At 65.6% G+C, this 111,513-nt stretch carries 112 protein-coding genes, 3 tRNA genes, 2 pseudogenes and 1 riboswitch (2 of these 118 only partly in view); of the genes and pseudogenes, 60 read left to right on the forward strand and 57 right to left on the reverse strand.

All coding sequences use genetic code 11. From position 1 onward, the window contains the following. Positions 1-626, forward strand: partial view of a phytanoyl-CoA dioxygenase family protein gene (locus tag ACFOWB_RS07700; protein ID WP_378146592.1) — the 3' portion only. 415 nt of this gene lie to the left of the window's left edge; only the last 626 of its 1,041 coding nucleotides appear in the window; the start codon falls outside the window, past its left edge; the stop codon is at positions 624-626. A gap of 71 nt (positions 627-697) precedes the next feature. Here ACFOWB_RS07700 and ACFOWB_RS07705 read toward each other — a convergent pair whose 3' ends face one another. Next, positions 698-1,288, reverse strand: a complete 591-nt coding sequence (locus tag ACFOWB_RS07705) for a TetR/AcrR family transcriptional regulator (protein ID WP_261403883.1) — start codon at positions 1,286-1,288, stop codon at positions 698-700. A gap of 122 nt (positions 1,289-1,410) precedes the next feature. Between ACFOWB_RS07705 and ACFOWB_RS07710 the strand changes: the two genes are divergently transcribed. Continuing rightward, the gene (locus tag ACFOWB_RS07710) at positions 1,411-2,628 is read left to right on the forward strand and encodes an MFS transporter (RefSeq protein ID WP_261403882.1); all 1,218 of its coding nucleotides are present in this window, start codon (positions 1,411-1,413) and stop codon (positions 2,626-2,628) included. A gap of 25 nt (positions 2,629-2,653) precedes the next feature. On the opposite strand, the gene ACFOWB_RS07715 is transcribed toward ACFOWB_RS07710, so the two are convergent. After that, positions 2,654-3,073, reverse strand: a complete 420-nt coding sequence (locus ACFOWB_RS07715; RefSeq protein ID WP_261403881.1) for a VOC family protein — start codon at positions 3,071-3,073, stop codon at positions 2,654-2,656. A 38-nt stretch (positions 3,074-3,111) separates the two neighbouring features. Between ACFOWB_RS07715 and ACFOWB_RS07720 the strand changes: the two genes are divergently transcribed. From ACFOWB_RS07720 to ACFOWB_RS07735, 4 genes are all read left to right on the forward strand, one after another. Further along, positions 3,112-3,888, forward strand: coding sequence for an SIR2 family NAD-dependent protein deacylase (locus ACFOWB_RS07720; RefSeq protein ID WP_378146595.1), 777 nt, complete (start codon positions 3,112-3,114; stop codon positions 3,886-3,888). A gap of 144 nt (positions 3,889-4,032) precedes the next feature. Then, complete coding sequence (locus tag ACFOWB_RS07725) at positions 4,033-4,626, forward strand: cold-shock protein (protein ID WP_378146597.1); 594 nt, start codon at positions 4,033-4,035, stop codon at positions 4,624-4,626. Positions 4,627-4,637: 11 nt separating this feature from the next. Further along, positions 4,638-5,114, forward strand: a complete 477-nt coding sequence (locus tag ACFOWB_RS07730) for a DUF192 domain-containing protein (protein ID WP_261403879.1) — start codon at positions 4,638-4,640, stop codon at positions 5,112-5,114. Positions 5,115-5,121: 7 nt separating this feature from the next. Then, positions 5,122-5,523: a DUF2177 family protein gene (locus ACFOWB_RS07735; RefSeq protein WP_261403878.1), complete on the forward strand. Its 402-nt coding sequence runs from the start codon at positions 5,122-5,124 to the stop codon at positions 5,521-5,523. A 188-nt stretch (positions 5,524-5,711) separates the two neighbouring features. Here ACFOWB_RS07735 and ACFOWB_RS07740 read toward each other — a convergent pair whose 3' ends face one another. Further along, positions 5,712-5,870 carry a hypothetical protein gene (locus ACFOWB_RS07740; RefSeq protein ID WP_378146600.1) on the reverse strand — a complete coding sequence of 53 codons (159 nt, stop codon included), beginning with the start codon at positions 5,868-5,870 and terminating at the stop codon, positions 5,712-5,714. Positions 5,871-6,271: 401 nt separating this feature from the next. Here ACFOWB_RS07740 and ACFOWB_RS07745 point away from each other — a divergent pair, with 401 nt between their 5' ends. After that, positions 6,272-6,700 (forward strand): GlcG/HbpS family heme-binding protein, encoded by a 429-nt coding sequence (locus ACFOWB_RS07745; RefSeq protein ID WP_261403877.1) that lies wholly within the window; start codon positions 6,272-6,274, stop codon positions 6,698-6,700. Positions 6,701-6,754: 54 nt separating this feature from the next. Here ACFOWB_RS07745 and ACFOWB_RS07750 read toward each other — a convergent pair. From ACFOWB_RS07750 to ACFOWB_RS07780, 7 genes are all read right to left on the reverse strand, one after another. Next, positions 6,755-6,831 (reverse strand) — tRNA-Arg (locus ACFOWB_RS07750). Then, positions 6,809-7,828, reverse strand: a complete 1,020-nt coding sequence (locus tag ACFOWB_RS07755; protein WP_378146603.1) for a tyrosine-type recombinase/integrase — start codon at positions 7,826-7,828, stop codon at positions 6,809-6,811. The genes ACFOWB_RS07750 and ACFOWB_RS07755 overlap by 23 nt, the downstream gene beginning before the upstream one ends. An 875-nt stretch (positions 7,829-8,703) precedes the next feature. Then, positions 8,704-9,168, reverse strand: a complete 465-nt coding sequence (locus ACFOWB_RS07760; protein ID WP_261403875.1) for a hypothetical protein — start codon at positions 9,166-9,168, stop codon at positions 8,704-8,706. A gap of 107 nt (positions 9,169-9,275) precedes the next feature. Further along, entirely contained in the window at positions 9,276-9,515 is a 240-nt protein-coding gene (locus ACFOWB_RS07765; protein ID WP_261403874.1) for a hypothetical protein, read from the reverse strand. A gap of 32 nt (positions 9,516-9,547) precedes the next feature. Beyond that, on the reverse strand, positions 9,548-10,396 hold the full coding sequence (locus ACFOWB_RS07770) for a hypothetical protein (RefSeq protein WP_261403873.1): 849 nt from the start codon (positions 10,394-10,396) through the stop codon (positions 9,548-9,550). A 590-nt stretch (positions 10,397-10,986) separates the two neighbouring features. Further along, positions 10,987-11,223: a hypothetical protein gene (locus ACFOWB_RS07775; RefSeq protein ID WP_261403872.1), complete on the reverse strand. Its 237-nt coding sequence runs from the start codon at positions 11,221-11,223 to the stop codon at positions 10,987-10,989. Between the two features lie 217 nt (positions 11,224-11,440). Then, complete coding sequence (locus tag ACFOWB_RS07780; RefSeq protein ID WP_378146606.1) at positions 11,441-12,274, reverse strand: hypothetical protein; 834 nt, start codon at positions 12,272-12,274, stop codon at positions 11,441-11,443. Between the two features lie 566 nt (positions 12,275-12,840). On the opposite strand from ACFOWB_RS07780, the gene ACFOWB_RS07785 reads away from it, so the two are divergent. Next, complete coding sequence (locus ACFOWB_RS07785; RefSeq protein WP_261403870.1) at positions 12,841-13,263, forward strand: hypothetical protein; 423 nt, start codon at positions 12,841-12,843, stop codon at positions 13,261-13,263. 23 nt (positions 13,264-13,286) lie between these two features. On the opposite strand, the gene ACFOWB_RS07790 is transcribed toward ACFOWB_RS07785, so the two are convergent. Next, a complete protein-coding gene (locus tag ACFOWB_RS07790) occupies positions 13,287-13,646 on the reverse strand; it encodes a hypothetical protein (protein WP_378146608.1) in 360 nt (119 codons plus the stop codon). Between ACFOWB_RS07790 and ACFOWB_RS07795 the strand changes: the two are divergent. Then, positions 13,579-13,740 (forward strand): annotated as a pseudogene (locus ACFOWB_RS07795) (ATP-binding protein); the annotation flags it as partial. The gene ACFOWB_RS07790 and the pseudogene ACFOWB_RS07795 overlap by 68 nt on opposite strands. Before the next feature lie 144 nt (positions 13,741-13,884). After that, positions 13,885-14,319: a DUF1612 and helix-turn-helix domain-containing protein gene (locus ACFOWB_RS07800; protein WP_261403869.1), complete on the forward strand. Its 435-nt coding sequence runs from the start codon at positions 13,885-13,887 to the stop codon at positions 14,317-14,319. An 8-nt stretch (positions 14,320-14,327) separates the two neighbouring features. Here ACFOWB_RS07800 and ACFOWB_RS07805 read toward each other — a convergent pair whose 3' ends face one another. Genes ACFOWB_RS07805 through ACFOWB_RS07820 form a run of 4 tightly spaced genes read right to left on the reverse strand, consistent with a single transcriptional unit; the run spans position 14,328 to position 16,199 of the window. Then, positions 14,328-14,495 carry a hypothetical protein gene (locus ACFOWB_RS07805; protein WP_261403868.1) on the reverse strand — a complete coding sequence of 56 codons (168 nt, stop codon included), beginning with the start codon at positions 14,493-14,495 and terminating at the stop codon, positions 14,328-14,330. After that, positions 14,480-14,710, reverse strand: a complete 231-nt coding sequence (locus tag ACFOWB_RS07810) for a hypothetical protein (protein ID WP_261403867.1) — start codon at positions 14,708-14,710, stop codon at positions 14,480-14,482. Before ACFOWB_RS07810 ends, ACFOWB_RS07805 begins: the two co-directional genes overlap by 16 nt. A gap of 49 nt (positions 14,711-14,759) precedes the next feature. Continuing rightward, positions 14,760-15,851, reverse strand: coding sequence for a HigA family addiction module antitoxin (locus tag ACFOWB_RS07815; protein WP_378146611.1), 1,092 nt, complete (start codon positions 15,849-15,851; stop codon positions 14,760-14,762). 33 nt (positions 15,852-15,884) lie between these two features. Beyond that, positions 15,885-16,199, reverse strand: a complete 315-nt coding sequence (locus ACFOWB_RS07820; RefSeq protein ID WP_261403866.1) for a hypothetical protein — start codon at positions 16,197-16,199, stop codon at positions 15,885-15,887. Positions 16,200-16,340: 141 nt separating this feature from the next. Between ACFOWB_RS07820 and ACFOWB_RS07825 the strand changes: the two genes are divergently transcribed. The 8 genes from ACFOWB_RS07825 (at position 16,341) to ACFOWB_RS07860 (ending at position 21,716) form a co-directional block, all read left to right on the forward strand. Then, positions 16,341-17,015, forward strand: a complete 675-nt coding sequence (locus ACFOWB_RS07825; protein ID WP_378146614.1) for a multiubiquitin domain-containing protein — start codon at positions 16,341-16,343, stop codon at positions 17,013-17,015. After that, positions 17,012-17,392, forward strand: coding sequence for an E2/UBC family protein (locus ACFOWB_RS07830; RefSeq protein WP_378146616.1), 381 nt, complete (start codon positions 17,012-17,014; stop codon positions 17,390-17,392). The genes ACFOWB_RS07825 and ACFOWB_RS07830 overlap by 4 nt, the downstream gene beginning before the upstream one ends. Positions 17,393-17,478: 86 nt before the next feature. Further along, positions 17,479-18,729, forward strand: coding sequence for a HesA/MoeB/ThiF family protein (locus tag ACFOWB_RS07835; RefSeq protein WP_378146618.1), 1,251 nt, complete (start codon positions 17,479-17,481; stop codon positions 18,727-18,729). A gap of 12 nt (positions 18,730-18,741) precedes the next feature. Beyond that, the gene (locus ACFOWB_RS07840; RefSeq protein ID WP_378146620.1) at positions 18,742-19,116 is read left to right on the forward strand and encodes a DUF6527 family protein; all 375 of its coding nucleotides are present in this window, start codon (positions 18,742-18,744) and stop codon (positions 19,114-19,116) included. A gap of 101 nt (positions 19,117-19,217) precedes the next feature. Continuing rightward, positions 19,218-19,604: a hypothetical protein gene (locus ACFOWB_RS07845; RefSeq protein ID WP_261403860.1), complete on the forward strand. Its 387-nt coding sequence runs from the start codon at positions 19,218-19,220 to the stop codon at positions 19,602-19,604. A 36-nt stretch (positions 19,605-19,640) separates the two neighbouring features. Then, on the forward strand, positions 19,641-19,835 hold the full coding sequence (locus tag ACFOWB_RS07850; RefSeq protein ID WP_261403859.1) for a hypothetical protein: 195 nt from the start codon (positions 19,641-19,643) through the stop codon (positions 19,833-19,835). 332 nt (positions 19,836-20,167) lie between these two features. Continuing rightward, positions 20,168-21,073, forward strand: a complete 906-nt coding sequence (locus tag ACFOWB_RS07855) for a DNA-processing protein DprA (protein WP_261403858.1) — start codon at positions 20,168-20,170, stop codon at positions 21,071-21,073. Further along, the gene (locus ACFOWB_RS07860) at positions 21,045-21,716 is read left to right on the forward strand and encodes a hypothetical protein (RefSeq protein WP_261403857.1); all 672 of its coding nucleotides are present in this window, start codon (positions 21,045-21,047) and stop codon (positions 21,714-21,716) included. Before ACFOWB_RS07855 ends, ACFOWB_RS07860 begins: the two co-directional genes overlap by 29 nt. Positions 21,717-21,746: 30 nt before the next feature. Here ACFOWB_RS07860 and ACFOWB_RS07865 read toward each other — a convergent pair whose 3' ends face one another. Then, a complete protein-coding gene (locus tag ACFOWB_RS07865) occupies positions 21,747-22,484 on the reverse strand; it encodes an SOS response-associated peptidase (protein WP_378146623.1) in 738 nt (245 codons plus the stop codon). 133 nt (positions 22,485-22,617) lie between these two features. On the opposite strand from ACFOWB_RS07865, the gene ACFOWB_RS07870 reads away from it, so the two are divergent. Then, positions 22,618-22,935 (forward strand): hypothetical protein, encoded by a 318-nt coding sequence (locus ACFOWB_RS07870; protein ID WP_378146625.1) that lies wholly within the window; start codon positions 22,618-22,620, stop codon positions 22,933-22,935. A 39-nt stretch (positions 22,936-22,974) separates the two neighbouring features. Here the strand turns inward: ACFOWB_RS07870 and ACFOWB_RS07875 are convergent, their stop codons facing one another. From ACFOWB_RS07875 to ACFOWB_RS07885, 3 genes are read right to left on the reverse strand one after another with little or no spacing between them, the layout of a single operon-like run. Then, positions 22,975-26,244 (reverse strand): error-prone DNA polymerase, encoded by a 3,270-nt coding sequence (locus ACFOWB_RS07875; protein WP_378146627.1) that lies wholly within the window; start codon positions 26,242-26,244, stop codon positions 22,975-22,977. Then, a complete protein-coding gene (locus ACFOWB_RS07880) occupies positions 26,241-27,761 on the reverse strand; it encodes a Y-family DNA polymerase (RefSeq protein WP_378146629.1) in 1,521 nt (506 codons plus the stop codon). Before ACFOWB_RS07880 ends, ACFOWB_RS07875 begins: the two co-directional genes overlap by 4 nt. Continuing rightward, positions 27,676-28,428, reverse strand: coding sequence for an ImuA family protein (locus tag ACFOWB_RS07885; protein WP_378146631.1), 753 nt, complete (start codon positions 28,426-28,428; stop codon positions 27,676-27,678). The genes ACFOWB_RS07880 and ACFOWB_RS07885 overlap by 86 nt, the downstream gene beginning before the upstream one ends. Positions 28,429-28,604: 176 nt before the next feature. Between ACFOWB_RS07885 and ACFOWB_RS07890 the strand changes: the two genes are divergently transcribed. Together ACFOWB_RS07890 and ACFOWB_RS07895 are read left to right on the forward strand one after the other, a co-directional pair. Continuing rightward, complete coding sequence (locus tag ACFOWB_RS07890; RefSeq protein WP_261403855.1) at positions 28,605-28,955, forward strand: HNH endonuclease; 351 nt, start codon at positions 28,605-28,607, stop codon at positions 28,953-28,955. Positions 28,956-29,049: 94 nt separating this feature from the next. After that, positions 29,050-30,311 (forward strand): annotated as a pseudogene (locus tag ACFOWB_RS07895) (DUF763 domain-containing protein). Positions 30,312-30,393: 82 nt separating this feature from the next. Here ACFOWB_RS07895 and ACFOWB_RS07900 read toward each other — a convergent pair. Continuing rightward, on the reverse strand, positions 30,394-31,281 hold the full coding sequence (locus tag ACFOWB_RS07900; protein WP_261403854.1) for a LysR family transcriptional regulator: 888 nt from the start codon (positions 31,279-31,281) through the stop codon (positions 30,394-30,396). A gap of 142 nt (positions 31,282-31,423) precedes the next feature. Between ACFOWB_RS07900 and ACFOWB_RS07905 the strand changes: the two genes are divergently transcribed. Next, on the forward strand, positions 31,424-32,521 hold the full coding sequence (locus ACFOWB_RS07905; RefSeq protein WP_261403853.1) for an NADH:flavin oxidoreductase: 1,098 nt from the start codon (positions 31,424-31,426) through the stop codon (positions 32,519-32,521). A gap of 32 nt (positions 32,522-32,553) precedes the next feature. Continuing rightward, the gene (locus ACFOWB_RS07910; RefSeq protein ID WP_261403852.1) at positions 32,554-32,937 is read left to right on the forward strand and encodes a RidA family protein; all 384 of its coding nucleotides are present in this window, start codon (positions 32,554-32,556) and stop codon (positions 32,935-32,937) included. Positions 32,938-33,002: 65 nt separating this feature from the next. On the opposite strand, the gene ACFOWB_RS07915 is transcribed toward ACFOWB_RS07910, so the two are convergent. Both ACFOWB_RS07915 and ACFOWB_RS07920 read right to left on the reverse strand, forming a co-directional pair. Further along, on the reverse strand, positions 33,003-33,770 hold the full coding sequence (locus tag ACFOWB_RS07915) for an SDR family NAD(P)-dependent oxidoreductase (RefSeq protein ID WP_261403851.1): 768 nt from the start codon (positions 33,768-33,770) through the stop codon (positions 33,003-33,005). 15 nt (positions 33,771-33,785) lie between these two features. Further along, complete coding sequence (locus tag ACFOWB_RS07920; protein ID WP_378146636.1) at positions 33,786-34,484, reverse strand: NADPH-dependent F420 reductase; 699 nt, start codon at positions 34,482-34,484, stop codon at positions 33,786-33,788. Between the two features lie 92 nt (positions 34,485-34,576). Here ACFOWB_RS07920 and ACFOWB_RS07925 point away from each other — a divergent pair, with 92 nt between their 5' ends. From ACFOWB_RS07925 to ACFOWB_RS07935, 3 genes are all read left to right on the forward strand, one after another. Continuing rightward, positions 34,577-35,488, forward strand: a complete 912-nt coding sequence (locus tag ACFOWB_RS07925) for a LysR family transcriptional regulator (RefSeq protein ID WP_378146638.1) — start codon at positions 34,577-34,579, stop codon at positions 35,486-35,488. A gap of 152 nt (positions 35,489-35,640) precedes the next feature. Next, positions 35,641-36,444, forward strand: a complete 804-nt coding sequence (locus ACFOWB_RS07930) for an NADPH-dependent F420 reductase (protein WP_261403848.1) — start codon at positions 35,641-35,643, stop codon at positions 36,442-36,444. 77 nt (positions 36,445-36,521) lie between these two features. Then, positions 36,522-37,430 (forward strand): LysR family transcriptional regulator, encoded by a 909-nt coding sequence (locus ACFOWB_RS07935; RefSeq protein ID WP_378146641.1) that lies wholly within the window; start codon positions 36,522-36,524, stop codon positions 37,428-37,430. A 343-nt stretch (positions 37,431-37,773) separates the two neighbouring features. Here ACFOWB_RS07935 and ACFOWB_RS07940 read toward each other — a convergent pair whose 3' ends face one another. Together ACFOWB_RS07940 and ACFOWB_RS07945 are read right to left on the reverse strand one after the other, a co-directional pair. Beyond that, positions 37,774-38,424, reverse strand: a complete 651-nt coding sequence (locus tag ACFOWB_RS07940; protein ID WP_378146643.1) for an SDR family oxidoreductase — start codon at positions 38,422-38,424, stop codon at positions 37,774-37,776. A gap of 100 nt (positions 38,425-38,524) precedes the next feature. Further along, positions 38,525-39,949 carry an amidase gene (locus ACFOWB_RS07945; protein WP_378146645.1) on the reverse strand — a complete coding sequence of 475 codons (1,425 nt, stop codon included), beginning with the start codon at positions 39,947-39,949 and terminating at the stop codon, positions 38,525-38,527. Positions 39,950-40,051: 102 nt separating this feature from the next. Between ACFOWB_RS07945 and ACFOWB_RS07950 the strand changes: the two genes are divergently transcribed. Next, on the forward strand, positions 40,052-40,615 hold the full coding sequence (locus ACFOWB_RS07950; protein ID WP_261403846.1) for a TetR/AcrR family transcriptional regulator: 564 nt from the start codon (positions 40,052-40,054) through the stop codon (positions 40,613-40,615). Positions 40,616-40,903: 288 nt separating this feature from the next. Then, positions 40,904-41,980 carry a PD-(D/E)XK nuclease family protein gene (locus ACFOWB_RS07955; protein WP_261403845.1) on the forward strand — a complete coding sequence of 359 codons (1,077 nt, stop codon included), beginning with the start codon at positions 40,904-40,906 and terminating at the stop codon, positions 41,978-41,980. A gap of 655 nt (positions 41,981-42,635) precedes the next feature. Here ACFOWB_RS07955 and ACFOWB_RS07960 read toward each other — a convergent pair. Both ACFOWB_RS07960 and ACFOWB_RS07965 read right to left on the reverse strand, forming a co-directional pair. Further along, complete coding sequence (locus ACFOWB_RS07960) at positions 42,636-45,710, reverse strand: AAA family ATPase (protein WP_378146648.1); 3,075 nt, start codon at positions 45,708-45,710, stop codon at positions 42,636-42,638. Beyond that, positions 45,707-46,846 carry an exonuclease SbcCD subunit D gene (locus tag ACFOWB_RS07965; protein WP_261403843.1) on the reverse strand — a complete coding sequence of 380 codons (1,140 nt, stop codon included), beginning with the start codon at positions 46,844-46,846 and terminating at the stop codon, positions 45,707-45,709. The genes ACFOWB_RS07960 and ACFOWB_RS07965 overlap by 4 nt, the downstream gene beginning before the upstream one ends. 79 nt (positions 46,847-46,925) lie before the next feature. On the opposite strand from ACFOWB_RS07965, the gene ACFOWB_RS07970 reads away from it, so the two are divergent. The 5 genes from ACFOWB_RS07970 (at position 46,926) to ACFOWB_RS07990 (ending at position 56,562) form a co-directional block, all read left to right on the forward strand. After that, positions 46,926-47,735: a WYL domain-containing protein gene (locus ACFOWB_RS07970; protein WP_261403842.1), complete on the forward strand. Its 810-nt coding sequence runs from the start codon at positions 46,926-46,928 to the stop codon at positions 47,733-47,735. A gap of 142 nt (positions 47,736-47,877) precedes the next feature. Beyond that, positions 47,878-50,430, forward strand: a complete 2,553-nt coding sequence (locus ACFOWB_RS07975) for a PD-(D/E)XK nuclease family protein (protein ID WP_378146650.1) — start codon at positions 47,878-47,880, stop codon at positions 50,428-50,430. After that, entirely contained in the window at positions 50,427-53,795 is a 3,369-nt protein-coding gene (locus tag ACFOWB_RS07980) for a UvrD-helicase domain-containing protein (protein WP_378146652.1), read from the forward strand. Before ACFOWB_RS07975 ends, ACFOWB_RS07980 begins: the two co-directional genes overlap by 4 nt. A gap of 83 nt (positions 53,796-53,878) precedes the next feature. After that, entirely contained in the window at positions 53,879-54,748 is an 870-nt protein-coding gene (locus ACFOWB_RS07985) for a hypothetical protein (RefSeq protein ID WP_378146654.1), read from the forward strand. A 1,055-nt stretch (positions 54,749-55,803) separates the two neighbouring features. Continuing rightward, complete coding sequence (locus tag ACFOWB_RS07990) at positions 55,804-56,562, forward strand: thermonuclease family protein (protein ID WP_378146656.1); 759 nt, start codon at positions 55,804-55,806, stop codon at positions 56,560-56,562. 386 nt (positions 56,563-56,948) lie between these two features. Here the strand turns inward: ACFOWB_RS07990 and ACFOWB_RS07995 are convergent, their stop codons facing one another. Beyond that, positions 56,949-61,886 carry an AAA domain-containing protein gene (locus ACFOWB_RS07995; RefSeq protein ID WP_378146658.1) on the reverse strand — a complete coding sequence of 1,646 codons (4,938 nt, stop codon included), beginning with the start codon at positions 61,884-61,886 and terminating at the stop codon, positions 56,949-56,951. Positions 61,887-61,932: 46 nt separating this feature from the next. Beyond that, positions 61,933-63,123, reverse strand: coding sequence for a TerD family protein (locus tag ACFOWB_RS08000; protein ID WP_378146660.1), 1,191 nt, complete (start codon positions 63,121-63,123; stop codon positions 61,933-61,935). Between the two features lie 347 nt (positions 63,124-63,470). On the opposite strand from ACFOWB_RS08000, the gene ACFOWB_RS08005 reads away from it, so the two are divergent. Together ACFOWB_RS08005 and ACFOWB_RS08010 are read left to right on the forward strand one after the other, a co-directional pair. Beyond that, entirely contained in the window at positions 63,471-63,722 is a 252-nt protein-coding gene (locus ACFOWB_RS08005) for a hypothetical protein (protein WP_261403826.1), read from the forward strand. A gap of 87 nt (positions 63,723-63,809) precedes the next feature. Then, positions 63,810-65,564 (forward strand): DUF4236 domain-containing protein, encoded by a 1,755-nt coding sequence (locus tag ACFOWB_RS08010; RefSeq protein ID WP_261403825.1) that lies wholly within the window; start codon positions 63,810-63,812, stop codon positions 65,562-65,564. 115 nt (positions 65,565-65,679) lie between these two features. Here the strand turns inward: ACFOWB_RS08010 and ACFOWB_RS08015 are convergent, their stop codons facing one another. From ACFOWB_RS08015 to ACFOWB_RS08055, 9 genes are all read right to left on the reverse strand, one after another. After that, complete coding sequence (locus ACFOWB_RS08015; protein WP_261403824.1) at positions 65,680-66,666, reverse strand: HpcH/HpaI aldolase/citrate lyase family protein; 987 nt, start codon at positions 66,664-66,666, stop codon at positions 65,680-65,682. Further along, positions 66,663-67,760, reverse strand: a complete 1,098-nt coding sequence (locus ACFOWB_RS08020) for a cysteine protease StiP family protein (protein ID WP_261403823.1) — start codon at positions 67,758-67,760, stop codon at positions 66,663-66,665. Before ACFOWB_RS08020 ends, ACFOWB_RS08015 begins: the two co-directional genes overlap by 4 nt. A 13-nt stretch (positions 67,761-67,773) precedes the next feature. Continuing rightward, positions 67,774-68,514 (reverse strand): hypothetical protein, encoded by a 741-nt coding sequence (locus ACFOWB_RS08025; protein WP_261403822.1) that lies wholly within the window; start codon positions 68,512-68,514, stop codon positions 67,774-67,776. Beyond that, entirely contained in the window at positions 68,511-69,593 is a 1,083-nt protein-coding gene (locus tag ACFOWB_RS08030; protein WP_378146665.1) for a phosphoribosyltransferase domain-containing protein, read from the reverse strand. Before ACFOWB_RS08030 ends, ACFOWB_RS08025 begins: the two co-directional genes overlap by 4 nt. A gap of 81 nt (positions 69,594-69,674) precedes the next feature. Further along, the gene (locus ACFOWB_RS08035; RefSeq protein WP_261403820.1) at positions 69,675-70,196 is read right to left on the reverse strand and encodes a DUF1523 family protein; all 522 of its coding nucleotides are present in this window, start codon (positions 70,194-70,196) and stop codon (positions 69,675-69,677) included. A 2-nt stretch (positions 70,197-70,198) separates the two neighbouring features. Continuing rightward, entirely contained in the window at positions 70,199-70,471 is a 273-nt protein-coding gene (locus ACFOWB_RS08040; RefSeq protein ID WP_378146668.1) for a hypothetical protein, read from the reverse strand. After that, the gene (locus tag ACFOWB_RS08045; RefSeq protein ID WP_261403818.1) at positions 70,468-71,655 is read right to left on the reverse strand and encodes a trypsin-like peptidase domain-containing protein; all 1,188 of its coding nucleotides are present in this window, start codon (positions 71,653-71,655) and stop codon (positions 70,468-70,470) included. The genes ACFOWB_RS08040 and ACFOWB_RS08045 overlap by 4 nt, the downstream gene beginning before the upstream one ends. Further along, entirely contained in the window at positions 71,652-72,713 is a 1,062-nt protein-coding gene (locus tag ACFOWB_RS08050; RefSeq protein WP_378146670.1) for an ATP-grasp domain-containing protein, read from the reverse strand. Before ACFOWB_RS08050 ends, ACFOWB_RS08045 begins: the two co-directional genes overlap by 4 nt. Beyond that, on the reverse strand, positions 72,710-73,081 hold the full coding sequence (locus tag ACFOWB_RS08055) for a transposase (RefSeq protein WP_261403816.1): 372 nt from the start codon (positions 73,079-73,081) through the stop codon (positions 72,710-72,712). Before ACFOWB_RS08055 ends, ACFOWB_RS08050 begins: the two co-directional genes overlap by 4 nt. Positions 73,082-73,228: 147 nt before the next feature. On the opposite strand from ACFOWB_RS08055, the gene ACFOWB_RS08060 reads away from it, so the two are divergent. The 8 genes from ACFOWB_RS08060 (at position 73,229) to ACFOWB_RS08095 (ending at position 78,922) form a co-directional block, all read left to right on the forward strand. After that, complete coding sequence (locus tag ACFOWB_RS08060) at positions 73,229-73,804, forward strand: TerD family protein (RefSeq protein WP_261403815.1); 576 nt, start codon at positions 73,229-73,231, stop codon at positions 73,802-73,804. Between the two features lie 22 nt (positions 73,805-73,826). Next, on the forward strand, positions 73,827-75,068 hold the full coding sequence (locus ACFOWB_RS08065) for a TerD family protein (protein ID WP_261403814.1): 1,242 nt from the start codon (positions 73,827-73,829) through the stop codon (positions 75,066-75,068). Between the two features lie 35 nt (positions 75,069-75,103). Next, the gene (locus ACFOWB_RS08070) at positions 75,104-75,562 is read left to right on the forward strand and encodes a tellurite resistance TerB family protein (RefSeq protein WP_261403813.1); all 459 of its coding nucleotides are present in this window, start codon (positions 75,104-75,106) and stop codon (positions 75,560-75,562) included. Between the two features lie 78 nt (positions 75,563-75,640). Continuing rightward, entirely contained in the window at positions 75,641-76,219 is a 579-nt protein-coding gene (locus ACFOWB_RS08075; RefSeq protein ID WP_261403812.1) for a TerD family protein, read from the forward strand. Between the two features lie 58 nt (positions 76,220-76,277). Continuing rightward, the gene (locus ACFOWB_RS08080; protein ID WP_261403811.1) at positions 76,278-76,850 is read left to right on the forward strand and encodes a TerD family protein; all 573 of its coding nucleotides are present in this window, start codon (positions 76,278-76,280) and stop codon (positions 76,848-76,850) included. A gap of 55 nt (positions 76,851-76,905) precedes the next feature. After that, positions 76,906-77,541, forward strand: coding sequence for a hypothetical protein (locus ACFOWB_RS08085; protein WP_378146674.1), 636 nt, complete (start codon positions 76,906-76,908; stop codon positions 77,539-77,541). Between the two features lie 66 nt (positions 77,542-77,607). Then, entirely contained in the window at positions 77,608-78,375 is a 768-nt protein-coding gene (locus ACFOWB_RS08090) for a TerC family protein (RefSeq protein ID WP_378146676.1), read from the forward strand. A gap of 169 nt (positions 78,376-78,544) precedes the next feature. Then, positions 78,545-78,922, forward strand: coding sequence for a PH domain-containing protein (locus ACFOWB_RS08095; RefSeq protein ID WP_261403809.1), 378 nt, complete (start codon positions 78,545-78,547; stop codon positions 78,920-78,922). 1,121 nt (positions 78,923-80,043) lie between these two features. Here ACFOWB_RS08095 and ACFOWB_RS08100 read toward each other — a convergent pair. Beyond that, complete coding sequence (locus tag ACFOWB_RS08100) at positions 80,044-84,159, reverse strand: hypothetical protein (RefSeq protein ID WP_378146678.1); 4,116 nt, start codon at positions 84,157-84,159, stop codon at positions 80,044-80,046. Positions 84,160-84,865: 706 nt separating this feature from the next. Between ACFOWB_RS08100 and ACFOWB_RS08105 the strand changes: the two genes are divergently transcribed. The 3 genes from ACFOWB_RS08105 to ACFOWB_RS08115 all read left to right on the forward strand — a co-directional run bounded on the left by ACFOWB_RS08105 (position 84,866) and on the right by ACFOWB_RS08115 (position 86,936). Continuing rightward, a complete protein-coding gene (locus ACFOWB_RS08105) occupies positions 84,866-85,183 on the forward strand; it encodes a hypothetical protein (RefSeq protein ID WP_261403807.1) in 318 nt (105 codons plus the stop codon). Further along, the gene (locus ACFOWB_RS08110; protein WP_261403806.1) at positions 85,180-85,806 is read left to right on the forward strand and encodes a hypothetical protein; all 627 of its coding nucleotides are present in this window, start codon (positions 85,180-85,182) and stop codon (positions 85,804-85,806) included. The genes ACFOWB_RS08105 and ACFOWB_RS08110 overlap by 4 nt, the downstream gene beginning before the upstream one ends. A 413-nt stretch (positions 85,807-86,219) precedes the next feature. Further along, positions 86,220-86,936, forward strand: coding sequence for a dATP/dGTP diphosphohydrolase domain-containing protein (locus tag ACFOWB_RS08115; protein WP_261403804.1), 717 nt, complete (start codon positions 86,220-86,222; stop codon positions 86,934-86,936). A gap of 326 nt (positions 86,937-87,262) precedes the next feature. On the opposite strand, the gene ACFOWB_RS08120 is transcribed toward ACFOWB_RS08115, so the two are convergent. From ACFOWB_RS08120 to ACFOWB_RS08155, 8 genes are all read right to left on the reverse strand, one after another. Continuing rightward, positions 87,263-88,207, reverse strand: a complete 945-nt coding sequence (locus ACFOWB_RS08120; RefSeq protein ID WP_378146682.1) for a metallophosphoesterase — start codon at positions 88,205-88,207, stop codon at positions 87,263-87,265. 134 nt (positions 88,208-88,341) lie between these two features. Then, positions 88,342-89,154 (reverse strand): metallophosphoesterase, encoded by an 813-nt coding sequence (locus ACFOWB_RS08125; protein WP_261403802.1) that lies wholly within the window; start codon positions 89,152-89,154, stop codon positions 88,342-88,344. Beyond that, positions 89,151-89,777, reverse strand: a complete 627-nt coding sequence (locus tag ACFOWB_RS08130) for a hypothetical protein (protein ID WP_261403801.1) — start codon at positions 89,775-89,777, stop codon at positions 89,151-89,153. Before ACFOWB_RS08130 ends, ACFOWB_RS08125 begins: the two co-directional genes overlap by 4 nt. A 1-nt stretch (position 89,778) precedes the next feature. Next, a complete protein-coding gene (locus ACFOWB_RS08135; protein ID WP_378146686.1) occupies positions 89,779-91,293 on the reverse strand; it encodes an AAA family ATPase in 1,515 nt (504 codons plus the stop codon). A gap of 171 nt (positions 91,294-91,464) precedes the next feature. Continuing rightward, on the reverse strand, positions 91,465-91,830 hold the full coding sequence (locus tag ACFOWB_RS08140) for a hypothetical protein (RefSeq protein ID WP_261403799.1): 366 nt from the start codon (positions 91,828-91,830) through the stop codon (positions 91,465-91,467). After that, the gene (locus ACFOWB_RS08145) at positions 91,827-92,057 is read right to left on the reverse strand and encodes a hypothetical protein (RefSeq protein WP_261403798.1); all 231 of its coding nucleotides are present in this window, start codon (positions 92,055-92,057) and stop codon (positions 91,827-91,829) included. The genes ACFOWB_RS08140 and ACFOWB_RS08145 overlap by 4 nt, the downstream gene beginning before the upstream one ends. Further along, a complete protein-coding gene (locus tag ACFOWB_RS08150; RefSeq protein ID WP_261403797.1) occupies positions 92,054-92,203 on the reverse strand; it encodes a hypothetical protein in 150 nt (49 codons plus the stop codon). Before ACFOWB_RS08150 ends, ACFOWB_RS08145 begins: the two co-directional genes overlap by 4 nt. Further along, a complete protein-coding gene (locus tag ACFOWB_RS08155) occupies positions 92,200-92,658 on the reverse strand; it encodes a hypothetical protein (protein ID WP_261403796.1) in 459 nt (152 codons plus the stop codon). The genes ACFOWB_RS08150 and ACFOWB_RS08155 overlap by 4 nt, the downstream gene beginning before the upstream one ends. 374 nt (positions 92,659-93,032) lie before the next feature. Between ACFOWB_RS08155 and ACFOWB_RS08160 the strand changes: the two genes are divergently transcribed. The 3 genes from ACFOWB_RS08160 to ACFOWB_RS08170 are packed head-to-tail and all read left to right on the forward strand — an operon-like array spanning position 93,033 to position 94,416. Next, positions 93,033-93,857, forward strand: coding sequence for a hypothetical protein (locus ACFOWB_RS08160; RefSeq protein WP_261403795.1), 825 nt, complete (start codon positions 93,033-93,035; stop codon positions 93,855-93,857). Then, positions 93,857-94,168: a helix-turn-helix domain-containing protein gene (locus tag ACFOWB_RS08165; RefSeq protein WP_261403794.1), complete on the forward strand. Its 312-nt coding sequence runs from the start codon at positions 93,857-93,859 to the stop codon at positions 94,166-94,168. Before ACFOWB_RS08160 ends, ACFOWB_RS08165 begins: the two co-directional genes overlap by 1 nt. Next, positions 94,165-94,416 carry a hypothetical protein gene (locus ACFOWB_RS08170; protein ID WP_261403793.1) on the forward strand — a complete coding sequence of 84 codons (252 nt, stop codon included), beginning with the start codon at positions 94,165-94,167 and terminating at the stop codon, positions 94,414-94,416. Before ACFOWB_RS08165 ends, ACFOWB_RS08170 begins: the two co-directional genes overlap by 4 nt. Positions 94,417-94,867: 451 nt before the next feature. Here the strand turns inward: ACFOWB_RS08170 and ACFOWB_RS08175 are convergent. The 4 genes from ACFOWB_RS08175 to ACFOWB_RS08190 form a co-directional block, all read right to left on the reverse strand. Then, positions 94,868-94,944, reverse strand: a tRNA-Arg gene (locus tag ACFOWB_RS08175). A gap of 13 nt (positions 94,945-94,957) precedes the next feature. Continuing rightward, complete coding sequence (locus tag ACFOWB_RS08180; protein ID WP_261403792.1) at positions 94,958-95,263, reverse strand: ETC complex I subunit; 306 nt, start codon at positions 95,261-95,263, stop codon at positions 94,958-94,960. Between the two features lie 36 nt (positions 95,264-95,299). Then, positions 95,300-95,376 (reverse strand) — tRNA-Pro (locus tag ACFOWB_RS08185). Between the two features lie 100 nt (positions 95,377-95,476). After that, positions 95,477-96,235, reverse strand: coding sequence for a helix-turn-helix domain-containing protein (locus tag ACFOWB_RS08190; protein WP_378146691.1), 759 nt, complete (start codon positions 96,233-96,235; stop codon positions 95,477-95,479). Between the two features lie 220 nt (positions 96,236-96,455). Between ACFOWB_RS08190 and ACFOWB_RS08195 the strand changes: the two genes are divergently transcribed. The 4 genes from ACFOWB_RS08195 (at position 96,456) to ACFOWB_RS08210 (ending at position 100,801) form a co-directional block, all read left to right on the forward strand. Continuing rightward, a complete protein-coding gene (locus ACFOWB_RS08195; RefSeq protein ID WP_428978589.1) occupies positions 96,456-98,705 on the forward strand; it encodes a marine proteobacterial sortase target protein in 2,250 nt (749 codons plus the stop codon). A 44-nt stretch (positions 98,706-98,749) separates the two neighbouring features. After that, a complete protein-coding gene (locus tag ACFOWB_RS08200) occupies positions 98,750-99,349 on the forward strand; it encodes a class GN sortase (RefSeq protein WP_261405621.1) in 600 nt (199 codons plus the stop codon). A gap of 109 nt (positions 99,350-99,458) precedes the next feature. Further along, positions 99,459-99,863 carry a DUF983 domain-containing protein gene (locus tag ACFOWB_RS08205; protein WP_261403789.1) on the forward strand — a complete coding sequence of 135 codons (405 nt, stop codon included), beginning with the start codon at positions 99,459-99,461 and terminating at the stop codon, positions 99,861-99,863. Positions 99,864-99,886: 23 nt separating this feature from the next. Continuing rightward, positions 99,887-100,801 (forward strand): SLAC1 family transporter, encoded by a 915-nt coding sequence (locus ACFOWB_RS08210; protein WP_261403788.1) that lies wholly within the window; start codon positions 99,887-99,889, stop codon positions 100,799-100,801. On the opposite strand, the gene ACFOWB_RS08215 is transcribed toward ACFOWB_RS08210, so the two are convergent. Further along, a complete protein-coding gene (locus tag ACFOWB_RS08215) occupies positions 100,802-102,169 on the reverse strand; it encodes an aminotransferase-like domain-containing protein (protein ID WP_378146694.1) in 1,368 nt (455 codons plus the stop codon). Positions 102,170-102,454: 285 nt separating this feature from the next. On the opposite strand from ACFOWB_RS08215, the gene ACFOWB_RS08220 reads away from it, so the two are divergent. The 3 genes from ACFOWB_RS08220 (at position 102,455) to pqqA (ending at position 103,318) form a co-directional block, all read left to right on the forward strand. Continuing rightward, complete coding sequence (locus ACFOWB_RS08220; RefSeq protein ID WP_261403785.1) at positions 102,455-102,748, forward strand: BrnA antitoxin family protein; 294 nt, start codon at positions 102,455-102,457, stop codon at positions 102,746-102,748. Positions 102,749-102,762: 14 nt separating this feature from the next. Beyond that, positions 102,763-102,993: a hypothetical protein gene (locus tag ACFOWB_RS08225; protein WP_261403784.1), complete on the forward strand. Its 231-nt coding sequence runs from the start codon at positions 102,763-102,765 to the stop codon at positions 102,991-102,993. Positions 102,994-103,237: 244 nt separating this feature from the next. Beyond that, entirely contained in the window at positions 103,238-103,318 is an 81-nt protein-coding gene (pqqA, locus tag ACFOWB_RS08230; protein ID WP_128779492.1) for a pyrroloquinoline quinone precursor peptide PqqA, read from the forward strand. A 98-nt stretch (positions 103,319-103,416) separates the two neighbouring features. Here pqqA and metC read toward each other — a convergent pair whose 3' ends face one another. Then, complete coding sequence (gene metC, locus ACFOWB_RS08235) at positions 103,417-104,595, reverse strand: cystathionine beta-lyase (protein ID WP_261403783.1); 1,179 nt, start codon at positions 104,593-104,595, stop codon at positions 103,417-103,419. A 279-nt stretch (positions 104,596-104,874) separates the two neighbouring features. On the opposite strand from metC, the gene ACFOWB_RS08240 reads away from it, so the two are divergent. Beyond that, positions 104,875-105,966 carry a hypothetical protein gene (locus ACFOWB_RS08240; RefSeq protein WP_378146697.1) on the forward strand — a complete coding sequence of 364 codons (1,092 nt, stop codon included), beginning with the start codon at positions 104,875-104,877 and terminating at the stop codon, positions 105,964-105,966. Between the two features lie 54 nt (positions 105,967-106,020). Then, positions 106,021-106,299 (forward strand): hypothetical protein, encoded by a 279-nt coding sequence (locus ACFOWB_RS08245; RefSeq protein ID WP_261403781.1) that lies wholly within the window; start codon positions 106,021-106,023, stop codon positions 106,297-106,299. 6 nt (positions 106,300-106,305) lie between these two features. On the opposite strand, the gene ACFOWB_RS08250 is transcribed toward ACFOWB_RS08245, so the two are convergent. From ACFOWB_RS08250 to thiO, 4 genes are all read right to left on the reverse strand, one after another. Continuing rightward, the gene (locus ACFOWB_RS08250) at positions 106,306-106,920 is read right to left on the reverse strand and encodes a thiamine phosphate synthase (protein ID WP_261403780.1); all 615 of its coding nucleotides are present in this window, start codon (positions 106,918-106,920) and stop codon (positions 106,306-106,308) included. Between the two features lie 171 nt (positions 106,921-107,091). Continuing rightward, complete coding sequence (locus ACFOWB_RS08255) at positions 107,092-107,871, reverse strand: thiazole synthase (RefSeq protein WP_378146700.1); 780 nt, start codon at positions 107,869-107,871, stop codon at positions 107,092-107,094. Between the two features lie 2 nt (positions 107,872-107,873). Beyond that, positions 107,874-108,071 carry a sulfur carrier protein ThiS gene (gene thiS, locus ACFOWB_RS08260; protein ID WP_261403779.1) on the reverse strand — a complete coding sequence of 66 codons (198 nt, stop codon included), beginning with the start codon at positions 108,069-108,071 and terminating at the stop codon, positions 107,874-107,876. After that, entirely contained in the window at positions 108,040-109,041 is a 1,002-nt protein-coding gene (thiO, locus tag ACFOWB_RS08265) for a glycine oxidase ThiO (RefSeq protein ID WP_378146702.1), read from the reverse strand. Before thiO ends, thiS begins: the two co-directional genes overlap by 32 nt. An 80-nt stretch (positions 109,042-109,121) precedes the next feature. Then, a riboswitch (TPP riboswitch) is annotated at positions 109,122-109,224 on the reverse strand. A 117-nt stretch (positions 109,225-109,341) separates the two neighbouring features. On the opposite strand from thiO, the gene ACFOWB_RS08270 reads away from it, so the two are divergent. Next, entirely contained in the window at positions 109,342-110,625 is a 1,284-nt protein-coding gene (locus tag ACFOWB_RS08270) for a hypothetical protein (protein ID WP_378146704.1), read from the forward strand. Between the two features lie 9 nt (positions 110,626-110,634). On the opposite strand, the gene ACFOWB_RS08275 is transcribed toward ACFOWB_RS08270, so the two are convergent. Further along, entirely contained in the window at positions 110,635-111,138 is a 504-nt protein-coding gene (locus ACFOWB_RS08275; RefSeq protein ID WP_261403775.1) for a hypothetical protein, read from the reverse strand. Between the two features lie 113 nt (positions 111,139-111,251). Here ACFOWB_RS08275 and bluB point away from each other — a divergent pair, with 113 nt between their 5' ends. Further along, on the forward strand, positions 111,252-111,513 hold the 5' end (the start) of the coding sequence (gene bluB / locus ACFOWB_RS08280) for a 5,6-dimethylbenzimidazole synthase (protein WP_261403774.1). It continues 464 nt past the right edge of the window; only the first 262 of its 726 coding nucleotides appear in the window; it begins with the start codon at positions 111,252-111,254; the stop codon falls past the right edge of the window.

Consider the following 111,513-nt stretch of genomic DNA (forward strand, 5'->3'; position numbering starts at 1 on the left):
ACCTCGTGCGCTACGTCTCGACCTATGACGCCGAGCCGATCGTCTATGTGCAGACGGTGTTCGCGCAGGTCGACAGGTCCGCGACCGACCCGCAGACCTCGGTGCACGCCGACACGTTCCATCCGACCATGAAGGCGTGGCTGTTCCTCCATGACGTCGAGGAGGATCTCGGGCCGTTCGTCTACGTTCCCGGCTCCCACCGCCCCACCAAGCGGCGGCTCGCCTGGGAGCGGCGAATGAGCGTCAACGCCTCGAAGCTCGACCGGCTGTCCTCGCGCGGCTCGTTCCGCGTCACCGCGCGGGACCTGAAGCGCATGGCCTTGCCCGCGCCGCAGAAATTTGCGGTGCCGGCCAACACGCTCGTCGTCGCCGACACCTCCGGCTTCCACGCTCGCGGCGCGAGCGTTCGGCCCTCGACGCGCGTCGAGATCTGGGCCTACGCGCGGCGCAACCCGTTCCTGCCCTTCGTCGGGCTCGACCCGTGGGCGCTCTCGCCGCTGAAGGGCCGGCAGGCGCCGATCTTCTGGGCGCTGCTGGACCGGCTGGAGAAATTCGGCCTCGGCAAGAGCCCGTGGCGCGCGGCCGGCACCGTGACCGCCGCCACGCCGCCCTCCGTCAAGGCGTGAGGGCAGGGGCGGCGCTCTTCTCTCGAGGCGCCGATTTGGAGCGGGGCTGCGGGCAGCGGCTCCGCCAGGCGTCAGTCGGCTCTTCTCAGCCCGTCCAGCATGGCGCGTAGCGCCGCGACCGCCTTGGCGGACACGCCCTCCGGGTTCTTGGCGTTCGCGATCCACTGGGCGGCGTCGCTGGTCGCGCCGTTGAGGAGCCGCGCGGCCGCTTCCGGATCGACGTCGGACAGGACGCCGGCGGCGCGGCAGGCCTCGACTTGCCCGGTGACGAAGGCGATGCAGGCGCTGGCGTTCGGCCAGCTCGACGGATCGCCGAGCACCGCCGGACCGTCGCGAAACATGATCCGCTGGACCTCGGGCTCGAGCGCCATCTGGACATAGGCGACGCAGCTTTCGACGAGCGCCTCCCAGGGCGAGGCCGCTCGGCTTGCGAGGGCGTCGAGCCGCTCGGTGATCTCGTCGTCGATCTGCATCGCGACGGCCTCGAACAGGCCGGTCTTGCCGCCGAAGTGATGGTAGAGCGCGCCGCGCGTCAGCCCGGCGCTCGCGGTGAAGTCGTCCATCGAAGCCTCGGCGTAGCCCTGCTCGGCGAAGGCGTGTCGGCCGGCCGCCAGCAGCTTCGCGCGGGTCTCCGCGATCATTTCCTTGCGGGTCTTCGACATCACGCCCTCGACGGAACTCACATACGCCATGCACGCCAATTGACATACGCAATGTATGTCCCTACGTCTTCGCGCATACGGCTCGTATGTAAGAGCTCTGCGCCAACGAGACGAGGATTCTCATGCTCACCGCCTATGGCGAGATATTTCAAGCGCCTGGCGCGAAAGGCTTCGCGGCCGCCGGCTTCGTGGCGCGTTTGCCGGTCGCCATGGCGCCGATCGGGATCGTGACGATGCTGTCGCAAACCCACGGGGCCTATTGGCTCGCCGGCGCGGTCGCCGCCACCTTCGCGCTCGCCAACGCGCTCATCGCGCCTCAGATCTCGCGGCTCGTCGACAAAGCGGGGCAGACCCCCGTGGTCGCGCCGGCCACCGTGGTGTCGGTCGCAGCCTTTGCGATGCTGGTCGCGGCGGCGCATTTCCGCTGGCCGGTCTGGACGCTGTTCGCCGCAAGCCTGTTCGCGGCCGCGATGCCGAGCGTCCCGGCGCTCGTGCGGGCGCGCTGGACGGCGCTGTTCCGCGACCGGCCGGCGCTCGCCACGGCCTTCGCGTTCGAATCTGCGGCGGACGAATTGGTCTACATCGCGGGCGCCTCGCTTTCCGTGGCGATCAGCGTCGCGCTGTTTCCAGAAGCAGGCGTCGCCGTCGCGGCGGTCATGCTTGCGCTCGGGGTCACGGCCTTGCTTCTCCAGCGCTCCACGGAGCCCCGGCCGGCGCCCGTGCGCGGCGGACGTTCGACCTCGGCCATCCGGCTGCAGTCCGTGCAGGTCGTCACGCTCATCTTGATCTTCATGGGCGTCATCTTCGCCGCCACCGAGGTCGGCGTGGTGGCGCTGACGAAGGCGTTCGGCGCGCCCGGGGCGGCGAGCGCCGTGATCGGCGTCTATGCGGTCGGATCGTTCGTGGTGGGCGTGGCGCTCGGCGCGGCGCGCCCCGAGATGGCGCTCCACCGCCAGATCGTGCTCGCGACGGCGATCGTCGCGCTGACCCAGCCGCCGCTTTTGTTCGCAGGCGGCGTCGCGCAACTCGCCGTCTTCGTGTTCCTGAGCGGCGTCGCGGTGTCGCCGACCTTCATCACAGCCTTCGGCATCGTGGCGGGTCGCGTTCCGGCCCACATGCTGACCGAGGGCGTCACCTGGGTGATGACGGGCCTCGGCGTCGGCATGGCGTCGGGCGCTTTCCTCGGCGGTTGGGCCATCGACCTCTGGGGGTCGCATGGCGCCTTCGCGGTGTCGACGTTCGGCGGCCTCGCGGCGGTCCTGACGACGGCGCTCGGGCGGCGGATCCTCGCGGAGGACGATCGCCCGAGCGCCGCCGGCGCGGCGCAGTGCGCGGCCTGAGCCGCGTCGGCTCAGGCCGTCGAGCTCACCACTTGCCGGTGTTCTCCATCGACGTCCACGGCTCGGCCGGCTCCTTGGCCGAGCCCTTCTGGAGCAGCTCGATCGAGATGTTGTCGGGCGAGCGGATGAAGGCCATGCGCCCGTCGCGCGGCGGGCGGTTGATGACGACGCCGGCCTTCATGAGGCGGTCGCACGTCGCATAGATGTCGTCGACCTCATAGGCGAGGTGGCCGAAATTGCGGCCCTCGCCATAGGCCTCGGGATCCCAGTTGTAGGTCAGCTCGACCTGGGCCTCGCGCTGGCCGGGCGGGGCGAGAAAGATCAGCGTGAAGCGGCCCTTCTCGTTTTCCGTGCGCCGCACCTCTTCAAGCCCGAGCTTGGCGCAATAGAAATCCAGCGAGGCGTCGACGTCGCTTACGCGGACCATGGTGTGCAGATATTTCATCGTCGCCTCCGGCGCTTGAGCAGTCGCGGGATGCAAGTATGAGCCAGGACGACGATCGCAAGGACGACGACCGCAAGATCGCGGCGCTCGACGCGCTTATCCGCGGCGCGCGCTCAGCGGTCGTCTTCACGGGCGCTGGCGTCTCGACCGGCTCCGGAATCCCCGATTTTCGAAGCCCCGGCGGGCTTTGGTCTAAGAATCGCCCGATCGATTTCGACGATTTTTATTCTTCCCTCGAGATGCGCCGCGAGGCGTGGCGGCGCAAATTCACGATGGACGACGCGACCCGCGGCGCGGCCCCCAACGCCGCCCACCGGGCGATCGCGCGCTTCGTGCGGGAGGGCAGGGCCTCGGTCGTCGTCACGCAGAACATCGACGGCCTGCACGAGGCCTCGGGCGTTCCGCGCGACCGGCTGATCGAGCTGCACGGCAACGGCACCTACGCCGCCTGCCTTGACTGCCGCGCCCGCCACGAACTCACCGAGGTGCGCGCGGTCTTCGAGGCGAGCGGCGACCCGCCAGACTGCCGCGTCTGCGGCGGGCTCGTGAAATCCGCCACGATTTCGTTCGGCCAGGCGATGCCGGTCGAGGCGATGATGCGGGCCGAGGCCGCGGCGCGCGAGGCCGATCTCTTCCTCGTGCTCGGGTCGTCGCTCGTGGTCTATCCCGCGGCGGCGCTTCCCGTCGCGGCCAAGCGCGCGGGCGCGGCCCTCGTCATCGCGAACCGCGAACCGACCGATCTCGACCCCTACGCCGACCTGTTGCTCAGAGGCGACCTCGTCGAGATTTTCGGTCCCTATGCTGATGCCGCTTAACCTCTTCTTCGCCCTGTTCGTCTCCGAGACGCCTTGTTTGGGCCATTTTTCGCTTCCCCCCGCGGTTCTCGATGATATCGTTTCAGTCGAACGAGTCGGACGCGGCTCCCTTCCGTCGGTGTAAGTTGCGGGCAGGCGGTTCGTATGAGTGAAGAGCGGGCGAAGGGCGCGGCGTCTCTGACAGAGACGAGGCCAGGACATGCGGCGGAGGTCGACCCTGTCGATCTCTACGAGGTGTCCGGCGTGATCAAATGGTTCGACGTCGCCAAGGGCTATGGCTTCATCGTGCCGGACGACGGGGGACCCGACGTCCTGCTGCACGTCACCTGCATGCGCCGCGACGGCTTCCAGACCGCCAACGAGGGCGCCCGCATCGTCTGCGAGGCGCAGCTGCGTCCCAAGGGCGCGCAGGCCTTCCGGGTGCTGTCGCTTGACGATTCCACCGCCCGCCATCCGGGCGAGCTTCCGCCGGCCCGCACCCATGTCTCGGTGACGCCGACGAGCGGGCTCGAGCTCGTTGAGGTGAAGTGGTTCAACCGCCTGCGCGGCTTCGGCTTCCTGACCCGCGGCGACGGATCCGAGGACATCTTCGTCCACATGGAGACGCTGCGCCGCTTCGGCATCATGGAGCTCAGGCCCGGCCAGAAGGTGTTCGCGCGCTTCGGCAACGGGCCCAAGGGCCTGATGGCGGCGGAGGTCCGGCCGGACGGACCCGGCGGCGGGCCGTCGTCGCACTGAGCGCCGCGCAGATGCGCGCAGCCGCAGTCGCCTCCCTCACTCTCGCACGTCTCGCGGCGTTCGCCGTCGTGATGACGGTCGCGCTCGTCTCCGCCGCGCTTGCGGCGGCGAAGCTCGAGCCGCTGACCTTCGAGACAGCCGGTGGGGCGAAGACTTTCCAGATCGAGGTCGCCGACACGCCGAAGCAGCGCGAGGTCGGGCTGATGTATCGCCGCTCGTTGCCCGAGGACCACGGCATGCTGTTCGATTTCGGGCAGCCGCAGGAAATCTCGATGTGGATGCAGAACACCTATGTGTCGCTCGACATGGTGTTCGTGGGCGCGGACGGACGCGTCCTGCGCGTCGCCGAGGACACCGAGCCGCTTTCGACCCGCATCGTCTCCTCGCAGGGGCCGGCGCGCTACGTGGTCGAGCTGCTCGCGGGCTCCGCGAAGCGCATCGGGCTGAAGCCGGGTGACAGAGTGGTCCATCCGCGCATCGGCGCGTAATGGCCTCATGAAGATTTATCTCGTCGCCTACGCGGCTGCGGCCGCGGCGTTCCTGGCCGCCGACGCGATCTGGCTCGGCTTCGTGGCGCGCGAGTTCTACCGCGTCCAGCTCGGCGAGCTCATGGCGCCGGACCCGAACCTCGTCGCGGCCGCGGCCTTCTATCTGCTCTACGTCGTCGGCGTGGTGTATTTCGCGATCTCGCCCGCGCTTGCGAGCGGCCAATGGACCACGGCGCTTGTCTCCGGCGCGTTGTTCGGGCTCGTGGCTTACGGAACCTACGATCTTACGAACCTCGCGGTGACGCGGGGCTTTCCGATGACGATGGCGATCGTCGACATGACGTGGGGCGCGATCCTCACCGCCTTCGCCGCCACCGTCGGCTTTTTCGCCGCGAAGGCGTTCGGCTGACGGCGTCGCCGGCTTGGCGACCCGGCTCGCCTAAGCAGACGCTTCGTAACCTTGCGCCAAGAATGGACCCCCCGGGACGAGCCCGACGGACTGGTCCGGCCGTCCGTCCTCGCCCGTGGCGTCGCCGCTCTCCGGGAACAAAAAAGCCCGCCTTTGAGGGCGGGCTTGCTTGGAGTGGAGGGCCGGCGTCAGCCGATCATCTGAATGATGATCTCGCGCATTTCGGCGCGTGAGATGGCGCTCGGTTCCGGCTTCCAGGCCTTGGTCCGCTTTGCGGCGACCGCCGTGCGGATCTGGTTCGGCGCCTGCCGCGCGACGGCGGGGCGGGCGTGGGTATGCTTCTTCATCGTTTCCTTAAGGCCTTGGCGGGACTTCGCTGTCGCAGCGAGAGCGGCGCGCAAGGCGGCAATGCGAGTGTTGAGATCCGACTGCCTGCGGCGCGATCCGTATCGGCGGCGCCGCCACCGGCCTGTCGGTGTTTGTCATATAGGACGCCATCAAGGCCGATTGAAGGCCCGGCTCGAAACGGCGACCTCCAAGCGACCGCCCCGCCGCCATGACATGACGCCGGACCGGTTGCGCTGCGACAGGGGCGACGAAGGCCAGCGGCCTGGCGCGCTCGCATGATCGAGCGGCGAGCCGAGGGGGAGCATCAGCTTCGCGGCGGAGTATAACGGGTCGCAGGCGCGTCTTCCCATCGCGTGCGGCGCTCGCGAACGCTTGGAAAAAAAAAAAGGGCTCGAACCGCATGACGGAAGCCGCATTCACCCGCCCGAGGCTGGCGCTCACCCACGCCGCGGCGCTGCGCATGATCGCCGCAGCCTCCCAGAAGGCCGAGGAGATCGGCGCGCCGCAAAACGTCTCGATCGTCGACGAGGGCGGAAACCTGATCGCTTTTCTGCGCACCGACGGCGCCAAGCTGCTGTCGCGCGAGACCTCTCTGGCCAAGGCGGTCACGGCGGCTTCGCACCGGCAACCGACGGGGCGGTTCAACGCGGAGATGGAGCCACGGCTCGCGAGCGCCACCGGCGGCCGCCTGACCAATCTCGCGGGCGGCTTGCCGATCCTGTTCGACGGGCAATGCGTCGGCGGGATCGGGGTCGGCTCGGGCTTGCCGGATCAGGACGTCGAGGTCGCGCGCGCAGGCCTCGCGGCGATCGGGGCGGACGCGGTCTGACGGCCAGGGGGAGGCCCGACCGTCGAACCGCGCGCTGAAATCTCGAGAAGGTCTTGGCGACCCCGGCTGGATTCGAACCAGCGACCATCAGCTTAGAAGGCTGGTGCTCTATCCAACTAAGCTACGGGGCCGTTTGAGTTTTTTGACCGCCGGAGCACCCTCGGTGGGACTCTGGTGGGAATTCTTGCGGCGCTCATGGTCGGCGCGACGGGCCCCTTCGTCCTCGGCCTGACGGGCCAGGGCGGCGCGGACGTCGTCGTCATTGATGTGCGCGTACTTCATCGTGGTCGTGATCGACTTATGGCCCAGGACCTTCTGGACCGCCTTCAGATTGCCCGTAGACCGCAGGAGCCGGGTCGCGCTGGTGTGGCGCTCGTCGTGCCGCCGGAAGTCCGCGACCTTGGCCTTGGAGCAGACCCGGCGGTGGTAGGTCAACCACCCGGCCGCCGTGATCGGATAGCGCATTCCGGCCTCAATCTCGCGTCCAGTGCGCGGCTCGCGGCGCGTCTTCTGGGCGGTATAGAGGAATACGGCGTCCTGCTCAGGATCGCGCGTGATCCAGAGCCGACGGAGCAGCTTCTCGACCTCGGGATGCATCGGGATCGAGTGCGGGTCGTCGCCCTTTTGAGTCACGTGGATCTTCTGGGTTCCGAAGTCGACCTGGTCCCAGGCGAGCAGGCACTCGGACGACCGCAGGCCGGTCTTCTGGGCGAACCGACGCAGGTCCGTGAACTCGGGAAGCTCGACGGCCTCGAGGCGAGCCTCCTCGTCGAAGGTCAACTCGCGGACGCGCTCCTTCGGCTCCTTCAGGATGTGAGAGCTCCAGCGCAACTCCTTGAGCGGGATCTCCCAGTCGAGCGACGCCCGCTTGAGCACCCGCCGGAGCGGCATCGTCAGCGAGCGGTTGACGGTGGAGGCAGACACCAGGCCGAGCGTGGGGCGGCCGTGGCGGAACTCACCCCGGCGCCGGGCGACCAGGCCGGCGACCATCTCGTTGGTGATCTGGGAGAGCTGGGTCGCCGCGCCGATCCACTCGACTAAGCGAGCGAGGTTCGCCTCCAGGTCCGGCTCGCTGGCGTGTTGGCCGACCTCGATCCAGTAGCGATCGACGGCCGCGTCGATCGACATGGTCGGCGTCGGATCGGCGGACGCAGCCTCGGACTTTACGCGCTGCTTTTCGCGGCGCTCGAAGGCCTCTGCCGCTCGGCGATCAGAGCATTCCGTCGAGCCAGAAAACCGACGACCTTTCCAGACGAAGTCGTAGCTGTAGTGGTCCGCGCTGGGGGTCTTCTTGTAGACGGACACGGCGCGCTCTGGTGCTGGTTCTGGAGAAAGCAGGTGACGTCGGACAGGCGGAAAGCATGCCGGCGCTTAACGGCTCCGACCCCGACATTGACGCTTGTAATGTTCCCGGCCGCAAGATGCCGGCGCAGGGTCTTCCCCGACATGCCAAGCAGTCTGGCGGTGTCGTCGAGCGGCCGCAGGGGCCGATAGGAGAAGGCCTCAACGAGGGCCTGAGGAATCGGAACTTGGACGCTCATGCGAATCAGCATGGCGCATCCGAAATCCATTGCAAGCCCATGATTTCACTATCGGATTTGCCCCATAGATTTGACGGACTTTCCCTCGAACTTCCCCATGCCCATGTGGAAATCGATGGGGAAGTTCGTCAAAATTGTGGGGGAGTTCGGGGGCCCAGACGAGCAATCCTTGCCCGTTAACCCAGTTCCGAGGTCGCTCCTGCAGCTTTTGCGATACAATCCTGTCCCCAGAGGCCGTTTTTGTAGCCTATGGTGGTGGTCGAGCATGGTTCGGAGGCCGAGAATGGACCCGAAAACGATTTCCCCCACAGAGCTCTCAACCCGAAACTCTCAACGGCTTGAGGCTGAAATGCGAGAGCGCGGGCTGCTGAAGGAGCCGGATCCGGAGCCAGCCGACGGCGGCTACACGTCCGAGAACATCGCTGTGCTGGCGGGGCTGGATCAGGGCAGGCGCCGGCCGCGCTAACGCAGGCCCAGCCTTCGCTGCCGGTTGTAGACCGTCCGCTCGCCGACGCCGGCCCTAAGCGCGATCTCGCCCCTTGGCGTTCGAGCGCGAGTGAGCCGCTCGACAATCTCGTCCAGCTCCAGCTGACGCTCATTGGCCGCCGATCCTGGCTTCCCGCCGCGTCCGCCAGGACGTCGGAACATGTGCGGCCGCGCCGGCAGGCCCATCGCCTCGACGCGCATACGGACGATGGTAGAGGTCGTCCGGTCGGCCTGGACGATCTCCCTCACCGGGACGTCGGTCTCCCACATCTGCCGGATCTCGTCGTCCGAGAGGTGCGACGCCGGCATCGCGGCCGCCATGATCGTGCGGCGCTGGCGGCGATCCCGGGACGGCAGGCCGAGCGCTGCGGCACGCTCTTTGACCTTGGGGATCGACCGATCGTCGGCGATCGAAATCTCCAGCAGAGGCCAGGGCCGCACCCAGGCGGCGCGAAAATCGTCGTTACTCAGACGTTTTGTCAACATTACTAAGTGTATGTTTCACAAGGTGTTTCACGGCCCATAGGTCAGATTAATCTACGGATGACCTACTGATAGGTCACGCTGGATTTGAGGCCCTTTGGGCCCGCTGCAGCGCCGAGCACACGGCCGCGGGCGAGACGCAGTGCTGGAGCGCTATCGCGGCCTGGCTCCGCCTTCCCATCGCGTCGGATGCTCCGCTCGAGGAGGCCGTCCTTGACCAGATAGCGCTGGATCGCGTTCTCGGTGACGCCGAAGATCTTCGCGATCTTGGACTTGGTGGATCCCGCGCGGAAAAGCTGCGCCATCCGGGTGCGGTCGACGCGATGCCAGGCGTTCACTACGTCAGCCTCCGCTTGTCGGATCGCTCCGCGCTCAAGCGCGCGATCAGGCCCTTGTCATTCGGGTTCGACTCGAAACCCGGCCTCATCCACTCCGGCTCGCCGTCGTCCTCGGCCGGCGCAGGCGTCGACGGCGCCAGCGGCACGATCACGCCCCTCGGCTCGGTCAGCGGGCGCGGCGGCTTCGGCAGTCCGATCCTGAGCGGGTTGACCCACGGATCCTCGCAAGCGCCCTCGTCAGCCAGAGCGACCTCGCCCGGTTCCATCAGCGCCTCCTCGTCGGAGATTACCGGCTCCGCATAGGCGTCGGGGATGACGTCCGCGTCTTCACTGGTCTCGGTCTCCGCCTCGACGGAGCCGACGGCGGCGAGGAGCTTCTCGAGCTCGTCCTGGGTTTGCCTCGGGCGCTGGGGCGCTGCGGTCGCGGCGGCCGCCTGCACGATCGCGTCGGTCGTCACCGCCCGCGGCTGGGTGGCCGGCGGGCGCATAACGCCGGGGCGGCGGACGGCGATGACGGGCGGCTTCAGAGCCTCAGGTGCGGGCTCGGGCTCGGAGGCCTTCACAGGTTCCGGCTCGGGAGCAGGCGCCGGGGCGGCCGTCGCGCGCAGCCGCGCCTTAAGTAAAGAGTACGTCTCGCTGTGGCCGACGCCGAGGTCGATCTGGGCCAGCACGCCCGGTACCGCCTCGAGGGCTGCCACCAGCGCCGCGGCGAATGCCTCGTAGTCGATCGCCTCCCGCGCGGGCGCGGACGCTGCAGGAGCGGCTTCCGGCTTCTCAGCCTGGACGGGCGCGGGGGCCGGAGAAGTGGTCTCAGCGGGCGGAATGAAAGCAGGAGGGCGACGCAGCATCTCGAATCCAAGTGGATCAACTGTTGATCCATTCAGGATTCCACAAATCCGCGATCCGGCAAGTGCCCATGAAGGATTGAGTCGGCGTCTGAGCGCCGCTCGACATGGATTTCGGGTCCGCATGCCACCCAATGAGCGCCGGCCGGCAGGCCGATGACGGCCAATTCTTGGCTATTCGACGCCTATTCGTGGATTGTGCATTGCTGGGAGATGGATTCGGATGGGCATAGAAGGCGCCTGGAGGCGCTCTGGAGGGTCCAATGCGTGTCAGTTGGTGGAATTGGGTTTGGCCAAAACGGGCCATGAAATCGAACCCAGCGAGCTCTCAGGCCTATCCTCGTCCGGAGTCGGTGACCGGTTGGGAGCGCCGATCGCCGGCTCAGGCGGCCGTCTCGGTCACCCGTCCGGCGGCCCGGCCGACTCATAGTGCCGCACCGACGATCAGCGAGATCATCGCGGCCGACCTCGCGAGGCTTGAGGCGATAGGGCGGCCGGCGGAGAAGCCAGTGCGGCCGATGACGAAGCGCCGGGCAGCAGAGGTCAGCGCGAAGTCAGACGCAGAGATCGTGGCGGCGATCCTACGCAGGTGATCAAGCGCGGCCGGCGGCCTGGTTGCGGATGATGGCTTCGAGCCGCCGAATGTACTCTGCTTGGCTTTCGACGGTCGACTGGGCCGCCTCCCAGGCCTGATAGTTGTGGGCGCTGATCCTGAGCGCCTCGTCACGCTGCGCGCAGGCCTGATCGACGACCTGCTGAGCCAAGGCGCGCTCGCGGCGCATCCGATCGCCGGCGCCGAGCAGAAAACCGGTCTCTTCGTAGCTGAGCATCTCACGCCCTCCATGCCCGGGAATCCGGGCCGACTCCCCAACCTACATCTCGACCTGTGAGCGTCGGCTTTCGGCGATCGCTAAAATGCGTCCGATCTGTCGATTCCGCTCCAGACGCGCCAAGGGCCGCAACCAGTGATTGGCGCGGCCCCCGAAAACCCCAAGAGCGGTGGGGTGCCGTATTTCCGACAGGAAATACACCTTTTTGTTGTGTCCGTCAAACGCCGGCCCTGGTCGCCCGCTCGCGGCGCAGCCGGGCCTTCCTGTCTCCCATCACCGCCGAATGCGTCTTTTCCCTGCGGCTCTTGGCTGTCGAGATCTCCACCGCCAGCCCGACGAGCTTGACGCCGCGCTTGATCGACACCCTTTCGAAGCGCCAGTTCCGCCACAGCGAGGGGGCGTTGAGCTCGTCCAGCGCCCGGCTCAGGTGCTTGGCTGCGAACACCGCGAACGACCCCGGCGCGGTGATCTCCGCCATCTCCCCGGTGATCTCGATCTCGTTCATGGGGTCCGTCATCCCAGGCCGGCTCAGCCCAACGAAACCAACGGCTTTCATCGCCAGCAGCACCGACGTCTTCTGGCCGAGCTGCTGCCACCAGATGCGCGGAACCTCCACCCGGGGGCCGTCCAGAAGTCGGCCAAACGCCGGATCGAGCACCACCTCGATGATCCCCGGCCGCCTCTTTCCGACCGGCCCGCCATAGCCCGGGGTGACCGTGATCGAGATGAACAGCCGCTTCCCGTGGAGCTCCGGATTGGACGGCGCATAGACCTCGCTGCCTTCGACCACCTCCTGCATGGCCGCCTGGAGACTGCGGACCTCGCGCCCCGAGGCGTCCATCAGATCGGCCGTGAAAGCGCTCCAGTTCTTGGGGACGGCGCGCCTCATCACCGCGATCAGGGACCATGCGCGGTGGGCGGCCGGACCGCTCAGGCCGAGCAGAGCGATCTCCCGCGCGGCAAACTCGGGGAACGAAATCACGGAGCCGTCGAAGGGCTGCGACGGCTTCAGATGGCCCAGCGGCGACGGGGACTTTTCGGGTGCGAACATGGCGTCTCTCAGCATGCAAGATGATGCCGATTATATGGTCATGGCGACGAATAACACAACGTCTGTTGAATGGCTTGTGTGGATTCATGGGAACCGAATCGCGCCTAATAGATGTCGTATTCTTTAGAGCGGATTTCCGGGCCCTGGCGGGCCCTCCCCATGGGGGCTGTCAGACAGCTGCGCGGAGGTCTGGAGGCCTGTCGCTTCGCTGGCTGGCGCCAGCTTCGCTCGGGCCTGGGTGGCGGGCTGTCAGCCGTTCGTTGCGGATGGCGCCTTGAGCCGTAGGCTGACTGGAAGCCTTTCGGCTTAGGACAGAAAGAGAAGAATGTCGGGAAGAGGGTTTGGGCTGGAGGGGGGTCGGGACGATCCCTGCGAGGGTCGCTGGCTCTGGAGAGGTCGGCTTCGCCTGGATGAGAGAGCGGCTGACAAGCAGCATGGATGGCTGACCATGCGGGACGCTGACGCTGCCATGAGACCACGACCGCATACGCCGTCACGTCACGACGTCCGTTGTGTCTTTCGTTCCGCGCCTACAGACTCCTGGCAACCGCCGGAGACCACGGATCATGTCCCGCCCGAAAAACGCCGAACCCGCCCGCGACAGCCTCAAGGCCTATCGCCAGCGCGCCGCGGCCCGATCACAGGCCTACCGCGACCGCGCGAAAGTTCTGAAGCGGCCGAACCCGACGCAGGTCGACCGCGCCATCATCATCGCGCTGCAGACGATCTGGGCGGAGACATACGCCGAAGCCCGCCGCGAGGGCCTGGACAAGCGCGAGGCCCTGCAGAGGCCCGTGTCGCTCGCCAGGATCGGTTCCGCGGCCGTCAGCCATCTCACGCGGCTCGAGCGCGCCGACCCACAGGAAGCGACCGCAATGGTCTCCAGGAGGCTCCGTCCAGAGCGCCGGAAAGAGCCGTTCGCCGGCGGTCTCAAAAGCGGCGACGCCCCCGTTACTCCCTCGCTTGCCGTCACAAACCGCGTTACGTGACGCGTCACGCCGAAAGAGGTCGATCAAACGGCCCTGGCGCTTGTGCGATTCATCGCGGGATGCAAGAATCCCTTCGCTCTCATCAGGGGCGCATTGGCTTCGTCTGTAGCCGCCACAACAGACCCGAAAGGCCCGCCAGCGTCCAATCCGCTCGGCGGGCCTTCTCTTTTCAGCTTGATGAAGTCGGGGCCGCGCTGATCCATCATTTGGATGGCGACCAGCGACATCCAGATCACTGCCCCGACGCCCGATGCGGCGATCGCGGAGTTTGTGCCCGAGTACGCCATCGGCTCCAGTTTCGCCTTCAGCGAATAGCCGCGCGTGTTCGGCGACGCCGAGATGACCACCGCGCTGCTCGATCGGCTCTCCCACCACTTCGACATCGTCGAGACCGGCAACGATAGTTGGCGCTTCGGGAACCGAGCCCAAGCGCCGCCCGAGACCGCGCTGACTGGACGTCGATCACGCCGATGCTAGCAACCCCGACCAGCTCCGCGCCGGCGCGATCGACGCCGCTTACCCAAGTTCGCGGAATGGCGCTCGGTCGTCGCGTCGGTCAGCGTCCTTCCGGCGACGCTCGCCGCTGCGGTCGCCTTCGACGCCTGAGACCAGATCGAGCCGTTGCAGGCCCAAGCCTGGCTCGGTCGCCTGCTGTGCGCCGATCTGTTGCGATCGCGCGCTAAAACCCGTGCGCACCTGACGTGCCTCGCCGCCGGCCTCAAAGCCGTTCCCCAGGAAAAACGCTGGAAGCGCGATCCCGTCATCCGGCTGGAAGTGGTCCTGCAGGGCCTGGCGGAAGCGGCGAACGCCGGGCTGAAAGAGCACGATCGCCTCTTCACGACATATGGCCGGCTCGACAGGCGCACGGATGGCCGACGGTCGAACTCGAAGCTGCCCCAGTTGCGGGACCTGGCGATTTCAAGCCCGATCGTCACGTCGTCGCTGATTTCGGCGCGCCTCGGCGTGACCCCGCGGGCCGCGTTGATGCTCGCTCAGGACCTCGGCTTGCGAGAGGCCACTGGTCGCAAGCGTTACAGGGCCTGGTCAGTCCCGTAAGGCGCCCGTCATCTGGCGGCGGCCGCAAGCGCCGCACCGACCAGCCGGCGTCGATCCGGCGTGGAGCGCTCGTCACGCAGCAATCGCCCGACCGGTTCGCCGCCATCCTCGCAGACCTGCAAGGCCAGAAATCCTCGGGCCGTGAGCCCAACGCGCTCGATCATGCGCGCGCCCATCTGACCAGCTCGAAGGCGATCAGGCCTGCAGCGCCGAGCCAGTGCAGCGAGGCCTCGACGAAGGCTTCGCGGGTCGCGCCCGAAGGGTCCGCGTCCGGCATCGCCGCATCCGCCATCTCGTCTATCTCGATGTCGATCGGGAACGGAAACGCCGCGTAGAGCCTTGCGAACAGCGACGACGCGACGTCGGCGAACAGATCGACGTTGTCGCTCATCGGACAGCCGCCCGGTCACATGGACGCCCGACTCTCGCCGGCGACTGCTTCAGGCCGCCCATTTGAAGCGCACCTTCAGGTGGTTCATCTGCCTGTAGGTCAGAACGCCGCGGTTCTGCAGCTGCCCGACGACGATACCGGCGGCGACGTCGTGCCGTTCGGCGAAGTCCAACACCTCTTCGTCCGTCCCTTCAAAGCCGGCGATGAACGTCTCAAGTAGCGTCTGTGGGACGAGAAAGTTCGTCGCCCACTTGTTGGCCTCCTCCTCTTCGGCGTCGCTGGCCGACCGATAGTCGGCGCTGTCCAAAAATACCGTCTTGCGGGAGTGAAGCAGCAGATGGGCGGCCTCGTGGAAGAAGGTGAACCAGAAATGGTCGTTGGCCATATGGCGCATCGACTGCTGGATCAGGGCCTTCCGCGGCGTGAGCCAGCGGGAGATTCCGCTCAGCCGGATGCCTTCGATCGGCTTGACGATGCAGAAGGCGACGCCCGCCGCCGCACAAAGCCGCTCGAGCTCAGGCAGCGCCGCGTCGATCGGGTCACGACTGAGCGCCCGCGCCTCTTTCAGGTTCTTCGTGAAGACGGATTTGTCGAAGTCGGCGCAGGCGATTCCGCCGGCTTTTCGTTCGCCGAGCCTCAGCCAGACGAGCAATGCTTCCTCGGTGCTCTTGAAGCTCGGCGAATGCCGGTAGGAGACCGCAGCCAGATCGCGGAACTTCTCCTTGCAGGACTCGACGCTGCCGCAACCGAAAAACGCCAGCAGCTGCCTGACGGCGTCGCCGTCGACGCCAGTTCCCCCCATCAGGCCCCGCTTGCGAAGCTCCGCCAGCGGAAAGCGTGACGCCCAACCGGTCGCGCCCGCCATGGATTCGATCTCCTCCGTCTTGGCGAGCTCAAGACGATACCGGGCCTCAAGACCGAGCCAGATGTCGGCGCTCATCCCGAGAACGCGTTCCAGCTGCAGCGCCGTCTCGGGCTCGACCGGCGCCTTGCCGGCGATGATCTCGACCATCAGCTTGGCGGAACGCCCGCATCGCCGGGCGAGCTCCCTGGCGGAGATGTCGAGCTCGTCGAGGAAGTCCGCGAGCACCGCCCCGGGCGAGACCAGCCGATCTGGCTGATAGGAAAGGTCGGCCGTCACGGCGCTCGCCTCTGAGGGTTTGGCCGGGCGACGTCAGACAATGTCGATCACCGTAATCTCCTCGATCTGGCTGAGCTTGAGCGCCGATCCGTCCACGACGTCAGACGCCGCGGTGAAGATCAGCCGCCGCCCGCCGGGCAGGTCGACCCCATAGAGGTTCGCAGAGCCGGGCTCCACGCGAAAGCCGATCGGCGGCTCGGCCGGAAGCGCCGCGAGATTGCGCGCGACCGCAAGCACGGCCATCCGCCCCGCGATCTTGCCCGCGAGCGTCTCCCCGAAGCGCTCTACCAGTCGCTCGTGGACGTTGAACAGCCTCTGAACTGAACGATTCGGGAACCCGATCTTCATGTAGGATCCAAAATCGTTACGCAATAGGTAACATTTTTCCTTGCACTCGAAGCGTGCCGACCCCACGTCAACGTGACGGGCGCGAGCCGGCCTCCGAACGGGGGGATCGAACTCAGCGTCGCCGTTTCAGGAGTGGGACGCATGTCGAACGACATTGAGCGGGCCGGCGGGATCAAGCTGGTCATTTTCGACGAGAATCTGAACAGCCGGAAGGTTAAGGCCGAGCGCCGGACTGTGAAAGGCCGCGACGTCGCCCTCCTCGCCGGCGCGCTGCCGCCGGACGAGTTCGCGGTGCTCTACCGAGGCGACAGCGGCGGCCTCGCCGACCTCGCCGAGGACGCCGAGCGCAAGGTCGACGACGGTGACGAGTTCTGGGTGATCGAGTCGGCCGACCTCCATCGCTTCGAGTGCGACGGTATCGACTTCGTGTGGCCCAAGGCGACTGTCCCGGGGACCGTGCTCTATGGCGTAACCCGGATCGACCCGGCGAAGCGCTCGCTCGTCCTCGAGCGCCGCGACCAGCCCGACCTCCGGATCGAGACCACCGACACTGTCGATCTTGGCGCCGCAGGCTTCGAACGTTTCCGGAGCGAGCGCCGCCCCAAGACCCATCGCATCTATATCGGCGACGTCCCCTACGACGTGGCCGATGACGAGATGACGGGGGCCCAGATCGCCGCCCTCGGCGGCGTCCCCGCGGACTACCTGCTGTTCGAAGAACGTCCGGGCGACGACAAGCCGATCGACCTCGGCTCCACCGTCAAGATCCGCGACGGCCTGCGGTTCTATGGCCAGCCCCGGGCGACCTTCGGATGAGCAAGGTCTTCGGCGCGCATTTCAGCCGGCTCCAGACCGCCTTTCCGGGCGCCAGCTGGAGCGAAAGAGACGCCGGCTTCGTCGTGCACGTCCCAGGCGTGCCGACGGAGCCGCCGGGCGGTTGGAACATGGCCGCGACGGGCGTCTGGTTCGTCGCGGCGGCGAACTATCCGCAAGCCGCGCCAGACTGCTTCTTCGCCGACCGCGGACTGCGGCTCGCCGCCGGGACGCAGCCGACGAACACGTCGGTCGACAACCCCCAGCTCGGCTCGCCGCTGCTCTGGTTTTCCTGGCACGTCGCGCGGTGGCTCCCGAACCGGGACGACCTCCTGACCTACGTCAACGTCATCCGAGAGCGCTTGAGGCAGGCCCAATGATCCGGCGCATCGTGTTCCCCGACGGCTCGCTTGCGGCGCTCAAGGCGGCGCTGCTCGCCTACGCCCCGCTCGAGGCGGCGGCGATCATGACGGTCGCGCCTTCGGGGGCGGAGGGGCTGCTGGTCAACGACGTCGAAGTGGCGCCGCCCGAGGCCTACATCGTCCAGTCTCCGGTGCGGCTCGAGCTCGCCCCGGCTTTTCACGTGCCGTTGCTGAAGCGGGCGCGCGACGAAGGCCTCGGGCTCATCTTCGCGCACACGCATCCCGGCGCGCGGGTCGTTGAATTTTCGAAGGTCGATGACGCCGGCGAGGCTGTTGTCATGCCTGCGCTGTTCTCGCGCGCGCCTCACGGCCCGCACGGCTCGCTGATCCTGAGCGAGCACGGCCACGCCGCTCGGGCGCGCTTGCGCGACGGCGCCACCATCGTCATTCCCGAGATCGTCGAAGTAGGCCGCTCGGTCAGGCGCTCCGGGCCTGCGCTCGACAGGGCGACCATCGATGCGATCGACGACCGCAACGTCCGCGCCCTCGGCGAGGCCGGTCAACGGTCCCTGCGCGCGCTGACGCTCGCCGTCGTCGGCGCCGGCGGCACAGGCTCTCTGGTCATCGAGCAGGCCGCGCACCTTGGAATCGGACGTCTCATTCTGATCGACGACGAGAGGATCGAGGACACCAACCGCAATCGCGTGGTCGGCGCGTCGCCGGGATCCGTCGGCGATCTCAAGGTCGATGTTGCGGCTGAGATGGTCAGGCGCATCACGGGGGGGCGGACCATCGTGGAGCCTTTCCCGCTCAACGTACTCGACGCGGAAGGCGGGAAACTTCTGCTGCGCGCCGACTTCGTCATGTGCTGCACCGACAGTCACGGCAGTAGGGCCGTCGTGAACCAGATCGCGTACCAGCATCTGGTCCCGGCGATCGATCTCGGCGTGCAGGTCGACGCCGTCGACGGCCAGGTCCAGGCGATCGCAGGCCGCGTGCAAATGCTCGCGCCGGGACTGCCCTGCCTGCAGTGCGGCGGCGTTCTCGATCCCGCCGCCGTTCGAAGAGATTTCGAAAGCGCCCAGGAGCGAGCGGCTGATCCTTACAATGTGCCGGATACGCCTCAGCCGGCCGTGATCGCGCTGAATGGCGTTGTCGCATCATCCGCGATGACAATGCTCATGGCGGCCGTGGCCGGCCTGCCCATGCGATCCCGAGGACTGAATTACAACGGACGCGAGGGTGTCATCCGCAGCTTTGGCGGCGAGCCGGACGAGAGCTGCGTTGTGTGTTCGCGCGGGCTTGGCGCGTTCGCCGCAGGCGATCGGCAACCGATGGTCTGGCGGCGGCGCTGAAAGGAGCGACCCATGTTCTCCACGATCAAGCGCCTTTGGTCATGGCTTTGGCGGCCCGCCCCGGCGCCGCCGCCAGCCGCGCCCCGCTACATACGTCCGTTCCGCAATGTCGAGACCGTCGACACCCAAGCCGCCGCGACGATCGCCGTCGAAAAACGGGACGCGATCGCGCTCGTCGAGGGCGCCAAGGGTCTGAAATCGGTCGCGTTCCGCTGTCCATGCGGTTGTGGCGAAATCCGACGGGTCAACACATCCCCTTCAATCGCGCCGTGCTGGGGGGTCAAAGTCTCGGGCGGGCGCGTCAGCCTTCACCCATCGGTGGATCTCACCTCAGGCTGCCGCGCTCATTTCGTGCTCAAAGACAACATGGCGATCATGTTGCCTTGATCGGCGCGACGCGCTGCGGAGACGCTCCCGGCGAACCAGGCTGGGGACCGCTCACTCGACCAGCGCTTCCAGAAACGCGCGGAGCACGCCACTTTCGGCCCATGATCGATACGCTTTGCCAGAATATCTATGACGAAACGCGCTCATTCTACGCCTCGGTGAAGGATGAGCTCGCCGACGCCGCGCTTGGCTTCCGGATATTGTACGGGCCGCCCATGATCGGCGCGCCGCTTCTGTTCCTGGGCTATCAGCCCGGCGGCAAAAAGATCGAAGATGTTCAACACCACGAGAGTTGGCCGCAGGAAAGCGACTACGCCGTCAAGCCCTGGCCCTTGACGAGGCAGATCCGCTCTGTGTTCGGCCCAGAGAGAACGGCGCGCAGCACAGGCCTCAACGCCATCTTTTTCCGCGCCCCAAGCGTCAAGGCATGGATGAAGCTGCCGACGCCACTACGCCTCAAGCTCGAGACGTTCTCCGCCGAGCGATAGGAGGCCATCGTCCATGCTCTCAGGCCAAAGCGCATCGTGATCATTGGATCGGGCAACTTCGATCTTCTCACCAAAGGCGACGTGGCGCTCCGCGGCCGCAAGGGCGTCGCTCTGGCGAAGACGGGCGAGCTTTGGGGCGTCCCGGCGACCGGCACAGTCCATCTCAGTGGCTACCGGCTTTCAGCCAGCGACCGCGACCTGCTCCGCCAGCACTTCAGTCCCGCGCCATAGCGGACGACTGATCGGGGCCGGCCGGCCGGTGCGGGAAATGACGCCATGCGACCAAGCCGAGCACAAACCGCATGGCGTCGCGAGCCCCATCATCGCCGCAAACCCGACCCACTGCGACGTCGCGCTTCAGTCAACGGGCGGCGCCTCCACAAAAGGTCCGACGCCGATCCAGCAAAGCGACAACGCCCATTAAATCCTTGATAATTCTTATATATTTATAGTTTGTTCTTTATATGTTCCGGTGTAAGGTTTGTTGATGATTCGGGCAGACATTGATGTTCGTTGACGCCTTTGAGCCCGTCCGCGCTAGCTGCGCGGTCGCAGGACCCGAAATGACGCAATCTTCGTTCACGCTTCGCCAGCAACAGGAATGGCCGTTCGTCGCGCCGATCGACGCAGCCTTGGAGCTCGGCGCCTATGAGGCGCTCTGGGCGGGCGATCGCGCGAGCTTCAAGTCACTGGCGGAACGGTTCTCCAGTGGAGACGGCGTAAGGCCATCGGACCTCGTCCCCGAAAGTGAAGCGCGGGCTTATGCGGCTCGGGTCGTCGATAGGCTCCGAGCGCTGATCGGAAGCCGCTTCGACGTGCGCGTCTTTGGCGAGGCCGACTATCCCAACAAGCTCCGCGACGCCACCTATCCAATCGAGTTGCTCTATTTTCAAGGCAACTGGGATCTGGTGCATTCGCGCTCCGTCGCCGTGGTCGGCACGCGTAAACCGAGCGAAGACGGGATCGCGCGCGCCCGGCAGCTCGCCAAAAAGCTTGTCGCGGACGACTTCACCGTCGTCTCCGGGCTGGCGGAAGGCATCGACACCGCGGCGCATCAGGCCACGATCGCGGCAGGCGGATCGACCATCGCCGTCATCGGGACGCCTCTTGGGCATGTTTATCCAAAGGCGAACCGGGATCTGCAAAGCCAGATCGCAAAGAACCACCTTGTGATCAGCCAGGTGCCGCTCGAGCGCTACGAGGCCCAGAATCCGAAGGTGAACCGCTTCTTTTTTCCGGAGCGGAACAAGACGATGTCCGCGATCAGCGAGGCGACGATAATCGTCGAGGCCGGCGAGACCTCAGGCACTCTGATCCAGGCCCGCGAGGCGTTGAAGCAAGGCCGGAAACTGTTCATCCTCAACAGCTGCTTCGAGCGGGCGGATCTGACTTGGCCCGCGAAGTTCGAGCGTGAGGGAGCCGTGCGCGTCCGGAGCTACGATGACATCCGACACGAGCTGGTCGGGTAGAGCCCGCCGCATTGGAGATCTCGAGCGGCCGGATCATTATCTGCTTCGACCGGACGACGTCTGCTATTTCTTCGGCGATTATACGTCGAACGAGTCGTTCAGTTATAGCGAAACCAATCAGCTCATTCGAAATCTGAAGAAGCCGCCCTCGGTACGCGGGACGGCTCAATGGCCGCACAAGATGCGTGCGATAGAGCGCGCTGCGCGCGCAATCCGATTAAGCCTTCAGGACGACGCGCTCGACAGCATCACGATCGTGCCGATCCCGCCTTCCCGGCCGAAGTCATCTCCGGATCATGACGATCGCATGCTTCAGGTCGTGAAACGTATCGACCCCCGCTGCGACGTTCGTGAAATGCTGCTTTCGACCGCCGATCGAGAAGCGCGTCACGTTTCGGGAGCGCGCCGGGATACCGAAGAGCTTAAGGCAAGCCTCGAGATTGATAAGGGCCTCTGCGCAAAGGACGTGGGTCGCGTATTGCTCGTCGACGACGTGCTTACGACCGGCTGCAGCTTCACAGTCTGCAAGGACATGATCCATGCCTATTTCGGCGAGGTGTCCGTCGTCGGCATGTTCGTCGCGCGGCGCGTCCTGCCGAAGGTCGACTTCGAAAGCCTCTTCGGAGACGTCCAGCTTCCATGAAGCAGACGAAACCCGCGCCACGGGCTTCGCTCAGGGGCCTTCGACATCACCGTCTCGCTTGGCGCCTCGCGCCACGACAGTGAGCGCATCGTCCGGAAGCGGGCGCTGTAACGCGCGCGCCTCATCCCAAGGCGCCTCCATCCAGATGTCGATCTCCTCGGCTGTTGTGAGGATGACCGGCATGGCTTTCGGATGGATCGGAGCGACGACCGCGTTCGGCTCAGTCGTCAGGAAGCCATAGACGTCGACCTCCGGCTCCCAGCCCCTGGTCGCCTTACGGACCGACGACCAAGACGTCCACAGGCCAGCGAAGACGCAGAGCGGTCGATCTTCAGCCAACGCAAACCACGTCGGCGAGAATTTGCCGTCCACGCCGCGCTCGTATTCCGAGAACGATGTCATCGGGACCACGCAGCGGTTCTCGACCGACAGCCAGCGCGTCCAGTGCTTGCTCACGACATTGCGGATGTTGGTCGTTCCCGCGTCGGGCTCCATCTTCAGCAGCTGGTCGAAGTCGACGTCCTTACCCTTGGCGCGCAGCTTGTCGGCGCGCTTGGAGGCGGCGTCGAACAACGCCTTTCGAGATGACGGCATGCCCCACCGAGCGAGCACGAGCTCGCGACCGCCTGCGCCGTTGCGCACGATCGGCGCTTCATAATCCGGGAAGATTCCCGTCATGGCCGGCAGGTTGCCGGTGCGGTCGACCATTGCGCGCGTCAGCTCACGGATCGCAGTCTGACCCTTTGTCAACGAGTAGAGGTTACACATCTGGACATCTCGGTGTCAGGGCCGGTCCTTGCGCGCTAGACCGCATTGGACCGCGGCCTGCCTCACAGCGCTAGCCTAGAAACCGTCATCGCGATCATCGTCGCATCGCGCGGGATCAAGCAGGAACTGGTCTATGAGAGCGACGCTGACATTCGTGCTCCTGCTGTCGCAACCTGTTACTGCTGAGCCAACGGACGACGTTCAGCTGCTGCGGCAGCTTGGCTATGTCGCGGGACAGGCCGTGGCCTGCGACATCGAAAGGCCCGATGTTGCGGCGCAAGTCGCGACCGCGATGGCGGACGCGATGGGCCTCAGTGACGAAACCAGCCATAAGCTGATGGTCGACCAAGCGCTCAGCGCCGCTGCGCAGCCCTGCGCCGCCCCTGCAGGTCGACTGGAAGAGATCCGGTCCAACTGGAAAGCCATGCGGCGGCGCGCGGGTCTTGAATGACGGTCCCGGGCTGCATTCGAAACCGCGCCGGAACGCTTCTCATCGGAAGTCCCGCGTCTTCACTTTGATCGTGTCGAGGTGAAGATCGCGAATGTAGATGTCGCGCGTCTTGAGCCCCTTCGGCGGGGACCCACGAGGGCCCGGCGTCGAACCGTGATGCACCTCGTCGCCGCGTCCGTGCGGCAGCGGAAACTCGCCATCGCGTTCCCCGACGCTCGCGAGCTCCGCCGACAGGTTCGTAAGGCGCTGCGCGACCAGATGGACGACCTCGCCCTCACGCTGAACCCGGCCATAGACCGCGATCATGCCAGCCGAAAGGATCGTGCGGCGGTTCTTCTCGAACACGTTCGGCCAGACCACGAGGTTCGCGACCCCGCTCTCGTCCTCGAGCGTGATGAACATGACGCCTTTGGCGCTGCCCGGGCGCTGTCGGACCAGCACCACGCCCGCGATCTCGACCCAGCGCCGGTCTCGCGCCTCCATGGCCTCGAGGCAGGTCACCATTCGGCGCCGCTTCAGATCTTCTCGCAGAAACGCGACCGGATGGGTGCGGAGCGACAGGCTGACATGGCGGTAGTCCTCAACGACCTCGCCGCCAGCCGTCATCGGCCGCAGCGCGACGGCGGGCTCGGACACCTCCGGAACAATCTCGTACTCACGCGCCGACGCCGCAGCGAACAGCGGTAACGGCTCATCGCGCAGGCCCCGAATCGACCAGAGCGCCTCTCGCCGCGCAAGCCCGAAGGCTGGCCGGAACGCGTCCGCCTCTGCGATCTGGGTCAGGGCGGCCACGGGGACACCCGCGCGACGCCAGAGATCGTCCATCGAGGCAAAAGGACGAGCGCCGCGCGCCGCGACGATCGCGGCGGCATGAGCGTTCGACAGGCCCTTGGTCATCCGCAGGCCCAGCCTGACGGCGAAGCGGGTCTCATCGTCCGTCGCCTCGAGCGTGCAGTCCCAGCGCGAGGCATTGGCGCAGACGGGGCGGATCTCAACGCCATGGTCCCTGGCGTCCCGCACGATCTGGGCCGGCGCATAGAACCCCATCGGCTGGCTGTTCAGGAGCGCGGCGCAGAACACGTCCGGGTGCCAGCACTTCAGCCAGGCGGAGGCATAGGCGATCAGCGCGAACGACGCCGCGTGGCTCTCCGGGAAGCCGTATGAGCCGAAGCCCTCGAGCTGCTTGAAGGTGCGCCCGGCGAACTCCTGCTCGTAGCCGTTCGCCACCATGCCGGCGACAAGCTTCTCCCTGAACTTCGAGACGCCGCCGGTGAACTTGAAGGTCGCCATCGACTTGCGGAGCATGTCCGCTTCCCCGGGCGTGAACCCTGCGCACTCGATCGCGACCCGCATGGCCTGCTCCTGGAACAGCGGCACGCCGAGCGTCTTGCCGAGCACCTTCTCGAGCTCGGGTCTGGGGAAGTGGACGGGCTCGAGCCCTTCTCGCCGTCGAAGATACGGATGGACCATGTCGCCCTGGATCGGCCCGGGGCGGACGATCGCGACCTGAACGACGAGGTCGTAGTAGGTCCGAGGCTTCAGCCGCGGCAGCATCGACATCTGCGCGCGGCTCTCGATCTGGAAGGTCCCGAGTGTGTCGGCCTTGCGGATCATCGCGTAGGTTCGCGGGTCCTCGGCCGGGATCGTCGCGAGGTCGAAATTCGCGCCCTTGTGCTCGGCCAAGAGGTCGAGGCCCTTCTTCATGCAGGTCAGCATGCCAAGCGCGAGCACGTCGACCTTCATGAACTTCAGGGCGTCGATGTCGTCCTTGTCCCACTCGATCACCTGGCGGTCGACCATCGCGGCCGGCTCGATCGGGACGAGGTCGTCGAGGCGGTCATGGGTCAGGACGAAACCGCCGGGATGCTGGCTGAGATGCCGCGGCGCGCCCATGAGCTGGCGCGCGAGGTCGAGCGTCAGCCGCAGCCGACGGTCTGCGAGGTTGAGGTTCAGCTCCTCGACATGGCGCTGCTCGACGCCCTGTTCCGACCATGACCAAAGCTGGCCCGACAACGTCCCAATCAGGTCTTCTGGCAGCCCCAAGGCCTTACCGATGTCGCGGAGCGCGCCCTTGGCGCGATAGCGGATGACCGTCGAGCACAGCGCCGCGTGGTCGCGGCCGTAGGTCTCGAACACCCACTGCATGACGATCTCGCGCCGCTCGTGCTCGAAGTCGACGTCGATATCCGGCGGCTCGCGGCGCTCCTCGGAGACGAAGCGCTCGAACAGGAGGTCGTTGCGGCCGGGATCGATCGAGGTGATGCCAAGCACGAAGCAAACGGCCGAGTTCGCGGCCGAGCCTCGGCCCTGACAGAGGATGTCCTTTGAGCGGGCGAAGCGCACGATCGAGTTCACGGTGAGGAAATACGGCGCGTAGCTCAGCTTCTCGATCAGCGTCAGCTCGTGCTGGAGCGCCGCACGGACGCTGTCGGGCAGGCCTTCCGGATAGCGCTCGGCGGCGCCCTCCCAGGTCAGCTTGGCCAAGGTCTCCTGCGGGGTGAGCGTCGGGTCGTCGCGCTCCTCCGGGTACTGATAGGCAAGCTCGTCCAGGCTGAAGCGGCAGCGGTCGACGATCTGCAGCGAGCGCGCGACCGCCTCCGGGTAGCGCCTGAACAGCCGATGCATTTCCTCCGGCGGCTTCACATACCGATCGGCATGGCGTTCTCGGCGCTCGCCCAGCGCGTCGATCGTGACGTTGTGGCGGACGCAGGTGACGACATCCTGCAGCATCCTTCGCGAGGGCTCGTGGAACAGGACGTCGTTGGTCACGACCGTCGCTACGCGCATTCGCGTCGCAAGGTTCGAGAGCTCGTGAAGCCGAAGCTGGTCGTTGGGCCGGCGGCGCAGCGTCAGCGCCATGTAGGCCCGGTCGCCGAACGCGTCTCGAAGGCGACGCAGCCGCAGTCCGCACTCCTCGTCGGCCACGTCGGGGACGAGCACGGCGAGCAGGCCTTCGCCGTAAGCGACGAGATCAAGCCACTCGAGATGGCACTTCGCCTTGCCGCCGCGGCGCTTGCCAAGCGACAGCAGTCGGCAGAGCCGCGAGTAAGCCGCCCGGTCGGTCGGATAGACCAGCACCGACATGCCGTCGGCGAGATCCAGGCGGCAGCCCACGACGGCGCGCACGCCCGTGACCTTGGCGGCCTCGTGGGAGCGGACGATCCCCGCGAGCGAATTGCGGTCGACGACCGCGAGCGCCTCGATTCCACAGACCGAGGCTTGCGAGAACAGCTCCTCACAGGACGACGCGCCACGCAGGAACGAGAAGTGCGAGGTGACCTGGAGTTCAGCGTAGCGGTGGCCGGTCATCCAAACACGCCGTGCACGAACCAGCGGTGTGATCCAGTGGAAGAATCCTCGCCGTCGCCAGCCCGGTAGAGCCAGTAGCGCTCACCTGCGTCATCCTCGATCCGGAAGTAGTCCCGGACCGCGACCAGTTCGGCGTCCCGCGTCCACCACTCGCCGAACACCCGCTCCGGGCCGTCGGCGCGCCGCACCCGCCGGCGGATGCCGCGCCAGGTGAAGCTGACCGGCGGATGATCGGGGAGCAGCGCGACCGTCTCGACCGGTTCGGGTCGAGGCAGTAGCCGCGACGGCCGCGGCCAGTGGCCCGGCCAGCCCGCGCCAGTGTCCGCCGACATCGCGGGCACGCGGCACACCGAGCGTTCGGGCACGTCGCTCGCCACGGGTGCGAACCGGTAGATCGCCCGCTCGCCGACCCGGTTCATCAGCGTGTCGACCAAGTCGGAGACGTCCGCGACGGTCTCCTCGATCAGCGAGCTGACGGCCTGCTTGTGTCCGAAGGGCTCGGCGACGGTCGCGGCGAGCGTCATCATCTCGATGCCAAATCCTGGCGCGATGGTCTCGATCTTGTCGCAGAGCAGCCGCGTCAGCCGCTTCACGTCACGGACGGGCATCGCCATGCCAACCTGGACCGCCTGCATGTCGTTGTCGACGCGGCGGCAGATGAGATCGAGCCGGCGCGCGCCGAGGCCGCGCTCCTCCAGTCGCTCGCAGAGCTGGACCACAAGCTTCTCGATGTAGCGCGCGATCGTCTCAGCAGCACCGATCGGTTCGGCGAATGCGCGGCTCACCTCAATCAGATCCGGCGGTCGGACCGGTTCGATCGGTTCGGCCAGGTCCCCGAGGGCTTGATCGATCCGGCGGCCGAGCTCTGGGCCGAAGCGCAAAGTCAGCGGCGCCCGGGGCTGCGCCAGAAGGTCGCCGACCCGGTCGAATCCAAGCGTCCGCAGCGCGGCCGCGGTCGGACCCTGAATCCGCAGGGATTCGAGCGGGAGGTCGGCGAGGACAGTCGGGCCATGCCCCGGGGAGGCGACGGTGGAGGCTCGGGCGACGTACCGGGCAAGCGCGTGGGCCGCGCCCCAGGTGTCGGCGACGGCAGCGCGAGCTGCGACGCCCGACATCGCGAGCCTGCCGACCAGGCAGTACAGCATCGTGGCCTCGCCGCCGTGAAGATGATCAGCGCCGGTCGCCTCAATGACGAGCCCGTTTGGCGGATCGGGCGCGACGATCGGAGAAAACCGCAGCGCCCAGACCGCCAGCCGTTCAAGCGCCTCGGCGTCTTCTGCCGGGTTGGCGTCGTAAAGGATGAGGTCCTTCACTAGGACCTGGGCCTTGGTCGCCGCCATCCCGATCCGAAGGCCTGCGGCATACGCGGCCGCGTCCAAGGCCACGACGGCTCGCCTGTTGCCTTCGCGCCCAACGAGGACGAACGGCGTCTCAGCCGGCGGCGCTGCGTCGCCAGCCCTGCGCCGGAACCTGTCGGTGGACCAGGTCGGAAGGAAGAGCGAGACGACCCGTGCCATCGCACGCCTCCAGTTCGAAATCAGCGCTTTCGCCCGCCCGCGCCCGGATCAGTTCGACGAGCCATCGGTGTCTTCCGACGCCCGGCACTGGTAGCGGAGCTGACGGAATCACCGAGATCCGCCATCGGGTCGTCGCCGCCGTCGGCTGCCCGAAATCCATCGCCTCCGCCTGTCGTCGCCATCGACGAAGCGCGATGCCGATCGAGCCTGTCCCTTCGGCTGCAAGCTGGAGTCGGCGGGAGGCCGTCATCGCAAGGCGAGCGAGTTCGCCGATCACCGCGCCGAGGCCGCCATGGCGCAGGCCTTCCTCCATGCAGGCAAGCACGGTCTTGTCGTCGCCGGCCTCGACATAAATCACCCGGTCGGCGATGAGCCCGGCTTGAGCGATCGCCGGCGCGAACAGGTCGGGACGCGTGACGCACCACAGGACCTTTCCCTTGGTGCGAGCGGCGACGCCCGCGCTGAACAGGGCGGCCGCCGCGCCATCGATCGCGCCGTCGCCTCCGCCAGCGACCTCATGCAGCGCTCCGAAAGCGAGACCACCTCCGGGAAGGCGCGAGTCGACCTCGGCGATCCCGAACGGGAGCGCCGATCGTGCGCGCTTCGAGCGGCCTTCGATCCGCTCAATCTGGGCGCGCAACAAGTCAATGGCGGGCTGCGGCCGCACGCTTTTCGTCTCCCTCCGGAACCGGACGCGCTATTATGTTCGCTATCTGTTCTAATTCGGCTACGTCAGAGTCAAGACGCTATCTTTGGCTTGCCGCGTTCCGCGACCGGCACGCCATCAGACTCAGGGGAACGAGCCGTGGGACGAATTGTCCGCCAACCCAGTTACGCAGATCGATGAGCCGAGCGAAGCGGATCCAGGCGGCGCTCGAGGCGGAGGCGCACCGCGTCGTCGAGGAGCTGCCGCGATGCGCGCTGTGCGGGCGACGGATTCCTTCCTCCGCCAGGCAGTCGGAGCATCACCTCGTCCCAAAATCCCGCGGCGGCACGTTCGGGCCGACCGTCCTGCTTCACCAGATCTGCCACAACGTCATCCATGCGCTGTTCTCAGAGAAGGAGCTTGCTCGGCGTCTGTCAGACATCGAGGCGTTGAGGGCTGAACCTGAAGTCGCGACCTTCATCGCGTGGGTTCGGACCAAGCCGGACGACTTCCACGCGCCGACGCGCAGGGCGAAGGACAAGCGATAGGCGGCGTCGCTCACAGTGGACGCCCGGCCGGACGTGATGCGGCCAGGACGGTCGCGATCTAGAGTGCTGTTTGAGACCGTGGAGATCCGTTCTGATGGCGCGACGGGCCGGCAGCGCCGATCTTCCCTTGCATGGCGGGCACGTCCCGGCTTGGCTTGGCCAGCGTATGACCAAGCTCGGCGCGGTCATCACGGAAGCCATCGTGCACCACTACGGTCGCGACGAGTTTCTGCAACGTCTCGCTCAGCCTTCTGGTTCCAGAGCTTTGGCTCCGTGATGGGAATGGACTGGCATTCGTCCGGGGTGACGACCAGCGTCGTGGGCGCACTGAAGCGGAGTCTGACGCCGCTTGCGGGCGAGCTCGGGATTCATGTCTGCGGCGGCCGCGGAAAGCAGTCGCGCCTGACGCCAAGCGAGCTGCTCGCGGTCGGGGCGCGGGTCGGGATCGATGCTCCGGCGCTCGCAGCCAACAGCCGGCTGATCGTCAAGGTCGACAGCGCTGCCGTTCAAGACGGCTTCGATCTCTACCTGCACAGCTTCGTTGTGACAGACGATGGTCGCTGGACGGTGATCCAGCGGGGCATGAACGGCGATCTCCGGCAGGCGCGCCGGTATCATTGGCTGTCTGAGGGCCTTACGAGCTTTCTCGACGATTCGCACGCGGCGATCGACGGCGAGACCGGCGGCTCGATCCTGAACCTTGCGGACCGCCGCGCCACGGCTTCGCGGGACGCGCAGCTCGATCTCCTTCGCACCACATCGCCCGACAAAATCGCGACCGAGGCCTTGGCGCTCGAACCTCGCGCGGAAAAAGAGGCCATACCCACCGACCAGATGACGCTGCCGCACCTGTCTATGCCGGCGCATCACGAGGTCCGTGCGAGCGACGTGATTGCACGGCGTCTCCAGGGGGCGATCGCCGCCGCGGCGGAACGAGGCCCCGAGGACTTTGCGGATGTGCTCGCCACGCCCGGTGTCGGGGCGCGAACGGTGCGGGCGCTCGCTTTGGTGGCAGAGGTCGTCCATGGCGCGCCATGTCGGTTCAGCGACCCCGCTCGGTTCTCCTTCGCTCACGGCGGCAAGGACCGCCATCCGTTCCCGGTGCCTACGCGCGTCTACGACGAGACCATCGGAGTTTTGAAGTCTACAGTCTCGAAAGCGAAGCTCGGCAATGACGAGCGGCTGGAGGCGCTCACGCGGCTCGATCGGGAAGCACGACGCCTCGAGTCCGTCGTCAGCGGGCCCGCTATCGACGACGTGCTTCGGGAGGAACGCGGCCGGTCGCATGAGTATGGTGGTCGCAGTACGTTCGGCTGGGAGCCCGCGCCCGAGGAGCAGATCGTCGGCGCAGCTTGAGGCCGTAGGGCTCAGATGCGCCAACAACAAACTTCGAAGATCGTCCTGTAAGCCGACATTCTGTACGCCATATTCGTTGAGGTCATCCCGGCGACTTCGATAGCCGGACCTTCATCTCCTCGATGAGGCGCCGGACGCGAGCGGGCACGTGGCGGCGCGTTGGAAGTACGGCCCATATCGCGAGCGGTTCGGTCTCCGCGTCGTCGAGCGGCACAGCCACGAGACTTCCGTTAGCCAAGTCTTCGGCCACGTCCCAGAAGGTCAGCAGCGCAAAGCCCGCTCCCGCGCGGCAGGCGGCCCGGACCGCGTCGACGCTGCTCGCCGACAACCGCCCTGCGACCCGTTTCGCGACCCGCTCTCCGGCTCGGCTGAACACCCATGCGTCTATCGCGTGAAGGGTGAGGCACACATGGTCGTCGAGCTCGGCGAGCGTACGCGGCGCGCCGTGGGCCCGGACATGCCCGGGCGCAGCGCACAGTATCCGCGGATTGTCCGCGACCTTGATGGCGATCAGCCCGGATTCCTGCAGGGTCGCAACGCGTATCGCGACGTCGATGCCGGCAGCGACGATGTCCACGATGCCGTCGCTCAGGGTCAGGTCGACCTTGAGGAGCGGATTCTCCGCCATCAGCCACACGGCGAGCGGAACCACGATCGATCGGCCGATGAGGTTCGGGGCCGTGATCTTGAGGACGCCGCTCAAGCCCGCCTCCCGCCGTTCAGCGAAGGCCGAGGCCGCGGCCTCGCGCGCCTCCAGCATCGACTGCGCAAGCGGCAGGAACGTCTCGCCGTCGCCGGTCAGCGCGACCGAGCGGGTGGTGCGGTGGAACAGCCGGACGCCGAGTTCCTTTTCGAGCGCGGCAAGCCGCCGGCTGACCGCCATTGGCGACAGCCCTGCCTGACGGCCAGCGCCCGACAGGCTGCCGGTCGATGCGATCGAGCAGAACAACGCGACGTCGCCAAGATCCATATCTTATCACTGAACGATAAACTGATTCTCGTCGACCCGCGCTTCCGGGCGCCGCAACCCTTGGCTATCTCTGCCGCACGAACTTAAGCGTATCGAGCTTCTCTGAAAGGCGCGCCGAACCGAACGACAGGACGAGCGGACAATGTCCAACGACACTCTCTTCACGAAATTCGATATAAAGGAGATGACCCTCCGCAACCGGTTCGCGGTCGCCCCCATGACGCGCGTCAGCGCCACGGCGGACGGGTTCGCGACCGAGCGGATAGCCCGCTATTACGAGCGCTTCGCGCAGGGCGGGTTCGGCCTCGTCATCACGGAGGGGCTCTACACGGATCAGGCTCATGCGCAGGGCTACCTGCATCAGCCGGGCCTCGCCGACGAGGATCAGGCGCTCTCCTGGGCGCCCGTGGTCGAGGCTGTCCGACGCCACGGGGCGCGGCTCGTCGCGCAGCTCATGCATGCCGGCGCTCTGAGCCAGGGCAACCGCTTCCGCCCGACCACCATCGGACCGTCTGCGATCCAGCCTATGGGCGAGCAGATGGCGTTCTATCGCGGCCAGGGTCGCTACCCTGCGCCGTCCGAGATCACGGAAGAGCAGATCGCCGACGCGGTCGAAGGCTTCGCCGCCTCGGCGGCCCGGGCCGTTACAACGGCGGGCTTCGACGGGATCGAGATCCACGGCGCGAACGGCTATCTGCTCGACCAGTTCCTCACCGATCACACCAACCGGCGGACTGACCGCTGGGGCGGCGACACGCGGCGGCGGATGGAGCTGACGCTTGCGGTCTTCAGGGTCGTCCGGGAGCGCGTCGGCGGCGCGGTCCCGGTCGGGGTCCGGATCTCGCAGGGTAAGGTCAACGACTTCGCGCACAAATGGGCGGGCGGCGAGGCTGACGCCGAGGCGATCTTCGGCGCGCTTGGCGATGCGGGCGCCGACTACATCCACGTCACCGAGCACGAAGCCTGGCGCCCCGCGTTCGAGGGCGGCGACACGAGCCTTGCTGCCCTCGCAAGACGCTACGCGCCGAACGCCGCGATCATCGCGAACGGCGGCCTGAGCGATCTCGCACAGGCGGCGAAGGTCATCGGCGAGGCCGCGGACCTTGTCTCGCTCGGCAAGGGCGCGCTCGCCAACCCCGACCTTCCGAACCGGGCGCGCGAAGGGCGCGCCTTCGGCGCTTTCGACCCTGCGATCCTTGGACCCGTTGCTGACGTCAAGGATCGGGAACTCGCAGCCTAAGGCGGCTCAATCCTCAACCCATGGAGACGATCATGCTGGAACGCGTCATCACCGAAACCGATAACTACGCGCCCTACCTGCTGTCGCAGGGCATCCGCTTCGGCGACCTGCTTTTTATCTCGGGCCAGGCCGGCGCCGGAGACAACGGAAAGATCGTCGAGGGCGGCTTCCGTGCGCAGGGCGAGCAGGCCTTCGCGAACCTTCGACGCGCGCTCGAGGCCGGCGGATCGAGCCTCAAGGACGTGATCAAGGTGACGATCTTCGTCACCGACATGGGACAGTTCGCCGAGGTCGTCGAACTCAGGCGAAAGTTCTTTTCCGAGCCCTATCCGGCAGACACGATCGCCGAGGTCCGGGCGCTCTACGATCCGGCCGCGATGATCGAGATCGAAGCCATCGCGGCCGTCCGCGTGTAAACAATGCCGCCAAGCATCCGGCGGCGCAGCCTCCGAGAAGCTGGCCATTGGCTGCCTGAGCAGTCTTAAAGCCTGTAGCCGCCGCTGGCCTCGACCACCTGACCGGTGACCCAGCGGCCGTTGTCGGAGACGAGGAAGGCCACGACGGAGGCGATGTCGGACGTCTCGCCGAAGCGACGGAGCGCCGTGTCGCCCTCGATGGCCTTCACGATATCAGCGTTCTCGCGGACAGACGCGTTCATGTCGGTTCGCGTCCAACCCGGAGCCACGACGTTCACGGTGATGCCGCGCGGCCCGAGCTCCATCGCCAGCGCGTGGCTCAGTGTGTTGATGGCGGCTTTCGCCATCGAGTAGATCGGGACCATCGGCTGCGGCCGTGTGGCGAGCGCCGATGAGATGTTGATGATCCGTCCGGGGTCGCGGAGGCGGCTCAGCGCCGACTGCGCCATGAAGAAGGGCGCGCGGGCGTGGACAGCGATCATCGCGTCCCAGGCCTCGGGCGTGGCGTCGCTGAGGCCGCCCCACCCGGAGTTGCCTGCGTTGTTGACCAGGATGTCGAGCGCGGCGTTTCCGTTACGCTCGATGAGCTCGCGGTCGAGCCGGTCGAACAGCGCCGGGATTGAGCTCGCATCGGAGAGGTCCGCCTTGAGAGCGAAAGCGGCTCCGCCTGCTGCCTCGATGGCGGCGACTGCTTCATACGCGCCGTCCTTGCTGGCGTTGTAGGTCAACGCGACGGTCGCGCCGTCGCTGGCGAGACGCTCGGCGATCGCGCGGCCGATGCCACGCGAACCGCCGGTGACAAGAGCAGTCTTCCCGTTCAGTAACTTGGACATTCTGCTATTCCTTCTTCAGGCGACGCGTTCGCGCATGACCGGGCCAGGACTGGCCTCGATCACCGTCAGGGCGAGACGAATGAGGTCGGGATCGCCGCCATATTCGTGGTCGGCGACGTGGTGGAGGAAGACGCCAAGCTGCTCGATCTGCCGGGCGCCCTTCAGCGGGCCGGCGGCGAGCGGCCTGAAGCCGGCGTCCTCGACGAGCTTGCGCGTGATCTGCCCGGCGCCCGCGTCATCGGTCGCGTAAGGCACGCCCGGCCGCGACGGTGCGGTCTCCCAGGCGGCCGCCTCGAGCACGGGAGCCGCCAGCGTGCTGAAGGCCTTCACGACGCGCGCCTTCGGCAGACGCTTCTGCAGATCCTCGGCCGTCGAGCTGTCGCGCATGAAATCGACGTCGTGGAAGTGCTTGAACTCGGGCGTGACGCCGAGCGGGTTCATCGTTTCGATGACAACCTTGCCGTCGAGCGCGTCGCCGACAGCGTCGACGATCGCCGAAACTCGCGGCCAGTAAACCGAGAACAGGACGACCTCGCCGAACTCGGCCGCCTCGCGGATCGAGCCGAGGCGAGCCTTGTCGCCAAGCTCCGCCAGAATCGGTTCGAGCTTCCGATCCTCGCCGTCTTTGGCGAGCACAAGATCATGTCCTGCGGCCGCCCAAGCCCTTGCGAGGCGAGCGCCGATGTTCCCCGTGTTGAGAATGCCGATTTTCATATGTGTCTCCGGGCCAGTTCGATTGGCGTGGCGGAGAGCTATGATGTCGCGATCAGTGGATAAACCGGCTGGCCAGCACCACCTTGTCGCCCATGGAAGCGACAATCGATCCCGCTCAGCTCAGGGCCTTTGTGGCCGTCGTCCGGTCCGGTTCCTTCACACGAGCGGCCGGGGCGCTCAGCACCCGCAAGTCCCATCTCAGCCGCCTGGTGATCAGGCTCGAAGCGCGGCTCGATGCGCAGCTTTTGCATCGGACCACGCGATCCGTCACCGTCACCGAGCTCGGCCAGGAGGTGTTCGAGCGCGCGGTCTCCATCCTCGCCGCCCTGGAGGACACCGATCGCTTTGCTGAGAGCGCCAAGGGCGAGCCGCAAGGCGTGCTGCGCCTGACCTGCGGCGAGGAATTCGGACTTTGCGTCGTGAACCGCTGGATTGCCGGTTTTCTGGACGCTCACCCCCGGGTGCGGGTCGAGGCCGACTACACCAACCGCATCGTCGACATCGTCAGCGAGGGCTACGATCTCGCAATCCGGGTCGGCGCCCTGGGCGACGGCGATCTCACCGCAGCCAAGCTCGGCGAGGCCGATTACGCCCTGTTCGCAAGCCCTGGTTATCTTAAAGGTCGCGACGTGCTGAAATCACCGCGAGATCTCGGCGCCCACGACACTGTGGTGTTCGCGCCTCCCGGACGAAGCGCCGAGCTCGAACTGAGCCGCGGGGCCGACAGCGAGATCGTTCGCCTTGTTCCGCGCCTCCTGGTCAACAACAATCTTGCCGCCCGTGACGCGGTTGCGGCCGGCATCGGCATCGGGATGCTGCCGCGCTTCCAGGCCGCGCGGCTCCTGACCGAAGGCCGCATCCAGGAGGTGCTTCCCGGCTGGTCGAAGCCACCGGCCCCAGTCCACGCCGTTTTCTCGTCGACCCGCTATCCGACGCCGAAGGTCCGGGCATTCGTCGACCATGCGAAGAAGACCTTCGTGTCGACGCTCTCAGCACTGGCCTGACTACCGGGTGGATACTGTTGCTTATAACGGCAACGGTCTGTTGCATCTGACATCACTGTCATCCTTTGAAGGCAGTCCATAGCTCTGGGTCCGGACGCGCCCGCTAGAGAAGTCGGCGGCGCGCCGTGAACAGCTTATGGAAGGATCATCACGTGACAGGCACAATCGGAATCATCGGCTCCGGCCTCGTAGGAAAAGCCGTCGCGCGGCTTGCCGTCAGGGCGGGATACAAGGTCGTGGTGAGCAACTCGCGCGGCGCCGGAACGCTGTCGGGCCTCGTCGCGGAGCTCGGCCCGCTTGCCCGCGCGGGCTCTGTAGAAGAGGCGATCGCGGCCGGGGACGTCGTTACGGTCTCGGTTCCACTCGCCGCCTTCGAGGCGCTGCCATCCGACGGGTTCGCCGGGAAGGTCGTGCTCGACCAGACAAACTACTATCCGGGCATGGGCGAATTCCGCCGCGCCGATCTCGACAGCGGGGAACTGACCTCAAGCGAGCTCATGCAGCGCCGCCTTCGCGGGGCCCGGCTCGTGAAGGGGCTGCACAACCTCAGCTGGATCCACATGGAGAGCAACGCCCGGCCCAAGGGCGACGCCGACCGGACAACCCTGCCGATCGCGGGCGACGACGCGGCGGCCAAGCAGGCCGTGACCAAGTTCGTCGAGGCAATCGGCTATGACGTCGTCGACGCCGGCTCGCTCGCCGAAAGCTGGCGCATTGAGCCAAACACGGCGATCTACTTTTGGCGCTACGCTCCGAAGGTCCCAGAAGGCGTGACGGGCGACGAGGCCAAGCGGATCTATCAGCAGCGGGGCGAACCTGTGTCCCACGATCAGGCTCGGACGCTGATCCGAGAGGCCGTGCGCCCGTCGCCGATCGGCGGGACGCTCGAAGGCATGCCGCAGGTCCACATCGATCTGTTCCTCGAGCAGGCGAGCCCCGACACCGTTAGGCAGTGACCTGCTCGCGCCGGACGCTGTGCGCGGCGTCCGGCGCGCGATTGCACTATCGCGTGGCAGATGAAAGAATGTTGTCCATGACGACAACAATCAGCTTCTCTGAAATGCAGGCCTTCGTCGCGGTGGTGACGGAGGAGTCGTTCACCGCTGCCGCCGAACGTCTGGAGACCGACAAGGCGCGGGTCAGCCGGATCGTCCAGCGCATCGAGGAGAAGCTCGGCGCGAGGCTTCTGAACAGGTCGACCCGGCGGCTCAGCGTGACCGAAGTCGGCCGGGACTACTTCGAGCGCGTCTCCTCGATCCTTGCGGCCGCGGAAGCCGCCGAGGCAGCAGTGGCGCAGCAGTCCCGGGAGCCGAAGGGCCGCCTGAAGATCACCGCGACGCCGGAGTTCGGAACGACACGGGTCGACGACTGGATCGCCACCTATCTGCGCACATGGCCGAAGGTCACCGTCGAGACGGTCTACTCGATCCGCGCCGTCGACATCATCCACGAGGGGATCGACGTGGCCATCCGGATCGGAGCGCTGCAGGATTCCGAGCTCTCGGCGCGCAAGCTCGGCGACATCACCTACGGCCTCTATGCCTCGCCCGGCTACCTGAAGGACGCTGCGGCTCTGCGCACGGTCGACGACCTGAAGCGCCATGACCTGATCATGAAGACGGCAAGCGGCCGCGCCGTCTGGACGCTGGCCAATGGCGACGTCACGGAGAAGGTCTCGCAGACGCCGCGATGCGCGCTCGACAACATGATCGCGCTGAAAAACCTTGCCGTGTCGGGACTGGGGGTGGCTCAGCTTCCTCGCTTTATGGCCGCGCCACATGTCGCCGACGGGACCCTGGCTCACGTCCTGCCAGGATGGGCGAACGCGCCGATGCCGGTCCACGCCGTATTCGCCTCAACGCGATACATGGACCCGAAAGTGCGAGGCTTCGTCGATCTGTGCCGAGAGGCTTTCGAGGGCTGCTCTGGAAACGAAGGCTGACCTGTTCAGGGACGGCCTTTATAGCGCGGCTCACATCAGCACTAGGGCTTCCTCAAGCAGATTTGGAATTCCCGCAACCGCGGCGATAGCGAAATCGCCAGTGCTCCACTGACATCAGGCATCGCGATGTGGTTGTCTCGATACCATAGACGCAGGCGCGACTGCGCAAACGCCGAGCACTAGAAGCAACAAGGCGGTCGCCTAGGCTGCATCAGTTGCGCTCAACGAAGCGCTCACTTCGCCCACTGGGCTGATTGCGCACATCTTCGTTGAACAACCGAAGGGGCCTGGACAGATACTCCTCACAAGCGCCGTTCCATCAGGCCGCTCGCGGATGGCGACTTCAGTCCAGCGCTTCGACGGCGTCCCGGATCGACGTGTTTCCACCCGTCACTTCCAAGATGCGTCGTCTGATCCGTGGGGCATCTAGCAGCCCGACGACCGTCGCGGCGACATCATCCCGCGCGATCGTTTCGTGGATTTTCGCGACGCCGAGATCGACCCGGCCAGCGCCCGGCTCGTCCGTCAGCGCGGAGGGCCGCAGGATCACCCAATCGAGGCCGGTCTCGACCAGCTGCGTTTCCGCTTTCTTCTTCTCGACCATGTAGTGCTCGAACGAGGCGTCCATGCGCCGTTCGCGCCAAGCTTCGGGAAACACCGAAACGAGGAGAAAGCGGCGAACGCCGGCGCGTTCTGCTGCCGCGGCGAGCTTCTCCGGCCCGTCGCCGTCTACCCGTGTGGTGGCCTCGTCGCTTTCCTTGCCGCCAGCGCCGGCGCTGAATACGACGGCGTCGGCGCCGCGCATAGCCTCGGCCAGAACGTCGATCGACATGGCGACCAGATCGCCCGGCGCGGTCGCTATGCCGCGCGCAGCGAGCGCGCGCGCCTGCTCGGGCCGGCGCACGAGGCCGACGGCTTCGTGACCCGCTTCGGTCAGCTTTTCCGCGATACGGCGACCTACGCCGCCGGCGATCCCAATGATGAAGACCTTCATGTCCGCCTTCCTTTCTGTGCGGCGCAACAGCGTCGCCTTGAGACGGCTTGACTGCGACGATAGGGTTGAAGAAACGGCGTCGTGGCGAGCATCTCGGCGGTCACCGCGACGAGCACCCCAACAGATTGGGCCGTGGGCCTCGAACGGGGCTGACCTCTTCGAGCAGTGACGCGAGATGAAGGATGGTAGGCTCCGCGTGCCAACCGCCGATGATCTGGACGTTGATCGGCATGCCGTCCGTGCTCGTGCCGAACCGCATCGACAGGCCCGGCAGGCCGGTGACGTTGAGCGGCACGGTCGCGGCCTGAAGATAGGTCGCGTCCACCGTTTGGCCGTCGATGACGAACTGCTCGACGCCATGCCGGTGCGCAGGGATCGGAAGCACCTGCGTGATTAGCGCGTCGTAGTCCCTGAAATAGGCCGCGTAGCCGTCGCGCAGCCGCTCCGCCGCCTGCTCCGCCTCGATGTAGTCGTCCATCGACGTATCGGGCAGCGACAGCATAGTCTTGGCCATCTTGTAGAGTTCGTCCTCGCGGCGTCCGGCCGTCGCCGCCCTGAAGGCCGGCTTCATCTCCATGACGTGGAGGCGGTTGAACACGTCGAGCGCAAAGTCCCGCTCCAGCGCCGGGAGGCCGACCGGCTCCACGAGAACGCCGAGGCCTTTGAGCGCATCCGCTGCGGCCTCGACCGTGGCCGCCACCTCCGGGTCGACCGGCCCGAGGCCGGGCCCGACCATCCACCCCACGCGGAGCGGTCGATCGGGCGAGCGACCGGGCCCGGCGCTGAAGGCCGCGCTGCTCACAAACGCGTCGAGGCCGTCGGGGCCGGCCAGTTGCGAGACGGCGAGCGCGAGGTCGCGGACGCTGCGGGCCATCGGGCCGACATGCCAGAAGCGGCGCGGCGCGCGAGGCCAGATTCCCGTCATGGGCACGAGCCCGTGCGTGGCCTTCAGCGAGACGATGCCCGTCTGGGCGGCTGGCCCACGCACCGAAATCGCGAGGTCCGTGCCGAGGCCTAGCGGAGACATGCCGGCGGCGATCGCCGCGGACTCGCCGCCGCTCGACCCGCCCGGCGTGCGTTCGAGATCCCAAGGGTTGTTGGTGCGGCCGGAAAGCAGGTTGTCGCTCTCGATCCAGTAGGAGAATTCAGGAAGGTTGGTCTTCGCCAGCAGGACGCCGCCGGCGTTCTTCAAGCGCGCGACGCTGGTCGCGTCCGTCTCCGGCGTGCGGCCCTCGAAGATCGGCGAGCCCCGCTGGGTCGGCACGCCGGCTGTGTCGATTGAGTCCTTCACAGTGAAGGGCACACCGTGGAGCGGGCCGAGCGTTTGGCCGGCGAGGACCGAGGCCTCGGCGACCTTCGCGGCTTCGAGCGCCCCGTCCGCGACCGTGACGATCGCGTTTATCTTTCCGTCGACCGCTTCGATTCTGTCGAGATGGGCGCGGACGACCTCAACCGGGGAGACCTCGCGGGCGCGAATGAGTTCGGCGAGCCGCGTCGCGTCGGAGAACAGGATGTCATCGATCATAATTACTTCCCTACCTAACGTTAGGTAGTCATTATTTGGGCAGTGATTTTTACTCCGTCAAGCCCTATCTAACGATCGTTAGGTTTTTAGGGGCAGGCAGCGGTGACCACGAATTCCCGTGAGGCGATCTTGGCGGCGGCGACGCTGAGCGCGCAGGCGCACGGCTATCTCGGCATGAACTTTCGCGACCTGGCGGCCGAGGTCGGGATCAAGGCTGCGAGCATCTATCACCACTTTCCGAGCAAAGCTGAGCTCGGCGCGGCAGTAGGACGGCGCTATTGGGAAGACGCCGCAGTTGTCCTTGAAGCGATTTCGGACGAAGCCCCTGACCCGGTCGAGGCTCTACGCCGCTACCCCGCGACGTTCCGCCTGGCGCTCCAGAGCGGCAACCGGATCTGCTTGTTTAGCTTTATGGCGGCCGAGTTCGACGACCTGCCCGACGTCGTGAAAACGGAGGTGCTCGCATTCGCCGACGTCAACGTGGCCTGGTTGACGCGACACGTGTCCGCCGCGGGGCTTGCCCCTGCCGGGGACAGCGAAGCGAGGGCTCGGGCGATCTATGCCGCCATCGCGGGCGCCCAGCTCGTCGCGCGCAGCCGTTCGGACGTCTCGGTCTACGATGCCCTGATCGACGGCTATCGCGCCGCCGGTCTGCTTCCCGGCTAGTTTCGAGGCGCGAGCGAGAACAGAACAAGACGATCTGGATTCGTTCTGCAGGGTCGAACCAAGAACGGTTTCGCCCAAACAAATCCTTCGCGATCGTAAACGAGCTCGACCGCCTCGCGCCAGAAGCTGACCTTCAGTGTTTTCCGAAAACGGACGCGCTTCGGGTCAACCCCGCTAGAGTGCGGCGGCTATAGAAAACGACTCTGGCTAAGACGACGGTTTGGCGCAGTAGGCTCGTAGAAGCTTCACTGTGCAATCGCTAATGCAAAGCTGCCCGGGAGGAGCAACGTGAGAGTCGATGAGTGGATCCCCACCCTAACCCACGCCACCGAGCGCGACGTGGATCTCTTGCTGGTGGAAGAGCTCGCCTCATCCCTCGATTTCACTACCTGGGTCGCGGGACATGTCGGAATGGTGGGTTCGATCGCGGCGTGGGACGTAAAACACAGCCGGCGTCGCACGCGGTCGCGTCGCGAGATCGATATCTTCATTGAGATCCAAAATCGGGACGGGACGAGTTCGGCCATCCTGATCGAGAACAAGCTCGACGCCACAGAACAACCTGATCAAGCGGAGAGTTACCGCCAGGAGCTCGCCGCGTTGGCGTCGGACTATAGCCGTGCGGCTATGGTTCTAGTTTGTCCAGCGGCCTACGCAGCACAGCACCTAGACTTTAGCGGGAAGTTCGATCTAGTGCTGAGCTACGAGGAGATCGCGGCATTCTTTCGAGAGCTCCGTGCGGAGACTGGCAGCGAGCTGGCACTTAGATATGACTTCCGGGCAGCCATTCTTGACCAGGCAATCTACAAGTACCGACGCGGCTACACCCCAATTCCCGATCCTGTCGTCGGCGATTTCAATGCTCGATACGTGTTGCTGCTAGCGGATCTCGCGCCCGAGATCGAGCCCGGCCCCAGCATGCGAAAGCCAGCCAATCCCCGCGAAAGCACGTCAATGATCTACGATCAGGCGGTGTCACTGTCCGCTATTCCGGACGGGATTCGTCCGCGACGCTTCGCACACGAGCTTGGTCGTGGATCGGAACAGCGCGCGAACTACGTGGCGGTGACATTTGCGGGATGGGGAGCTGCCTTGCCGGCCATTGGCGCTCGTCTGGAGGCCGACACGTCGGAGATTGGCGCTTTCTTCGAGGCTAAACGTCCGACGAAAGTGCGCCCACGTCCGGGGCTAGTCATGGCGCTGCCTTGCGAGCCCGTCGACAACCAGTGCAGCTTCGACGCGCAACGCGACGCTCTGGCGCGTGGCATTGCTACTGCTACGACGCTTCGTCGCTGGCTGCTAGAGAACCAAGACAAGCTGACGGCCTGGAGGAAGCTCGTTGGCGATCAACTCGGTGCCATATAGCGGGTATGAACGCCGTCGTCCTCCGTCACCGGAACTAACAGGCGGGCGAACGTATGAAGTTTGCTCATTTCCCAGCCGGTGACGCTCAGCCGTGATGCGCCATTAGCGCCCCTTAGCTAGCAAGCCGAAAGCGGACCTGCTTTCGAAATCCAGATGCTGGGCAGCGCCCCGTAGTTCGTCATATCGAGCCCAATGAAATACATCTGCCCCGAAGCGGGGCGATCTGCCTCCGCAGCGACTGTGCGTCAGTTCTCTACCCGGCCGACCTGCATCGGGCCCTTCCGAACCCGCCTCTGGCCGCCCGAAGACGGACCGACCGACTCCTGGACGAGATGTTATTCCTTCTGTCCTGCCAACGGCGGTGCATCTCCCGCGTGGCCATCAAACAGATCAGGGGTCTGTTGGTCGCGCCGACGGCTGAGACCTTCGCCGAGGCTGAAGCACGGGTGTTTCACACCCCCAAGTCCTCGACCGCCCTCGAAGTGCGCGAGCCCTGCGTTCGGCATCCGGTAGATCAGGATCCTGGCTCCGCACGTCGGGCATTTACGGGTCCGCGGCGGACGAGATTGAGAACGATCGTCGCGAACCCATGAAGCGCGAACCCGGTGGAGCTTTCCGCGACGCGAGAGCCGAAGGTGCGACCGGCGCTGGGCCATCACGCTCTCCTCCTCGTTTCAATCGTACTCCCCGCGCCGCTCTTCGTGACGTAAAAGCCGTGAGGGATCGCCTCCTGGACGAGCGGGACATGAGAGATCAGACCGACGGCTCGATTGACGCTCGTCAGATTGCTCAGGACCCGCAGCACAACATCGAGCGTGCCGGCCCCGTTCTCGGCGTCGAGACTGCCAAACCCCTCGTCGATGAAGACCGTGTCGAGCCGCACTTTTCCGCTGGCGCTTTCGACGACGTCGGCCAGCCCGAGCGCGAGGGCGAGAGCAGCGATGAAGGTCTCGCCGCCGGACAGGGTCGAAGCCGATCGGGACTTCCCGGTATAGGCGTCGAACACTTGGATCCCGAGGCCCTTGCGCCCGCGTCCGCCGCCTTCGGCCTCTCGTTCGAGCTTGTACCGGCCGTCCGTCATCGGACCGGCCCGCAGGTTCGCTGCGTCGAGGACCGCGTCGAACATCGCGCCGATCGCATAGGTCTCAAGATCGAGCCTTTGAGAGTTGCCGGCGTCGAACTGCGACGCGAGGAGCCGAAGCGGTCCTGTCGCCGCTTCCGCTTCGTCAAGTTGACGCAAGACGTCCGAGAGGTCGCTCAGCAGCCTTTCCAGGTGGCCAAGCCTCGCCTGCGCTTCGGCACGCTCCTCCGTGGCGACGCGAAGCCCCTGCGCAGTGACGGCATGAACCTGTTCGATTTCGGCCAGGATCGGCCGCTCGCGGCCTTCGACGGCGGCCTGGCGCTGGCGCAAGTGCTCCTGCGCGCCGGCGAGCTTCGCACGGTGCCCGTCGACCATTTCGCGGTCCACATCGATCTGAGCGATCAACGGCTTGAGACTCTCGAACGCCTCGACCGTCAAACCGACCTCTTCCAGCCTGGCGTCGAACGCGCCCTGAGCCGCCGCCTGACGCTCTCTGGCGCGAACAAGCGCGGCGTCTGCGGCCTCGAGGTCCTTCTCGCTCGACAACGACGCTTCGCGTGACATTCGCTCCGCCGTCTCGGCCTGGGCGCGCGCCTCGGTGCGCGCATGGAGCGAGCCGCCGGTCGCCACGAGCGCCGCGGCGATCGCCTCGGCGTTCTGCAAATGCCCGGGGACGCCGGTGAGCATCTGTTCGAGACGCGCCAACGAGGTCGCGGCGAGAGTAGAAGCGAGCGCCGCAGCGTCGCGAAGACGGTCGCGTTCGGCTTCGGCCGCCGAGATCTTCGTCTCGAACGCATCGAGCGCCCCCGCAAGCACACCGAGCTCGGCCGGCGCGCCAAGATCATCGAGTTCACCCTGGCGCCGGGCGACGAGGTCGCGCAGTTCGCCAATCCCGCGATCTGGACGATCAAGTTCGTCGAGCGCGCGGCGACGCTCGGTCAACACGCCGAGCGCACCGCCATGAGCGTTCACCGCCTCGCGCGCAGCCTGATCCTTCTCGCCCCAGCGGGACTTCGCGCCGCGAAAGGCGGCGTCGAGGCCAGCTTGCTCGGCCTGGCCTGTGGCAGGAGACGGGTGATCGGTCCCGCCGCAGACCGGACAGGGCTCCCCCGTCGCCAATTTGCTGGCCAGATGAAGCGCCTGCATTTCAGACAGGCGCGCCTCCGCCGCGTCGAAGGCCTCTTTGGCGGCCTCCACCTCGGCGAGGGCGGCGTCCCGCGCATGTTCCAGCCGCGTCACCGTTTGACCCGCCATTTGATGGTCGGCTTCCGCCTTGACGTAGCTATCGGCCGCCTTCAAAGCCCCGCGCGCCGAGGCCAGCTCGCCGTCGAGCCCGCGGCGCCGCTCTTCGGTTTCCTGAGCGAGCCGCAGCGTCTCTTTCGCGCGGACACGCTGCTCCAGCAATGCCGTGCGGGCGACCTCGGCGGCCACGCGCACCGCGGCGATCTCGGTTTCCGAGGTCTTGGCGTCGTCCGCCGCACGCTTGGCGCTCGAAGCGTCGGCGATCGACTTTTCATGGCGCCGCAAGTCGTCGAGGTCGCGCCGCAACCCCTGGACCTCCGGGTCACGGGCGCGCTCGCGATCAAAAGCCTGAGCCGCAGCGTCTCTCATCGATGCGGCGTGCTCGGATCTCTGCCGGGCAGCATCGCGCGCAGCCTCCGCGGAGCCCTTATCTTTAGCGGCGGCGGCCTTGGCCTCTTCGCGATCAAGAGCGCCACGCGCCGCTTCGACCCGAACGATCCGGGCCGCCAGCGCGTCCATCTCAGTCTTGTCTTGCAGCAAGACCTTCAGCGTCGCGTGGGCGGCGGCGACCTCTGCAAAGCGGCCGTCGAGATCTTTCGCCGCGTCCAAAGTCGCGGCCGACGCCCTTTCTTCTTTCTGACGAGCGGCCTCGATCTCGGCGCGCTTCGCATGGATCTCGCCGGCGTCTGTAACGCCTAATCTGAGCGCGTCGGTGCTCTCGAAGCCTTCGATCTTGAGACGAGCCGCACACGCTTCGCGTTGCGCGCGAACGTCCCGCTCCGCTTCGTCGGCGTCAGTCTTGAACCGCGCCGTCAGCCGCCGAAACAGCGAAACATCGAAGAGATCGCGCAGGATCTCCATCCGGTCCTTCGTGTTCGCCGCGAGAAAGGTTTCGAACTTGCCCTGCGGCAACAGGACGATCTGCCGAAACTGACGCGGGCCATAACCGAGGAGTTCGGTGACCGCCGCGAAGACCACTCCGGTCTTCTTCTCCGCGATGACCGTACCGCGGGCGCCCGCGTCGATCTCAGCGAAGGTTAGACCGGTGACGTCGAAAAGGTGGGCTTCGTGGGCCTCCCAGGTCTCGCCGTCGCCGCGCCGCTTTGGGCGTGGCTGGTCTGGGCTGCGGATGATCATGTAGCGGCGCTCGGCGAGATCGAAGATGAACTCGACGACCGTTGCGTCTGTCAGCGACGCGTGATCCGAACGCAGCGACGCCGTCGCCTGCTCCTCCTTCGTCGCCGATCCGAACAAGGCGAAGGTGATCGCGCTGAAAATCGTCGACTTGCCGGCGCCGGTCTGCCCGTAGATGCCGAACAGGCCAGCGGCGACCGCGTCCCCGAAATCGACGACTTCGCGGCCCGCGTAGGGGCCAAACGCCTGCATGACGAGTCGAACTGGCCTCATGCCGCGTCCTCCTTCTGGCCAAGGTCCTGAAGGCGCGCGATGACGATTTCGCGCTCCCGATCGCTCATCGGCTCGTCACGGACGAGTTGGAGAAAACCGCCTACGACGTCGATCGGCTCGGCTGCAGCGACTGGTCGCGTGAAGGTCCCCGCGCGCTTCAGCTGCCGCTCGTCGCGCTCGTAAACGAGCGCGCAGGCATTCGGGAAAACCTCGCGCAAACGCTTCATCGCGTCGATCACCGGCGCTTCGTCCGTCAGCACCGCCTTCACGATGTCAGTCGAGGAATCGGCAAGCAGAAGCTCCGCGTGCCGCCCCTTGAGCACGCGGACGCCACGAACCGGCGTGAACGGAATAAGGGTGGTGTCGGCCCTGTCGGCGCGGAGGTCGACCAGCACCATCGACTTCTGCGCCCCAGCCTCGTCAAAGCCGAACGCCAAGGGGGACCCAGAGTAGCGGATGTGCGGCAGGCCGACCGACTGCGGACGATGAAGATGACCAAGCGCGACGTACGCGGCCCCGTCGAAGATCTCATGCGAGACCGTCTCGATCCCGCCGACCTTCGCAAGCGGCCGTTCGGTCTCGCCGCTGGTTCCGCCGGCGACGAACGCATGCGCCGTGATCACCCAGCGCGCGCCCTCCGGTACATTGCGCCGCGCGGCCGCGACCTGGGCCGACAGAACATGCTCGGGCGTCTCGAGTGCCGTGTTGCCGAAGCACGCCCGCGCCGCATGCTCATAGCTGAACGGAAGAGCGGAGAATGCGACGAGGCCGTGTTCGTCTTTGACGAGAAGCGGCCGCTCGTCAGCCTCGACCGGTCCTCTGATCAGCGCCCTGGAGATATCCGGCATCACCGCCATCGACCCGATGCGATCTCCGGAATCGTGATTGCCGGCGATCATCACCACGGCGGCCGCCGTCTCGCGCGTCACACGCTGGAGAAAGCGATTGAACTGTCGGACGGCTGTTTCGGACGGCGCTGCGCGATCGAAGACGTCGCCGGCAATGACAAGCACATCGACGGACTGGGTTCCGACGACGTCGATGATCTGATCCAGAACGGCGGCGTGGTCCTCGTCGAGCGCGAGCCCAACGAACTGGCGACCGAGGTGAAGGTCAGCGGTATGGAGAATCCGCATGCCGTCTCTTCCATATATTTTTTATTCGTGTATTTTTTAGATGCACCTCCGAACGAGAGTCAAGCCAGTCCGATCCACTATGACGTTCGACGATCTCAAACATGCACAGCGCGAGCGCCTGACCTTTCTGGACCGATGTCTGCTATGGCGCGGCGTCGCTAATCGCCGGGATTTGATCGATCGGTTCAAAATCTCGGAGCCGCAGGCGGCGATCGACTTTAAAGCCTATCTCGCGCTCAACCGCGCTTCGCCGCCGACCTACGACGCCGCGCGCAAGACCTATGTCGCTGCGCGCCCGCATCAGCCGATCACGCCGTGCAGCGTCGATGAGGCGTTCGATATCCTTCGTGACGACCTGGTCGCTGACGTCCCGTCGGCGCTGCCACGACCCGCCCGCACGGCCGATCCGACGGTCCTGTCACGTCTGCATCAGGCGATCCGCGGCCGGTGCGCCATACATATCGCCTACACGTCGATGACATCTGGTCCGGACGCGGGAAGATGGATCGCGCCGACCCGTTTCATGTCGGACGGCCAGGCGATCTACCTCCGGGCTTACAGTTTCCGGCATGAAGAGCACCGGACCTATCTGCCGATACGGATCTCGCCCAAGAGCGACTTCCTGACCAAACCCTTGGCCGAACCGCTCCCGCCCGATGACGACTGGAACACCAAGGCCACGATCTGGCTGCGGCCGAAACGGAGTCTTTCGCAAGCTCAGCAGGAGGTCGTCCGTCTCGAATACGGCTTCACCGACGACCGCTTGTGCATCGTTACGCGGAGGCCGCTTGAGTTCCTGTTCGACCGCCGATGGGGGCTCGACCAGGACACGACCCGTCTGGAACGAGACGACATAGACTACGAGCCTTTAGACCCAGAGGGGGCATGAGGATGCAATGCCTTGATCTGTAGAAGTAATGCGAATTTAGCAATTCTCTGCCGCGTGAATGGAGAAGATGCCCATGCCTCTCAATATTCGTCGCTCTGTGATCGTTCGGGGACGTCTGGCATGGCAGGTCGAGAGACTGGCCATGGCGCGCGGCCGTGCGCTCGGCACCAACATCCTCACCATCGAGAGCGCTGTGGCGCGGCTTGCCGGCGGTTTCAGCCGGCCGGTCGATCCCATCGAGCTTCGCCAGGCGGTCGCCGAAGCGATCGAGACCACCGCGCTCGGCGAGCTTGAGCCGATCAAGATGCTGCCCGGCGTCCCTTCCGCAGCGGCTGCGTCCCTGATGAAGCTCTGGCGGGCGGGCGTCGAACTCGACGGCGCCGAGGCGCCGCGTCTCCTGGACATGGCAGCGATCGAAGCGGCCGTCATGGAGCGACTGCCGGCGTCCGCTCTGCGCCCCCAGGATCTCGTCGCGCAGGCGCTCGGCCGCGTCGCGCACGCCAAGTCGTGCTTCGGTCCTGTGACCATCAAAGGCATGACCGAGTTGGAGCCCATCTGGCGACCGCTTCTCATAGAGCTCGCCAAGGTGGTGCCCGTAACCTGGGAGGCGGGCCCCCGCGAGGTTCCGGCATGGCTCGAAGGCACACCGATCAAGGTCGAGCGATCCGAGCCTCACCAGCCGGAGGTCAGCGTCGTGTCCTGCGCGACTGCGCGCCACGAGGTGGTGGAAGCCTTTCGCTGGGTCCGTGAGCTGATCGCGAGCGGCGCCGCTCGGCCGGAGGAGATCGCGATCGCGGCCGCCTCGGTCGAGGACTATGAGGACCACTTCAACGCGATCGCCGCCGACGCCAACATCGGCGTCCATGCGGTCAGCGGCATCAAGGCGCTCCAGACCGGCGAGGGTCAGGCCGCCGCAGCGCTTGCGGACATTCTCCTGCGGGGCGTGAACCAGAAGCGGGTCCGTCGCCTGTTCGGCCTCGCGCGCCCGGATGGCCTGTCGGACGAATGGGCTCGCTCGATCCCGCGCGCCTCCGCCATGTCCGACATGGCGCGCTGGCGGCAGGCCTACGCCGTTGAGGGCGCGGAAGCCGACGGCGCGATCCTGCTGCCCCTGCTCGAAATGCTCGATCGAGGCGTCGAGGCTGCAGAGGATGCCGGCGAGAGGATCCTTGAGGGCCGCGCGCTGCTGATCTGGCGGCGCGCCCTCGAGACCGGACCGGTCGAGGCTCTCGACAGCACCGTGCAGGACCTCAAGACGCCTGACGGCCTTGATCCGATGACGTCGCCCATCTTCGTGGCGGCCAAGGATCTGGTCACAACGCCACGCCGCTTCGTGCGCCTGATCGGCCTGTCGTCCCGCGGCTGGCCGCGAGGAACCGGCGAGGACGCGCTCGTTCCCGAGCATGTTGTGCGCGCGGCGGTCCTGAACCCGCTCCCGCTCGTCGAGGCCGACCGTCGCGACTTCCGCACCATCATGGTCACGACCTCGGGCTCGGTCACCTTCAGCTATCCCCGGCGCGACGCCGAAGGGCGCGCTCTTGGCCGGTCGCCGCTCGTTCCCGACCAGCCGGTCGAGCATCTGCGCCGCTCCCGGATTCCGACAGCCGCGATGAGCGAGAGCGATCGCGTGTTCGCGCGCGCCGATGAATTTGCCTCGACCAGGATCGCGGTCTCGGCGAGGGCCTGCTGGGGCAACTGGCATTCGGAGGAGATGACCGCCCATGACGGGCTGGTCCGCGCCAACCATCCGCGGATCGTCGCGGCGCTCAACGATCCCCAGTCGGCGAGGTCGCTGACGATGATGCTGCGCAATCCGATCGCCTATCTCTGGACCTACGGCCTGCGCATCCAGGAGCCGGACGACGACAGCGAGCCGCTGACCGTCGACAATCTGAGCTACGGCAACCTGGTCCACAACGTCCTGGAGCGCGCCGTCGCACAGCTCGAGGCCGATGGCGGCGCCGCAAGGGCGACGACCGACGACGTCGGGACGGCGATCAGCTCGGCCGTCGCGACGGTTGCGGCGGAGTACGAAGCGGACAACCCGCTGCCGCCGAACCTCATCTGGCGGCGGACGCTCGATGATGTCGGCGAGGTTTCTCTCGGCGCGCTCTCCAACACGCCCGAGCCGCTCATCGGCCAGCGCAGTTATGTCGAGGTTCCGTTCGGCGGCGAGACGCCTGTTCCCGGGGTGAACTACCCCTGGAACATCGCCGCGGAGGTGACGATCCCCGGCACCGACATCAAGCTGCGCGGCCGGATGGACCGTGTCGACCTGTCGGGCAATGGTGCGCAGGTCAACGTCACCGATTACAAAACCGGATCCCTGCCGAAGAAGCCGAACGAGCTCGTGCTCAATGGCGGCAAGGAGCTGCAGCGCTGCCTGTACGACTTCACCGTCAAGGCGCTGCTCGGCGACGTCGAGGTCACCGCCAGCCTGAACTATCCGCGCGCGCAGGCCATCCTGCCGCTGCCCGAGCCGGTCGAGACGCTGGAGAAGCTGAAGGGCTACCTGGTGATCGCCAAGGCGAACCTGCTCGCCGGCCGCGCGCCGGCGGGCAAGGACGCGGCCGGTGACTACGACGGGCTGCGCTTTGCGCTCCCGGCTAACGCCAAGGCCGCCTACCTCAATCGCAAGGAGGTCGCGATGCTCGAGACCGTTGGACCCCTTGCCGCCGTCTGGGATGAGAAATGACGACCGTGGTCCTCTCCGACGCCGCGATCCGCCGCCGCGCTCTTACCGACCTGTCCTCGACCATGTTGGTCGAAGCCGGCGCCGGCTCCGGCAAGACATCGCTCATGGCCGGACGCGTCATCGCCATGATGGCGAGCGGCGTCCATCCGAAGAACATCGCCGCTGTCTCCTTCACCGAGAAGGCGGCCTCCGAGCTCCTCGGGCGCATCATGCGCATGATGGAGGAGCTTGAGCACGGGCGTGTTCCGCGAGACCTGAGAGAAGCGTTCCCGGCAGAAGGCCCGAGCGCTGATCAGAGAGCCAATCTGGCGGCGGCTCGCGCCAGCCTCAACGAAATCGCGTGCACGACGATCCATGGCTTCTGCCAGCGGCTGATCAAACCTTATCCGGTCGAGGCCAATATCGACCCCGGCGCCGCCATCATGGATCAGGCTGAAGCGGCTCTCCTCTTCAACGATCTCTTCGACGATTGGATCCGCGAGCGCCTGTCGGGCCAGGACGAGACCGGCAGCGTGATCGCCGACCTGATCGCGTTCGATCCGGACGACGTCGTGGAGACGCTGCGCTCGATCGCCGAGACCCTGCGCGACAACCGGGACGCCGACGCTCTCAAGGCGACGCTCGGCGCCGATCCGTGCGGCGACTTCAACGGGGCCGTCGACGCGTTTGGCGCCTTCATGGACCGCTGCGGCGGCCTTGAGCCCGAAAGCGTGGCGATCGCGGCCGGCCTCAAGGCGATGGCCGACGAGTGGCGCGACCTCGCCGGCCGGTCCGATTTCGAGGCCGCCGTGGGCGTCATCCGGGCCTCGGTTTGGCCGGGCGAGGTCTTCACCCAGACCGGGGGCTTCCGCGCCTACCAGAAGAAGGGCAAGTGGCAGGCGGCCGCGACGTCGAAGGCGGCTGGCGAGCAGCTCTTTCTGGAGGCCAACGACCTCTACGTCGCCTGTCGCGAAGCGCATTCGATCCTGCGCGCGACGGCCGCCGCCTGCCTGCTGTCACATCTGGTCGACGAGGTGAGGCCGCTCGTCGCGAACTACCAGGAGGCCAAGCGGCGCGCCGCCGCTCTCGACTTCAACGACCTCCAGCACGCAGCCCGCAACATGCTGGCCAATCACGAGGCGATCCGCCTCTCGCTCGCCGAGCGATTCAAGGTGATCCTGGTGGACGAGTTCCAGGATACCGATCCGATCCAGTGCGAGATCTTCCAGCGCATCGCAGGCGCGCCGCCGGCGGGGTGTCCGGACGCGGACCTGAAGGACTGGGGCTGGCGCTCGGGCGGGCTGTTTTTGGTCGGCGACCCCAAGCAGGCGATCTACCGGTTCCGCGGCGCGGACGTCGCAACCTATCTGGCGGCGCGCGATCGCATGCGAGCGATGTCCGATGACAGCGTCGTCTCGATCGACGTCAATTTCCGCTCCGTGCGACCGATCCTCGAATGGGTGAACCAGCGCTTCGACTTGCCGCTCTCGGCGGCCGATCAGCCGGGCTTTGCAAGGCTCGATCACTTCCATGAGGATCATGGGCGCGGTCCGGCGGTAACGGCGATCACGCTCGGCGGCGGTGACGGCAAAGCCGATGCGATCCGCGACGCTGAAGCTGCGGCGGTCGCCGACTTCTGCGTGCGCCTGGTCGGTCGCTACGTCGTCTCCGATCGCAAGACCGGCACGCCGCGGCCCTGCGAGCCGGGCGACATCGCCCTTCTGGCTCCGATGGGCACCGATCTGTGGCGCTATGAGGCGGCTCTGGAAGAGAAGGGTCTCTCCGTCGCGACCCAGGCCGGCAAGGGCCTTTTCCGTCGCCAGGAGATCCAGGACCTGATCGCGCTCTCGCGCGTGCTTGCAGACCCGCGGGACTCGCTCGCGCTCGCCGCGCTGCTGCGCGGGCCTCTGGTCGGCATGACGGAAGAGCAGATGCTCGACATGCTGGATGCGCTTCCCCAGGAGGAAGGTCGCGGGCGGCCGCGTCTAAGCCGTCAGATCGATCCGGACCGGGTCACCGACGAGATCGGCGAGCGGACGCTGCGCAAGCTGCAGAACCTGTCGCGGATCGCGCGCAGGACCGCGCCATATGACGCCTTGGCGCAGGCGATCGACGAGCTCGAGGTCCGTGCGATCATCCGCGGTCGCTACGCCGGCGATCCCGAGCGCGCCCTCGCCAATGTCGATCGATTCATCGAGATGGCGCGGCCCTACGCCGTGCGCGGCCTGCGCGCCTTCTCCGACGACATGGCGCGCGCCTGGAACCACAACGAGAAGCTCCAGGAAGGCCGTCCGGACGCCGAAGAGCATTCGGTGTCGATCATCACCATGCACTCGGCCAAGGGCCTGCAGTGGCCGATCGTGATCCCGATCAATTCGCGCACCAAGCTGATGCCGGCGCCGAGCCTGGTCTTCAATCCGTCGACCCGGCAGATGTCGATGAAGCTCTTCGGCGTCGAGCCGCTCGGCCACGACGACAACAAGGCGGCCTATGAGGCCAACGTCGCCGCCGAGCGCGTGCGGCTCTGGTATGTGGCCACGACCCGCGCCGAGGACCTGCTGGTCATGCCGCGGTTTTCCGAGGACTCCGCCAAGCAGGACTGGTCGAACATCGTCGACTTCGCCCTCAAGGAGCTTCCGGAATTCGACCTGACGCCGTTCCCGCCGCAGACCTATGCGCACGGCGCCGGCGCGAGCAACGCCGAGACCGCTGAGAGCTTCTATGCTGACACGCTTCGGATCCGGGCGCGCAAGACGATCAAATGGAAGACCCCGTCGCGCCATGACGAGGTGGCCAAGCCCGTTCTGGCTGATCCGGAGATGGATGCGATCGTCGACGATCCACTCGAGGACCGTCCCGTGGTCAAGGGCTCGGCCCGCCGTGGCGTCGTGCTGCACAAGCTCATGGAGGAGGTGATCGGGGGCGAGACCGCCGATGACCTGGCCTCCCTGAAAGAACGGACGACGATCCTCGTCGGTCAGCTGATGAAGCGCGGGGAGACGATCGAGACCTCCGACCTCGATGTGGACGAACTCGCCGGCTCCGTGCTTCGTACGCTCGGGATCGCAGAGGTCGCCGCGCTGCGGGCGCGCCTTGTCGCCGAGCTTCCGGTTGCGGCGAGTTTCAACGGCGATGAGGAACTCGTCACCTACGGCATCGCAGACGCCGTCGCGCTCGAAGGCGACAGGATCGACATCGTCATCGACTGGAAGAGCGACGTCGAGCCAGGATCGAGCGTGGTCGCAGGCTATCGGGCGCAGGTCGCCGACTATCTGAAGACCGTCGATGCCAAGCGTGGGCTGATCGTGTTCATGACTACTGGTAAGGTCATCGAAGTTCTCGCCCTACCTATTGCAATGCATGCGCGGAATGCGAGCCAAGGCTGAAAATCGACAGACTGGAAAGTTCCACATACGCGCTAGTGTCTGTCCGCGCCGATCCCGAACCCTACGCATGAGGAGTCCTTTACGTGTCAAATCGACTTGCTAACGAAGTAATTTCGTCGACTATACGCATTCTTTCAGCTGCGGGATTTGATGAAGATCAGATACGGCAATTGCTGACTGAAGCCTCAACGAGGGTTTCAAGTATTTTCGAAGGCAGTGAAGAGGATGCTCCACTCGGAGATGTCGCTCTCGAGTTCACGATCGGCTCATCGGACGACGCCGAAAATATGTCATGGGAATTCATGCAAAAATTTGAAGAAATTCCAGAATTTAAGCAACTTTCTAGAATCGAACGCAGATCGCAGGCATTGGACCACATCTCTGGAACGAAAGGAATTGAAGAAGCCATTGATCTTATTGAAAAGGCGCTACCATTTACTCAATCAGCGCAGAATTGGTTGCTAACGGAAGCTCCCCAAGCTGGAATTTCCGTTTATCCTTCGCGAGATCAATGGGCCAGGGACGCGTCAGACGAAGAGCTCGACAACGAAGGAAAAAATGTATTCCTCGATGATTATGGATTGGGTTATCACTTTGTTTTTAATCTCATATCATCCGCAGCGGAGGCGTCGTCAAGGTCAATGGATAGCAAACACTTTGCACGCATCATCGAATTATTGGAGTCTGAGGAAATTTTGTACCCTGATGATTTGACCGAACGCTTGTCCAGAGCAGGAAGTGCACTTCAGAAATCAATCGTATTTAGAGATTACATCTCCAATCTATCCGGGTATGGCGAACTAATGCAATCGGCGATGATCGACGACTTTATCCGGTCGACGCGTTTTGAGGGCGGTGCCTATATTGTTGAAGGGTGGGTGGACGCGCTTGCAGAGGAAGGGGTGCTCACGAAAGAAAAGCGTTCAGGCCGTTGGCGCATTACTGTCCACTAAACGACGGCTATTCACCGCGCTTTTTACTTACGCGGCGCTCTCCGTCATCGAACAGCAATAAATCTCATTGCCGCAAGATGTGGTGCGCTTGACGGGGGCTTGGGGTGCCGGTCAAGGCAGGAAGCACACGCGCGAGGGTCTTGCGCTTGCCGTGGATCAGGACGGAGAGCAGCGTCGCTCCCCACAGGTAGGCGACCCAAAGAATTCCGACGCCAAGCCAAAACGCTAGGATAGCGAGCCTCCATGTCAGCCGAAATGAGCCGGACAGATCGGTAGGGCGGCGCTCATGACGGCTGGGATACTGAACTGCTCTGGACGGCCTGGCTCGGCGCTTCGGATTGCGGCGTCTGAAAAATCTTGCGACCCGGAACGCGAAAATGGCGTTGCTAATTGGATCGGCGCCGGGAATGTCGAGCGCCGCCGCGCCGTCTATCGTATCCTCAATGTCCTGAAAGGTCGGAAACCCGAATGTCCGAGCGAGCGAAAATTTTCTACTTCTGCGCGCGGTCGACCGACGCGTTGGCCGCCGCGTTCGGCTTGGTGACGTGCTTCTCGACCTGTGGTGAGTGCGGGACATAGCGATTTAGACTGCGCTTCGATTGCACGTCTTTAACAGTCTTCGGGATGCCCAGAAAGCTCAACGTGCGGCGGCGTCCTCTGCGTCGATCTCGGCCGGTCTGACGCCAGCTCGTATGACCAGCCGGACCAGCGCGACAACAAGCCAGTGAGAAGGACGGTGCAGATGAGAGCAAAGGGAGAAAGGGCGAACGATGACGATGGAGAGCGCAGTGGTGACGCAGCGGGCGATAAACAACAATTAAGACCGGGCAGGGTTAATGGGCGTATAGATCCTGAACATCTACGACTCTGTAGCTAACTAATACAGCAATGAGATCTCCGATATACAGACGCGTGGAGAAAGTCGTGGTGGACGCTGCGTTTGTCGCATTTACCTTTGAAAATCAAACACGTAGCTCGATGATTGAGCCGTGAATGATCGATTCGCCGCTAAATTGATTCACGGTCCTCTTGGATAGTTAAGTTTTGAGACATTGGTGACAGAAAAACTAAGATCGGCGGTCATGGGCTGCTGGGCGTTCGCGGCCATGTGTCTTGCAACTCTCTGTTGTCCCGCAGCCGGGGCCGCCGCTGAGGTCATCGGCTCGGCCCGGGTCGTCGACGGCGATACGATTGTCGTGTCCGGTGGAAAGATCAGATTGAATGGCGTTGACGCGCCGGAAACCGATCAGCTGTGCCTGACGGCCGCCGGACAACCCTGGACATGTGGTGTCGAGGCGCGCGATCGCCTGTCTGCCGTGACTGCCGGCAAGACCTGGAACTGCCGGACAACGGCTAAAGACAAGTATGATCGCTGGCTCGGCGACTGCTTGGTCGACGGCGTGGACCTCAACGGCTGGATGGTTGAGCAAGGTTGGGCGCTGTCGTTCGTGCGTTACTCCCACCGCTACGACGCTCACGAGCGGCGCGCCCGCGAGGCGCAGAGAGGGATCTGGTCCGGCGCCTTCATTGCGCCGTGGGAATGGAGATCCCGCAGCGGCGCGACGGTCGTGCTTGGATCTTACAGTGTTCCGCTCGACGCACAGAAAACGCTTTTGGCGCCGGCCACGTCTCAAATGGCTTCCAAACAAGGCTGCCAGATCAAGGGCAACCTCAATCGCGACGGGGTTTGCATCTATCACGTTCCTGGCGGGCGCTTTTATGCGCGGACGAGGATCGACGAATCTAAGGGAGAACGCTGGTATTGCACTCCCGAAGAGGCTCACGCTGCAGGTTGCCGTCGCTCATTGCAGTAGCATGATGGGCCTGGGCAGGTGCCCGAGATGCACGAACGAACGTCTTCAATCGACTTTAACCGTGGCATTCTTCCGCGGGCTCCAAGCAGCTGACGGGCTTGCAGCGCGTTCGACGTGCCGGCGCGCCAACATCGAGCTTCTTGAGCCGGCGTTGGTCGGATCGCCGCAAACCTGTGTTTGACCAGAATATCGTCGAAAAGTGCAACGACAACAAGCCGTTGACTAACTCGGCTTTGCTAAAGCGCCCTGTCCCGTGCCAGAGATGCTCTCGGCAAGCGTGATTTTCGCCGGGTGCACTTCAAAAATTCAGCAGGGTGTCCTGCGAGCCGATCCGCTGCCTCTGGATGGCCACGCTCGACATCTTGCTCTTTACCCGAGGCGAGACTTCATGCCGCGAGCGCGCTGTGACGCTCGATCCGTTCAATAATGCCGGTGCGCTTGCGCGATCCGAGATCGACCTCGATCTCCTCTTCCTCGCCGACGCCGACGAGCGCCAGACCGAGCGGCTCGGAGATGTGCACGATCCCCTCTTCTGGCCGGTTCTGGTCTCGCGACAGCGTCACGCGCAAGGCCCGGTTCGGCTCGTCGTCATAGCGGAGCACGACAAGGTCGCCTGGCTGCGCCACTAGCCGGTCGTTGTCGACAGCCGGCGGCGTTGCGGGGGCGGCGTCAAACAGCTCGTTTCGGCCGGCCAAGGCGTCTGCGCCCGACGTCGCACTTGCGCCTGCGTCCTGGATCTCCGCCGCGGTTTCGCCGACCTCGCGGAATTCGGTCCAGACGCCGTCGAGCGGCTTTGACCCGATCGGCTCGATCTCCATCGCCGCAAGCGTGCGCTTGAGATCGGCCATGCAGGCGTCCTTGTCAGCGATCCAGTTCGAGCCCCAGCATCGCCAGAACGTCCAACCGAGGCGTTCGAGCGCCTGCTGGCGGCGGAAGTCGGCGGCCCAGACATCCGGGCCATGCCACTTGTCGCCGTCGAGTTCGATCGCCAAGCGGCGATCATTGGCGCCCTCGACCACGAAGTCGATCCTGAAGCCGCCGACCGGGACCTGCGCCTGGAGGCGGTATCCCATCCCGAGCATCCGCTCGGCGAAATCCTTTTCAAACCCGCTTTCGCAAAGCTCCAGGACGTCCTTGCGGACCACGAGCCCGCCCTCGCCCATCGGATTGCGGAAGTGCTCGATGACCGCGAGTTTGAGATCGCCCTGCTTCAGATCCGAGCTCGTGACGGACCGGACGAGGATCATCCGGTCGCGGGCGCGCGACATGGCGACGTTGAAGCGCTGCTCGTAAAGCCGCGCGCGGGAGGTCACGACCGTCTTGGAGCACACCACCATCGACAGGATAATGATGTCCCGTTCGGCGCCTTGGAACTTGGCGGCGGAGCCGAACATGAGGTGATGACGGTCAAAGATCTCGGCCCCGAACTCGGCCATGGCGCGATCCTGGATCACCTTGACCTGCTTGTCGCCGACCAGAGAGATGACCCCGACCGTGCGGCGCTCCATCGCCGGATCGGCGACGATCCTGCGGAGCTCCTCGATCACCGCATCGACCTCAGGCAAGTTGATCTGGCTGTCGCGCCGACCGTTCTTGACCAGGATATCGATCAGGGGCGGATCCAGGCGCTGGCTCGCCGACGGCAAGCGCATCGGAATGAGCGCGCCGTGATAGAACCGGCTCGAAAACCGGATGATCGGCTCGATGCACCTGAAGTGCTCCTTCAGCATGATCGCCTTGCCCGGGAAGATGATCGAGGCGAGCTCGTAGAGGCTCGTCGAAGGGTCGAGCTGGTCGGCGTATGGGAGGCCTTCGAGATAGGTCGTCCTGAGCTGGATGACCGTCCGTTCCTCGAGGCCAATCGGGGTCGGCGAGACCTGCTTGTCGTCGCCGACGATGAGGATCTTCTTTCCCCGCAGCAGCGCCGGCAGCGCCGTGATGTCCGACTGCGACGCCTCGTCGACGATGACGAGGTCGAAGGCGGCGAGGCTTGCCGGGATCTGTTCGGATATCCGCCATTCGGGCATGATCCAGCACGGCACGGCGTTCGCGGCTTCGAATGCGGCGTCGCGGATGACCCGTCGCTGCCGCGGCGCCGATTTGCCGGTGCCTGCCCCGAGCTTGGCGACCGCCGAGGCGAACTTGGCGAGCGCCGTTTCGATGCGCGCGGTCAGCGAGCTCTTCAGGCCAAGGAACGTGCGAAGGCGTACGACTTCCGCCAGCAGGCGGCGCTTCTTGCCTTCCAGCTCCGCGCGTTCGTCGGAAAGCTTGCGGATGGCGTCGCGATCGCCGATCGCCCGGATGAAACCGGAGGCCCGTGACCATTCCCAGGCGCCGCGCCAGTCGGCCGGCGTCCAAGCGTCGTCCTGCCCCGTCGCCGGTTCTCCAAGGAGGTGGCTTGCCCATCTGCGAGCGCCCGATGACGCGACCTTGGCCGCGACCTTCTCGAGCGTGCTCTTGGCGTGATAGAGAGCCTGAAGGCGCGCGGCCTCGCGCAGCATCCACGACCAGTCGTGGCTCAACCGGTTGACGTCGACGTCCTCATCGCCGAGCGCGCCCGCGAAGGCCTCAAGCGCTTCGTTGAAATGGGTGTCGCCCCGCCCCGCCAGCGCGATCAGGCGCTCCTTGACGGCCGATGCGGTCGCGGTCTCCACGGCCCCGAGATTTGCCTCTAGAGCGTCCTTGGCGGACTTCACGGCTGCTTCGTAGACCGTGAGGTTCACGTCGAGACCGTAAGGGAAGATCGTCTGCAGCCGTCGCGCCATGTCTTCGGCTTCGCTTGCAAGCGACAGCATGGTTTTGGAGACTTCGCCGAGCCGGATGACGCGCTGCACCTGTTGGGCGCGATCCTCCGGAATGACGGGCAGGCCCAGCTGTGGCGCGAGCGCGTTCCACTGCAGCGAGAACTGGCGGATTTCGGACAGCCAGCCGACATAGCCGGCTGCGATCGTCCACTCGTCCCGGCTTGCCGGAGCCGTCCCCATGACGCGGACAATGGCGATGCTCGCCTTGAGCTGCCCTTTGCCGAAGGAGAACACTCCGAACGGGTTCTCGCCGCGCGCGAGCGCCGCCACCGCGCCCGAGAATTCCGGATCGTTCGGGTCGCCCGTTCCCAGATCGATCGCCTGCATCGCATAGGCGTCGCCGTCGGAGGACAGCGTCACGGCCCTCTCCGCAAAGCGCCGGACCGCGGTCGTCGATGCGTCGGTTGGCGTCTCGTGTCGCGCAAGCGAGCGATAGGCCTTGAACGCCCAGGGCTCGTTGCCCTCGCCATGGGCGAAGTCGCTCAGCGCCTTGATCCAGACCTGGGCCTGCCGGGCGCTCTCGTTCTGGCCAGTGGCCATGATCAGCGTTTCGCCGGATCTCGCACGGTCGCCGGCCAAATTTGCAGCCAGCAGGTCGCGATGCGCGGCGAGCAGGTTCGGCATGTCCGGCAGATCCGCCGCTATCGGCAGGTCCTGTGAGCGGTACGCGATGTCGTCGCCCAGTGCGATGCGCGCGGCGCGGGCGTCGCGAATATCGCCGTCACCAAACTGAGGCTCAAAACGTGCTCCCAGGTCGAGATCGTCGGTAAACCACAGGAAGGTCGACTGCCCTTCGACCACCGTGCGCGCCAGATCCATCGGAAGCACGTCCGAGCCTGCGGCCGATACTTTCTCGAGGTTTCGCCGGGCGTAGTCGATCAGCTCGACGTCGATCGCCTTGATACGGTCGCTGACGTCGGCAAGCGCGTTCTGCTTGTCGCCGATTTCACGCGAGACCTGAGCGACGTTGATCTGCTTGGCCTCGCTGGCGAGCATCTGGATCGCTTCTTCGAGCTGACCCGCGCCCTCTCGATCCGAATGGATGACGCTGATCGCAAGCGCCCGGATTCCCTCCGGCAGCTTCTCCCGAACGGCTACCAGGGCTTCCGCGGATTTCGCGGTCACGAGAACACGCTTCCCGCAGGCGAGGTAGTGTGAGATTATATTCCCGATTAGATGCGTTTTTCCGGTGCCCGGGGGCCCCATCACGTGCACGGCGGGATCTTCCTCCAGGCGGTACGCGATGGCTTCCTGATCCGCATTCGTCGCGAGCGGAAAGAAGAAATCGTGCGCGGCCTTCGGCTGGAGATCGGCTACGCCAGATCCTTCGCCGACCCCGGCTCTCCAGCTGGCCTGCCCGAGATCGATGCCTCCGCCGCCATAGATCTTCTCGTCGCTCGGCGGCGTGACGAACCTGACGCCAGCCTCTGGGATCTCTTCGATCTTCTCGGCGCCCTCGACCGAGCGGATCAGCTTCGAAATGTCGGCCTTGCGGAAGTCCTCCGCCCTGTTGCGGGCATAAAGCACCCAGGTATCGCTGATCCGCAGCGTGTCGTCGGCCACCGAGAGCTTGCGGTTGGTCTCGTCGCGGCCTTCCTCGTCCGGCACATAGACGCCGCTCGCCGACAGGCGGGCCGCCGCGCTCTTCAGGATCGTCTCGAAGGTTTTCTTGGTGAACGGCGAGAACAGGATGTCGGGATCGTCGATGACCCGCTGCAGCTGCTCGGCGGCGTCGCGTGCGAAGGCCTTGGAGCCCTCGACGTCGAGGGCGTGGAACGCTTTGAGGTTCAGGACCGGCGAGGCCTGTCGCGGCATCACCGAGAGGGAGCCGTCCTCCTCGAGTTCGACGTCAACAAGCTGCTCGAGAACGGGGATCGAGAGCTTGCCGCGCTCGTGCTTCCAGCGCGCCATGCCGACGCCCCAGACGAGCTCGATCTGGTTGTCGTCGCCGGCCGCGAGCTGGCGCTGCTGGATCTGGTAGATCTTGTTGTAGACCGAGATGGACAGGCGCCGCGGCCGCTCAACCTTCGCCCAGGCCTCCCAAGGACCATCGATCCACGCGGCGAACAGCGACTGGAATTCGCTCATGGTCGCCGGGCGCAGGATTACGTCGAGCGTCGAGGGGTGGTCCTCGTCGGCGTCGAGCGGCCGCAGGACATCGTCCATCCCGATCAGGCCCGCCTCGCAGAGATCGGAGATCTCTTCGATCGACAGCCTCAGCACGCGCTGGGGGAGCAGCTCAGGCTTCTTGTCCGGCGTCGGGTGGGCGACCGGGACGATCCAGTCCGTGAACATGGTGTCAGGCGCGGGCGGCTGCGTCTCGCGCAGTCGCTTCATCCGCATCCAGGTCTCGCCCTCGCCGCTGGTCTCGACACCTTCGAGGTCGATCAGGTCCGCCTCATAGAAGGCGGGAACGCCGGCTTCGCCGAGGTCGTAGATGATGCGCTCGTTGAGCGTCAGCAGCTCCGAAGCATAGAGCAGGACGTTCTTAAGGTCGGCCTTTGTCTTGTCGAGGCTCACGTAAAACTCTGTTTCCAATAAGGAGTTGAGCGAGATCGCTGCGGGACTACTTAAATTCGACGACGCCCGCGCTCATCTTGATCGAACCATCGGGACTGAGCACGGGCGCCCGTTCGGAGAACCGCTTGCCGTAGCTCTCGACCTGGGAGACGCGGGCCTCGCCCTTCACGGTGAAATCGATGAGGGCGATGACGGTCCAGTAGCTGAACGAACTCTTCTCATTGAGCCCGCAGGTGACCACCTGTCCTGCCCCGTTGTCCACCACCGCTCTGGCCCCGAAGGACTTGAACGATCCGACGCCGTTGGAAAGGGCCGAATAGGCCGCGATGGTGGCGTAGCGCAGCGCCTCGGGCTTGTGGATCAGAACCGTCTCCACTCCCGGCTCCGTCGAGTCGCCGAGGAGCTGGACATGCGGCGCCTCGCCCGGTGATCCGAGTCTTCGATAATAGGTCATGCCCGCATGGCCGGCGACGTCGACCCAAAGGCAATAGAGATCGAGGTCGCCGCGGCTCTCCCATTTCAGGTAGGCTGTGATCGGCTTGTCGTTGACGAGATTGATCGCCGAGCGCTCTCCCTTCTTCGACAGGTTGATAGACGAAGGGCCGGCGGAAGCGGCGGCCTGAGGCACCGGGGCGGGAGGCGCGGCCACGGGGGCCGCAGGGACCGCGGCCGGCGGCGGAGCGACAGGCGCTGGCGGCGGTGGGGCAGACGTCGTCTCAATCGCGGTCTGCGGTTCGCCGACGTCGACGCCGAAATGGCGAGCCAACGGCCCGAGCCCGCCGTTGAAGCCCTGCATGATCGAGCGAATCTTCCAGCCGCTGGAATGCCGGTAGACCTCGGCGAGGATCACTGCCTTCTCTTCGTTGAACTCCGGTGCCTTAAGCTGGATCGACTGCCCGGTCGAGCGCGCTTCGACAACAAGTCCCTTTACGTCTCTGACCGGCCCTTCGCCTGCGATAGTTAGGTAGAACTTCTCCACCTCCGCCGGCGCGCGTGAGGGGCGGATGTCGAAGGTCCAGAGCTTGGTCGCCATAGATAGTTCGACCGGGTCCGAGGGGCCGCCGGGCTGATTGAAGAACACCATGCTGGCGTCCGAAAGCACCTTCCCGGCTGGGCCTATCATGAAGCAGGACGCGTCGACTTCATGCTCCGAGCTGAAAATTCTGACGTCGACCTCAATGCTGATGTCATTTGGACCGAGGAGCGCGTTCGCTCCTGGGATCAGACTATGCGTCACGCTATGTCCTTGCCGGTTTGGCTTCGCCTGAGGAGGTGTCCGCCCACCATGGTTGAGTCGTCAACGGATCTAAACCGACTCAAGCTCTGTCGTCATCATCGGTATGCCGACGGTTCGAACGAACTTAAGCCCACCCGGGCTGTCGAGACGTAGCGCATTGAAATACAGAACACTGACGCCATGCATTCCAAGATTTAGCGAAGTTCTAACATGAATTGCGGACACAACAGTAAATCATTTTGTCTGCACGTGAAGAATGGAGAATCCAAGTGGGCCAAGTAATGCACCGCACACATAAATGAAAAATCTGTGCACGATATCAAAGTATCGATTTTATAGGCGGAGCCATGACTGACGACTTGGAGCCTCAACACTGGATCCGAAAGCTGCATGGCGCGCGCGGACCAGCTTTGAAGGCCGCCGAAAAGGTTGAGACGCTCGTAGAGCAACTTAAGGCACTGGACGAGCAGCGGGTTCGGTGCGCGAGCGTGCTCGCGGGCGCCTTGGCAGACGCCGAAACCCTCGCCCACGAGAACTGGAGCGAGGAAGAGATCGCAGTCGCAAAGCGGCAGACGGTCAATGCCCAAGTAGTAGGCTGAGCGCCCGAAGGTGCGGACGTGCAATCTAGGAGCGCGTCTGTCAGATAGGATCACAGACGTCGACGGTATGCCCTGAAGGAGCTCACGTTGGGCTTTCGGTTTCGTAAGTCGGTCAAGCTTTTCCCGGGCGTCCGGTTGAACTTTTCAGGCTCTGGAGTGAGCGCAAGCGTCGGCGTGCCCGGCGCGACGGTCAACTTCAGCAAGCGCGGCCGCACTACCACGCTCGGCCTTCCGGGCACCGGCCTTTCCTACCAGGACCACACGCCTTGGGGCGGCAAGCGGCAGGGTCGTCGTCGCGCGCCTCCTCCTGTCCCGGTCCCGGCTCCCTATACGCCGAGCTATGAGCCGCCGGCCCCGATCGATACCCCGCCGCCATCGTCTTCGCTCGTCGACCTGCGCAGCGTCGAGACCGCCAGGCTGACCTGTCCGGATTTGGTCGGGGTCAAGCAGATGGTCATCGAGGCCAGCGCACAGAAGGCCGACCTCGCCAAGGATTTTCGGCTTGCTTGCGCGGCTCGCGAGACCGTCTGGCGCAAGCTCCGCCGTCGCGAGCAGGCTCCTCTGAAGTGGGTGTTCGGCTCCCAGATCGAGCGTCGCCGCGCCGATCTGCTCGACGCCGAGATGGAGGCGCTGAAGGTCGCCGAGGCCATCTTTCAGTCGAAGGTAAACCTCGATTTCGGCGTCGACCGTCGCACGCTCGACGCCTATCGCGAGCTCGAGATCGCCTTCGATGGCATCCGATGCGCGTCACAGGTCTGGGACGTCACGGCGCTGGACACTGTCGAAGCCGAGCGTACAGGGCGGATCCTGTCGACCAGTTTTTCTCGCTCGCAGGTGGTTGTCTCTCTGCTTTTTGACGGATCGGTGAAAACCACTCAGGCTGGGTTACGATTTGAGAACGCCAACGGCGGCGATCTCGAAATCTATCCAGGCGTCATGATCGTCAGGGAGAAGGTTGGAGCCGACTTTGCGCTTATCGACCTGCGGCAGGTCACTGTCGAAGGTATGGACTTGAGCGTCATCGAGCTCGGGGACGTGCCCGAGCGTGCGACTATTTCGGAGCAGGTTTGGGAGAGGGCCAATCGAGATGGAAGCCCAAACCGTCGTTACAGCGCCAATAGGCAGCTCCCGGTGTGTCGCTACGGAACACTGAAATTCCATGCCTCATCAGGCCTTATGGAGGCATATCAGGTTTCCGAAGCAAATAAGGTTCTCCCGTTTGTAAGCGCCTGGGGCGAGTTGCAGCGTGCTCTTGCAGCGATGCCCACCCAGCCCACGGGCCTACCTGTCGCTACCCCCGAGATGCCGACAGAAGACGAGCTTTTGGCGATGCTACCCACCCTTCCGGCCGTGGGCGGTGCGTGGGGCGCCTCCGCACTCGTCGTGGCTGGCGCGCTGTTGGCGATTGTGTGGGCGCTGGGACAGGCCGCAGGCCCCCCGCAGCCGCCGGTTCACGATACGGTTTCGGCAGCGCCCGCAGGGATCTCGATTGAACCCGCGCCGGTCCGACCGGACTCCCCTCAGCCCTCGCCGCTTTCGCCAGATGCAAACGCCGATGTCGTTGCAGGCCGCTCGGCTCCGGCTGCGGCGACGGGGCCTACCGATCGGACATTGGCTCCATCGGCTCCGCCTGGTCCTGTGGAGAGCAGGACCAAGAGGGTCGCAGCGCGAAAGGCGGCGAACGTCCGCTACAGCGCCGACCAACGCTCTGGCGTCGTCGGAAAGGTCAATCCCGGGGACACGTTCGACATTCTTGTCAGATCGGGCGAGTGGGCGCAGATCGGTCGGGATGGATTGAAGATCGGCTGGATCCACGGCAGCTTGATCGAGCCGGTGGATTAACAAACCACCACGGACGCAGTCGAATTGACCGGTACGCCCCAAGACTACGTTCGCGAGGCTGCGCCAATAAACCTATTTTGGATTTACTGTTGCAATGGCGTCGGATGATTCTCAACTAACGCGCAATCGCAAGTTGACCGCCATAAATGACAGGCTCTGGCATTACGGAGATTTCTGACTCTAAGTAACTCTGGCGCGAATTTGCTATACCTTGAACTTCTGCCCTTGCTACGATCTTCTCAGCCCAAGCTCGGTGTGTTGTGGGTTCGCACATTGCGCCATTCAGCTTGAAAACCGCCGCGGCCACGGGTTCCAGGATACGGAGGGCGGCTTCGAAATCGGCCGCGCTGACCTGAAACGCCGCATTGATCGGCCTGAGTTGGCAAGGATGTATCGCGGTCTTGCCTACTAGTCCGTGGGCGACGTCCCGTGCGAGTTCTGCCGAAAGTGTATGCGCGTCATCCAGTATTTCGAAAACCGGCGCGGTAAGTGAGAAGCCTGCGGAACCAAGCTGCGCCGTGAGGTTGCCGACGACCGAGGCCAGTGGACCATCGTACAGCGTCATTCCTGCGATCCTGCGGAGACCTAGACTGGCCAGAAGGTCGTTGCCGCCGATCCGCATCGCCAGCACCCGATCGCGACCAAGGCCAATCACCTCGTCGCGAAAGTCGCGGATACCGAAAGGATCAAAAAATTCCTTGGTTTCGAGGGTGGGCATCAGCAGCAAATCCGTGCCGGCGACAGCGTCGTACCAGCTCGTCATGCCTCCAGGGCAGGCCTTAGGGGCGACGAAACCATCGAAGACGACGGAATCATTCCATTGCGCGATCTTTCGCGCCATGTCGATCGAGCGCGGTCGAACGAAGATAAGCGGATGGCCATCGCGATCCGGATCGACCTTTAACGCCAGCGTGATCTGGCGGAGATTGGCGAGCCCGACTTCGACATGGCTCGACAGCAGCGAGTCCTCGAGGCAGAGGACGACCGACTTCAGGCCAGGGTGCTTCTGGCCACGCACGATGTCGAGAATCGAGATATGCGTCGCCGGCATGTAGAGCGTGGCGCCCAGGGCGAATGGCGACGGCCGAGGCTTCAGCATCATGAGGCCTTTCCGATCAGGGTGACGGCGCGATAGGGCGCGATCCCGCCATGCAGCGTCTCGAGTCGAACGCCGCGGTCGGTCGCCAGGTAAACCAAGGCCGCGAGGTCGGGATCGAAAGGGTCTGAGATGAAGACCCGTTCGGGCATGCGTCGCAACACAGCGCGGGTCGCTTCGGCGATGCCCGGCTTGACGCGGTTGAGGTTGCTTACGCTGTAGTCTGCCACGATCCGTCCGACTGTCGCTTGAGCGACTGCGGAATGGCGGGCCCGGTCAGCGTCGGTCCAGACGGCCGCTTCGGCGTGCAGCAGGCGTAAGCCCATCTGTGCCCAGATCTGGTCGACGAAGGCGCGGCTGACGTCGTGGCGGGAAAGGCTGACGAGGTCGAGGCAGCCGTGAAAGCCGCCCGAAGCGATGATCTCGTCGTTGAGGATCGAGCGGCTGACGAGGCCGGAGACGGTCGCCCCGAGGATGCCCGACGGGATCAGCCAGTCGTCGCCGGAGGCCGAAAGCCAGGCGCGGCCGCAAGGGTCGGCAACCACGACCAGGCGCGGCAGGACGTCAGAGCCGGCGAGGCTCTTCTCGAGTTCGCCGATGATCGCACCCTTGCCGGTCCAACCGTCGACGAAGACGACGCCGGCGGGATCGCGGCGCGCTGTGATGTGACGCATCGCCTGCTCGTCGATGCCGCGGTCGCGGATGATCGAGACGCCGTAGTGGGCGACATCACGGCCGAGCGCCTTGAGCGCGCGCTTCAGGACCACGCCGACCGGCAGGCCGGCGCGCACGAGGCTGACGAGCGTGATATCTCCGGCGATCTCGCGGGAGAGAGCTTGGGCGAGGCGCGCAAGGTCGTTGGCCATGCGCTTGGAACCGGCGTCGAGCGCCTTCTCGTACACACCGACGTAAGCCGGATCTGGAGCCCTCTCCTCTGAGATCATCTCGGAGTAGTGACGCTTGCCTGTCTGGATCAGCTTCTCCTTGGTCGCGACATCAGTCGGCGCGACGTTCGTCGGCTGCAGCAGGAGCTCGACGTCCTCAGCAGCATAACTGCCGGAGAAATGGGTGATTTCGACGCTTTGAGCGAGCGTTGCCATCGGAGCCTCCAGCTCAGCAGGCTAAAAGCCTGGAAGTGATTTGACTGCGGTTTGGTGCTCCCCACCAGTCGCATTGTGACAGGAAGGGAATGTCAGTCAGACTGTCTCCAAGCCCGATAATCGGACGCTCTGGATTGCACTGCCTTATCTTTGCCAGGATATGTGACACCGCTCGTTGCTTCGAAATCGCAGAAGGAATGAATGCGAGATTGTTTCCATTGAGATGGACGGTCCAATTCGTGGGAGTATTGGGTAGTGTCGCCAGCAGCGACAGCTTGGAGCCTTTTTCATCATCGTTCTGCTTGACGACCGCGTAGGTTCCAACGTGGCCTTCCCTCACAATCCAGCTTCGGATCGAAATTCCAAGCTCTTCCGCAAACCTGTTGGCGTCTTGGAGGACCAGGCCCAATCGTTGCTGTTCTGGCTCGAGATCTTCTGCGATCTGTTCTCGCCAGAGTGGGTCGGTCGAGCCGTCCGGTAGCAGGATCAGCGCTCCGTTTGACAAGATCGCCCCGGCTGTGAATGGCAGGTCTACTGACTTGAAAGCTTCGGAGCCGCGCGCGGTGACCGGGATGAGGTCGGTCGTCGCGACAAGCCAGTCGACGAGCGCGGCCTGCGGGCGGTTCATCATCGAGTGGCGGCCGTTCCTGGCGGTGGTGACCTGCTTGAGGAACGGCTGCTCGCTCTCGGGATGCTTGGCCGCCGTCGAGAACAGGGTGTCGTCGAGATCGACGAGGCAGACGGGGCGAATCACGGCGAGACTCCGTCGATGTCCGAGACGATCTCGGGGCTGATGGCTTCGATGAGGGTGGGGTCGATGGTGTCGGCCGTCGTCTCGACGCACAGGATGATCCGGTCGTAGAGCGCGGGGTCGACGTTGTAGGCGAAATTGGCGATGCCCAGGCCGTAATTGTCCGAGAAGGCGAGCGCCGAGCCGATGGCGTGGCCGACCGCGATCGGCGAGCGGGTGACCGAGGAATAGCGCACATGGGCGCCGTTCTTTTCCAGCGCTTCGGCGAGCAGGAACGGCCGCCAGACGTGTTCGCCGGTCCCAAGGACGAGGATCCGTTCGCCGGGGCGGCAACGGGCGAACTCCGACGGGACGTCACGGTGGGAGAGGACGCCGAGCCGGCCCCAGTCCTTAGCCGGGTCGATGCGCGCCGCGCCTGCTCCGGTGACGTCGACATGGGGCATCTCGATCGCCGGCGCCTTGGCGTCGGGCGTCCAGCTATAGCGTCCCGACAGCAGCGAGACCGAACGGCAGCCCCGGCCGATCGCCGCGACCGCCTTGCCGTCGGACCAGTCGGTAAGCGTGACGAGCGAGACGTCTTCGGCCGTGATGCCGGAGGTCCGGAGCGCTGCCACGAGATTGATGAAGGTCTTGCCCGTCGACATCTCGTCGTCGACGAGAACGAGCGAGCGCGCCTCGCGCACGGCCGCCATGATCTCAGGATCGGCGGGCTCGTGGATCAGGTGCGTGGTTGCGTGACTGTGCTCTTCCTCGAAAGTCGCCAGTAGCGGCGCGTCGAGGCGATGGCGGGTGGTCGTAAGATAGACGACTGTCCGGTCAGGATTGCGGCGGACCAGTTCACGATGGACGCCTGCGCCGAGGCCGACCGCGGTCTCGGCCATGCCGATCACGAGGATTGGCTTGTTTCCAGTCATCACGCACTGGCGGGCGAGCGCGTCGTAGCTCGACTGCATGGCTGAGGGCGCGACGGGAATGTGCCGGCCAAGCACCCGGGAGACAAACAGGAAACCGCGCTTTGGATTGCGGCGCTGGGCGAAGCCGAAAAGGTCGATCGGGGGAACGGCCGCGCGGTCGACCTCCACATCAATGCTCCCGGTCAGGAGATCGGCGTGGAGACCGTCGCGGTCCCTGAGCGCGCGGAGGGCCATGGGGGTGACTGGACCTCAGACCGTGGGCTTGCGGAATCGGCGCGTGGCGCGCCACAGGGCGACGAGCACGCCCGCCAAGATGAGCAGGAACACCGTGTTGAACCAGGGGAACGGCGAGGCGTCGGCGGCCGCGCGGGTCACGCTGGTCGCGTTCGGAAACCACGACACCAGCGGGATGCGCCAGCCATAGGACGAGATGATCGCGGTGCCACGCTCGCCGGCGATCGAGTTCGCCGTCGCCTGGACGTCTGTGGAGTTGAACTTGAAGTAGAATGGAAAGCCCCAGCTGGTGTCTTCGTTCTCGAAGACATGGGGCTTCTTGGACTCGATGTCCTCGGCGTAGATGTAGAACACGTCGCGGGTCTCGCGACCGCGACCGTCGCCCTGGATGCGCTTGCCGTCGGCGTCGACGCGGACGACCTCTGTGCCGGTGATGCGCAGCACGTCCTTGGACGGAAAGTAGAAGCTTGCCATCAGGATGAAGGGAAGGAAGACGACCGCGGCGAAGACGATCAGGAACATACGGGTCTTGGTCATGGTCACATGTACTCGCCGACAAAGAGCAAGAGGAGGAACAAACCGAGCGGAAGTCCGACCAGGTTGAGCCAAAGCTTTTTTCCGAGATGACCGCGCCAGCTCGCCAGGGCAGGCTCCACGCTCGGGGAGAACGGGTCGACGCCGCGCTCGGCCGCGATCTCGCGTCGCTTGCCCGGCGTCTTCAGGAACAGCACCGCGTAGCGGACGGCCGTGAGCACGCCTCCGGCGATCAGGAGGAGCAGAAGCACGCGCCCAATCGCGAGAAATGGGGTCATTGATGTATCTCTAAGCGCCAGACCGATTTGCGGACGGTTTTGACGAGACTTTGCAGGTCGAGCGCCGGCGTGCCGGGCGTCGGGTCGTCGAGCCGCGTGCAGTCTTCGCCTGCGGCTTCGATCAAGGCTTCCGCGAGCGATGCGCGTACCGCGAAATTGACATTCTGGGCGTTGGTCAACGTCGCCACGACGACGCCGATGACCCGTCCGCGCATGTCGAGCAGCGGTCCGCCGCTAGAACCAGGCTGGATCGCCGCCGAGAGCTGCAACTGGCGCGCATCCTCTTGGGGACCGAGCAGGCTCGAGATGCCGCCGGTAGTGACCTGGGGCCCCGAACTCAGCAGGCCGGCAAGCGGGTAACCGAGAACCGCAACCGTCTCGCCAAGGCCTGGACCGCCCCTGAAGCGGAACGGCAGCGGAGGGCCGTCGAGATCCTGTTCTGTGCGGATTAGCGCGACGTCGTTGTTTCGGTCGACGATTACTGGCTTTGCTCTGGATGTGCCGTCATAGCCCGATACCGTGATGACGCGGGCCTCGTCGACGACGTGAGCGTTGGTGACGATGAGGCGGCGCGCGACGGAAAATCCCGAACCTGTCCATTGCGGCCGGCCGTTCGGGGAACCGTAATCCTGACGCGGTTGTTCCTGCTGTCTTCGATCGCTTTGATCGAAGCCGAACTCGCGAGGCGCGTTGGGGCCGTCGTCAGAAAGCGTGACGCCGTAACGACGGCCGAGCGCATCTATTCCGTCGATCAGGCCGTCACTGCGCGCTCGAATCTTCCAGGCGTTATCGCGCCGGTAGAGCTCGGCGAGGATCGCGCAGGCATAGGCGTGGGGAAAGTCCGCCCCGCGCAGGGCAATCTCGTGCTCGCCGGCGGTGAGCCGGATTTCCGGCACGTCGCGGAGCGATCGGGCGGACCGGATGGAATAAAGGCATACTAACAGCTTGTTAGTCGAGGCTGGCACCTGGGCGAAGTCGATCGTGACGGTTGCGCCTTCGTCGCGCACCCAGGCGCTCTCACCTCCATAGCTTTGGAAGGCGCCAGGCATGCCGACGTCGCTGGCGTTAAGGGGCACGAGCGCGATGCCATATCCGACACTTATACGCGGAGCGGAGAAAGCCAGCCTCACGCTCTCGCCTACGCGAGCGATTGGAGCGTTCTGCCCGGGCTGAAGCTTGGTCACGCGGCGGTCTCCGTCGTGGCGGAGCTGAGGAGCGCCGAGGTTTCAGGCAGAGCAAAGGCCGAAGCGTTGATGCGCACAGCAACCGGTTCTGCGAGGTGCTTCACTATCACGGAGCGGCCGGTGGCGTGGCGTGCCCAGATCGCTGGGAGGTTGACGCCGGCAGGCGCCGAGTATGCGACGCCGCCCGCAATCCGCGCGTTGGCTTCGAGAATGTTCTGGCGGCCGTCGGCTCCGCCGCGCGTCTGGACATTGACGATGCCGTCGAGCCGCATCTCGGCGGCGACGGCGCGCGCGATTTCGACCTGGGGACCTCGGGTCTCGATGATCTGGTAGTGCGCCGTCTTGTGACGCGAGACGGCCGCGATGACGCGGCCGTCGTCGCAGACCATGTCGATCGAGTATTCCTCGCCCGGCAAATATTCCATCAGCAGCATCGGCTCGGGGTTCTTTGCGCTTGCGAGCGCGTGGGCGAGCACCTCTGAAGAGACGCTACGGCCGTGGAGTGCGGTCAGCGCGTCGAGCAGCCCGGCCTTCGGGTCGATCTGCAGGAAGCCGCGTCCGAAGATGCCATTAACGGGTTTCACGCAAAGACGCTCGACGTCGTCGAACTCCTTCAGCGCCGCAACGAACTCTTCGGCGCCGTCTACGCGCTTGGTGCGCGGAAGGGGCGCGATGCCTTCAATACGCTTGGCGAACACGTCTTTGTTCTCAACAGCGAAGGCGTTTTCGCTGGTTGAAGCGCCGGTCGCGAGACGAACGCCAAACGAGGCGAATCGCCCGCGCAGATCGGAAAGGGCTTCGCGATGTCGGGTGCACAATACCGCGGCGACGTCGCGATGTTTGGCGACCTGCTCGACCCACTCGCCATAGCCACAGCCGGGGATTGGGCCGAGATCGGTGTCGTTAGGTTCGGCGAAGGAAGCATCGGCAACGGCTAGAATATCTTCGCGCGGCTTTGCGTGCGAGGCCAAGACAACAGCCCAGTCTTCGCTTCCCCGGATCAAAGAGACGACGTCACGCTGGCTGGCGTGGGACTGCGCGATCCATAAGGCCGTCACAAATCGGAACCTACAGTCAGAAGCGATTGAAAGACTGCTTCGGGCTCAACTGGCTCGCCGATCGTGCGTACGACGTAGCCGGGTGCCCAGATCCCTGACGCGTTGCCTCGGAGCGTATGGATATTGCGGGAGGATACGGCCTTGAAGCACCGCATCAATTTGGAGATATCGAAGCCTGGTGAGTGATCAAGAATTAGCTCCATCCAGCGCTCGCCGAAGCGATAATTCACGAGGTAACACTTCATTCTTTTGGTTGCGTTGCGAAAGGCGTTGAGGACCACTTCGCGCTCACGATACTCCAATGGAACGAGCCCATCGACAAACGCGATCACGACCTGAAGCTGCATGGTTAACTCGTTGTTTTTCATGCAATTTCTTCTGCCTGCGCTAATGTTGAAAAGCAGCACAACGACTTGACACACGATGGTAGGCCGTTAGGGTGTCGATGCAAGCATAAATTGAGCGGCAGGCGGATACGCCTCTAGGCCGTTCAGCCATATGGGGAAACTTCAAGAATGATTTCTTTGTCAAAAGGGCAGACCATCAATCTGTCCAAGGAATCATCTGGCCTCGCACGAGTCATGATGGGTCTCGGCTGGGACGCGGTAAAAAAGAAAGGTTTCTTCGGTTTCGGTGGCGGCTCGCAAGACATCGACCTCGACGCTTCGGTAATAACCTTTGATTCGAACCGTCAGCCGCTTGACGCCATCTGGTTCCGACAACTGAAGTCTAAAGACGGATCGATCGTCCACTCTGGCGACAACCGGACCGGCGACGGTGACGGCGACGACGAGACAATAAGGGTCGATCTGGCCAAGCTCCCGGCGCAGGTGACGGACCTCGTGTTCGTGGTGAATTCCTTCGCCGGACAAAATTTCAATGAGGTCGACAACGCCGTCGCTCGTCTCGTGGACGAGGCGACCGGTAAGGAGCTTGCCCGCTACGAGCTCCGTGAGAAGGGTTCTCACACAGGCGTCGTTATGGCCGTCGTGTCCCGCCGTTCGGGCGAGTGGACGATGAAGGCGGTCGGCCAACCGGCTCCAGGCCGCACCGTCCAGGACCTCGTCAGCCCCGCTATGGCGGCGCTCTGATCAGGATTGGGTGAACCCGGCCATGGCGAACCTCACTCCTGGGGGCAACGCGTCTCTGATCACGTCGACGCCTCGCGTCAGCGTGACGTGGTCGGCGCGCGGCTCGGCGGCTTCCGATCTTGACGTGTCCGCGTTTGTGCTGCGCGCCAACGGCAAGGTCGGCGGCGACGCCGACATGGTGTTCTTCAACCAGCCCTCGACTCGCGGCGTCTCCGCCGGGCCTTTCGCGCAAGCCTCGGGCGACGCGCTGGAGACCCGGATCGCCTTTGACCTGCCCGCGCTTGCCGCTGACATCGAGAAGATCGCGATCACCGCGACTCTTCCCGCCGGCGTTGCCTTTGCGGGCATGCCCTTCGTTCGCATCGCGGTCGCCGACGGAGCGGAGATCATCGGCTTCGACGTTCCGACCTCGGGCATGAAGGAGCAGGCTTTGATCGTCGGCGAGCTCTACCGGCGCAACGGCGCCTGGAAGTTCCGCGCCGTAGGTCAAGGCTTTTTCGGCGGCCTCGAACCGCTCGCCAAGAGCTTCGGCGTCGATGTCGCGGCTCCGGCCGCGCCGGCCCCGAGTGCGACTCCTCCTCCGGCCCCGCCGCCAGCGGCTCCGCCTCCGCCAGCTCCTCCGAAAATCAGCCTGTCGAAGATCTCGCTGACCAAGGAGAAGCCGGGAATCAACCTTTCCAAGCCCTCTGGGAGCTTTGGCGAGATCAAGGTGAATCTGAACTGGAACCGGGGAGGTTCCCCTCCGCAGCGTTCGGGCGGCTTTGGCGGTCTGTTCGGCGGTGGAGCGCGATCTGCCCGCGGTGGGATCGACCTCGATCTCGGCTGCTTGTTCAAGCTTAAGGATGGCTATATGGGCGTCGTCCAAGCGCTTGGGAACGCCTTCGGGTCGTATGAGGGCGAACCCTTTATTCAGTTGGCGTCGGACGACCGCACCGGCGCGTCGACAGACGGCGAATGGATTCGCGTCAACGGCCGCCAGTGGAGCCAGATCGACAAGATCCTGGTCTTCGCCTCGATTTACGAGGGCGTGCCGAACTGGGCTTCGACGGATGGCGTGGTCACGGTCTTCATGCCGGGCCAGCCCGAGATCGAGGTCCGTCTCGTCGAAGGGCGCAGCGGGAAGACCTGCTGCGCCGTCGCGATGATCGAGAACGTCGGCGACGCCATGCGGATCAGTCGTCTCGACACCTACTTCGCAGCCGTCGACGAGATGGATCGAGCCTATCGCTGGGGGCTGCGCTGGAGCGCCGGCTCCAAAGATTGAAGCGATCAAGACCCTGAATAGGAAAGAAGACCGCGATGCCGCTCGACTGGATCAAGAACACGCTGGCCCAGGGTCGCTCCAAGCTCGCCGAGGAAGTCGGTCGCTTCAAGAACAAGGAAACGCTCGACGCCATCGTCGCCGCCTCCACCATGATGGGCTTCGCCGACGGCACGATTTCGTCCGAAGAGAAGGCAAAGATGGTCGGCGTGCTGCAGGCCTCCGACGAGCTCAAGGTGTTCAAGACCGACGAGGTTATCGCGATCTTCCAGAACCTCTCGGGCAAGTACGACTTCGACAAAGCGGTTGGCGAGATGGAGTGCCTTAAGCTCATTGGCCGCGTAAAGGACAAGCCGGAGGCCGCCAGCCTCGTGGTGCGGGTCTCTATGATCATCGCCAATGCCGACGGCAACTTCGACGCCAGCGAGAAGGCCGTGGCATTCCGGATCGTCAAGGAAGTCGGCCTCGATCCGGCGCGGTTTGACCTCGCCGTCTAGAGCGGAAACGCCACGCCGACCGGCGCGAAGGTCGACCAAAATTCGACGATTGCAACTTCAACAGGGACTAAGTCAAAGATGCCCGTAAGCCTCTCAAAGGGCGGCAACGTTTCGCTCTCGAAGGAAGCCCCAAACATGACCCGGGCCCTCGTTGGCCTTGGCTGGGATCCGCGTTCGACTGACGGAGCCGCGTTCGACCTCGACGCCTCGGCGTTCCTCCTCGCCACGAATGGCAAGGTAGGCTCCGATGCCGATTTCGTCTTTTACAACAATCTCAAGCACGTCTCCGGATCGGTTGTCCATCAGGGCGACAACCGCACCGGCGAAGGCGAGGGCGACGACGAGAAGGTGCTCGTCGAGCTGGCGAACGTTCCGCCGTCGGTCGACAAGATCGTCTTCGCGGTCACGATCCACGATGCCACGACCCGTCGCCAGAACTTCGGCCAGGTCGGCAAGGCGTTCATCCGCATCGTCGATGCCGCGACCCAGAACGAGGTCGCACGCTACGACCTCGCCGAGGACGCTTCGACCGAGACCGCGATGGTGTTCGGCGAGCTCTACCGCAACGGAGCGGAATGGAAATTCCGAGCCGTGGGCCAGGGCTACGCCGGCGGTCTCGGCGCCATGTGCCAGAACTACGGAATCAGCGCGAGCTAACCATTCACCTCAGTGCTCAAGTTTCAAACGGGCCGAAAGCCCTAATAGGAGAACGACCATGCCTGTGAACCTGTCCAAAGGTTCGAACGTCAACCTCTCCAAAGAAGCACCAGGTCTCAGCAAGTCGATCGTGGGTCTCGGTTGGAATCCGCGCGTGACCGACGGGGCCGGCTTCGACCTCGACGCGTCCGTCTTCGCGCTTGGCGCGGACGGAAAATGCAAGTCTGAAGCCGACTTTATCTTCTACAACAACAAAAGCCACGCCTCCGGCGCGATCGTACATCAGGGCGACAACCGCACCGGAGAAGGCGAAGGCGACGACGAGCAGGTCAAGGTCAACCTCGCCGGCGTCCCGGCCGGGATCGAGAAAATCGTGTTCGCCGTCACCATCCATGAAGCCGACCAGCGGAAGCAAAATTTCGGCCAGGTCGACAAGGCCTTTATCCGCGTCGTCAACGAGGAAGGCGGCGCCGAAATCGCCCGATACGACCTCTCGGAAGACGCCTCGACCGAGACCGCGATGATCTTCGGCGAGCTCTACCGGGCCGGCGCAGACTGGAAGTTCAAGGCGATCGGCCAAGGCTACGCCGGCGGCCTGCAGTCGCTCATAGGCCAGTTCGGCTTGAGCTGATCAAGAATCGGGCCGGACGGGATTATCCGTTCGGCCCGCTCGAGGGCCATGTGAGATGCTGAACAGCGACAACGACCTCGTCCGAATTTTGTCGCGCTCCGCCGTCGCCGGCGTTGGGTTCAGCGCTGGCCGTGACTTCTACAAGGGCATGAAGAACAACGCGTTCCTGATCGTGGCGGCGCTCGTCCTGCTGGTCGCCCCGTTTATGCTGGCGCGGATGGTGACCCAAGGACACGACGCTCGCGAGGGCCAGAAGAGTACGCTCCCGGCGATTGGGCTCGGAGCGATCTTCCTGCTGCTGATCTACTTCTTGATCACTGGAGGATACGGAGAACGCAATCCCGCGACAGGATCAACCGACAACAGCGGAACGATAGCTTTGGTCCTGCTGATGATCTCGTCCCTGGCGGCGGCTCTCGGCACACTGATGGGCCTGTCGGAGCGACCAAAACGCTTGCGAGGTTTCCGGATCGCCGCCGACAACGAGCGATTCCTCCAAGACAACGGCATTCGCAACCTCGGAGGCGAAAGCCAGGCATTACGCGACGCCGCCGGGACCGAGATGGTCATCGACGAGCGGCGCGACAACGAGATTGTCCTGAAAGTGGTCGGCCGACGCATGAAGCGGGCCTTCCTCACCCATGACGATGAGGGACGCTTTATTCAATACATCCCGGCTGAAGGCCTCTGACGCCGGACGACTGATCGAACGGGCCAGCCGCCCGATTTCTCATCCCATACAGAGACCTTGTCCGTCATGGATTTCTCGAATCCCACCTTCTATCTACAGGTGCTCCAGATCATCTGGATCGACCTCCTGCTCTCCGGCGACAACGCTGTCGTCATCGCGCTGGCCGTCCGCGGCCTGCCTGAGAACCAGCGCAAGTGGGGCATCTGGCTCGGCGCTGGCGCCGCCGTGTTCCTGCGCATCATCTTCGCCGGCATCATCTCGTACCTGCTGAACGTTCCCTTCCTCAAGGTCGTCGGCGCCGTGCTCCTGTTCTGGATCGCGATCAAGCTGGTCGTCGGCGAGGAAGAGGAAGAGGGCGACATCGCCGCTTCCGGCAACCTCTGGAAGGCCGTGTGGACGATCGTCATCGCCGACGCGGTGATGAGCCTTGACAACGTCATCGCGATCGCTGCCGCCGCGAAGGGCCACTACGAGCTCTTCATCTTCGGCCTGCTGCTTTCGGTGCCGCTCGTCGTGTTTGGCGCGACCCTGATCTCGGGCGTTCTCAAGCGCTTCCCGATCCTGGTCTGGTTCGGCGGACTGCTGCTCGGCTGGGTGGCCGGCGAAATGCTGGTCGGCGACAGCTTCCTGCTGTCCTACCTGCAGCCTTACCTCGGGGCATACATCGTCCCAAATCCGCATGCGGAAGACTTGCTGATGAGCATCGGCCTGCTGCATTACGGCGCTGCGGTAGTCGGCGCAATCTTCGTCGGCGTCGTCGGCTGGATCCTCGTCAAGCGCCGTGGCGGCCACTTAGAGGCTCCGTCGCCGTTCGACGAGAGCAACGCGGCTTGACGATACAGAGTGACGGAAAGCCCGGCTGCCAAGACCGGGCTTTCTTTGCCCCAAACAACTAGAAGCGCTCGTAAAAGTGCGATTGGGTCAACAAGATGGTGTCGCCCGCCGCCTATTCCTTAGGCCCTCGCCCATCTGGTCATCTCATCCGGACATGGAGGATTGAGTGTTGGGCCTATTCGATGGTATTCTGGGACACGCAAGCAGTGTGTCAATTGAGAAACTAAGTGCTGAGCTTAGTCCCATTCTGATCCCCGGCGAGACAATCGATCTTGCTTACAAAGTCATTCGAGATTTGTTTGTTTTTACCGACAAGCGTCTCATTTTGATTGACAAGCAAGGCGTAACGGGCCGCAAAACTGACTTCCATTCGATCCCGTATCGCGCCATCACGCAGTTCTCAGTCGAGACGGCTGGTACATTCGATTTGGACGCTGAGATGAAGATTTGGATTTCAGGTCAGCACGCTCCCATTGAGCGAACCTTAGCGCGAGGTAGCGATGTATCTGGAATTCAACGTGCGCTCGCCCGAGGCACGCTGCGCTGACGACGCTTCAAACCAAGGGCGTCAACCTCAAATGCGACCATGTTGGCGGTGTCCGGTTTCCTACACTCAACCATTGATATGCGACGCCATCACGGCGAAACAGCGCCTAAGAAATAGTTGGCTTGGCACCGAACAGCGGACCACTCAGACAGCCGCTATGGGTCAACGTTCGAAACGTAGACGAACAATTTACCACCCCTACAATCCGGCCTTTTCATGGGCTGGCTAAATATTTATATTTGGCGTCACTCGATCTGAACGATTTCAGTGATGCCGGCCTCTATTCAAGGTCGGCCGGAAAGACGCGCTGGCGCTGGCCGCCGGAGAGCTGAAGTGATGCCGGCCTCAATCCGAGGTCGGCCGGAAAGATGCGCTGGCGCTGGCCGCCGGAGAGCTGAAGTGACGCTGGCCTCATCCGAGGTCGGCCGGAAAGACGCGCTGGCGCTGGCCGCCGGAGAGCTGAAGTGATGCCGGCCTCAATCCGAGGTCGGCCGGAAAGACGCGCTGGTGCTGGCCGCCGGAGAGCTGAAGTGATGCCGGCCTCAATCCGAGGTCGGCCGGAAGTTAAATCTGATTGCATTTTCAGAGATCAGGCCGCCCCTCATGACGATGGGCGGCTTTTTCTTTGTTCTTTGCAGAATGATTTTTTCGATTTTTCAGTTCTTTTAGAGAATGGCGCGTGAATGACATCGTGGCATGTCCACGACGCAACACTTTCAGGCCCAGCCTGCCGCGGCTCAAGAAAAATTGTTTTATGGCGGAGCTAGTATCCAAAGAATTGCCTGTAATTTTAGTCAAGTTGAACCTGCTGAACGACTAAATGGAGTTGCGCCGGGACGAGCGCTAGCAACAGGTGGGCCGGAAGCGGTCATCAACCAAGCTGCGCAACCCGGACCAGCTCCGCGCCGGCGGGATCGACACCGCCTACAAAAATTCAGGTGTCAACATAACATTGGACGCCGATAAGGGACTAAACTTCAGCGCCGATTGACAATCGAAAGACCGCCAGCCCCAAATTCCACGTCGGATCACAGCTCTCGCGGAGACATCACCGTCAACGGCCAGCCGCTCGGGCTGTGGCGCGTCTACTGCGCCCACCGGCCGACGGTGTGAGAGACGGCTTAAGCCGCGTCCTTAACCTTAACCACGATTGGCATGACGCGACGAACGCCAGCGATCTGCCTCGGAGCAGTGGCAGCGGCTGGCGACTGCTTCGGCTCCTCCGGCTTGGCATAGCGCTCAGAGCCGGCCGCCGGCCGCTCCTGCAGGTCGTACGCCTCAACGTGCTGCGCGAGCCACTCGTCGAGCCTCCACAGCCAATCGCCGTGCCGGTCTTCGTCGGCGTTCTCCAGGAACCGGAACGTCTCGTCGTCCAGCAGGCCCTCGGCCGCGTTGAGGCGCTTGGTGTGGCGATTCATCCGCCACATCGCGGCCTCCTCTTTCAGGTCGGGCCAGCGCCTCAGTCCTTCGGTGACCAGCGCCTCGGCCTTCGCGCGCTCGCTATCGTCCCACAGCTCCGGGCCGTTCTTGCGCTGGTTGTCGACGACGGCGAATCCCGCCGGCTGCATCGACATGAGGCCGCGCTGACGGGCGAGGTCGGCGATCTCCGAGCCCTTCACCATATCTGCGAGCCGCCTCATCGAGTCGACGATCGTGTTCTCCGGTGCAAACGGTCCGAGGAAGATGCATAGCGGCGGCGGCAGGTCGCCATGCCGGTAGACCGTGCGAAGGCGAGTCGCGATCTGGAAATTTTCCTCTTCGCGCGCGGCCTCGAGGAAGTCGCGCTGCCAGGTGTTCGGCGCGTAGTTGGGCGCCATGCAGACGACGTCGTTCCCGTTTCGCATCCGATACCTCCGCGGATGGAGGTCGAGGTGCAGTGGATTCTTGCCGTCTATCGTCCCGTCGCCGCGCTGGTCGATCGCGACGAAGTCCGGCTCGTCGGAGCCGTAGGCGGCGCCCTGTCCATCCATCGCGCCGGTCGTCGGCTGCATGCGGCCGACGACGACCACCCAATCGGCCCGCTTCGCGAAATCGAGGCCGCGTACGTTTCCGTGGTGCAGCCAGTCAATGTTGCTCGGTGTGCGCCACTTTTGATCCTGCAGGATGTCGCGAACCTCAGTCGGCGCGACAACGAGGCCTCGGCCCCACGAGTAGAGGCCGGCCAGCAGCGTGATGAGCAGGCGCACGTGATCGCGCCGCTGCAACTTTTCCTTGCGCTGCTTCTCACTGTCCCGCGAGTCGATCTTGAAAGATGACACGCTGAACGTCTGCGTTGGATCCATCATGACCCGGCAGTGCTGGATCAGGTCGCCGATCTCGCGCACGTCGACCTCCCGGCCGATGGCTTTCGTCAGGCGCTTCACGCTCGCGGTGGCGTCCAGCACGGCGATCGGCAGCCGCAGGAGCTTCGGCGTCAGCTGCTTGCGCCGCGACACACGGATCGCCCACTCGCGCGTCTTGTCCGGACGCTCGGCCTGCACCCACTGCAGGCGCGGATCGAGGCGGCTGACGGACAGCTTGGTCGTGCGCAGGCTCGCGAGCAGCTGCTTCGTGCGATCGCGGCCGCCAGTACGGGCCGCGCGACGACCGGCCAGCGTTCTCATCTGCTCGATCGCGGACAAGTTGACCGAGTGCTGCTGAAATTCGTCGACCATCTGCTTCACGATCGCCCAGAGGTCGCGCTCTGCGCTGCGGCCCGGCAGTCGGATACCTGCGCTCGCGAACCAGGCGAGCTCGTCGGGATCCATGTCTGGCCGGATCTGGCGCGAGACCCAATCGTCAGGCCGTGTGATGTCGATCGCGGCCTCAAGGCATTCGAGCCCGCCTTCCATGGCGAGGATCGCCGGCGCCGGGTTGCGGCGCGCCTTGATCTCGGCCGTGACGAGGATGTTGATCCTGGCGCGCTTGTCGTAGAGGGCCTTCAGTTCGTCGCCCTTGGCGTCGTTGTGAATGACCTCGTTGGAGCGGCCGAGCAGGCGGTCAGCATTGAACGAGTGCTTCACCCGTGCGAGCTCGACCGTCGGATCTTCGTCGATGATCGCGCCGACCGTGTTGTTGTGCAAAAACTTCGACTGAACGCGGGCCATCGCGCGCACGGCAAACACGAGGTGCGCGTCGGCCATGGTCTCTTCCTGCCGGTAAAACCGGCACGGCGGGCAGCCGTTGTCCGCTCCGGTCGCCGCGAGCTTGAACGGGCACGTGATCGTCTTCGCCTTCAGCTTCGCGGACTTCTCGTAGTCCGTGCGCTTCAGCTGCTTCTCGCACAACCCTCTCGGATCCACGCCGCCCTTGCGGAGCGCGGCCATCTCCTCGGCGCGCTCGCACGGCACCTCGGACTTCGAGCCGAACAGCGCCACCAGCGCCCGCGGCTGGCCGTCGACTAGCGCAGGCGCCGCGGCGTCCTCCCAGGTCATGGTTCGATGACCCGCGCCGGCCGCGACCGCCATCATCTGCCGGCACATCGTGTACGTCGGGCAGTAGAAGACGACCTTCTTTCCGGTCGGCCACGTCCCGGCCTCGATCATCCGCTCGATCCAGCGGAGGACGCCAATCACGAAGCCGGAGGATTTGCCGCCACCGGGTGGCACCTTGACCAGCAGCGTCTTGGCGTCGCCCGCGAGCTCCTTGCCGAGCAGCGCGTCGACGACCTGCACCATAAAGCTCTCGATCGCCTCCTGGATCAGGTGCTGGATCGCGAGATGCGTCGGACGGCGCTGCGCCTCGCTCATCAGCGCGCGCTTGGTCCGGTCGGCCTCGATCGCCGCGGAGACCTTCACGGCCGGGATGATCTTTGCCGGCAGCTCCTCACCCCTCGAGTTGACCCGGCGCGGGATCACGAACGGCCGCGGGTCGCCGACGGCCGCGAAAGCGGCCTCCATGTCGGCGAACGGATCCGACTTCTTGATCTCGACCGGCGGCGGCAGATCGCCCACCTGCTTCTGCCGGATCGGCGAGTTCCATCCTTTGAAGTCGAGCGCTCGGTTGAGGCGCTCGCGGACCTGCGCCAACAGCCTCTCGTCAGTGGCCCAACGACCGGTCCGCTCGACGTTGGAAGCGCAGAGGTCGAACGCGACCCGGAGTAAACCGGCGCGCTGTTCCTCGGTGTAGCCCTCGGCGAGGTTGGCGCGAGCGACGTTGGCGCACATCGCCACCACGAACTTCTCGCGGCCGTCGACCACCAGGCCGGCCGCCTCGTCACGAACCCAAGGACCGGCGCGCTGGATGCCTGGGACGGAAAGCCCCTCGATCGACGACGGCAACGCCTCCAGCGCGACCGCGGCCGCCTTGGGCGTGCGGATCGCGGCCGGCGTGAACCGCCGCTCGAGCAGGTATCGGGCAATCTTCAGGCCCTCGACGGTCGCCTGTGGCAGCTGGTCCCGCGGGGCCAGCGGCGTCGTCCACACGATCTGCTGTCGGGTCGCATGATGCAGGCCGGCGACGGTCACGACGCTGCGGCCGGTCAGGAATTCGATGTTGCCCACGATCGTGCTGATCGTCTTCAGCAGCGCCTTCTCAGCCTCAGTCAGCTGATGCGCCAAAACGTAGACCAGATTGATTTTCGGGCTGCGGCCGATGCGCTTGTAGGCCGTCTGGCCGAGGGCGCTCTCGATCAGACGCTCGGCCTCGAGGGATGTATCGTGGTCCGAGATATCGATGTCGGTGACGAGCAAGTCCTTGGCGACGATCGCGACGTTGTGCGGCGACTTCCCCGCCAACGGCGAGCGGTGGTCGACGACGCGAACGCCGGTCGGGAACTTGGTCGTGGTCCAGTCGATCTCCGCGTCGATCAGCGCGTCGAACTCGGCCTGGGTCTGGCGACGGTTGAACCACGTCGAGGGATAGAGCCCGAGCATGGGCCGGCGGCGATCGCGGTCGCGTGTCTGGGGGATGACATCATAACCGGCGTCGAAGAAGGCGCGCGCGTCATAGCGAAAGCTCGCGCGCCAGCTCTCCCGCGGGTCGCGGGTGGCGAGCGCCGCGGCGCGCACCGCGTCGAGCCGGCCGCGCTCGGCGACGGCCTCCTGGGCGGTGTCGATATAGATGCGTTCGCGCCAATCGAAGCCAGCGGCGCGAAGCTGCGCCTCGGCCTCCTTCTCGGCCTCCGCCTCGGCCCGCAGGCGCTCGCCCTCGCGCCACCGCGCGGCCAGCACCGGGTCGGCGGTCATGCGCGAGAACCGGTCGCCTACCTCGTCGCACTGCGGCTCGGACGCGCACGCGTCCCAGTCCACGAAATCCATGGATCACACTCAAACCATCAGGGGGCGGACCGGGGCTGCCACGCCGGCGGTCGCCTAACGGTAGTGAGTCTGAATCTGAAACCCGCCTGCGACAACAGTTTTCGTAGTCCACGGGCAAGGATCTTTATGCAACCGAGCGATCGCCCCTGCAAATAGCCGCGGATCGCCCCGTTGAGCCCCGAATAGAATCTCCGATTCGCAACCTGAGATTGGTCATCCAATCCGTTTCAAGGATTATTCGTTCGAATTTCGAACGATTCGTCGCGCAATCCTTGATCGAGGGCCGAAGCGACATTTTGTAGAATAAATGCCGAGGCCGAAAAATCCTGCAAAACAGCATAGTTAATTCGAATTGAGGGTGAGACCATGTGCGTGAGGCCGATTTGCTTGGCCGATTTGCATCGGGTGCCGAATGAGTTCCTTTCCCTAGGTCCAGCGCAAAAACAAGTTCACGCCTCGTAAGACGGCCACCGAGCATGCATTCCGCGACGCTCTGCTCGATGAGCTCGGGGCGTACCTGGAGCAGAGGTACCGCGAGAACCGCGAGCTTTTCAGTTTCGAGAGCGAGGCGGACAAGGCCATTCGCCAGCGCATCGTCCGCGGGGAGTACACCGACCTTGGGCTCGGCACGGTATTCAAGAAGGCCGAGCAGTATCGCTACACGTTCGACTTCCTGAAGCAGCATGCCAAGCTCGCCGCGTGACCCGTGTTCACGCCGAGCAATACCTCAAACGCGATCGTCTCGGATCACGCAGTCCGCCGGTTCGCTGAAAGCACCCTTGGGCGCACGGAATCCCTAGCTGCCGGGGATGACAACACGGCTCTCTGGCTTCTCGACCGCGCCGGCGTCGACACCGCCGCAATCCGGGCTCGTCTGCAGCTGGGAGCCGACAGCGGGCTGCGCCATGGCGGTCGCGTCGTCCTCCAGGACAAGGCAAGGCTGGTCCTGCGCGCCCGCGTTCTCAGGACCGTCATGCCAAAGGCCTGGCGCATGGACCTCGCCTGGCATCTGAGGCCGGCATGAGGGTCCTCTGTCTCGACATGGCGAAGCTCGCCGGCTGGTGCGCGCTGATCGACGGCCAGCGCGAGAGCGGCGTCGAGGACCTTATGGCCGGCATCCGCGAGAAGGGCGGCATCGGCGTCTGGCACCCGATCCTGCTCGCCAAAGCCCAGTCGTTTGTCCGCAGCCTGATCGACCGCTTCGACCCTGAGAAGATCGTCATCGAGGCCAACTTCGACAAAGGCAGCCCGCTGCCATACCGGCTCATGGGCGCCGTCATGGCGGAGGCCGGCGGTCGCGGCCTGCCGATCGACCATGTCGCGATCGGGACCTGGCGGAAGGAGATCCACGGCAACGGCTCGATCCCGACCGAGGAGGCCAAGGCGGCCGCGCTGGAGTTCGCGCGGGCATACAAGCCAGTTATCACCAGCCATGACGAGGCCGAGGCGATATGCATTTCGGTCTACGTCGAGCGCGGCTGCCATCTCAGCCGCAAGCCCAAGAAGGCCAAGAAGCGCAAAGTCGCCGCCGTCCATGCTCGAGCACGCGATCAGGACGCTGCGAGGCAACAAGGTCTCTCACGCCGAGTGGGCCTATCGTGGGGGAAGCCGCCACATCCTCGGCATCGAGGTTGGTCAGCACGGTGACCAGGGCTCAAACTGGGCGAAGGGGGCTTTTGAGGGTTTTGTTCGCCTCGCCCGAAAGATCATTCACGCCGACAAGCACACAGCTTACCGCCGCTCCGGCGCGGGCGGCGTCGGCGTCAGTCAACGTCGGATGGGATACAACAACGGTGGCGCGAGCTCATGGAGCGAGACGCACGCGATCATCTACCCCAACGGCAAGTGGACCCATGTGACCCTGCAGAAGGGCAAGTGGCGCGCTCGCCGGCGGAAGCAGGAAAGGCTCGCAGCGTGATGATAAAAGATCCGGGATCGGTCTCACGCGAAGACCTTAAGCCGACCTCGTCGACATCCATGCTGGACACGCCTCGAGGGCGTTTGCTGATGTCACATGCGTTGGCGCACCTCAAGAAGGCTGCTTGGCAAAGGTTTGCCGCGTGAACCCTAAGGGCCTCGCGGGTCGCCTCAAGCCGCCGGTCGGTCTGATCCCGCCGGTTGCGATCGCCTACATCAACCAGGCGCTCCGAGCCGGCGCGGCGGGCCCGAACCTACGAACGGTTTCGCCGATCGCGATTCTCTACATGTCGCAGGCGTTCCGGCTCGGCGCCGTGAAATACAATCCGTTCGACTGGAATGAAGACGGCAAGGCGGTCGAGGGCGTCACCTATTACGAAGCCGCCGTCCGCCACTCCTTCTGCTGGCTCACCGGCGAGTGGATCGACCCGGAATCCGGAGCGCCTCACCTTGCTCACGGCATGGCCTGCGGGGCGATCCTGCTCGACGCTGGCCCGATGGATCAGCTTATCGAGAACCGGCCGCGGTGCGCGTCCCCGGCGCTCGTCACGTCTGGCTCGGTGATCCTCGGCGGCAGGGCGTCAACCGTCGACCTCTACGAGAAGTCGCTCTGGCACTGGGGCTGCTGGTTCGCCGGCGAGTGGATCGATCTGACGACCGGCTGCCCGCACATCGCCTGCGCGATGGCCTGCATGTCCCGCATCCTCGAGGGCTACCACTCAGGCGACGTCGATGACGACCGGCCGGCCTACGCCTCAGCGTCAGATCTGATCGCTGAACACGTGGCCGCCGAGAAGGCGAAGCAGGCAGTGGCCTACGTCTACGACGAGAACCTCGACAACCCCGCGATCGCGGCCTGACTGTCGGCGCGGAAACGTGTGGTCCAAGAGCCTGAGCGGTTCTGGCCATTCCCTAGCAGCCCGCTGACGTCTTTTCCGCTGGAGTGATCCGTTTTCCGCCGACCGCTCAATCGCGCTCCGTGGCGCTGGAAATCCTCCCGATCAGGAAGATTCGAGCCCTGAGTGACGGAATCTTCCCGATCGGGAGGATATGGCGCCGAGACCATAAAGCCGGATATGGCGCTGACACCATAACCGTTGTCGATATACCGACAACGGAATGAAATCAGTGACTTAGAGCGCGATACGTTTTTCCGTATCAGCCAGTTGCGATACGGATTTCCGGATCACAGGCGAAGCGCCTCGAGATCCCCGGGCGGCGTTTCTGCCCCGACCGTGATCGTGATTGACGGATCGAAAGCCGGATTCTCGAGCTCCATCCGCGCCTGCTTCCCGCGGCCGACCTGCGTCAGGTAGCCCATCGGATTGCTGACCACCCGCGTCGCGCCGATCCGGTAGTCGACGGAGCGATGCACGTGGCCGTGGACCCAGGCGGCCGGCTGGAGCTCTTCGATCAGCGCCTCGAGGTCGCTGGCGTAGGCGGCGTCCAGCGGGCCGGTGACCTGCCCGCCGCGCAGTGACCGTGGGCTCGGCGCATGGTGGGTCACCACGATAATCGAATCTGCAGGCCCGGCCGCGCTCGTAATCGATTTTGCAGGGCCATAATGGTTTTTGCAGCTGAACGGATCTGCGAGCCCGTCGCCGGCGCTGAACGTTTCTGCGACCGGCTGAACGTTTTTGCAGGCTCGCGTGATCGCCTCGACCGCGGCTGCGTGCTCCCGGATCGCGTCGGCCGGCAGGAACGGCCTGGAGCCATCGCCGAATCTGATCCGTCGATGGTCGTTCATTCCGGTTCGCCGATCGCTCGCTGCCAGCATGGACTGCCGCTGGTCTCGCGCGACCTGAAAATCCGTCCACAGGGTGGCGCCGACGACGGTGACATCGCGGACCTGGGTCGTCTCCCCGCGCGCGAGCAGCGTCACGCCGGCGCTCTCGAAAACGGAGGCTGCCTTGTCGAGCTCAGCCGGAAATCGGCAGTGATAGAAATCGTGGTTGCCCGGCAGGTAGATCACCGGCACGCCGGCCGGCTGGACGTTCGCGACCAGCCAGTCGAGCACCCGCGTGCTCAACCTCTCGCACACGTCTCCGGCCACGATGATCGCGTCGCAGTCGGTCAGATTGAGCGGGACCGCGAGGCCGCCATTGACGTCGACATGCAGGTCGGAAAACACGCGAAAACGCAATTTCGTCAGCCCCTACAGTATCTTACGGTGGCATTTTCTTGACCTATCCGTAGGTCATGGACGACCTGTCCATAGGTCATGACGCAAGCCGCAATCGAAAAATGAGGGCGCGTCAGCGTGACTCAGACGTCGATCACGAGGCCCCAGTCGAAGGCCGGATTCTCGCCGGAATAGCCGCGCGCATTACAGACGATCCTCGTGTTTCGCAGGCCGCCGAACATCGGCTTGATCTCGTAGTCGAAGGACGCGTGAGTGTGGCCGTGGACCCAGAGCCTCGGCTGCCCGCGGTCGATCAGAGAGCTGAGATCCGACACGTAGCTCGGCGTGCTCGGATGCCCGCGCCAGCGTTCGGCGACCGAGAGCGGATGCGGCGCGTGATGCGTCACGACGACGGTCGGGCCGTCATGCTCGACCTCGAACGCATCGCGCAACCACGCGACGCTAACCTCGTGAAGGTCAAGCGCGTCAGCGGGGGAGAACCGGCGTGCGATCGTCCCGGGCTGCGGCGCCTCCATCAGAATCTGGCCGTGATCCGGCATGCGCTCGGCCACCCGCATCGACCCCTCCTGGCGCGCACGCTCGCCGTGCGCATGGAGCCGGTAGTCGGTCCAGAGCGTCGCCCCGAGGAATCGGACGCCGCCGAGGATCACCGAGCTGTCGTCGAGCAGGTGGAGATTTCCGACATGCGCCGCATGCCTCCAAACTTGGACCCTGGCCGATGGCAAAACCTCGCCGAAATACTCGTGATTCCCGGCGACCCAGATGACCGGCATCCGGCGCGTGATCGTCAGCCATAGCCAGGTGAGCGCGAACCCGACGCCCTCGGTGATGTCGCCGGCGACGACCGCGACGTCGGCGTCAACGACCGGCGGCTGGACGCCGGTCTGCGCCGCGACCCTGCTGAGGTGCAGGTCGGAGATCACCCAGAGCCTCACGCCGGCCTCCCCAGATCGTAGTGCAGGTTGTTGACCCCAAGCGCCGTCCGTTCGTCCTCAATGACGGCCACCATCATGATCTGATCGCCGTCAGGCGTACGCGGGTCGCCGAAAAGCCGGCCGCCGACCAGGGGCCAGCGGTGGAAGCGCTTTCCCGGCGCGAAAAATCGGCCGACCCACCAGCGGTCGATCATCGACCGCAGAGACATCCGGACGTGCATCGTTCTCGCCTGCATGTCGACGTGGACCTCAAGGCCGTCCGGGACCGGCTCTGCGGCTGGAACCGCATAGGTGCCCTCCAGGTCGTCGGCCAGCGCGAGCCAGGTCTCGCGGGCATGATCCGGTGCCGCGGCGAACACCGCCGCCCAGCCGCCGGCGTCGAGGACCTCGACCGCCAGGCGTCCGATGCCGACGGCGCGTGCCCGCAGAGCGTCTCCGTCGGGACGTCGCTCGTGATCCGCGATGACCGCGTCCTCCTCGAGGTGGTTGGAAAGGTCGATCAGGACCATCGTTTCCGCGCCGTGGGCTGTGATTCCGGCCGCATGTTGGGTGGCGAGCAGGCCATCGCGATGCAGGGATCTGATGGCGATCGCGATGGATACGAGCAGGAGGGCAGCTTCCATCTCACGCCCTCCCCATCTGCATGTCGCGACCATCCACGAGCACCTCGAGTGCCCGCCGCAAGCGTCTGATCGAGCCGCCATTCCACGCCCTCCTGAGCACCTGGAGCTCGTCCGTCGCCAGTTCCTCGAGCCACCGCCTGTCGAGGTCACGCTCTGCGGCGATGTCGTTCAGGATCCCGCGCGCGAGATCGCCGACATGCGCCCAGGTCGGCTCTTCGACCTGGATGACCCGGAGTCGATCGAGCAGCGGCCGCGGCACGTCATCGAGCCGGTTCGCAGTCGCGATCCATGAGACCCGCGAGAGGTCCACCTCGACCTCGATCGCGAGGTCCCGGTATCGACGCGAGGTAGACGGCTCGAGGAACGCCAGGAGGGCGTCGACGAGCGAGCCGTTGTGCGAGCTCTGGGTCTTGTCGACCTCGTCCAGCACGATCAGCGGATTCGCGACGCCGGACGACCGGATCAGGTCCAGCGGCACGCTCGGCCGCGACGTCGACCACTGCGCCGACGTTCCCATCATGGACGCGTCGGCGATCCCGCCGGCCGCGTATGTCGTGACCGGCAGGCCAACGGTCTCCGCGATCGCGCGGGCGAGCGAGGTCTTCCCGGCGCCTGCTGGCCCGACCAGCAGCGTCGGTCGAATCCAGGCGAGCTCAGACGCCGCCAGATCTCGCAGGATGGTGTCGATCGCCACCTCGGCATGCGGCGCGCGACGCACGAGAGAGCGGCGGTGGGCAGCCACGTCACCGCGCCGGACCAGCGGCAGGCGCCGGCCGGCGATCGATGTGAAAGGCTTCCATAGACGGTCAGGCGCGGCCGTCGGCTGCTTCGGCACGACTTGCAGGCCGATAACGCGGCTCTCGCGTAGCTGGGCGAGCCCGCCCGGCGCGCGCACGATCTCGCCGCGGTCCTCCATGACCTCGTCGAGCAGGTCCGTCATGTCCTCTGCCGGCGGCGGGCCGGACACGACGCTCTCCTGCGCGATCATCTCCATGCCGATCCGCCGTGCCGCCGACCGCAGGATGTTCCCGCCGGCGCTATGGAGGTCACCCGGCGACTTCGGATGCCGACCGCCCTGGACGATCATCCTGAAGCGCAAGCCGGCCGCCATCGCGAGCAGGTGGTGCTGGTGGTGTCGCCCCTGCAGAAGCATGATCGCGCCGATCAGCCGGGCGCGCGGCTCCAGGGCCCCAAAACCGGCCACGGCGTAGAGGTCACACCGAACCCGCCCCTCGTAGCGGATCTTCTCGTCGGCGGCGGCCGCCAACGTCCCAAGCCGCTCAAGCTCCCGGCCGGCCTCGGCGACGTTGGTCAGGCTCACATCGCCCAGGAGCTCGTGAAGGGCGGTCCCGAGATCGGCGCGGCCGCGTTCGGGCCGGCAGACGACCAGCGAGTTCAACGCTACGTGCGCCCACGAGCGGACGTCCTTCTCGAAATCACCGCTGCGGAACGGATGTCCGACGAGCAGGTCCGCCAGCGTCGGTAGATCGCCGCACAGGATCTCGTCGCGACGCACTGCACGCTGGCGCGCGACCGATATGTCCTCGGCGCGAGGGTCGAAGGTCGGATTTTGGGAGGACATTCAGCACGGTCTCGCTGATCACCGTCGCCCTGGCCCATGCCGGGTGCGAACGAGCCACCCTAGATTGCGGATGGTAGCGAGATCAAGCGGGGACTCCCCGCAGGGTTACCGGTTTCTGAGCCGGGCTTCCGCGGCCAGGAGGTGCGAGCCGATCGTGATGTCCTGCAGGCCGGCAGCGCGGAGGCGCTCGACGATGGCGTCGAGTTCGGCCGCGGGATTGCCGGCCCGGCGCAGGACGTCGTCCTCGCTATCGATCCACTGGAAAACGTCGGCCGGCGGGATGACCTCGCCGCTCGCCCAGCGCGCACCTAGGCGCGGATTGACCTCGGCGATGATCGCGAGCCGCGAGCCGGCGCCGGCGGGGAGAACCCGCCGGATCATCTCGACGATTTCATCAGGTTCCAAGCGCAAAACCCCCGCCGGGCGATCCCGGCGGGGGTAAGAGTAGCGGTTGTCGGCGTGAGTCGTCACGCCGCTAGCGCTTCGATCGCCTCGGCTGCCCGGATCTCGCGCGCCGCGATGTCGGCCTCGATGGCGTCGGTGTCTACGAGCCCGGTCGCCACCTCGAGCTCGTCAGCGATGCGGGTGAGGTTGGCGTTGAGGTCGTCCATGATCGCGTGGGCGGCGATCTTGTGGTCGGCCGGGGTGTTGGCCATGGCACGGTATAAGCGGTGGTCGAGTTTGCTGAACTTGGTCACTGGTCGATCCTCACGATCGTAAATGGCATGGGGGAGAAGCAGGCGTCGCCGAACAGCGCGGCCTCAGCTTCAGACGGGAAGAGCTCGGGGACGAGCTCGACGTCTCCGTTCCCGAGGTCGAGGGCGATGGCCCAGGGGCGGCTCATGATCGGCTCAAGTCGATGCCGTACGCGACCTCACCGAGGCGCTTTTCGACGCGAGCGAGCTGGCCCTCGAGAAACAGGATGTAGTCGACCGCGGGGTGGCCGGGCGAGATACCGCCGGCGCGGGCGGCCGCGTCGCGGCGCTCGGCCTTAACGCGCTCGGCCGCTTCGTCCCATTCTCTCTGGAGTTCCAGACGAAACGCCTTGAGCTCGTCGCGGTGAGCCTCGAAGCCTTCCGTGTCCCCAATGTCCCAGGCGGGGTCGCCCCGCCACTGGACCTTGAGGTCTTCGACCTCCTCGCGGGTCTTCATCGGCTTCGGCGCGTCGTCGGAGAGCACGACCGGCTCGCCCTGCTGGATGACCGTCGAGCGGCCGTCGGCGCCGACGGCAATGATGATGCAGGAGCTGAGGTCCGAGACCGTCTCCAGCAACTGCGAAAGTGATGTGATCCGCGTCATTCTCTCGGCCTCCTAGCCGTCGCCCGGGCCCATGCCGCGGTGCGCTTGGAGGATCATGAATCCAGCGAGAGAATGGCGCAAGAAGTTTTCGGCGCCGATTCGAAGTCCTCAGCGCCGGCTTGGCGAGGGGACGTTTTGGAAAAGAAGGACCCTTCTTTTCGCTTCTCTTGTACCGATTGATTTGGCCTGCGAGGGCTGCCTGACGTTCTGAAAAATGATGTCCAATAACTCAGGGTTATCGGACATCATAGCGAAATGTAAAAAATAAATTCACGCTATATCTTGCGCTCCCGTCGGGCGTGAATATCATATTCACATGGCTGACGGGCGAGCGAGTGGCGCTCCCGGGCCTGCCTCAGAGGAGGCCCGTATCCATGCGCACCCACGTGGAGCTTACCCCCTGGCAGGCGGCCGCGAACGCTATCTGTCGTGGCGCTCCGAAAGCCGTCATTAGCGTCGCCCTCAATTCAAGCCGCCGCTCGACGGTAAAAGATCGCCTAGATCTCCTCCGCGCCGAGCCTTTGGACGATCGCGGTGGACTGACCCTGAAAGCGGCTGAGCTCGCTGTTCGCAAATTGAGCGAGGTTCTCCCGCGCGCTCGCGCGGAGACCCGGAAGGCGCGGGGGGTCTATCAGGCACCCGCCGTCACCAAGGTATCGGATCGCCTCACGGCCCTCCGCCAAGGTCTTGCCACGCACGCCGCGAAACTCGGAATTCGGACCGGCGCGAACTTTTCGATCGCGGTTCATGTGGCCGACCTGGCGCGGTATGAGGTCAGACATCGATACCGCTGGATCGAATTCCTGCGGATCGATAGCTGGGATCATCGCATCTGTCTGCCGCGCTGGTGGATGACAGCGGCGCGCCAGGTCGGGCGCCTGTCAGGTGCCCTCGGCCTCCTAAACGACGGCCGATTCGTCTTCGACGCGATTCACGTTCGAACCGTATATCACGAGGTAAATTCCTCCTCGATCTATGAGGTCGACACCATCGCCCGTGGCCGTCGCATCATCGACAACCGGATCGAACGCATCCATGTCCGTGTCTGGCCGCACAACTTTGAGACCTACCATCCCACCCTACGTCAGGCGCTCAGGGCCGTGGCTCCGGGAGAGGTCCTGAGCGCGCTCGGCCGAGAGGAGGAGGAGCGCGCTCGCGACCGTTCCGACATGGCCGCCCTCGACATGGAGCTCTGCTGATGACCAGGGACCCTCGCGTCGCCCGCCTCGAACGCGCCGGCGCCATCCTCGGCAAGACTTGGCAGTCGCGGCTCGCCGCGGCGGCGGGGATCTCGCCAGCCCTGATGTCGTCCATTGTCTCGGGTGAGCGGCGCATGACCGAGGAGGTCGAGGCCAAGATCGCGGTCGCGCTCCACGTCGGCGTCACGCCCGGCCTTCGCCGCGCCGCCGACGCGCTCGATGCGATCGCCACAGAAATGGAGGCCGACCTATCGTTATCGCCGGCCCTCGAACTCACCGCCGACGGTCCATCCCTTGGAGATCCACAATGATCACGCAGACCGCGCCAAACCCCAAGTTCGCCGCCAAGGACAACGCTCAGCTCGAGCTTGCCCGCATGACCGCCAGCCTTGCCCTGGACAGCTGGTCTCACCCGGCGCCGGCCATGCGCAGCGGAGCTCTGGACCCTGCAAAGATGGTCGATGCGGCCAAGGCTATGATCGCGGAGATCGACGCGGAGTTCCGGTTTCGCTTGGCCGACCGCGACCGGTTTGACGCCGCCGCCCCCGAATCTAGGTGACCTGGAGGACGCCTGAGGGCGTTTCCTCCCCAAACTATCGGCCGCCGGCGCTCCACCCGGCGGCCGATTCTGTTTCGGCGCCGATGAAACATCCGAATAGCAAAATCCGGGATTCGCTACTTCGTTGTTTCAAAACCGGCCGGCCCTAGGCCCAGGCCGGCGTTACAACGGGATGGCAAACGGGAGCCTTTGCCATCCCGTTGTAACGGAGCCGGCTCTCACGACGGTTGTTACGTTCGGGTAGCAAATTTCGATTTTTGCTACTCCGTTGTAACACCACCGGCCTCCCGCCGCCCTGGAACGCAGGGTGAACCTGCGGTGGGAATCCGGTGGGAGTATCTGCGCCCAAAGGGTCTCTGGTGGGACTTCTGTGTCCCATTCGTTCCCATCTGGCGGTCTGGTGGTGCGCCGCTGGACCCGGCTGTAACCCCTGAGAATAGAGGGGGAAATTTGGCGACCCCGGCTGGATTCGAACCAGCGACATTCAGCTTAGAAGGCTGGTGCTCTATCCAACTGAGCTACGGGGCCGAAAGGCAGGGCGTCAGTGCGTCCAGGGCTCGGGCGCGCCGGCGCGGAAATTGTCCGAATAGGCGGCGGTCTTGGGCGCCTTGGCCTTGGGCTCGTCGACGCGGAAGGCGAGGCCCTGGCGGGTGGCGTAGGCGACCGCCTCCTCCTTGGTGGCGAAGAACAGGCGCACCTGCTGGCGCGTGTCGGCCGAGGAGGTCCAGCCCATCAGCGGCTCGACGCGGCGCGCTTCGGCCTGGTCGTGCTCCAGCACCCAGCGCTTGGTCTTGGCGACGCCGGACTGCATGGCGTTGCGGGAGGGCCGGAAGATGCGAGCGGTCATGTGAGGGACCTCTGCAGGCGCAAAACGCCGGGATGATGGTCGGGGCGACACGATTCGAACATGCGACCCCCTGCTCCCAAAGCAGGCGCTCTACCAGGCTGAGCTACGCCCCGACGCCGCAGTTTCCCGGCGGTTATGCTGGATCGCAGGCTCGCGGGCAAGCGCCTGCGACGGGTTCGCACGGCGAAAACCGGATGGCGACGAGCGCCTTCGTCACATCAGCACGGCGAACCCGTCCTGCTTGACGCGGTCGAGGTGGCGGCGGCAGCGCTCGTAGTCGGCGTCGCGCGGGCCGATGCGCCCCGAGACCGCCGGCTCCCCGCGCTTGAGCGGCAGGAAGGCGATCGCGGCCGAGACCGGCGTCAGCTGCGAGCCGCGGCCGGACTGCAGCGTCGTCAGCACGCCGTACATCGCGCCCTCGATGGTCGGGCGCGACAGCACGACGAGCCGCAGCTGCCCGTGCCGGTTGGTGACGAGATAGATGTGGCCCGACTGATGCGGGGCCGAGACGTCGCCGAACTGCGTGAAGGCGGCGTCGAGCCGCTCGCCCTCGCGGAACGTCATGCGCGAGTCGTCCTCCGACCAGCCGATGACCGTGCGGTAGGCGTAGACCGCGGCCGGATCTCCGAAGGAGGGGCGCAGCGTCAGATACTCGCCCTCGATCCATGACATCGCCGGGCGCGAATAGGAGCCGAGCTCGGGCGGCGCGAAGCCGGTCGGGGCGGCGGCGTGCGGCCGGGCCGCCGCGGGTTGGTCGCGCAGACGCCGGCCGAGCGCCTCCTCGAGCCGCACCGTGGTGGCGAGGGTGAAGGGGCGGCTGCCGGCGAGCGCCTTTTCGAGCGTCGAGATCGAGATCTTCGCAAGGTCGGCGAGCCCCTGCCGCGACATGCGGCGCCGCGCCAGCTCCTCACGGACCTGATCCGCGATGGCGCCGCTTTCGGCGTTGCCGAGTTCCCCGTCCTCCCCGGACATCGCCCCACATCCCCTCACGTTCCGCACAGAACCTCACATAGCCGCGCGGAATTCGCCGGGGCAAGGCGGCGCGCGGCCGACGAATGCCGATCGATCCGGTCGCGGGACGCCGCCGGGGCGCGGAAACCTCTCTGGGCGAACCAAGCCCGAGGGGGAGAACCAGACCATGGACATATCGCTGCCGCCGCTCCGACTGAGCGACTTCACCCTGCCTTCGCCGATGGCGCGCGCGCGCCGAGTCGTCGCCCGGATCGCGATCGCCGCGACGCTGGGCATCGCGGGCCTGGGCGGCCTCATCGTCGCGACCGTCGCGGCCAACGCCTCCGAGGCGCGCTCCGCCCAGGCCTTCGTGAAGCCCGCCGACATGACTTCGGGCGCTTTGCTGCTGAAGGGCGCGGAGCCTGGAAAGTTCGTCGAGGCTCCGCAGGTGCGCGCCGACTACGACGTCACGGTGTCGGGCCCGACCATGCGCACGCGCGTGACGCAGGCCTTCACCAATCCGACCGACGGCTGGGTGGAGGGCGTCTATGTGTATCCGCTGCCGGAGAAAGGCGCGGTCGACGCCATGACGCTGGTGATCGGCGACCGGGTGATCGTCGCGGACGTCAAAAAGCGGGAGGAGGCCAAGGAAATCTATGAGGCGGCCAAGCGCGACGGCAAGACCGCGGCGCTGACCGAGCAGGAGCGCCCGAACCTCTTCACAAACTCGGTCGCCAATATCGGTCCGGGCGAGACCGTGCTGGTGCGGATCGAATATCAGGCGCCGGTCCATCAGGACGCCGAGCGCATGTCGCTGCGCATCCCGCTCGTGGTCGCGCCGCGCTACGTTCCGAAGCCGCTCGTCACCGAGGTGTCGATGGACGCCGTCGGCGGCTGGGGCGTGGTCGACCCGGCGCCGGATCGCGGGCGCATCACGCCGCCGGTCAACGACCCGCGCGAGACGGCGCCCACGAACCCGGTCTCGATCACGGTGCGGCTCAACGCCGGCTTCAGGCTCGGCGAAGTCGCGAGCTCGACTCACAAGATCAAGGTCGACGGCACCGACGAGGCCGCGCGCACGGTGACGCTCGACGCCGCCGACGTTCCGGCCGACCGGGACTTCGAGCTGGCGTGGACGGCGGCGAGCGGCCCGACGCCTTCGGTCGGCCTGTTCCGCGAGAGCGTCGGCGGCTCGGACTACGTGGTCGCCTACGTCACCCCGCCGACGGGCGCCGCCAAGGAAGAGAAAAGGCCGCGCGAGACGATTTTCGTGATCGACAATTCCGGCTCCATGTCCGGTCCCTCGATGGGGCAGGCCAAGGCGAGCCTCGCTTTCGCGCTCGATCGTCTGACGCCCGCCGACCGCTTCGACGTCATCCGCTTCGACGACACGATGGAGCGCCTGTTCCTCGACACCGTCGCGGCCACGCCCGAGAACGTCGCGAAGGCGAAAGCCTTCGTCGCGCGCCTCTCTGCCGAGGGCGGCACCGAGATGCTGCCGCCTCTGAAAGCCGCGCTGTTCGATCCGCGCCCGAACGACGCCGCCCGCGTGCGCCAGATCGTGTTCCTCACCGACGGCGCGATCGGCGACGAGCAGCGCATGTTCGACGCGATCGCCTCGGGGCGCGGCCGCTCGCGCCTCTTCATGGTGGGCATCGGCTCGGCGCCCAACAGCTTCCTGATGACGCGTGCCGCGGAGCTCGGCCGCGGAACCTTCACGCATATTGGCTCGACCGAGGAGGTCGACGCGCGGATGCGCGAGCTCTTCGCAAAGCTTGAAAGCCCGGTGATCACGAGCCTGACCGCCGCCTTCAGCGAGGGCGCCGCGGACATGACGCCGCGCACGCTGCCCGACATCTATCGCGGCGAGCCGCTGGTGATGGCGGCGCGCATGGCCAAGGTCTCGGGCGCGCTCGAGATCGGCGGCCTCATCGGCGACCAGCCCTGGACGGTGAAGCTCGACCTCGCCAAGGCTGCGCCGGGCGACGGGATCTCGAAGCTCTGGGCGCGCCGCAAGATCGACGACGCCGAGGTCTCCCGCACGCTGCGCGAGACGGGCCCGGAGGCCGCCGACGCCGAGATCCTGAAGCTGGCGCTCGAGCACAAACTCACCACCCGCCTCACCAGCCTCGTGGCGGTCGACCAGACGCCGCGGCGTCCGGCGGGCGCGACGCTGACCCGCGCCGAGGTTCCGCTCAACCTCCCCGCCGGCTGGGACTTCGACGCGGTGTTCGGCAAGCGTCCGGGCTCCGAGCAGGGTCCGACCGTTCCCGGCATGCGCCGCGCAGACGCCCAGTCGAAGCTCGAACGGGTCGCCGCGATGGGCGTCGCAGCCTCTCCCGCCCCGCTCGCGACGCCTTCGCCTTCGGCCGGCGCAAACCTTCCCCAGACCGCGACCGACGCGGAACTGAAGCTCTGTGCGGGGCTTGCGCTGATCCTGCTGGCGGTCGGCCTCCTGATCATCCGCCCGGCGCGCCGGAGGGCGGCGTGAGCGCGTCCCGGTCGCTTGTCCTCTCCCCCGATGCGGGGGGGAGGATCGCGCAGCGCGTCCCGCTTCGGGCTGCGTTCGCCGCCGTCTTCGCGCTCGCCGGCCTCATACTCGCGGGGCAGGGCGCCTACGTCCACGCCAAGGCGATCCTCGCCCAGATCCTGCTGGAGCGCGCCTTCGCGACGAGCCTCGCGACGGGCGCGCCGACGAAGGCCTGGGCCTGGGCGGACACCTGGCCGGTGGCGCGGATCGAGGTTCCGCGGATCGGCGCCAGCGAGATCGCGCTTGCCGGCGCAAGCGGGGAAGCGCTGGCCTTCGGGCCGGGCCATCTCGACGGCACGCCGGAGGCCGGCGAGCCGGGCGTCGCGATCTACGCCGCCCATCGCGACACGCACTTCGCGTTCCTGAAGGAGGTGCGCGTCGGAGACGAGATCCGCGTGCTCCGCCGCGACGGCCGCGCGGCGCGCTTCAGGGTCGAGGAGACGCGAGTCGCGGCCTGGAACGCGTCGGGGCTCGATCCTCACGCCGCCGGCCGCCGTCTCGCGCTTGTGACCTGCTGGCCGTTCGACGCCGTGACCCGAGGCCCGCTCCGCTACGTCGTCGAAGCCTCGGCGATTGAGGAAAGCGGCGGCGCAAGCCCGCGATGAATGGTGACTGCAACATGTGTGCGTACAATATTGACATTGTATGCATCAAGCCATAGCTCTTCCCGCACTGGCGTGGGCTCGCGTCAGCGATCTGGAGGAGGCCAGCGTCATGCAGCCGACCGTCTATCCGCCTCTTAAGCCCTACGACGTCGGCGTGCGCGGCCGATGCCCGCGCTGCGGCGAGGGCCACATGTTCGAAGGCTTCCTGAAGCTTCGGCCGTCCTGCGAGGTCTGCGGCCTCGACTATTCCTACGCCGATCCGGCGGACGGTCCCGCCTTCTTCGCCATCACCTTCGCCTGCCTGCCGTCGGCCTGCTTCGCGGTATGGCTGGAACTCGCTTTTCAGGCGCCGTATTGGGTCCACGTCTTCACGACGTTCCCGCTCATGCTGGCGACTCTGGTGCCGCCGCTGAGGCCGCTGAAAGGATGGCTGGTGGCGAGCCAGTATTATCACAAGGCCGCCGAGGGCCGCCTCGTGCGGGTCGGCGAGGCCGAGGAGACCGCCGGCTGGTAAAGCTTGCCGCCCACGTCAGGCCGATGTTCTTCGGGTCCGTGCTCGGCGTCGGCGGGCTCGGAAACGGCTGGCGCGCTGCGCATCGGCTCTGGGGCGCGCCGTGGGTCGTCGGCGAGGCGCTTTGCGTGCTGGCGGTCGCGATCTGGCTCACGCTGCTGTCTCTCTACGCGTTGAAGTGGACGTTCCACCGCGCCGAGGCGAAGGCGGAGCTCGCCGATCCGGTCTTTGCGCTGCTGGCCTCGCTCGCGCCGGTCGCCACGCTGATCGCCGCGATCGCGATCGAGCCGATCTTCCACGCCGGCGGCCTTGTCATGCTCGCGGCGGGCCTCGCCGGCGCCACGGCCTTCGCGGCCTGGAGCATCGGCGGATTGTGGCTCGGCGGCCGCGCGCAGGAGGCCGTCACCCCGGTGCTTTACATGCCGACTGTCGGCGGCGGCTTCGTCGCGGGGCTCGCCTGCGCCACCTATGGCTGGCCGACCGCCGGATGGATGTTCTTCGGCGCAGGACTGCTGTCGTGGATGTCGATGGAGTCGGTCGTTCTCGTGCGCCTGCTGGCCATCGGCCTTCCGGTCGAGCGGCGCGCGACGCTCGGCGTCCACCTTGCGCCCCCCGCGGTCGCGGCCGTCGCCTGGTGCGCGCTGGAGCCAGCCCACGGCGTGACGACGATCGGCCTCGCGCTTCTCGGCTATGGGTGCTTCCTGGCGCTTGTGATGATCCGGCTCGTCCCGTGGCTGCGCGAACAGGCGTTCTCGCCGGCCGCCTGGGGCTACACCTTCGGCGTCTCGGCGTTGCCGCTCGCGGCCATGAGGCTGACCGAAAAAGGCGCGGCCGCGCCGGCGCCGGAGATCGCCGCGCTGGCGTTCGTCGCCGCCAATCTCATCATCGGCTGGATCGCCCTTCGCAGCCTGTCGCTGATCCTGCGGTGGGCGCGCGCCTGATCACACCACGTCGTGCAGGGCCCGCGGGCTCTCGCGCAGCAGGCCGGCGAGGGTGTCGAGCGCAGACGCGAGCCGCGCGCGTTCCGGCACCGCGCCGAGCGAGATGCGCACCGCCTCTGGCGCCGCTCCCCCCGCGCTGAAGGCGTCCGCCGGCACCACCGCCAGTCCTTGCGAGCGAGCGCGTTCGGCGAGGCGGTAGCGGTCCCAACCCTCAGGGAGCGGCAGCCAGACGTGCAGCCCGTTCGGATGAGCCCGTATCGAGGCCGGCAGCGTCTTCCGGGCGAGCGCCTGCCGCGCCGCGGCCTCCTCGCGCACGCCCGCAAGCAGGGCCGCCGCGACGCCGTCCCGGATCCATCCTCCGAGCAGCGCGGTCATGAGCGGCGCGGCCATCAGGCTGACCGCCCGCAACGCCGGCACGAGCTCGGCCCGCGCCGCCGCCGAAGGGGCGGCCACATAGGCCACGCGAAGTCCCGGCGTCAGGCATTTCGAGACCGTGTGAACATGCCAGACGCAATCCGGCGCGAGCGTCGCGAAGGCGGGCGGCGCGTCGCCCGCGAGCGGCGAATAGGGATCGTCCTCCAGGATCGTCAGCCCATGCCGGCGCGCGACGGCGAGAATCTCGCGGCGGCGGGCCTCCGGCATGGTGATGCAGGTGGGATTGCCGATCGTCGGGTTGAGATAGATGAGAGCCGGCCTCGACGATCTGCACAGGCGCTCGAGCGCGTCTGGCGACATGCCGTCCTCGTCAGCCGCGACGGGCGCGGTCTCTAGCCCGAGCCGCCGGGCGATCGCAAGCGCGCCGGGATAGACGGATGGTTCGCAGGCGATCGTCTCGCCGGCGCGCGCGAGCGTCGCGGCGATGGCGAGCATGGCCGACTGCGCGCCGGCCGCGACGAGGATCCGGTCCGGATCGACCGGTCCGAGGACCGGGCGGAGCCAGGCCGCCCCCGCCGCGCGGTCGGCCGAGGAGCCGGCGCCTGGATGATAGGACATCAGCGCGTCGACGTCGGAGCGCGCCACGAGGTCCGCCACGCCGCGCCCGACCGCGTCGGCGAGCCTTACGCCGCGCGGGGCCGGGGGGATGTTCATGCCGAGGTCGAGCGGAGGGGCGCCGGGTTCCTTGCGCGCCGCGACGAACGAGCCGCGGCCCGTGACGGCGTCGAGCAGACCGCGGCGGCGCGCTTCGGCGTAGGCTCTCGTCACAGTCGTGAGGTCGACGCCGACGGCCTGTGCGAGAGAGCGTTGCGGCGGCAGGCGGTCGCCTTCGCGCAGAACGCCGGATCCGACGTCGCGTGCGATGGCGTCTACGATCCGGAGATAGAGCGGGCCGCTCCCGGAGCCGAGTTTCGGGGCCCATGCGGTCGCCATCGGCGCAACGTCCTCCAAACAATCGCGCCAATGTATGGCGGGCGGCCGAAAGATCATAGCGCGCGAGGGACGCGCGGAACAAAGCGAGACGGTCGGGATTCGTTCTCCGCGACCGGATCGTGAACGACGGAGCGTGCGCAAATTCCTACCTTGAGGTTAAGACCCGACGAGGATCGGGCGGCTTTCGCGAAGCCGATTTCGCCGCGACGGTTTTCGCCAGTCGGAAACGCGTCTCGGCCGCGCTATGTTGGTGCGCCAGAGGGCGCGAACCCAAGGAGTCGAAGAATGTCCCGCCGTCCGACCAATCCTCGCGCAGCAGCGGAGGCGGCCTTCAGGCCCGCCAAGCCTGCTGCGCCCGCACCCCAGCGCGCCGCGACGATCCCGGGCGCGCGCGAGCAGGTGACGCTTCGAATCGACCAGGACGTGCTGGAGATCTTCCAGGAGGACGGCCCAGGTTGGCAGGATCGCATCAACGCGGCGCTCCGCGATTCGGTGAGGGCGCGGCTGCTGGTGGCGGCGGGCGAAGGCTCGATCCCGGTCGACCAGCTCAACGGCGCCAATGACGACGGCGCCGGCTGACGGGAGGAGACGAGATGTCCGATACGACGACGCCGGCCGGCTGGCGGCTGACCCTGCCGCTGGCGAACCTCAAGGGCGAGGACCGCGCGAAGAACGGCTCCTGGGCGGCTGCGATCCCCGACAAGGCGGCGGCGCGCAAGGCCATTCCCTACGGCGCCGCGGTGCCGAGCGCGCCGCTGCAGCCGCTCAGCGCGGCCGAGATCGAGAGTCTTGGCCTCAAGGCCGGCGAGGTGAGGCGGATCTAGCTGTCGGTCGCCTGTTCTCGCGACGCCGGCGCGAACGCGGCGATGGCGGCCGACAGGTCTGGTCAGCTTCAAAACCTGTGAGAATTCTAAGACATATCTTGCTGCGCCGCACCCAAACATGACCGATAATTAATTGGTCATCGGCGGCCGGCGTCCCTATGTTCAATCTTACAGGACGCGACGCAGCGATCCGACGCCGCGCGGTGCGACTACCGCGCCAGCTTTAGATCTAATGGAGGATCTTATGGCTCTCTGGACCGCCCCGATCGTTGAAGAGACCCCGGTTGGCCTCGAGGTCACCTCGTACAGCCCGGCCGAGCTCTGAGCTTCTAAGCTCAGTCCTTAGTCAATACGGAAACCCCGCGCGGCCCGACCGCGCGGGGTTTTTGTTTGTCTTGACGTCGTCTGTCGTCGCGCTTCTCCTCAACAGGCGGCGGCGTATCGCTCGAGCCCTGCCTCAAGGTCGGCGATGAGGTCTTCGACGTCCTCAAGACCGATGTGAAGCCGCACGGTCGGACCCTTGGGGGCCCATCGCGACGCCGTGCGGATCGGCGTCGCGTCGTAGGGGATGGCGAGGCTCTCGTAACCGCCCCAGGAATAGCCGAGCCCGAACAGCTCCAGCCCGTCGAGAAACGCCTCCACCGCCTCGAACGGACCGGGCGTCAGCTCCAGCGCGAACAAGCCGCAGGCTCCCGAAAAATCGCGCTTCCAGAGGTGGTGGCCCGGATCGTTCTCGAGCCCCGGATGCATCACGCGGGCGACCTCGGGACGCGACTGAAGCCAGCGCGCCACTCTCAGCCCCGACGCCTGGTGATGGGCGAGCCGCACGCCGAGCGTCCTCAGCCCGCGCAGCGCGAGGAACATGTCGTCCGGCCCGCAGCAGAGGCCGAGAGCGCCATGCGTCGCCTTCAGGGCGGCGGCGTAGGGCTGCGTCGCCGAAACGTAGCCGATCAGCACGTCGGCGTGTCCGCCGAGATATTTGGTGCCGGCCGACAGCGACAGGTCGACGCCATGGTCGTGCGCGCGGAAATAGAGCGGCGTCGCCCAGGTGTTGTCCATGATCACCGCGGCGCCGCGGGCGTGCGCGGCTCCCGCGATCGCCGGCACGTCCTGCACCTCGAAAGTGAGGGAGCCTGGGCTCTCGACGAAGACCGCGCGGGTGTTGGGCCGCATATGCGCGGAGATGTCCGCGCCGAGGGCGGGATCATAATAGTCGGTCTCGATCCCCATGCGCTTCAGGAAGCCGTCGCAGAACCGCCGGGTCGGATCGTAGACCGTGTCGACCATCAGGAGGTGATCGCCGGCGCTCAGGACAGACAGCAGCGCGAGCGAGACGGCCGTGACGCCGGACGGCGCGAGCGCTACGTGGTCGCCGCCCTCGATCGTCTGAAGCGCATCAGACAGCGCGTCGGAGGTCGGCGTGCCCCGCCGGCCGTAGGTGTAGCGTCCGCGCGCGGCCTTCATGTCGGCGACGGTCGGCCAGACCACCGTCGAGCCGCGCACCACCGGCGGATTGACGAAGCCGTACGAGTCTTCCGGATCACGGCCGGCCGTCACGAGGTCCGTCAGCGTTCCGTAGTTTCGATCGCCGCGCCGCGCCATGCATCCTGATCCTTCGATGCGCCCCGGGTTTCATTGGGGGCGGGCCCGCGCGGCCGTCAAGCGCCCCCAAGGCGCGGCTCCGTCGCCGCCGAATGCGCAAGGCCCGGATTTCTCAACGAAATTCAAGTAATCTTTAGCCGTTCAAAGACTTGATCGCTCGAACAGCTTGTGGTTATCCGACGCCCCGACTAACGTCACGCCCGATAAAAGCTTTGGGGGAGAACAATGACGCACGTCCACATGCGCAGTCTGTCCGCGGCTTTGGTGGGGGCGTCGCTCATGGCCGCCCCTTCCGCCTTCGCCCAGAGCCGGGCGACGACGGTCGTTCCGGCCGAAAAGGGCCGGGTCACCGGCGAGATGACGATCGACTACGCTTCTCGATCCGAGCGCTCGTCCAGTGGCGTCGACACCTACGAGTTGAAGAAGCTCACGGTCGCCGACCTCTTCATCATGCGCGGCCAGGTTCAGCGCCAGCCCGGCGAGCGCATGACCTACAGCATCAAGTTCGACGTCTTCAATCCGGCGAACCCGGGGCAGGTGGCGACCGACGTCGCGATCCTGCGCGGCGACCTGCCGATCGACAAGCGCGGCCGCTATCTTCCGGCCGACGGAAACCTGCGCATCGACGTCGTGAAAGGGCAGCAGACCTCGTCACGCTATGGCGGCGTGCTGCAGGGGCGGCGCGTGACGAAATGGTGGGACGTCGCCGAGCGGCTGCGCGCGGCCAAAACCGACGCCGAGAAGATCTATTCGCGCGTGGTCGAGGGCAAGACCGTGTCGATCACCGTGAAGAATCCGGATCCGCTCGGCTTCGAGAGCCTCGCGCTCGCCGCCGGACCGTTCTCCTACCTCACGGCCGTGAAGGTGAACGGCAATCTCGACTACGACTACGAGCTCGGAAACTGGCTCACCGACGCCAACGGCCTCAACTTCTACTACACGATCGCCGACCGCCCCTACACCGACCGGGTCACGGGCTCGATCCGCTACGTCGAGGAGGAGGGCCGGTTCGCCGATCCGACCGGCCAGATGCGCGAATACACCGGCTATTACGACTACAACCTGCGCTGGAACGAACAGGCGACCTCGCAAGACGCCTCCTTCTTCCCGAGCGCTGGCGGGCAGTCGGATCCGGACGCCTTCTTCGCCTCCAACGACCAGACCAAGCCTGGCGTCTACGGGCGGGTCTACTACAAGGACAGCGAAGACTACTGCAAGAAGGTCAAGAACGACAAAGGCGAGGACGAATGCGTCGGCCCGACGCGATCCGAGGTCGTCTATGACCTCAAGGCCGTCGGGCTGAACTATCAGCAGCTCGCCGCGTGGTTCAAGATGGAGCCGCTGGCGCTCGGGCCGCTCACCGACGAGTGAGCGACGCCGGAACCTTGTGCGCGCGTGATCGCTTCGCTTCGAGAAGCGACACGCATGCGAGGGTTCATGACGCCGGGATCGCCGAAACCGGAAGCCGAAGACAGCGCCGCCACCGGGGCCTCCGCGGCGGAGGCGGAAAGACCAGTGGACTTCGAGCCGGATCGAGGCGCGAAGCCCGGCAAGGGCAAGGATCCGAAGGATCAGCCGCCTGACGCCGCCGAACGGCTTGGGACCAAGCGGCGTGACGGTGAGAAGGATGAGACGAACGGCGCCCCTCCCGGCGCTGTCTCGCCCGAAAACCTCACCACCGAAAGCGACGACGGAGCTTCCTGACCGCGATCAGGCCGTCTCGCGGGTCACCGCGATCCATTCGCGGGCGCGGGCTTCCGGGTCGACGGCGCCCAACACGTCGTTGACCACCGCGACCACGTCCGCGCCGGCGTCGAGGCAGAGGCGCGCCCGTTCCGGCGTCAGCCCGCCGATCGCGACCAGCGGCCTGTCGTCGATCAGCCGCTTCCATTCGGTGACGCGCTCCACTCCCTGAGGCGCGAACGGCATTTTTTTCAGGATCGTCGGCCAAACGGGACCGAGCGCGATGTGGTGGGGGTCGATCGAGAGCGCCCGGTCGAGCTCCTCATGGGTGTGGGTCGAGACGCCGAGTTTCAGGCCCGCGGCCTTGATGGCCTTCAGGTCCGCGCCGTCGAGGTCCTCTTGCCCGAGATGCAGGAACTTGGCGCCCTCATCGATCGCGATCTCCCAAAAGTCGTTGATCACGAGATCGGCCCCAGCCTTGCGGGCGAGCGCCAACGCATCGCGAATCTCGCCGCGCAGCTCTTCGGCCGGCCGGTCCTTGATGCGGAGCTGGATCAGCTTCGCGCCCGCGCCGAGCATGCGGCGGACCCAGTCGAGGCGGTCGACCACGGGGTAGAAAGGATCGAGTTTCGCGGAGGTCATAGGCGTTCCGAACAGGCGGTAAAGGTGGACCGAGGCGTCGTGACCTTGTCCCGGCCTTGAGCCGGGACCCAGAACCGAGACGCCGGCGAGAGAGAGCGACGAGCGTCCCGACAATCCCGGAAACGGCGTCGGTTCTGGGTCCCGGCTCAAGGCCGGGACAAAGGCGGCGCTTTACGCGAAGGCCCGCCCGAACACCGGCGTCGAGGGCGCGGCCATGTCGCGCGGCTCGATGCAGCCGGCCTCGAAGCCTGCGCGGCCGGCCTCGATCGCCTGGCCGAAGGCGCGGGCCATCGCTACCGGATCGCCGGCCTTCGCGACCGCCGTATTGAGCAGCACGGCGTCGTAGCCGAGCTCCATGGCGTGCGCCGCGTGGCTCGGGCGGCCGACGCCGGCGTCGACCACCAGCGGAACCTCGGGGAAATGCGCCCTCAGGCTGCGCAGCGCGTAGACGTCGTTCAGCCCCATGCCGGTGCCGATCGGCGCGCCCCAGGGCATCAGCACCTTGCAGCCGGCCTCCAGCAGCCTTTCGGCCACCACGAGGTCAGTGGTCGTGTAGGGGAACACCTCGAAACCGTCGTCGGTCAGGATCTTGGCGGCCTCGACAAGCCCGAACACGTCCGGCTGTAGGGTGTCGGCCTCGCCGATGACCTCGAGCTTCAGCCACGAGCTTCCGAACACTTCCCGCGCCATCTGCGCCGTGGTGACCGCCTCCTGAACCGAATGGCAGCCGGCGGTGTTCGGCAGCACCTTCACGCCGAGACCCTGGATCAGCCCCCAAAAATCCTGGCCTTCGCGCAGTCGCCCGGATTCGCGGCGCAGCGACACTGTAAGGATCTCGGCTCCGGAAGCGCGGGCGGCGTCGGCCAGCACCTGCGGGGAGGGGTACTGCGCAGTGCCGAGCAGCAGGCGGGAGCCGATGGTCTCACCGTAGAACGTCAAGGGTCCGTCCATCGTCATCCTCCCTGTCGCGGCGCGACGATCTCGATGCGGTCGCCGTCTTCCAGTCTTTTCGTCGCGCGCGCGGCCGCCGGCACGAAGGCGCCGTTCACCGCGGTCGCGACTTTGGCGTCGCCATAGTCGAGCGCGTCGAGCGCGTGGCCCAGCGTCTCCGCCTCGACCTCAAGCGCTGAGCCGTTGACGATCAGCCGCATGGGGCGTCTCCGAAACCTCTTCGAGGGCCTCCGCGGCCTCCCGCGCGAGCGCGGGGGTGAGCAGGAAGCCGTTGCGATAAAACCCGTTCAGCCGCAGCACGCGGCCGGACCTCTCCAGCCGCGGCAGGTTGTCGGGGAAAGCGGGGCGGACGTCCGCGCACATCTCCACGATCTCCGCCTCGCCAAAGGCCGGATGCAGCGCATAGGCGGCGTTCAGAAGCTCGACGGCGGAGCGCGCCGACATCTTCGCGCGTGAAGAACTCTCGATGGAGGTCGCGCCCACCATGAAGATGTCGTCGGCGCGCGGCACGACATAGAGCGACAGCCGCGGATGCAGCATCCGAACCGGGCGCTTGAACGCGATCTCCGCCGTGCGCAGCAGCATCATTTCTCCGCGCACGCCGCGGAGCTCCGGGACGGCGTTCCTGGCCGCGAGGCCGCGGCAGTCGAGCACGGCGTCGGCGTCGAGCGCCTCCGGGTCGGCGTCGACGCCGAAGCGGACAGCGCCGCCGAGCGCTTCCAGCCGCCGCACGAGCGCCGGCAGCGCCTCGCGCGGGTCGACGTGGCCTTCCTCGGGAAAGAACAGGCCCTTGTCGAAGCGGCCCGAGAGGTTCGGCTCAAGCTCACCGATCCGCACGGCGTCGGCGTGCTCGAAACGCTCCGTCATCCGGGCGAAACGGGCGAGTTCGGCGTGGTCCCGGCGCGAGGCGACGACCAGCGTGCCCTCGATCTTGGCTTGCGAGATCTGGCGCGGCCACCAAGCGAGCGCTTCGGGACCCTTTTCGGCGACCTCCTCCTCGCCGGCTTCGGCTTCGCACCAGGGCGCGATCATTCCGCCGGCCGACCAGGCGCAGGCGGCTCCGCCGAGGCGGGGGCTCCGCTCCAGCACCTCGACCTCATGTCCGCGCTCGGCGAGTTCGACCGCCGCCACGAGGCCGGCGACGCCTGCGCCCACCACGGTGACGCGCATCTCAACGTCCTTCCCGGCCGCAAAGGCCGCAAGGGATCCGGACGTCGCATCGCGAGAAGGAACGGAGAGGTCGGCGCTGACGCGCCGTTTGCTCCCGTCCCTTCGCCGGCATGACCCGGATCAGGTTCAAAGGGTCCGGCCGAAGCCGTCTCAGCCCGTCGCCGGGCGCCCCTCGGATGATGAGGAAACTGTGGGGGCGGGGCAGGGCGGTGTCAACCGCGCGCCATGGATCTTCACCGATGCTAGTCTGGCGCGCGAACGCCATATTCGCGTGCGAGCGAAGTCTGATCGGGGGACGCCGTGACTGCAACATTGACCCGTCGTGGGTTTTTCCTCGGTCTGGCGGCCGGCACAGGTCTCGCTGTCGTCGACGCCCATGCGCGTCGCGCCGAACGGCCGGTCTCGATGGCGGCCGCAGGCGTCAAGTCCGACGGCAGCGATCAGCAGGCGGCGATCCAGAAGCTTTTGAGCGCGGGCACGCCCCTCGACGGCGGCGGCGCCACCTATTGCGTTTCGAACACGTTGCGGCTCTTCGACGATGGGCTGCTCCAGAACGCGACCATCAAATACATCGGTCCCGACATCGCCAAGATGGCTGAGTACGGGGTCATCACGGCGATGAACGTGACCGGGCCGACGATCCGCGACGTTCGCGTCGACCGCAACGGCGCGCGGACCAGCGGCGTGGCGCTTACGAGCGCAGCAATCGCCGTCATCGGCTGCACGAAGCCGGTCGTCGCCCGCTGCGACGTCACGGGCGACGGCAAGGGTTCCGGCGTCCTCTGGCGCGCGAATGTCGGCGGACGGCTGTCGAACGTGACCATTCACGACATGACGTGGGAGGACGACGCCGCGCGCGACGACGTGCTTGTCGGCCTCGCGCTCGACGGCGCCAACACCGACAACCTCATTTCCAGAGTCGTGGTGAAGAACCTGCTGGGATATCGGGCGTCCGGCTTTCCGCGCGGCGAGACGCGGTTCCAGACGAAGGCGCTCTGGACCCGCGGGATCTCGCATTGGACCGGACCCGGCTCGTCGGGGAATGTCTTCTCGGACTGTCAGGTCTCCAATGTCGATCAAGCCTTCGATGCGCCTGGGCGGGGACTGCGGTTCGAAAGATGTTCGGCGACGGACTGCTACACGTGGGGCTTCAAGCAGGCTCACAACGGCTTCGGCACCAGGTTCACCGATTGCGTGGCGACGCGCTGCGGCTATGCGGGCTTCGTGTTTTCCCAGACGCAGGCCGCGGGCGAAATGACCGTCAAAGTGCTGCGCATCGTCAATTGCCGCTCGATCGATAGCGGAACCTCCAATTGCACCGGATCGCCCACGACGACGAGCACGCCGGTCGGCGTGCCGGCTCTCTGGGCGGATCCCAAAGCAAGTGGTTTTCTCTTCACGGGAGCGAGCGGGCTTTCTCCGGAAGACGTGGAGATTCTCGGAGGGGCCGCGACGGATCGCTATGGCCGCATGGTTTTCGGCGTGAACAACGCGACTGCGTCCCGGACGATCTCCGTCGACAGGGCGTTCCTCTCACAAGGCTCCGCGAGCGCGCCGACGGCGAATGTCGGGCGCCTGAACTAGTTCGGACCGTCATCGACCGGGCGGGCACGCTTTGGCGATCTTCGCGCGGACCTCGGCGACGCCCTTCGTGGAGAACGTCGTCTCGCGACGCGCGCCGGCCGCGTCCGCGAGCATGACGCGAAGCTCCCCGTCGTCCGAAAGCGCAGCGAGGAACGCTTCGACGCCCTCGCTCAGAAACGCCGCCTTGCCGTTGGTCGAAACATCCCAACGTCGGGTCTCGGACGAATGATCGTCGACGCGGGTCGTGATCTCGATCTGGCCGCGCGACAATCCCCAGCCCCCGGAGCCGCCGACCAGAAATTCGACGCGGCCGCCGAGGCAGCGCGCGACGAGATGGCTCGGGTCGTTCGGATCGGCGGACGGCGAAGGCGCCGGGGCGAGCGCGGTGACGATCCCCCCCTCGCCGGTCGAGGAGGGCTCGTAGGTGTAGGTCCAGACGCCGGACTGGCCCGTTTCGCCCCAAGCCGGGACGACGGCCGCCGAGATGGCGATGGCGAGAGCGACTCTTCGCATGCTGACCGTTTCTTCCTGCTGCGGATCCTTTGCCGGGATCCTTCGACGGAGGTCATCTTGCGCGCTCGGCGGGCGAGGCCATAGACCTCGTCATCAAGTTCAAGGACCGCACGATGACCGCCCCCGCCGAGGGAACGCCGGACGACGAGGCCGACCGGGAGCGCCGGGCCGCCGGGCCCTTCGACGCGGCCGCGCGCGCCGCCGTCTACCGCGCGATCGAGAGCCGGCGAGACGTCCGCAACGAGTTCCTGCCCGATCCGGTCTCCGACGAAATTCTGGCGCGGCTGCTCAAGGCGGCCCATTGCGCACCGTCGGTCGGGCTGTCGCAGCCCTGGAGCTTCATTCTCGTGCGTTCGGCGGAGAAGCGGGCCGAAG

Origin of the sequence: Chenggangzhangella methanolivorans (genome assembly GCF_042648545.1) — a bacterium.
GTDB classification, from domain to species: domain Bacteria; phylum Pseudomonadota; class Alphaproteobacteria; order Rhizobiales; family Methylopilaceae; genus Methylopila; species Methylopila methanolivorans.

Coding starts and splice junctions, on each gene's coding strand:
- ACFOWB_RS07705 (WP_261403883.1), bottom strand. CDS start 1,288: ATGTCGAAGACCCGCAAGGAAATGATCGCGGAGACCCGCGCGAAGCTG.
- ACFOWB_RS07710 (WP_261403882.1), top strand. CDS start 1,411: ATGCTCACCGCCTATGGCGAGATATTTCAAGCGCCTGGCGCGAAAGGC.
- ACFOWB_RS07715 (WP_261403881.1), bottom strand. CDS start 3,073: ATGAAATATCTGCACACCATGGTCCGCGTAAGCGACGTCGACGCCTCG.
- ACFOWB_RS07720 (WP_378146595.1), top strand. CDS start 3,112: ATGAGCCAGGACGACGATCGCAAGGACGACGACCGCAAGATCGCGGCG.
- ACFOWB_RS07725 (WP_378146597.1), top strand. CDS start 4,033: ATGAGTGAAGAGCGGGCGAAGGGCGCGGCGTCTCTGACAGAGACGAGG.
- ACFOWB_RS07730 (WP_261403879.1), top strand. CDS start 4,638: ATGCGCGCAGCCGCAGTCGCCTCCCTCACTCTCGCACGTCTCGCGGCG.
- ACFOWB_RS07735 (WP_261403878.1), top strand. CDS start 5,122: ATGAAGATTTATCTCGTCGCCTACGCGGCTGCGGCCGCGGCGTTCCTG.
- ACFOWB_RS07740 (WP_378146600.1), bottom strand. CDS start 5,870: ATGAAGAAGCATACCCACGCCCGCCCCGCCGTCGCGCGGCAGGCGCCG.
- ACFOWB_RS07745 (WP_261403877.1), top strand. CDS start 6,272: ATGACGGAAGCCGCATTCACCCGCCCGAGGCTGGCGCTCACCCACGCC.
- ACFOWB_RS07755 (WP_378146603.1), bottom strand. CDS start 7,828: ATGTCGATCGACGCGGCCGTCGATCGCTACTGGATCGAGGTCGGCCAA.
- ACFOWB_RS07765 (WP_261403874.1), bottom strand. CDS start 9,515: ATGGCGCAGCTTTTCCGCGCGGGATCCACCAAGTCCAAGATCGCGAAG.
- ACFOWB_RS07770 (WP_261403873.1), bottom strand. CDS start 10,396: ATGCTGCGTCGCCCTCCTGCTTTCATTCCGCCCGCTGAGACCACTTCT.
- ACFOWB_RS07775 (WP_261403872.1), bottom strand. CDS start 11,223: ATGCTCAGCTACGAAGAGACCGGTTTTCTGCTCGGCGCCGGCGATCGG.
- ACFOWB_RS07780 (WP_378146606.1), bottom strand. CDS start 12,274: ATGTTCGCACCCGAAAAGTCCCCGTCGCCGCTGGGCCATCTGAAGCCG.
- ACFOWB_RS07785 (WP_261403870.1), top strand. CDS start 12,841: ATGTCCCGCCCGAAAAACGCCGAACCCGCCCGCGACAGCCTCAAGGCC.
- ACFOWB_RS07790 (WP_378146608.1), bottom strand. CDS start 13,646: ATGTCGAAGTGGTGGGAGAGCCGATCGAGCAGCGCGGTGGTCATCTCG.
- ACFOWB_RS07805 (WP_261403868.1), bottom strand. CDS start 14,495: ATGGGCGCGCGCATGATCGAGCGCGTTGGGCTCACGGCCCGAGGATTT.
- ACFOWB_RS07810 (WP_261403867.1), bottom strand. CDS start 14,710: ATGAGCGACAACGTCGATCTGTTCGCCGACGTCGCGTCGTCGCTGTTC.
- ACFOWB_RS07820 (WP_261403866.1), bottom strand. CDS start 16,199: ATGAAGATCGGGTTCCCGAATCGTTCAGTTCAGAGGCTGTTCAACGTC.
- ACFOWB_RS07825 (WP_378146614.1), top strand. CDS start 16,341: ATGTCGAACGACATTGAGCGGGCCGGCGGGATCAAGCTGGTCATTTTC.
- ACFOWB_RS07830 (WP_378146616.1), top strand. CDS start 17,012: ATGAGCAAGGTCTTCGGCGCGCATTTCAGCCGGCTCCAGACCGCCTTT.
- ACFOWB_RS07835 (WP_378146618.1), top strand. CDS start 17,479: ATGACGGTCGCGCCTTCGGGGGCGGAGGGGCTGCTGGTCAACGACGTC.
- ACFOWB_RS07840 (WP_378146620.1), top strand. CDS start 18,742: ATGTTCTCCACGATCAAGCGCCTTTGGTCATGGCTTTGGCGGCCCGCC.
- ACFOWB_RS07845 (WP_261403860.1), top strand. CDS start 19,218: ATGATCGATACGCTTTGCCAGAATATCTATGACGAAACGCGCTCATTC.
- ACFOWB_RS07855 (WP_261403858.1), top strand. CDS start 20,168: ATGACGCAATCTTCGTTCACGCTTCGCCAGCAACAGGAATGGCCGTTC.
- ACFOWB_RS07860 (WP_261403857.1), top strand. CDS start 21,045: ATGACATCCGACACGAGCTGGTCGGGTAGAGCCCGCCGCATTGGAGAT.
- ACFOWB_RS07865 (WP_378146623.1), bottom strand. CDS start 22,484: ATGTGTAACCTCTACTCGTTGACAAAGGGTCAGACTGCGATCCGTGAG.
- ACFOWB_RS07870 (WP_378146625.1), top strand. CDS start 22,618: ATGAGAGCGACGCTGACATTCGTGCTCCTGCTGTCGCAACCTGTTACT.
- ACFOWB_RS07875 (WP_378146627.1), bottom strand. CDS start 26,244: ATGACCGGCCACCGCTACGCTGAACTCCAGGTCACCTCGCACTTCTCG.
- ACFOWB_RS07880 (WP_378146629.1), bottom strand. CDS start 27,761: ATGGCACGGGTCGTCTCGCTCTTCCTTCCGACCTGGTCCACCGACAGG.
- ACFOWB_RS07890 (WP_261403855.1), top strand. CDS start 28,605: ATGAGCCGAGCGAAGCGGATCCAGGCGGCGCTCGAGGCGGAGGCGCAC.
- ACFOWB_RS07900 (WP_261403854.1), bottom strand. CDS start 31,281: ATGGATCTTGGCGACGTCGCGTTGTTCTGCTCGATCGCATCGACCGGC.
- ACFOWB_RS07905 (WP_261403853.1), top strand. CDS start 31,424: ATGTCCAACGACACTCTCTTCACGAAATTCGATATAAAGGAGATGACC.
- ACFOWB_RS07910 (WP_261403852.1), top strand. CDS start 32,554: ATGCTGGAACGCGTCATCACCGAAACCGATAACTACGCGCCCTACCTG.
- ACFOWB_RS07915 (WP_261403851.1), bottom strand. CDS start 33,770: ATGTCCAAGTTACTGAACGGGAAGACTGCTCTTGTCACCGGCGGTTCG.
- ACFOWB_RS07920 (WP_378146636.1), bottom strand. CDS start 34,484: ATGAAAATCGGCATTCTCAACACGGGGAACATCGGCGCTCGCCTCGCA.
- ACFOWB_RS07925 (WP_378146638.1), top strand. CDS start 34,577: ATGGAAGCGACAATCGATCCCGCTCAGCTCAGGGCCTTTGTGGCCGTC.
- ACFOWB_RS07935 (WP_378146641.1), top strand. CDS start 36,522: ATGACGACAACAATCAGCTTCTCTGAAATGCAGGCCTTCGTCGCGGTG.
- ACFOWB_RS07940 (WP_378146643.1), bottom strand. CDS start 38,424: ATGAAGGTCTTCATCATTGGGATCGCCGGCGGCGTAGGTCGCCGTATC.
- ACFOWB_RS07945 (WP_378146645.1), bottom strand. CDS start 39,949: ATGATCGATGACATCCTGTTCTCCGACGCGACGCGGCTCGCCGAACTC.
- ACFOWB_RS07960 (WP_378146648.1), bottom strand. CDS start 45,710: ATGAGGCCAGTTCGACTCGTCATGCAGGCGTTTGGCCCCTACGCGGGC.
- ACFOWB_RS07965 (WP_261403843.1), bottom strand. CDS start 46,846: ATGCGGATTCTCCATACCGCTGACCTTCACCTCGGTCGCCAGTTCGTT.
- ACFOWB_RS07970 (WP_261403842.1), top strand. CDS start 46,926: ATGACGTTCGACGATCTCAAACATGCACAGCGCGAGCGCCTGACCTTT.
- ACFOWB_RS07975 (WP_378146650.1), top strand. CDS start 47,878: ATGGCGCGCGGCCGTGCGCTCGGCACCAACATCCTCACCATCGAGAGC.
- ACFOWB_RS07980 (WP_378146652.1), top strand. CDS start 50,427: ATGACGACCGTGGTCCTCTCCGACGCCGCGATCCGCCGCCGCGCTCTT.
- ACFOWB_RS08005 (WP_261403826.1), top strand. CDS start 63,471: ATGACTGACGACTTGGAGCCTCAACACTGGATCCGAAAGCTGCATGGC.
- ACFOWB_RS08015 (WP_261403824.1), bottom strand. CDS start 66,666: ATGATGCTGAAGCCTCGGCCGTCGCCATTCGCCCTGGGCGCCACGCTC.
- ACFOWB_RS08020 (WP_261403823.1), bottom strand. CDS start 67,760: ATGGCAACGCTCGCTCAAAGCGTCGAAATCACCCATTTCTCCGGCAGT.
- ACFOWB_RS08035 (WP_261403820.1), bottom strand. CDS start 70,196: ATGACCAAGACCCGTATGTTCCTGATCGTCTTCGCCGCGGTCGTCTTC.
- ACFOWB_RS08040 (WP_378146668.1), bottom strand. CDS start 70,471: ATGACCCCATTTCTCGCGATTGGGCGCGTGCTTCTGCTCCTCCTGATC.
- ACFOWB_RS08055 (WP_261403816.1), bottom strand. CDS start 73,081: ATGAAAAACAACGAGTTAACCATGCAGCTTCAGGTCGTGATCGCGTTT.
- ACFOWB_RS08060 (WP_261403815.1), top strand. CDS start 73,229: ATGATTTCTTTGTCAAAAGGGCAGACCATCAATCTGTCCAAGGAATCA.
- ACFOWB_RS08065 (WP_261403814.1), top strand. CDS start 73,827: ATGGCGAACCTCACTCCTGGGGGCAACGCGTCTCTGATCACGTCGACG.
- ACFOWB_RS08070 (WP_261403813.1), top strand. CDS start 75,104: ATGCCGCTCGACTGGATCAAGAACACGCTGGCCCAGGGTCGCTCCAAG.
- ACFOWB_RS08075 (WP_261403812.1), top strand. CDS start 75,641: ATGCCCGTAAGCCTCTCAAAGGGCGGCAACGTTTCGCTCTCGAAGGAA.
- ACFOWB_RS08080 (WP_261403811.1), top strand. CDS start 76,278: ATGCCTGTGAACCTGTCCAAAGGTTCGAACGTCAACCTCTCCAAAGAA.
- ACFOWB_RS08085 (WP_378146674.1), top strand. CDS start 76,906: ATGCTGAACAGCGACAACGACCTCGTCCGAATTTTGTCGCGCTCCGCC.
- ACFOWB_RS08090 (WP_378146676.1), top strand. CDS start 77,608: ATGGATTTCTCGAATCCCACCTTCTATCTACAGGTGCTCCAGATCATC.
- ACFOWB_RS08100 (WP_378146678.1), bottom strand. CDS start 84,159: ATGGATTTCGTGGACTGGGACGCGTGCGCGTCCGAGCCGCAGTGCGAC.
- ACFOWB_RS08110 (WP_261403806.1), top strand. CDS start 85,180: ATGAGGGTCCTCTGTCTCGACATGGCGAAGCTCGCCGGCTGGTGCGCG.
- ACFOWB_RS08130 (WP_261403801.1), bottom strand. CDS start 89,777: ATGGAAGCTGCCCTCCTGCTCGTATCCATCGCGATCGCCATCAGATCC.
- ACFOWB_RS08150 (WP_261403797.1), bottom strand. CDS start 92,203: ATGAGCCGCCCCTGGGCCATCGCCCTCGACCTCGGGAACGGAGACGTC.
- ACFOWB_RS08155 (WP_261403796.1), bottom strand. CDS start 92,658: ATGACGCGGATCACATCACTTTCGCAGTTGCTGGAGACGGTCTCGGAC.
- ACFOWB_RS08160 (WP_261403795.1), top strand. CDS start 93,033: ATGCGCACCCACGTGGAGCTTACCCCCTGGCAGGCGGCCGCGAACGCT.
- ACFOWB_RS08165 (WP_261403794.1), top strand. CDS start 93,857: ATGACCAGGGACCCTCGCGTCGCCCGCCTCGAACGCGCCGGCGCCATC.
- ACFOWB_RS08170 (WP_261403793.1), top strand. CDS start 94,165: ATGATCACGCAGACCGCGCCAAACCCCAAGTTCGCCGCCAAGGACAAC.
- ACFOWB_RS08180 (WP_261403792.1), bottom strand. CDS start 95,263: ATGACCGCTCGCATCTTCCGGCCCTCCCGCAACGCCATGCAGTCCGGC.
- ACFOWB_RS08190 (WP_378146691.1), bottom strand. CDS start 96,235: ATGTCCGGGGAGGACGGGGAACTCGGCAACGCCGAAAGCGGCGCCATC.
- ACFOWB_RS08195 (WP_428978589.1), top strand. CDS start 96,456: ATGGCGCGCGCGCGCCGAGTCGTCGCCCGGATCGCGATCGCCGCGACG.
- ACFOWB_RS08205 (WP_261403789.1), top strand. CDS start 99,459: ATGCAGCCGACCGTCTATCCGCCTCTTAAGCCCTACGACGTCGGCGTG.
- ACFOWB_RS08210 (WP_261403788.1), top strand. CDS start 99,887: ATGTTCTTCGGGTCCGTGCTCGGCGTCGGCGGGCTCGGAAACGGCTGG.
- ACFOWB_RS08215 (WP_378146694.1), bottom strand. CDS start 102,169: ATGGCGACCGCATGGGCCCCGAAACTCGGCTCCGGGAGCGGCCCGCTC.
- ACFOWB_RS08220 (WP_261403785.1), top strand. CDS start 102,455: ATGTCCCGCCGTCCGACCAATCCTCGCGCAGCAGCGGAGGCGGCCTTC.
- ACFOWB_RS08225 (WP_261403784.1), top strand. CDS start 102,763: ATGTCCGATACGACGACGCCGGCCGGCTGGCGGCTGACCCTGCCGCTG.
- pqqA (WP_128779492.1), top strand. CDS start 103,238: ATGGCTCTCTGGACCGCCCCGATCGTTGAAGAGACCCCGGTTGGCCTC.
- metC (WP_261403783.1), bottom strand. CDS start 104,595: ATGGCGCGGCGCGGCGATCGAAACTACGGAACGCTGACGGACCTCGTG.
- ACFOWB_RS08240 (WP_378146697.1), top strand. CDS start 104,875: ATGGCCGCCCCTTCCGCCTTCGCCCAGAGCCGGGCGACGACGGTCGTT.
- ACFOWB_RS08245 (WP_261403781.1), top strand. CDS start 106,021: ATGCGAGGGTTCATGACGCCGGGATCGCCGAAACCGGAAGCCGAAGAC.
- ACFOWB_RS08250 (WP_261403780.1), bottom strand. CDS start 106,920: ATGACCTCCGCGAAACTCGATCCTTTCTACCCCGTGGTCGACCGCCTC.
- ACFOWB_RS08255 (WP_378146700.1), bottom strand. CDS start 107,871: ATGGACGGACCCTTGACGTTCTACGGTGAGACCATCGGCTCCCGCCTG.
- thiS (WP_261403779.1), bottom strand. CDS start 108,071: ATGCGGCTGATCGTCAACGGCTCAGCGCTTGAGGTCGAGGCGGAGACG.
- thiO (WP_378146702.1), bottom strand. CDS start 109,041: ATGCGCGTCACCGTGGTGGGCGCAGGCGTCGCCGGCCTCGTGGCGGCG.
- ACFOWB_RS08275 (WP_261403775.1), bottom strand. CDS start 111,138: ATGCGAAGAGTCGCTCTCGCCATCGCCATCTCGGCGGCCGTCGTCCCG.